Source organism: uncultured Lacinutrix sp., assembly GCF_947500605.1.
Classification (GTDB): Bacteria; Bacteroidota; Bacteroidia; order Flavobacteriales; family Flavobacteriaceae; genus Lacinutrix.
Genome location: NZ_CANMSJ010000003.1, coordinates 115,344 through 230,686, shown reverse-complemented (window position 1 = coordinate 230,686; position 115,343 = coordinate 115,344). Strand labels below are relative to the sequence as shown.

General features: G+C 31.9%; 112 protein-coding genes and 1 tRNA gene (2 of these 113 cut by a window edge). 74 read left to right on the top strand and 39 right to left on the bottom strand.

What is annotated here, in order from left to right; translation table 11 throughout:
- Window positions 1–576 carry the 5' portion of a methionine aminotransferase gene (locus Q0935_RS06260; protein WP_299383474.1) on the bottom strand. It extends 567 nt beyond the left edge of the window, so 576 of the gene's 1,143 nt are visible here — the first part of the coding sequence; its start codon is at window positions 574–576; its stop codon lies off the left edge, out of view.
- 91 nt (window positions 577–667) lie between these two features.
- Between Q0935_RS06260 and Q0935_RS06255 the strand changes: the two genes are divergently transcribed.
- The gene (locus Q0935_RS06255; RefSeq protein ID WP_299383472.1) at window positions 668–2,758 is read left to right on the top strand and encodes a S46 family peptidase; all 2,091 of its coding nucleotides are present in this window, start codon (window positions 668–670) and stop codon (window positions 2,756–2,758) included.
- A 155-nt stretch (window positions 2,759–2,913) separates the two neighbouring features.
- Here the strand turns inward: Q0935_RS06255 and Q0935_RS06250 are convergent, their stop codons facing one another.
- The 9 genes from Q0935_RS06250 to Q0935_RS06210 form a co-directional block, all read right to left on the bottom strand.
- Window positions 2,914–3,609 carry a LytTR family DNA-binding domain-containing protein gene (locus tag Q0935_RS06250; RefSeq protein WP_299383469.1) on the bottom strand — a complete coding sequence of 232 codons (696 nt, stop codon included), beginning with the start codon at window positions 3,607–3,609 and terminating at the stop codon, window positions 2,914–2,916.
- Between the two features lie 197 nt (window positions 3,610–3,806).
- Window positions 3,807–4,784 carry a sensor histidine kinase gene (locus Q0935_RS06245; protein ID WP_299383465.1) on the bottom strand — a complete coding sequence of 326 codons (978 nt, stop codon included), beginning with the start codon at window positions 4,782–4,784 and terminating at the stop codon, window positions 3,807–3,809.
- Between the two features lie 91 nt (window positions 4,785–4,875).
- Window positions 4,876–6,645, bottom strand: coding sequence for a DNA mismatch repair protein MutS (locus tag Q0935_RS06240; RefSeq protein WP_299383462.1), 1,770 nt, complete (start codon window positions 6,643–6,645; stop codon window positions 4,876–4,878).
- Between the two features lie 4 nt (window positions 6,646–6,649).
- Complete coding sequence (locus Q0935_RS06235; RefSeq protein WP_299383459.1) at window positions 6,650–7,585, bottom strand: M28 family peptidase; 936 nt, start codon at window positions 7,583–7,585, stop codon at window positions 6,650–6,652.
- Between the two features lie 108 nt (window positions 7,586–7,693).
- Window positions 7,694–8,440: a succinate dehydrogenase/fumarate reductase iron-sulfur subunit gene (locus Q0935_RS06230; protein ID WP_299250171.1), complete on the bottom strand. Its 747-nt coding sequence runs from the start codon at window positions 8,438–8,440 to the stop codon at window positions 7,694–7,696.
- Window positions 8,441–8,454: 14 nt separating this feature from the next.
- Entirely contained in the window at window positions 8,455–10,467 is a 2,013-nt protein-coding gene (locus Q0935_RS06225; RefSeq protein ID WP_299383457.1) for a fumarate reductase/succinate dehydrogenase flavoprotein subunit, read from the bottom strand.
- Window positions 10,468–10,481: 14 nt separating this feature from the next.
- On the bottom strand, window positions 10,482–11,168 hold the full coding sequence (locus Q0935_RS06220) for a succinate dehydrogenase cytochrome b subunit (protein ID WP_299383452.1): 687 nt from the start codon (window positions 11,166–11,168) through the stop codon (window positions 10,482–10,484).
- A gap of 85 nt (window positions 11,169–11,253) precedes the next feature.
- Window positions 11,254–12,957, bottom strand: coding sequence for an alpha/beta hydrolase-fold protein (locus tag Q0935_RS06215; protein ID WP_299383449.1), 1,704 nt, complete (start codon window positions 12,955–12,957; stop codon window positions 11,254–11,256).
- Window positions 12,958–13,014: 57 nt separating this feature from the next.
- Window positions 13,015–15,855 carry a sialidase family protein gene (locus tag Q0935_RS06210; RefSeq protein WP_299383444.1) on the bottom strand — a complete coding sequence of 947 codons (2,841 nt, stop codon included), beginning with the start codon at window positions 15,853–15,855 and terminating at the stop codon, window positions 13,015–13,017.
- 183 nt (window positions 15,856–16,038) lie between these two features.
- Here Q0935_RS06210 and Q0935_RS06205 point away from each other — a divergent pair, with 183 nt between their 5' ends.
- The 8 genes from Q0935_RS06205 (at window position 16,039) to uxuA (ending at window position 24,164) form a co-directional block, all read left to right on the top strand.
- Window positions 16,039–17,331 (top strand): aminopeptidase P family protein, encoded by a 1,293-nt coding sequence (locus tag Q0935_RS06205; RefSeq protein WP_299383442.1) that lies wholly within the window; start codon window positions 16,039–16,041, stop codon window positions 17,329–17,331.
- Between the two features lie 155 nt (window positions 17,332–17,486).
- A complete protein-coding gene (locus tag Q0935_RS06200; RefSeq protein WP_299383439.1) occupies window positions 17,487–17,933 on the top strand; it encodes a hypothetical protein in 447 nt (148 codons plus the stop codon).
- 144 nt (window positions 17,934–18,077) lie between these two features.
- Window positions 18,078–18,839 (top strand): hypothetical protein, encoded by a 762-nt coding sequence (locus tag Q0935_RS06195; RefSeq protein ID WP_299383437.1) that lies wholly within the window; start codon window positions 18,078–18,080, stop codon window positions 18,837–18,839.
- A gap of 61 nt (window positions 18,840–18,900) precedes the next feature.
- On the top strand, window positions 18,901–19,467 hold the full coding sequence (locus Q0935_RS06190) for a hypothetical protein (RefSeq protein ID WP_299383435.1): 567 nt from the start codon (window positions 18,901–18,903) through the stop codon (window positions 19,465–19,467).
- A 272-nt stretch (window positions 19,468–19,739) separates the two neighbouring features.
- Window positions 19,740–20,993, top strand: a complete 1,254-nt coding sequence (locus tag Q0935_RS06185) for an Nramp family divalent metal transporter (protein WP_299383433.1) — start codon at window positions 19,740–19,742, stop codon at window positions 20,991–20,993.
- Window positions 20,994–21,016: 23 nt separating this feature from the next.
- Window positions 21,017–22,111 carry a type I phosphomannose isomerase catalytic subunit gene (locus tag Q0935_RS06180; RefSeq protein ID WP_299383429.1) on the top strand — a complete coding sequence of 365 codons (1,095 nt, stop codon included), beginning with the start codon at window positions 21,017–21,019 and terminating at the stop codon, window positions 22,109–22,111.
- Between the two features lie 47 nt (window positions 22,112–22,158).
- Window positions 22,159–22,971, top strand: coding sequence for an SDR family NAD(P)-dependent oxidoreductase (locus tag Q0935_RS06175; RefSeq protein WP_299383427.1), 813 nt, complete (start codon window positions 22,159–22,161; stop codon window positions 22,969–22,971).
- A gap of 14 nt (window positions 22,972–22,985) precedes the next feature.
- Window positions 22,986–24,164, top strand: a complete 1,179-nt coding sequence (uxuA, locus tag Q0935_RS06170; protein ID WP_299383424.1) for a mannonate dehydratase — start codon at window positions 22,986–22,988, stop codon at window positions 24,162–24,164.
- A gap of 143 nt (window positions 24,165–24,307) precedes the next feature.
- Here the strand turns inward: uxuA and Q0935_RS06165 are convergent, their stop codons facing one another.
- Together Q0935_RS06165 and Q0935_RS06160 are read right to left on the bottom strand one after the other, a co-directional pair.
- Complete coding sequence (locus tag Q0935_RS06165) at window positions 24,308–25,615, bottom strand: AIPR family protein (RefSeq protein ID WP_299383420.1); 1,308 nt, start codon at window positions 25,613–25,615, stop codon at window positions 24,308–24,310.
- A 305-nt stretch (window positions 25,616–25,920) separates the two neighbouring features.
- Window positions 25,921–27,249, bottom strand: coding sequence for an aspartate kinase (locus Q0935_RS06160; protein ID WP_299383417.1), 1,329 nt, complete (start codon window positions 27,247–27,249; stop codon window positions 25,921–25,923).
- A gap of 103 nt (window positions 27,250–27,352) precedes the next feature.
- Between Q0935_RS06160 and Q0935_RS06155 the strand changes: the two genes are divergently transcribed.
- The 10 genes from Q0935_RS06155 (at window position 27,353) to Q0935_RS06110 (ending at window position 34,299) form a co-directional block, all read left to right on the top strand.
- Window positions 27,353–28,003: a hypothetical protein gene (locus Q0935_RS06155; RefSeq protein ID WP_299383414.1), complete on the top strand. Its 651-nt coding sequence runs from the start codon at window positions 27,353–27,355 to the stop codon at window positions 28,001–28,003.
- Window positions 28,004–28,125: 122 nt separating this feature from the next.
- Window positions 28,126–28,689, top strand: a complete 564-nt coding sequence (locus tag Q0935_RS06150; protein ID WP_299383411.1) for a TetR/AcrR family transcriptional regulator — start codon at window positions 28,126–28,128, stop codon at window positions 28,687–28,689.
- A 74-nt stretch (window positions 28,690–28,763) separates the two neighbouring features.
- Window positions 28,764–29,312 (top strand): carboxymuconolactone decarboxylase family protein, encoded by a 549-nt coding sequence (locus Q0935_RS06145; RefSeq protein ID WP_299383407.1) that lies wholly within the window; start codon window positions 28,764–28,766, stop codon window positions 29,310–29,312.
- Between the two features lie 88 nt (window positions 29,313–29,400).
- Window positions 29,401–29,715 carry an EthD family reductase gene (locus Q0935_RS06140; protein WP_299383404.1) on the top strand — a complete coding sequence of 105 codons (315 nt, stop codon included), beginning with the start codon at window positions 29,401–29,403 and terminating at the stop codon, window positions 29,713–29,715.
- Between the two features lie 24 nt (window positions 29,716–29,739).
- Window positions 29,740–30,411 (top strand): hypothetical protein, encoded by a 672-nt coding sequence (locus Q0935_RS06135; RefSeq protein ID WP_299383399.1) that lies wholly within the window; start codon window positions 29,740–29,742, stop codon window positions 30,409–30,411.
- A gap of 51 nt (window positions 30,412–30,462) precedes the next feature.
- Window positions 30,463–31,119: a DsbA family oxidoreductase gene (locus Q0935_RS06130; RefSeq protein WP_055436346.1), complete on the top strand. Its 657-nt coding sequence runs from the start codon at window positions 30,463–30,465 to the stop codon at window positions 31,117–31,119.
- Window positions 31,120–31,202: 83 nt separating this feature from the next.
- Window positions 31,203–32,279 carry an L-dopachrome tautomerase-related protein gene (locus Q0935_RS06125; protein ID WP_299383392.1) on the top strand — a complete coding sequence of 359 codons (1,077 nt, stop codon included), beginning with the start codon at window positions 31,203–31,205 and terminating at the stop codon, window positions 32,277–32,279.
- A gap of 126 nt (window positions 32,280–32,405) precedes the next feature.
- On the top strand, window positions 32,406–33,089 hold the full coding sequence (locus tag Q0935_RS06120; RefSeq protein WP_299383389.1) for a haloacid dehalogenase type II: 684 nt from the start codon (window positions 32,406–32,408) through the stop codon (window positions 33,087–33,089).
- A gap of 8 nt (window positions 33,090–33,097) precedes the next feature.
- Entirely contained in the window at window positions 33,098–33,742 is a 645-nt protein-coding gene (locus Q0935_RS06115) for a DsbA family oxidoreductase (RefSeq protein ID WP_299383387.1), read from the top strand.
- A 158-nt stretch (window positions 33,743–33,900) separates the two neighbouring features.
- Window positions 33,901–34,299, top strand: a complete 399-nt coding sequence (locus tag Q0935_RS06110; protein WP_299383384.1) for a hypothetical protein — start codon at window positions 33,901–33,903, stop codon at window positions 34,297–34,299.
- Between the two features lie 190 nt (window positions 34,300–34,489).
- Here Q0935_RS06110 and Q0935_RS06105 read toward each other — a convergent pair whose 3' ends face one another.
- The 5 genes from Q0935_RS06105 to Q0935_RS06085 form a co-directional block, all read right to left on the bottom strand.
- Window positions 34,490–34,870, bottom strand: coding sequence for a cupredoxin domain-containing protein (locus tag Q0935_RS06105; RefSeq protein WP_299250207.1), 381 nt, complete (start codon window positions 34,868–34,870; stop codon window positions 34,490–34,492).
- A 133-nt stretch (window positions 34,871–35,003) separates the two neighbouring features.
- Window positions 35,004–35,561: a carboxymuconolactone decarboxylase family protein gene (locus tag Q0935_RS06100; RefSeq protein ID WP_299383380.1), complete on the bottom strand. Its 558-nt coding sequence runs from the start codon at window positions 35,559–35,561 to the stop codon at window positions 35,004–35,006.
- Between the two features lie 269 nt (window positions 35,562–35,830).
- The gene (gene trxA / locus Q0935_RS06095) at window positions 35,831–36,160 is read right to left on the bottom strand and encodes a thioredoxin (protein WP_299383376.1); all 330 of its coding nucleotides are present in this window, start codon (window positions 36,158–36,160) and stop codon (window positions 35,831–35,833) included.
- Between the two features lie 369 nt (window positions 36,161–36,529).
- Window positions 36,530–37,369, bottom strand: a complete 840-nt coding sequence (locus Q0935_RS06090) for a helix-turn-helix domain-containing protein (RefSeq protein WP_299383372.1) — start codon at window positions 37,367–37,369, stop codon at window positions 36,530–36,532.
- Between the two features lie 4 nt (window positions 37,370–37,373).
- Window positions 37,374–38,663: a branched-chain amino acid transport system II carrier protein gene (locus tag Q0935_RS06085; protein ID WP_299383370.1), complete on the bottom strand. Its 1,290-nt coding sequence runs from the start codon at window positions 38,661–38,663 to the stop codon at window positions 37,374–37,376.
- A gap of 36 nt (window positions 38,664–38,699) precedes the next feature.
- On the opposite strand from Q0935_RS06085, the gene Q0935_RS06080 reads away from it, so the two are divergent.
- A complete protein-coding gene (locus Q0935_RS06080) occupies window positions 38,700–39,479 on the top strand; it encodes an alpha/beta hydrolase (protein WP_299383367.1) in 780 nt (259 codons plus the stop codon).
- An 82-nt stretch (window positions 39,480–39,561) separates the two neighbouring features.
- The gene (locus Q0935_RS06075) at window positions 39,562–39,798 is read left to right on the top strand and encodes a hypothetical protein (RefSeq protein ID WP_299250221.1); all 237 of its coding nucleotides are present in this window, start codon (window positions 39,562–39,564) and stop codon (window positions 39,796–39,798) included.
- Here the strand turns inward: Q0935_RS06075 and thiL are convergent.
- A complete protein-coding gene (gene thiL, locus Q0935_RS06070; RefSeq protein WP_299250223.1) occupies window positions 39,795–40,841 on the bottom strand; it encodes a thiamine-phosphate kinase in 1,047 nt (348 codons plus the stop codon). The genes Q0935_RS06075 and thiL overlap by 4 nt on opposite strands.
- Before the next feature lie 251 nt (window positions 40,842–41,092).
- On the opposite strand from thiL, the gene Q0935_RS06065 reads away from it, so the two are divergent.
- The 16 genes from Q0935_RS06065 (at window position 41,093) to Q0935_RS05990 (ending at window position 57,311) form a co-directional block, all read left to right on the top strand.
- Complete coding sequence (locus Q0935_RS06065; RefSeq protein ID WP_299383361.1) at window positions 41,093–42,772, top strand: choice-of-anchor B family protein; 1,680 nt, start codon at window positions 41,093–41,095, stop codon at window positions 42,770–42,772.
- A gap of 10 nt (window positions 42,773–42,782) precedes the next feature.
- Window positions 42,783–44,126 (top strand): hypothetical protein, encoded by a 1,344-nt coding sequence (locus tag Q0935_RS06060; RefSeq protein WP_299383358.1) that lies wholly within the window; start codon window positions 42,783–42,785, stop codon window positions 44,124–44,126.
- An 11-nt stretch (window positions 44,127–44,137) separates the two neighbouring features.
- Window positions 44,138–44,929 carry an MbnP family protein gene (locus tag Q0935_RS06055; protein ID WP_299383354.1) on the top strand — a complete coding sequence of 264 codons (792 nt, stop codon included), beginning with the start codon at window positions 44,138–44,140 and terminating at the stop codon, window positions 44,927–44,929.
- 1 nt (window position 44,930) lies between these two features.
- Window positions 44,931–45,989: a cytochrome c peroxidase gene (locus Q0935_RS06050; protein ID WP_299383351.1), complete on the top strand. Its 1,059-nt coding sequence runs from the start codon at window positions 44,931–44,933 to the stop codon at window positions 45,987–45,989.
- Window positions 45,990–46,119: 130 nt separating this feature from the next.
- Complete coding sequence (locus tag Q0935_RS06045) at window positions 46,120–46,449, top strand: iron-sulfur cluster assembly accessory protein (protein WP_299383349.1); 330 nt, start codon at window positions 46,120–46,122, stop codon at window positions 46,447–46,449.
- A 19-nt stretch (window positions 46,450–46,468) separates the two neighbouring features.
- Window positions 46,469–47,917 (top strand): Fe-S cluster assembly protein SufB, encoded by a 1,449-nt coding sequence (sufB, locus tag Q0935_RS06040; RefSeq protein ID WP_299383346.1) that lies wholly within the window; start codon window positions 46,469–46,471, stop codon window positions 47,915–47,917.
- Window positions 47,918–48,008: 91 nt separating this feature from the next.
- A complete protein-coding gene (locus Q0935_RS06035) occupies window positions 48,009–48,434 on the top strand; it encodes a hypothetical protein (protein WP_299383343.1) in 426 nt (141 codons plus the stop codon).
- A 4-nt stretch (window positions 48,435–48,438) separates the two neighbouring features.
- Window positions 48,439–49,191 carry a Fe-S cluster assembly ATPase SufC gene (gene sufC / locus Q0935_RS06030; protein WP_299383339.1) on the top strand — a complete coding sequence of 251 codons (753 nt, stop codon included), beginning with the start codon at window positions 48,439–48,441 and terminating at the stop codon, window positions 49,189–49,191.
- A gap of 172 nt (window positions 49,192–49,363) precedes the next feature.
- Window positions 49,364–50,677, top strand: a complete 1,314-nt coding sequence (sufD, locus tag Q0935_RS06025; RefSeq protein WP_299250240.1) for a Fe-S cluster assembly protein SufD — start codon at window positions 49,364–49,366, stop codon at window positions 50,675–50,677.
- A 248-nt stretch (window positions 50,678–50,925) separates the two neighbouring features.
- On the top strand, window positions 50,926–52,140 hold the full coding sequence (locus tag Q0935_RS06020) for an aminotransferase class V-fold PLP-dependent enzyme (protein WP_299383335.1): 1,215 nt from the start codon (window positions 50,926–50,928) through the stop codon (window positions 52,138–52,140).
- Between the two features lie 52 nt (window positions 52,141–52,192).
- Entirely contained in the window at window positions 52,193–53,002 is an 810-nt protein-coding gene (locus Q0935_RS06015) for an META domain-containing protein (RefSeq protein WP_299383332.1), read from the top strand.
- A gap of 40 nt (window positions 53,003–53,042) precedes the next feature.
- The gene (locus tag Q0935_RS06010) at window positions 53,043–53,468 is read left to right on the top strand and encodes a SufE family protein (RefSeq protein WP_055436365.1); all 426 of its coding nucleotides are present in this window, start codon (window positions 53,043–53,045) and stop codon (window positions 53,466–53,468) included.
- Window positions 53,469–53,541: 73 nt separating this feature from the next.
- On the top strand, window positions 53,542–53,868 hold the full coding sequence (locus tag Q0935_RS06005) for a DUF59 domain-containing protein (protein WP_055436366.1): 327 nt from the start codon (window positions 53,542–53,544) through the stop codon (window positions 53,866–53,868).
- 11 nt (window positions 53,869–53,879) lie between these two features.
- A complete protein-coding gene (locus Q0935_RS06000) occupies window positions 53,880–55,715 on the top strand; it encodes an ABC transporter ATP-binding protein (RefSeq protein WP_299383326.1) in 1,836 nt (611 codons plus the stop codon).
- Window positions 55,716–55,732: 17 nt separating this feature from the next.
- Window positions 55,733–56,236, top strand: coding sequence for a DUF2480 family protein (locus tag Q0935_RS05995; protein WP_299383323.1), 504 nt, complete (start codon window positions 55,733–55,735; stop codon window positions 56,234–56,236).
- 106 nt (window positions 56,237–56,342) lie between these two features.
- Window positions 56,343–57,311, top strand: coding sequence for a DUF3078 domain-containing protein (locus tag Q0935_RS05990; RefSeq protein WP_299383320.1), 969 nt, complete (start codon window positions 56,343–56,345; stop codon window positions 57,309–57,311).
- A gap of 93 nt (window positions 57,312–57,404) precedes the next feature.
- Here Q0935_RS05990 and Q0935_RS05985 read toward each other — a convergent pair whose 3' ends face one another.
- Together Q0935_RS05985 and hflX are read right to left on the bottom strand one after the other, a co-directional pair.
- Window positions 57,405–59,669: a transglycosylase domain-containing protein gene (locus tag Q0935_RS05985; protein ID WP_299383316.1), complete on the bottom strand. Its 2,265-nt coding sequence runs from the start codon at window positions 59,667–59,669 to the stop codon at window positions 57,405–57,407.
- A gap of 243 nt (window positions 59,670–59,912) precedes the next feature.
- Complete coding sequence (gene hflX / locus Q0935_RS05980; RefSeq protein WP_299250260.1) at window positions 59,913–61,142, bottom strand: GTPase HflX; 1,230 nt, start codon at window positions 61,140–61,142, stop codon at window positions 59,913–59,915.
- A gap of 210 nt (window positions 61,143–61,352) precedes the next feature.
- On the opposite strand from hflX, the gene Q0935_RS05975 reads away from it, so the two are divergent.
- A complete protein-coding gene (locus Q0935_RS05975) occupies window positions 61,353–62,318 on the top strand; it encodes an endonuclease/exonuclease/phosphatase family protein (RefSeq protein WP_299383313.1) in 966 nt (321 codons plus the stop codon).
- Window positions 62,319–62,398: 80 nt separating this feature from the next.
- Window positions 62,399–62,857: a hypothetical protein gene (locus Q0935_RS05970; RefSeq protein WP_299250263.1), complete on the top strand. Its 459-nt coding sequence runs from the start codon at window positions 62,399–62,401 to the stop codon at window positions 62,855–62,857.
- Here the strand turns inward: Q0935_RS05970 and Q0935_RS05965 are convergent.
- A complete protein-coding gene (locus Q0935_RS05965; protein WP_299383311.1) occupies window positions 62,850–64,019 on the bottom strand; it encodes a DUF3095 domain-containing protein in 1,170 nt (389 codons plus the stop codon). The genes Q0935_RS05970 and Q0935_RS05965 overlap by 8 nt on opposite strands.
- 173 nt (window positions 64,020–64,192) lie before the next feature.
- Here Q0935_RS05965 and Q0935_RS05960 point away from each other — a divergent pair, with 173 nt between their 5' ends.
- From Q0935_RS05960 to Q0935_RS05915, 10 genes are all read left to right on the top strand, one after another.
- Entirely contained in the window at window positions 64,193–64,555 is a 363-nt protein-coding gene (locus Q0935_RS05960; protein ID WP_299383308.1) for a hypothetical protein, read from the top strand.
- A gap of 60 nt (window positions 64,556–64,615) precedes the next feature.
- Window positions 64,616–65,179 carry an AraC family transcriptional regulator gene (locus tag Q0935_RS05955; RefSeq protein WP_299383305.1) on the top strand — a complete coding sequence of 188 codons (564 nt, stop codon included), beginning with the start codon at window positions 64,616–64,618 and terminating at the stop codon, window positions 65,177–65,179.
- Between the two features lie 5 nt (window positions 65,180–65,184).
- Window positions 65,185–65,631, top strand: coding sequence for a response regulator (locus Q0935_RS05950; protein WP_055436388.1), 447 nt, complete (start codon window positions 65,185–65,187; stop codon window positions 65,629–65,631).
- A 3-nt stretch (window positions 65,632–65,634) separates the two neighbouring features.
- Window positions 65,635–67,419 (top strand): CHASE3 domain-containing protein, encoded by a 1,785-nt coding sequence (locus Q0935_RS05945; RefSeq protein WP_299383300.1) that lies wholly within the window; start codon window positions 65,635–65,637, stop codon window positions 67,417–67,419.
- A gap of 258 nt (window positions 67,420–67,677) precedes the next feature.
- Window positions 67,678–68,253 (top strand): hypothetical protein, encoded by a 576-nt coding sequence (locus Q0935_RS05940; RefSeq protein ID WP_299250275.1) that lies wholly within the window; start codon window positions 67,678–67,680, stop codon window positions 68,251–68,253.
- A 37-nt stretch (window positions 68,254–68,290) separates the two neighbouring features.
- Window positions 68,291–68,443: a lmo0937 family membrane protein gene (locus tag Q0935_RS05935; protein WP_116823882.1), complete on the top strand. Its 153-nt coding sequence runs from the start codon at window positions 68,291–68,293 to the stop codon at window positions 68,441–68,443.
- 66 nt (window positions 68,444–68,509) lie between these two features.
- Complete coding sequence (locus Q0935_RS05930) at window positions 68,510–68,968, top strand: PA2169 family four-helix-bundle protein (RefSeq protein ID WP_299250279.1); 459 nt, start codon at window positions 68,510–68,512, stop codon at window positions 68,966–68,968.
- 22 nt (window positions 68,969–68,990) lie between these two features.
- Window positions 68,991–69,203 carry a hypothetical protein gene (locus Q0935_RS05925; RefSeq protein WP_299383295.1) on the top strand — a complete coding sequence of 71 codons (213 nt, stop codon included), beginning with the start codon at window positions 68,991–68,993 and terminating at the stop codon, window positions 69,201–69,203.
- Window positions 69,204–69,215: 12 nt separating this feature from the next.
- A complete protein-coding gene (locus Q0935_RS05920) occupies window positions 69,216–69,356 on the top strand; it encodes a hypothetical protein (RefSeq protein ID WP_299250283.1) in 141 nt (46 codons plus the stop codon).
- 62 nt (window positions 69,357–69,418) lie between these two features.
- Window positions 69,419–70,591, top strand: coding sequence for a DUF748 domain-containing protein (locus tag Q0935_RS05915; RefSeq protein WP_367275011.1), 1,173 nt, complete (start codon window positions 69,419–69,421; stop codon window positions 70,589–70,591).
- 53 nt (window positions 70,592–70,644) lie between these two features.
- Here the strand turns inward: Q0935_RS05915 and Q0935_RS05910 are convergent, their stop codons facing one another.
- Complete coding sequence (locus Q0935_RS05910) at window positions 70,645–70,980, bottom strand: single-stranded DNA-binding protein (RefSeq protein WP_299250287.1); 336 nt, start codon at window positions 70,978–70,980, stop codon at window positions 70,645–70,647.
- Window positions 70,981–71,145: 165 nt separating this feature from the next.
- Here Q0935_RS05910 and Q0935_RS05905 point away from each other — a divergent pair, with 165 nt between their 5' ends.
- From Q0935_RS05905 to Q0935_RS05890, 4 genes are all read left to right on the top strand, one after another.
- Window positions 71,146–71,640 (top strand): DUF6265 family protein, encoded by a 495-nt coding sequence (locus Q0935_RS05905; protein ID WP_299383288.1) that lies wholly within the window; start codon window positions 71,146–71,148, stop codon window positions 71,638–71,640.
- On the top strand, window positions 71,640–72,191 hold the full coding sequence (locus tag Q0935_RS05900; protein WP_299383284.1) for a GNAT family N-acetyltransferase: 552 nt from the start codon (window positions 71,640–71,642) through the stop codon (window positions 72,189–72,191). Before Q0935_RS05905 ends, Q0935_RS05900 begins: the two co-directional genes overlap by 1 nt.
- Window positions 72,172–72,519 (top strand): hypothetical protein, encoded by a 348-nt coding sequence (locus tag Q0935_RS05895; RefSeq protein WP_299383280.1) that lies wholly within the window; start codon window positions 72,172–72,174, stop codon window positions 72,517–72,519. Before Q0935_RS05900 ends, Q0935_RS05895 begins: the two co-directional genes overlap by 20 nt.
- 67 nt (window positions 72,520–72,586) lie before the next feature.
- Complete coding sequence (locus tag Q0935_RS05890; RefSeq protein WP_299383277.1) at window positions 72,587–73,276, top strand: hypothetical protein; 690 nt, start codon at window positions 72,587–72,589, stop codon at window positions 73,274–73,276.
- On the opposite strand, the gene Q0935_RS05885 is transcribed toward Q0935_RS05890, so the two are convergent.
- From Q0935_RS05885 to Q0935_RS05865, 5 genes are all read right to left on the bottom strand, one after another.
- Window positions 73,273–73,749: a CBS domain-containing protein gene (locus Q0935_RS05885; RefSeq protein ID WP_299383274.1), complete on the bottom strand. Its 477-nt coding sequence runs from the start codon at window positions 73,747–73,749 to the stop codon at window positions 73,273–73,275. The genes Q0935_RS05890 and Q0935_RS05885 overlap by 4 nt on opposite strands.
- A 218-nt stretch (window positions 73,750–73,967) precedes the next feature.
- The gene (locus tag Q0935_RS05880; RefSeq protein ID WP_299383271.1) at window positions 73,968–76,061 is read right to left on the bottom strand and encodes a M13 family metallopeptidase; all 2,094 of its coding nucleotides are present in this window, start codon (window positions 76,059–76,061) and stop codon (window positions 73,968–73,970) included.
- 128 nt (window positions 76,062–76,189) lie between these two features.
- Window positions 76,190–79,612, bottom strand: a complete 3,423-nt coding sequence (locus tag Q0935_RS05875) for a T9SS type A sorting domain-containing protein (RefSeq protein ID WP_299383268.1) — start codon at window positions 79,610–79,612, stop codon at window positions 76,190–76,192.
- A gap of 64 nt (window positions 79,613–79,676) precedes the next feature.
- Window positions 79,677–80,210, bottom strand: a complete 534-nt coding sequence (locus Q0935_RS05870) for a nuclear transport factor 2 family protein (protein WP_299383265.1) — start codon at window positions 80,208–80,210, stop codon at window positions 79,677–79,679.
- Window positions 80,207–80,728, bottom strand: coding sequence for a hypothetical protein (locus Q0935_RS05865; protein WP_299383262.1), 522 nt, complete (start codon window positions 80,726–80,728; stop codon window positions 80,207–80,209). Before Q0935_RS05865 ends, Q0935_RS05870 begins: the two co-directional genes overlap by 4 nt.
- A gap of 156 nt (window positions 80,729–80,884) precedes the next feature.
- Between Q0935_RS05865 and Q0935_RS05860 the strand changes: the two genes are divergently transcribed.
- Window positions 80,885–81,835, top strand: coding sequence for an NAD-dependent epimerase/dehydratase family protein (locus tag Q0935_RS05860; protein WP_299383258.1), 951 nt, complete (start codon window positions 80,885–80,887; stop codon window positions 81,833–81,835).
- Between the two features lie 19 nt (window positions 81,836–81,854).
- Here Q0935_RS05860 and trpS read toward each other — a convergent pair whose 3' ends face one another.
- Window positions 81,855–82,823, bottom strand: coding sequence for a tryptophan--tRNA ligase (gene trpS, locus Q0935_RS05855; RefSeq protein ID WP_299383257.1), 969 nt, complete (start codon window positions 82,821–82,823; stop codon window positions 81,855–81,857).
- A gap of 126 nt (window positions 82,824–82,949) precedes the next feature.
- Between trpS and Q0935_RS05850 the strand changes: the two genes are divergently transcribed.
- Entirely contained in the window at window positions 82,950–83,690 is a 741-nt protein-coding gene (locus tag Q0935_RS05850; protein WP_299383255.1) for a 1-acyl-sn-glycerol-3-phosphate acyltransferase, read from the top strand.
- Between the two features lie 95 nt (window positions 83,691–83,785).
- Here Q0935_RS05850 and Q0935_RS05845 read toward each other — a convergent pair whose 3' ends face one another.
- The 3 genes from Q0935_RS05845 to Q0935_RS05835 all read right to left on the bottom strand — a co-directional run bounded on the left by Q0935_RS05845 (window position 83,786) and on the right by Q0935_RS05835 (window position 87,354).
- The gene (locus Q0935_RS05845) at window positions 83,786–85,822 is read right to left on the bottom strand and encodes a hypothetical protein (RefSeq protein ID WP_299383254.1); all 2,037 of its coding nucleotides are present in this window, start codon (window positions 85,820–85,822) and stop codon (window positions 83,786–83,788) included.
- A gap of 12 nt (window positions 85,823–85,834) precedes the next feature.
- A complete protein-coding gene (locus tag Q0935_RS05840) occupies window positions 85,835–86,377 on the bottom strand; it encodes a sigma-70 family RNA polymerase sigma factor (protein ID WP_299383251.1) in 543 nt (180 codons plus the stop codon).
- Window positions 86,378–86,562: 185 nt separating this feature from the next.
- Window positions 86,563–87,354, bottom strand: a complete 792-nt coding sequence (locus tag Q0935_RS05835) for a TerB family tellurite resistance protein (protein ID WP_299383248.1) — start codon at window positions 87,352–87,354, stop codon at window positions 86,563–86,565.
- Window positions 87,355–87,614: 260 nt separating this feature from the next.
- On the opposite strand from Q0935_RS05835, the gene Q0935_RS05830 reads away from it, so the two are divergent.
- From Q0935_RS05830 to Q0935_RS05815, 4 genes are all read left to right on the top strand, one after another.
- Window positions 87,615–88,025, top strand: a complete 411-nt coding sequence (locus Q0935_RS05830; protein ID WP_299250319.1) for a BrxA/BrxB family bacilliredoxin — start codon at window positions 87,615–87,617, stop codon at window positions 88,023–88,025.
- 115 nt (window positions 88,026–88,140) lie between these two features.
- On the top strand, window positions 88,141–88,878 hold the full coding sequence (locus Q0935_RS05825) for a 1-acyl-sn-glycerol-3-phosphate acyltransferase (RefSeq protein ID WP_299250321.1): 738 nt from the start codon (window positions 88,141–88,143) through the stop codon (window positions 88,876–88,878).
- A gap of 4 nt (window positions 88,879–88,882) precedes the next feature.
- The gene (locus Q0935_RS05820; RefSeq protein ID WP_299250323.1) at window positions 88,883–89,869 is read left to right on the top strand and encodes an acyl-ACP desaturase; all 987 of its coding nucleotides are present in this window, start codon (window positions 88,883–88,885) and stop codon (window positions 89,867–89,869) included.
- A gap of 3 nt (window positions 89,870–89,872) precedes the next feature.
- Window positions 89,873–90,529, top strand: a complete 657-nt coding sequence (locus Q0935_RS05815; protein ID WP_299383245.1) for an HD domain-containing protein — start codon at window positions 89,873–89,875, stop codon at window positions 90,527–90,529.
- Here Q0935_RS05815 and Q0935_RS05810 read toward each other — a convergent pair whose 3' ends face one another.
- Window positions 90,530–90,700 (bottom strand): hypothetical protein, encoded by a 171-nt coding sequence (locus Q0935_RS05810; RefSeq protein WP_299250327.1) that lies wholly within the window; start codon window positions 90,698–90,700, stop codon window positions 90,530–90,532. It abuts the gene before it with no gap.
- 2 nt (window positions 90,701–90,702) lie between these two features.
- Window positions 90,703–91,575 carry an AraC family transcriptional regulator gene (locus Q0935_RS05805; RefSeq protein ID WP_299250574.1) on the bottom strand — a complete coding sequence of 291 codons (873 nt, stop codon included), beginning with the start codon at window positions 91,573–91,575 and terminating at the stop codon, window positions 90,703–90,705.
- A gap of 202 nt (window positions 91,576–91,777) precedes the next feature.
- Here Q0935_RS05805 and Q0935_RS05800 point away from each other — a divergent pair, with 202 nt between their 5' ends.
- Entirely contained in the window at window positions 91,778–92,374 is a 597-nt protein-coding gene (locus Q0935_RS05800) for a hypothetical protein (RefSeq protein WP_299250329.1), read from the top strand.
- Window positions 92,375–92,459: 85 nt separating this feature from the next.
- Here the strand turns inward: Q0935_RS05800 and Q0935_RS05795 are convergent, their stop codons facing one another.
- The 4 genes from Q0935_RS05795 to hemH form a co-directional block, all read right to left on the bottom strand.
- On the bottom strand, window positions 92,460–93,242 hold the full coding sequence (locus Q0935_RS05795) for an enoyl-CoA hydratase-related protein (protein ID WP_299250330.1): 783 nt from the start codon (window positions 93,240–93,242) through the stop codon (window positions 92,460–92,462).
- A 45-nt stretch (window positions 93,243–93,287) separates the two neighbouring features.
- A complete protein-coding gene (locus tag Q0935_RS05790) occupies window positions 93,288–94,736 on the bottom strand; it encodes an ATP-binding protein (RefSeq protein WP_299250332.1) in 1,449 nt (482 codons plus the stop codon).
- Between the two features lie 221 nt (window positions 94,737–94,957).
- Window positions 94,958–95,506 (bottom strand): CopD family protein, encoded by a 549-nt coding sequence (locus Q0935_RS05785; protein WP_299383242.1) that lies wholly within the window; start codon window positions 95,504–95,506, stop codon window positions 94,958–94,960.
- Window positions 95,507–95,508: 2 nt separating this feature from the next.
- Window positions 95,509–96,537, bottom strand: a complete 1,029-nt coding sequence (gene hemH, locus Q0935_RS05780) for a ferrochelatase (protein ID WP_299383239.1) — start codon at window positions 96,535–96,537, stop codon at window positions 95,509–95,511.
- 183 nt (window positions 96,538–96,720) lie between these two features.
- Here hemH and Q0935_RS05775 point away from each other — a divergent pair, with 183 nt between their 5' ends.
- Window positions 96,721–100,197 (top strand): TraB/GumN family protein, encoded by a 3,477-nt coding sequence (locus Q0935_RS05775; RefSeq protein ID WP_299383236.1) that lies wholly within the window; start codon window positions 96,721–96,723, stop codon window positions 100,195–100,197.
- Between the two features lie 69 nt (window positions 100,198–100,266).
- Here Q0935_RS05775 and Q0935_RS05770 read toward each other — a convergent pair whose 3' ends face one another.
- Window positions 100,267–101,169, bottom strand: coding sequence for an AraC family transcriptional regulator (locus Q0935_RS05770; RefSeq protein ID WP_299383234.1), 903 nt, complete (start codon window positions 101,167–101,169; stop codon window positions 100,267–100,269).
- Between the two features lie 178 nt (window positions 101,170–101,347).
- On the opposite strand from Q0935_RS05770, the gene hemA reads away from it, so the two are divergent.
- The 11 genes from hemA to Q0935_RS05715 all read left to right on the top strand — a co-directional run bounded on the left by hemA (window position 101,348) and on the right by Q0935_RS05715 (window position 110,122).
- A complete protein-coding gene (hemA, locus tag Q0935_RS05765; RefSeq protein ID WP_299250342.1) occupies window positions 101,348–102,607 on the top strand; it encodes a glutamyl-tRNA reductase in 1,260 nt (419 codons plus the stop codon).
- A complete protein-coding gene (hemC, locus tag Q0935_RS05760; RefSeq protein WP_299383232.1) occupies window positions 102,600–104,183 on the top strand; it encodes a hydroxymethylbilane synthase in 1,584 nt (527 codons plus the stop codon). Before hemA ends, hemC begins: the two co-directional genes overlap by 8 nt.
- 12 nt (window positions 104,184–104,195) lie before the next feature.
- Window positions 104,196–104,282: transfer RNA gene (locus Q0935_RS05755), tRNA-Ser, on the top strand.
- Between the two features lie 121 nt (window positions 104,283–104,403).
- Window positions 104,404–105,432 (top strand): uroporphyrinogen decarboxylase, encoded by a 1,029-nt coding sequence (gene hemE / locus Q0935_RS05750; RefSeq protein WP_299250346.1) that lies wholly within the window; start codon window positions 104,404–104,406, stop codon window positions 105,430–105,432.
- A 68-nt stretch (window positions 105,433–105,500) separates the two neighbouring features.
- The gene (locus Q0935_RS05745) at window positions 105,501–106,274 is read left to right on the top strand and encodes an EI24 domain-containing protein (protein ID WP_299383230.1); all 774 of its coding nucleotides are present in this window, start codon (window positions 105,501–105,503) and stop codon (window positions 106,272–106,274) included.
- A gap of 22 nt (window positions 106,275–106,296) precedes the next feature.
- Complete coding sequence (locus tag Q0935_RS05740; RefSeq protein WP_299383228.1) at window positions 106,297–106,830, top strand: GNAT family protein; 534 nt, start codon at window positions 106,297–106,299, stop codon at window positions 106,828–106,830.
- A 6-nt stretch (window positions 106,831–106,836) separates the two neighbouring features.
- On the top strand, window positions 106,837–107,184 hold the full coding sequence (locus Q0935_RS05735; RefSeq protein ID WP_299250352.1) for a 5-carboxymethyl-2-hydroxymuconate Delta-isomerase: 348 nt from the start codon (window positions 106,837–106,839) through the stop codon (window positions 107,182–107,184).
- Window positions 107,185–107,186: 2 nt separating this feature from the next.
- On the top strand, window positions 107,187–108,089 hold the full coding sequence (gene hemF, locus Q0935_RS05730) for an oxygen-dependent coproporphyrinogen oxidase (protein ID WP_299383225.1): 903 nt from the start codon (window positions 107,187–107,189) through the stop codon (window positions 108,087–108,089).
- A gap of 2 nt (window positions 108,090–108,091) precedes the next feature.
- On the top strand, window positions 108,092–108,862 hold the full coding sequence (locus tag Q0935_RS05725) for a hypothetical protein (RefSeq protein ID WP_299383223.1): 771 nt from the start codon (window positions 108,092–108,094) through the stop codon (window positions 108,860–108,862).
- A gap of 10 nt (window positions 108,863–108,872) precedes the next feature.
- On the top strand, window positions 108,873–109,265 hold the full coding sequence (locus Q0935_RS05720) for a YchJ family metal-binding protein (protein WP_299383221.1): 393 nt from the start codon (window positions 108,873–108,875) through the stop codon (window positions 109,263–109,265).
- An 86-nt stretch (window positions 109,266–109,351) separates the two neighbouring features.
- Window positions 109,352–110,122, top strand: a complete 771-nt coding sequence (locus Q0935_RS05715; protein ID WP_299383219.1) for a hypothetical protein — start codon at window positions 109,352–109,354, stop codon at window positions 110,120–110,122.
- 7 nt (window positions 110,123–110,129) lie between these two features.
- On the opposite strand, the gene Q0935_RS05710 is transcribed toward Q0935_RS05715, so the two are convergent.
- Window positions 110,130–112,766, bottom strand: coding sequence for a DEAD/DEAH box helicase family protein (locus tag Q0935_RS05710; RefSeq protein WP_299383217.1), 2,637 nt, complete (start codon window positions 112,764–112,766; stop codon window positions 110,130–110,132).
- Between the two features lie 120 nt (window positions 112,767–112,886).
- Between Q0935_RS05710 and hemB the strand changes: the two genes are divergently transcribed.
- Both hemB and Q0935_RS05700 read left to right on the top strand, forming a co-directional pair.
- On the top strand, window positions 112,887–113,876 hold the full coding sequence (hemB, locus tag Q0935_RS05705) for a porphobilinogen synthase (protein ID WP_299383215.1): 990 nt from the start codon (window positions 112,887–112,889) through the stop codon (window positions 113,874–113,876).
- 68 nt (window positions 113,877–113,944) lie between these two features.
- On the top strand, window positions 113,945–115,343 hold the 5' portion of the coding sequence (locus Q0935_RS05700; RefSeq protein ID WP_299383213.1) for a hypothetical protein. The gene runs 47 nt beyond the window's last position; only the first 1,399 of its 1,446 coding nucleotides appear in the window; its start codon is at window positions 113,945–113,947; its stop codon lies off the right edge, out of view.

Here is a 115,343-nt window from a genome sequence, read left to right as displayed (position 1 = left end):
GCAATTGGTGTTTTCTGTTAGTTTTTGAAGCGCTAACATATCGGCTTTAGAAAAAACACTTCCACTTGGGTTTTGTGGTGTGTTTATAATAATCATTTTAGTTTTTGAAGAAAAGTGAGTCGCTACTTCTTCCCAATTCACTTTATAATCTGGTGCATTTAATTGAATAGAAATGGTTTTCCCACCATTAACTTCTATTGCAGGTTCGTAACAATCGTAAGCTGGACGAAAAATAATAGCTTCATCTTTTGGTCTAATAAAGGCTGAAATAATAGTGTAAATAGCTTGTGTTGCTCCTGCTGTAACAGTTATTTCTGTCTCTGGATTGTAAGTGCTTTTATAAAGTAATTCCATTTTATTGGCAATTGCTTTTCGTAACTCTATATTTCCAGGCATTGGCGCATATTGGTTATAACCAGAATTCATGGCTTGCGAGACTAAATCTATTAGTTTTTGATCACTTTTAAAATTAGGAAATCCTTGAGACATATTAATGGCATTATGCTTGTTCGCTAAAGCACTCATTACCGAAAATATAGTAGTCCCAATATTAGGAAGCTTAGATAGATGTTTCATACCCTAAATATAACTAGAAATTCGATGAATTTTAACAAATTTTAGTTCTCGATTTTTTATATTTGATGCTATTCAAAAAAACAAATCGACTATGAAATTTTTAAAATTCATTTTACTATTAATTACAGTTAACGTTTCGGCACAGCAAGGCGGAATGTGGATTCCTTCGCTTTTAGAAGGTATGAACGAAGACGAAATGACAAATCTTGGTAGTAAACTAACAGCCAAAGATATTTACGATGTCAATAATTCTAGTTTAAAAGATGCTATTGGGCATTTTAATGGAGGTTGTACTAGTGAAATTATTAGTGATCAAGGATTAATTTTAACCAATCACCATTGTGGTTTTGGCCAAATACAATCGCACTCTTCTTTAGAAAACGATTATTTAAAAGATGGTTTTTGGGCAATGAATCTTGAAGACGAATTACCAAACGAAGGTTTATACATAGAATTTATAGTTAGAATTGAAGATGTAACGTCTAAAGTTCTATCTGGTGTAACTGAAGCTATGACCGAAAAAGAGAAGCAATCTCAAATTAGTAAAAATAGTAATGCTGCAGAAAGCGCAACGACAAAAGAAGATTGGCAAGACACTAAAGTAAAATCTTTTTACAATGGCAACCAGTACTTTCTATTTGTAACAGAACGCTTTGAAGATATTCGTTTAGTTGGTGCACCACCAACAAGCATTGGGAAATTTGGTAGTGATACAGACAATTGGGTTTTCCCAAGACATACTGGCGATTTTTCTATGTTTAGAATTTATGCAGATGAAAACAACAGACCAGCAAAATATAGTAAAGACAACAAACCATACAAGCCAAAACACTTTTTACCAATCTCTTTAGATGGTATTGAAGAAGGTGATTTTACTCTTGTTTTTGGCTTCCCTGGACGTACAAACGAGTATTTACCAGCTGTAGCTATCGAGCATATTACAAAGGATTTTAACCCAAGTAATATTGCTATTCGTGAAGCGGCTTTAAAAGTGATTGATAATGCAATGAAATCTAGTGACGATGTACGTATTAAATACGCATCTAAACAAGCAAGAATTGCTAATGCTTGGAAAAAGTGGATTGGTGAGAATTTAGGAATTGAAAAAAGTAATGCAGTAGCAGAACGTCGCAAATTTGAAGCTGAATTCACCACTGCTTTAACAACAAAAGATTTAGTTAACAAATACGGAAGTATTTTACCAGAATTTGAAAACCTTTATAAGGATTTTTCCGATGTAAATATTAAACGTAGAAACTTTATAGAAGTTTTTATTGTTACTAACGAATTAATGCAAATGACGTTTAGAGCATACCAAATGGAAGATGCTATAACTAATAATCCAGATATTTTTGAGCGTGCTAAAACAGGAACGGTTAATATTTTAAAAGGTATTCATAAAAATTACGATGTTACTGTAGATAAAGGTGTTTACAAAGCTGTTATGCCAATGTATACTTCTAATGTAGATGCTTCAATTTACGATAAAACTGCTTTTACAAGTTTAGAATCTACTTTAGCTTTATTTGAAGGTGATCAAAAAAGTATATTAAAAAAGCTAAATAAAGATGCTGCTTACAAATATGCTAAGCCAATTATTGAAGATTATTACAAAAATATTGATCCTCAATTTCAAGAAAAAAACGAAGTAATAACAGCATTACAAACTAAGTACATGACTGCCTTAATGGAAGCTTTACCAGATGCACGTTATTTTCCAGATGCTAACAGCACGCTACGTGTTACTTACGGTCAAGTACGTGGTTACGCTCCAAGAGATGCAGTTTACTACGAGCCTGTAAGTTACCTTGATGGTGTTATCGAGAAATTTGTACCTGGTGATTACGAATTTGATGTACCAAAAAAATTACGCGATTTACACGCAGCTAAAGATTACGGACAATATGCAGACAAAAACGGAAAAGTGCCAGTTTGCTTTTTAGGAACAAACCATACTACTGGTGGAAATTCTGGAAGTCCTGCAATAGATGCACATGGGAATCTTGTTGGTTTAAATTTTGATCGTGTTTGGGAAGGTACAATGAGTGACATGAACTACGATCCAGAAATTTGTAGAAACATAATGGTAGATGCACGTTACGTGCTATTTATTGTAGATAAATTTGCAGGTGCAACGCGTTTGATTGATGAGATGAAATTGGTTCATCCTAAAAAGAAATAAACACTTTTTAAATAAGTTAATAAAACTTCGTAAGTATAATTCTTACGGAGTTTTTTTGTGTTTTAAAGTATGGTTATAAACTATACAGAATGCTATTTAAATAAATTACACTTTTATTTAGAGAAAGACAGCTAGACTCTTTAATGAAGTTAGACTTAAGTAATCTTTAATTGTTTTAGTAATTCTTGCTTAAAGCTTCTTCCTATTGGTAATTTATTACTACCAATATAAATGGTATTACCAGCTATTTTATCCACACAGTTACTGTTTATAATAAACGATTTATGAATTTGAATAAAATTGGTTTCTGGTAGTTTTTCAACCCAACTTTTAAGTGAATCTATATAAGATAACTTTTGTGTTTTTGTAACTATTGTAATATAATTTCTATCGCTTTCTAAAAACAAAATATCATCTACAATAACTTTATGATGTGTTTTATCTACGTTTAAAAATAAGATCTCACTATTGGTTTCTTCGGAAGTGTTTTGTGATTTATCAATAAATTTTTCAGCTTTATTAATGGCTTTTAAAAACCGGTCAAACGAAAATGGTTTCACTAAGTAATCTACAATTGTTTCTAAAGAAAAACTCTCTGCTGCATAATCAGGATAAGCAGTCGTCATTATTATAGCAGGCGGATTTTTTATGGTTTTAATAAAATCTATTCCTGAAATATCTGGCAAATTAATATCTAAAAAAACAAAATCTACAGTTTTATTTTTTAAAAACGAACGTGCTTCGGTAGCCGACTGAAAAGCGCCTTTTAATTCCACGTTTGTAAGCTTCCCTAAAAAGTTTTTTAGGATGTTTTGAGCCGGAATTTCATCTTCTATTATTATACAGGTCATTGTTTAATATTTTAAATCCTCTTTTTGTCATTCCTGCGAAGGCAGGAATCTATTTGTTATTCTTGCTCCTTTTATAAATATTTACTTTTAATATTATTGAAATTCATTATTACTATTAGTAATAATTCTAGCATTCTTTAGCTAGTGGATTCCTGCCTTCGCAGGAATGACAAAAGACTTTAGCGTAACAACTTATTTCAATCTAAATTTAATTTTAAAGTCACAACAAATTGTTCAGCCTTTTTAATATTGAAACTATAGTTGTCTTTATATATTAATTGTAATCGTTTTTCTAAATTTTGTAAGCCTATTTTAAAATCTGTAGAACTTACTTTTTCTCTATTATAATCGTTACTACAAATACATTCTAAAACACCATGCTCTTCAATAATACTAATAGAAATATCGCTATTTAATGTACTATGTTTAAAGGCATTTTCTATTATAGTAATTAACAATAAAGGTGCAATTTTTACACTATTAAAATGAACTTCTGTTTTATAAAAAATCTGTTTTACACCTTCGGTTCTAATGCGTTGAAACTTGATATAATTATCTAAAAACTGAAGCTCTTTTTCAAGTGAAATAGTTTTAGCATTACTTTCATATAGTACATGTTTTAAATTATCTGAAAGCATTAAAATAAGCTCTGGTGTTTCTGATGGTTTTTCTATTGAATAAGAATAAATAGTATTCAAATTATTAAACAACACGTGTGGATTTATTTGCGATTTCAAAAACTTTAGTTCCATTTCTGCATGTTCTTTTTTTACCTGCTCCACTTCAGCCTGTTTTTCTATAAAACGATACAAAACCCATACAAACGAAAAGAAAATAAGTGGCACCAAGGTTTGCCATAGGTAATCGCTGAGGCATTTCATTATAGAACAACCACACTGCGCAAATACATTACAATACAATTGTGTTGCAAAAAAGGAAATAATAGCAAATACAAACACATAAGGGATGTACCATTTTTTCTTTACAAAAAAAGGTAATAACACGAAATTGTTGACATAAACAATAACTACAAGTATTGATAAATACTGTAAAAACGGATTTTCTTTCCAATAATATCTTGAGAAAATAGATAATGATACAAATACAAAAAGCATCCAAAATAGGATGTGTACCAATAGTTGCGAGCCGTGTTTTTTTAAAAAGGATTGTTTCACAATTGGAAAGTAGTGAGAAATGCTTTAACAATCAAAAACAAAGTACAAAAACCCATGTAAACATTGCAAACAGCATGTTTAAGAACGTTCTCTAAACAATCTCCATCTTCTTCAACAAGAAACTAGCATTCATATTTTGGCAAATTCCTTTTTTAAAGGTATAATCGAAATACAACTCATCGTCAATAATCTGTGCATCGAAATAATGGTTTTTAACCTCTTCTAATTCTTTTTCAATTTCACAAAGGCTTAAATCGTGAGTCGCTATAATTCCAGTGGCATTACTTGCTACTAGTTTCTCCACAAATTTTCTTGAACCAATGGCTTTGTCTGTACTGTTTGTACCTTTTAGAATTTCGTCTAAAATAATAAAGTAACTATCCGTTTTAATAGCATCTACAATGTATTTTAAACGTGTTAATTCCGAAAAGAAGTACGAACTATCATCTGTTAAAGAATCGCTTGTACGCATGCTTGTAATTAATTTTACAGGAACATACTCACTAGATTTTGCGCAAACAGGTAATCCAACGTTTGCCATAACAATATGCAAAGAAACAGTTCTTAAAAACGTACTCTTTCCAGCCATATTAGCTCCTGTAATAATAAAAAACTGCTCTGTTTCAATATTAAAATCATTGTCTACACGTTTCTCCGTTTTTAATAAAGGATGACCTAATTCTATTACAGTTGTTTTTTTACCAGCTTCTAAAATTTTAGGATATACATATTGTTTATGGTTAAAAGCATAGTTTCCTAAACTGTTATAAGCATCGAAAAAAGTAACGACTTCAAACCAATCTTCCACTTTATCATGATACGTTTCAATCCATTGCTCAATAGCAAAACTGTTTTTTATATCTGTTAGAAAATAACCATTTCCAAAAATAGCAGAAATAAGATTGTTTCTATTATCTAAAGCATCCATTGCCTTGGATAAATCTGTTAAAATAGCAGAGGCTTTTTTTCCTTCTAATTGAATTTCTTTTTGTTTCTCAATAAGTAATGTTGAAGAAAATGTTTCGGTTTCAATAGCATTTAAAAGTTGAGCGTATTGTCTAAATGTATCTCTAATTTTATCTGTGTTTGCAGCTAAATCGTTTATCTTTTTTAAATACTTACCTGTTACCGCTAACCCGATTAATAACCAATATCCAAAAAACTCTATAGAAATTACTTTTGTAATACCTAAAATAAGAAGCAATGCTGAAACACCAACAAACACTAAAGGCAATCGTTTTAAAGCTTTTGGTAAAAACGATTTGTGTTTGTGTAGCCACGAAACAATTTGATCTGGTTTTGTTTCAACTTTTATCAAGTTTGCAGTAGCCTGAAACTGTTGTCTCCATTCTGGCTTTGTAGACAATTCTTTTATTGCCTCTTGCCTTTGTTCTATATTTAAAATATTGTTAGCCTTAAGTGCATTCGATAATGCTAAAGCTCCAATTTTAGTTGCTGTTCTGTTTATAAATTGAAAGAAAGAACCACGACCAAATAAATCGATATCTAATGCATAGTTATGAAGCGGATCTTGGAATTCTAAGCCTTCATTTCTATCGAAAAAGTCTCCTGAACCAATTTTTAATTCTTCTTCATTTATAGCAAGTAATGCTTTTTTTAAAGCGTATTCCGATTTTAAAGCGGTGTGTTTTGATAACAAAAACAGAAACACAAACACACCAATTAAGCCACAACCTAATGCTATTTGCCAATTGCCAAATGTAAAATAAACCACTACAATTGTAGCCATAAAAGCTAATAGTCTTGCAGTACTTAAAACTGTAAGTTGCTTGTGTAATTTTGAAACCTCTGCTTTATAAATTTCGAGTTGTTGTTGGTAATATTGAGTTGAATCTTGCATTGTTTTATAATTCTAAAGCATCAAATTTTGTAAAAACTTGAATAATTGTTTCTACTGCGTCTTGGTAAAATTGGTTGTCAATTCTTTCAAAATCATCAGTTGGTTTGTGGTAATCTTCATGATCTGCTACTCCAAAATAGATAAAAGGAATATTAGCTTTATGAAATGCAGCGTGATCGCTAGAATTTGTCCAGTTATCGCCATCTCCCAATCCTTCGTGACCAATAAGTAAATCTACTTTACCTAAATCCTTAAAGTTTACTATTGTTGGTTTTAAATGTGGATAATATCTTGATCCCACTGCGAAGAGTTCGTTTCTATCGCTTCGGCTAATCATATCCATATTTAAGTTTAAAACAATATTTCTTTGCTGAATTGTATTGTCTTTCACAAAATGATAAGCACCTTTTAAACCTAATTCCTCGCCATCGAATGCAGCTAAAATAACATTATGCTTTGGTGGATTTTTATGGAAGTATTCCGCGAAAGCGAACAATGCCGAAATACCAGAAGCGTCATCATCTGCACCATTATATATCTTTCCTCCTTTTACTCCTTCGTGATCGTAATGTGCCGATAAAACTATGTATTTATTTGTGTTTTCTGCACCTTCAATTAATCCTAAAATGTTTTCAGCTTCATATTTACCGAAAGTAAATGGCTGACCATAATCTGCTCCCAAAGGTTTTACATCTTCTTTTTTGAAAGCTTTAATAATATAATCTTTAGCTTTTTTTGCGCCTTTAGTTCCCGTTCTCCTACCTTCAAAAGCATCAGAAGATAACGTTTTAATGTTTTTAAGTAAGGTTTTAGTTGAATATGAATAGTTAGTTATTGGAGTTGTATTCTCAACCTTTTTTGGCGCCTCTGCTGTTTGTGTTTTACAACTTACAAGCGATATACCTAATGCTAATATATATAGTGGATATGTTCTTTTCATATTAAAAATAATTATAGGTAAAGCTAACAAAAAAACCCAAGCGATTGGCTTGGGTTTTTAATTATTTAAGACTCTTCGCTAATGCTCTGAGTGACATTTCTGTGCTTATTATCCTTTTAAGCTAGCTGCTAAATACTCACGGTTCATACGTGCAATATTTTCTAAAGAAATTCCTTTAGGGCATTCCACCTCACAAGCTCCAGTGTTGGTACAGTTACCAAAACCTTCGTCGTCCATTTGCTTAACCATGTTTAATACACGATCTGTAGCTTCCACTTTACCTTGAGGTAATAATGCAAACTGAGATACTTTAGCTCCAACAAATAACATTGCTGATGAGTTTTTACAAGACGCTACACAAGCACCACAACCAATACAAGTTGCTGCTTCGAATGCTGTATCTGCATCTGCTTTGTTAATTGGAGTTGCATTAGCATCGATAGTATTTCCTGATGTATTTACAGAAATAAATCCTCCTGCATGTTGAATACGATCGAAAGAACTTCTATCTACAATTAAATCTTTTACTACAGGAAATGCAGTTGCTCTAAAAGGCTCGATAGTAATAGTATCGCCATCTTTAAACATACGCATATGTAACTGACATGTTGTTACACCACGATCTGGACCGTGTGCTTCTCCATTAATATATAAAGAACACATACCGCAAATTCCTTCACGACAATCGTGATCGAAAGCTACTGGCTCTTCATCATTATTAATTAATTGTTCGTTTAAAACATCTAACATTTCAAGGAAAGACATATCTGGAGAAATATCGCTGACTTTATAATCAACCATACTCCCTTTATCACTAGCGTTTTTTTGACGCCAAATTTTTAACGTTAAATTCATATCCATAGCTTTCCTTATTTGTATGATCTTTGTTTTAATTCTATATCCTTAAACTCTAATTCTTCTTTGTGTAAAACAGCATCACTTGGTTCTCCTTTATATTCCCAAGCAGATACATAAGCAAAGTCTTTATCATTACGTAAAGCTTCTCCTTTTTGTTCTCCATCTAATTCTACAGAGTCTTCTCTAAAGTGTCCACCACAAGATTCTTCTCTATTAAGAGCATCTTTAGCAAACAATTCTCCTAGCTCTAAGAAATCTGCAACACGACCAGCTTTTGCTAATTCTTCGTTGTATTCTTCATTAGTTCCAGGCACTTTAACTTCTTTCCAGAATTCTTCTCTTAACGCTTTAATTTCAGCAATAGCTTCAGTTAAACCTTTTACGTTTCTAGACATCCCTACTTTGTTCCACATGATTTTTCCTAATTTCTTATGGAAATAATCTACAGAATGAGATCCTTTATTAGTAACGAAGAACTCTAATTGTTTTCTAACCTCTTTTTCAGCTTCTTCAAATTCTTTAGAATCTGTAGAAATTGGTCCTGTTCTAATATCGTTAGATAAATAATCACCAATTGTATAAGGTAATACAAAATAACCATCTGCTAAACCTTGCATTAATGCCGAAGCACCAAGTCTGTTTGCACCATGATCAGAGAAGTTTGCTTCTCCAATACAGTATAAACCAGGAACAGTTGTCATTAAGTTATAATCAACCCAAACACCACCCATTGTGTAGTGTACTGCTGGATAAATCATCATTGGTGTGTTGTATGGATCTTGATCTACGATCTTCTCATACATTTGGAATAAGTTTCCGTATTTATTTTTGATTACTTCTTGTCCTAATTTTTTAACAAGAGCAGCATCGTTTTCGTCTAATCCTTTAACGTGAGCAGTTTCTTTACCGTAACGTTGAATTGCCGAAGCAAAATCTAAGAATACAGCTTCTCCTGTTGCATTAACTCCAAAACCAGCATCACAACGTTCTTTTGCTGCACGAGAGGCAACATCACGAGGCACTAAGTTTCCGAATGCAGGATAACGACGCTCTAAGTAATAATCTCTATCGTCTTCGGCTAATTCTCTAGGCTTTAATGCACCAGATTTAATAGCCTCAACATCTTTTTTATGTTTTGGCACCCAAATACGTCCATCATTTCTTAAAGACTCAGACATCAATGTTAATTTAGACTGATGATCTCCAGAAACAGGAATACATGTTGGGTGGATTTGTGTGTAACAAGGGTTTGCAAAATAAGCACCTTTTTTATGCGCTTTCCAACCTGCTGTTACATTAGATCCCATCGCGTTAGTCGATAAGAAGAATACGTTACCATAACCACCAGTTCCAAGAACTACAGCGTGAGCCGAGTGACGTTCTACTTCTCCAGTAATTAAGTTACGTGTTATAATTCCACGAGCTTTTCCATCAACCTTAACAACGTCTAACATTTCGTGACGGTTGTACATTTTAATTTTACCACGACCAATTTGACGGTTCATAGCAGAATACGCTCCTAATAACAATTGTTGTCCTGTTTGTCCAGCTGCATAAAAAGTACGTGATACTAATACACCACCAAATGAACGGTTATCTAATAATCCACCATACTCACGTGCAAAAGGAACACCTTGAGCAACACACTGGTCAATTATATTTGCAGATACCTCAGCTAAACGGTATACGTTAGCTTCACGAGAACGGTAATCTCCACCTTTTACAGTATCGTAAAATAATCTGTAAGTAGAATCACCATCTCCTTGATAATTTTTTGCTGCGTTTATTCCTCCTTGCGCTGCAATAGAGTGTGCACGTCTTGGAGAATCTTGAAAGCAAAATACTTTTACGTTATATCCAAGCTCTGCTAAAGTAGCAGCAGCCGATCCACCAGCTAATCCTGTACCAACAACAATAACATCTATGTTACGTTTGTTTGCAGGGTTTACTAAGTCGATATGATTTTTATAATCTGTCCATTTATCTTTAATTGGACCTTGAGGTACTTTTGAATCTAAACTCATAGTAACTATATTTTTTAGTGGTTTAAAAAGTGAAAAACAGCAATAAAGATGAATCCTAAAGGAATCCCAATTGCATAAATTTTACTAAATCTTTTTAACCCTTTTGTGTATTTGTTATTTGCTCCAACAGACTGAAAAGCTGAATCGAAACCGTGTAGTAAGTGTAATGCTAAGAATACAAATGCAACTACATAAAGTACAACTCTCCATAAATCTACAAATTTGTGTTGTAGCTCTTCGAAGTATCTGTAACCACTTGCTGCATTGTTTGGATCTACAAGACCAGACATATCACCAACAATAAACTTTGTGTTTATTTCTGGAAACCAGAAATCGTAAAAGTGAAGACAAACAAATGCTAAAATTGCAGCACCACTCCAAATCATGTTTCTACTCATCCAAGAAGAATTTGCTCCTCCATTGTTTTTTGCATAACTAATTCGTCTTGCTTTGTTGTTTTTAATTTCTAAAACAAATCCCATTACAAAATGAAAAACAACACCGAAAATTAAAACGGGCTGTAATACATATTGTACTAACGGAAAGGTTCCCATAAAATGAGAAACATCGTTAAAAGTCTCAGGACTAAATACCGAAAGTATGTTTATTGAAAAATGTTGAAGTAAAAAAAACATTAGAAAGAGTGCTGAAAGTGCCATCGCAAACTTTCTTCCTATTGAAGAATTTAAAATTCCGCTCATTATTTTTTATAGTTTGATTATAATATACACAAATATACTAAGCCACGCTTAGCCAAACAAGTTTTACTAGTTTTTAAAAATTTATTTAGAATGAGTTTACTTTAGGCAGGCGCCAATCTATTTCTATAGGTATAAAATTAATCCAAAGCTGATTTCTATCTTTAAATCGATTAAAATTACCTAGCATAAAAGACCTATTATAGCCTATTTTATTATTAAAATATAACTTCCCATTTACATATACTTTTATTGCTTTATTTAAATCTACCATTTCTGGTGAAATAGTAATGTTAACCGATTTAATCCTTGAGGTTTCTAACCTAAATTCGTTATTACTGTAACTTGCCTTTATTTTACCTGACTGCCTTGGAAAATCAAATGCTTTTTCATTAACCTCAACTTCTACTAAGCTATCATTTTTAGTTAGTTTAAACCATTTGTTAATATCAAAATTTAAGGTTTTTTGCCATTCTTTTTTAGTTTTAAGCGTATCTAATTTTGCATTTGCAATCCAATCTACAGTTCCATAATTATTATCATCAAACTCCCATTGAATATCTTTTGGAAAAGGATTCCTTTTTCTACTAACAAGATCTTTAAATAAGATATCGTACGCTGGTTCAGAAGCTTCGAAAGCCGGAAACCAATGCGGAAAACCATTATAGCGATAGTCTTTATAATCGGCATTTAAAGATGCCATTACCTTATTTAAACTGTCGTTTGCATTTGGCGGATAGTAATAATCTTGATCTGTAGAAAAATTAATATAAGAACGTGATAATACATTTTCTATAAAAGTGCCACCTGTATAAACTTTAGGATGCGTATTAAAACCATAAAATCCAGCAAACTGAGTTGGTTGCTTTACCAAGTAAGAAAAAGAACCCGTTGCTCCATTAGAATGTCCTGAAACATGAATTCTATTATCGTCTATATTTAATGCTGTTTTAAGTTGATTTACTATTTCTGGAATCATAAAAAAACCATCATCTCCTAACATCCAATTAAAGTTTTTATCGCCTTTCGGAAAAACTAAAATAACATTATTAGCTTCTGCTCTTTTAGCATACCTAGCATTATCGTACATTAAATTGAGTTTTGTTTCAAACTCTGAAAGCACATTACCTCTAACCGCTCCATGTAAATAAAATAACACAGCGTGTTTGTTTTCAGGATTATAATTCTTAGGCAAATGCACAAAATAAGAAGTACCCACCGTATCGTTTATTTTAAAGGAAATGGAATAATCTTGCTTTTTCTTAGGCAAGTAATTGTTTGATTTTTTAAGATATTGATACAATTCGGGAGCTTCAAAATCACTAATCTCTACACCATTTTTAACGCTAAAAAACTCAGCTTCATCCGTTTTTAATTTTTCAAAAAATAGCTTTTTATCAAGTATCGCTTTTTCTTTTAACGCTACCCACCTATCTTCTTGCATTAGGTTTTTATAATCACCTTCTGCATATTCACCTAAAATATAATCCCAGCCAGGATAGCCAAACATATCTTCTTCAAGTGCTGCTATTGGCTTTAGATATTTAAATGCTTTATCAAAGTCTTTTATATCACTAGCAACAACACTTGCTTCGTAAACAGAATAGTCGTCTATACTATCTGGATATTTAGCAAATGCTTTTTCGTAAAGTTCAAGCGCTTTTATATGCACTGTAGAATCTTTGTCTAGAGACAACTCTTGAGCCTTTTCAATAATAGAAGTGTAAGATTGTTGTTTAGCACAACCAAACAACACGAAACAAAAAGTAAAACCAATAAATAGCATCTTCATAATAACAATATTTATTATAAAGGATAAATATATTCCTCTATTGTTACAGTTTTAAAACTATTCGACTTCCAAACCTCTAGTCACATTATCTATAGAAATCACATAACTTCCTTTAGGCAAGTAATACTTGTTATTTTTAGCTTTATTAATATCTATTGTAGTATTCTCTTTTAATAATTTTTTTCTTCCTTTTTCTGAAATTGTTAAATCGTAATCCACATAATTAAAACCTTTATCGACATCGACTTCAATAGTTTGTAAAACTGAATTTTTATCACTTTTAATCTCAATGGTTTTTTTACCTCCATAGTTAGCATAAAACTTAATCTGCGTAGCAGGTTCGTAAGGCTGCATCCATTTACTCCAGCTATTTCCCCAACGCCCATTAGCTCTTATTTTTTCGGTTTCAAAAATTGTAATTGTATTATTTTTTAAACTCGCATTCATTTTTTGAAGCGGCTCGACATTGGTTTTATAAATACTTCTACCATGTGTTGCAACTAACAAATCGTTACTCCCTTCGTGTAATACAATATCGTGTACAGCTACTGTAGGCAATCCGTTAGCAAAAGCCTCCCAAGATTGTCCGCTATTAAAACTAACATAAGCACCATTATCTGTACCTAAGTACATTATTTCTTCATTTACAAAATCCTCTTTAATCACATTAACTGGTGAAGTAGGAATGTTTGATGTAATAGACTTCCATGTTTGTCCGTAGTTGTCTGACACATAAACATAGGTTGAAAAATCATCGAATCGGTAGCCATTTAAAGTAACATAAACACGTTCTTTTTTATGTTTTGAAGCAATAACTCTAGTCACCCACAAATCTTTAGGTAAGTCATTACTAATATTATCCCATGTGCCACCAGCGTTTTGGGTTACTTGCACTAATCCGTCATCACTTCCTGTATAGATTAAACCAAACTCGAAAGCCGATTCGCTAATTGTAGTTAATGTACCGTAAGCCACATTTCCTTTTTTTCCGCCTTGCGTTAAATCTGGAGAAATAGCTTTCCAAGATTCTCCTTTATCCATAGAACGCATTAATTTATTGCCTCCTAAATATAAAATATCCTGATTGTGTTTTGATAAATGAATAGGTGTTTGCCAATTAAAACGGTAAGGCGTCTCCCCTAATTCGTGCTTTGGCTGAATGTATTTTTGCTCACCTGTTTCTCTATTAATTCTGTAATAGTTACCAAATTGATAACCTGTATACACAATATCCGAATTACGGTTATCAATCTCAATTTGCATACCATCGCCTCCCATTAAAGACTCCCAAGGATACATACCTGTTTGCTGCCATCTCTTATCTTCTGGCGCATTATGAGCACCAACCCAAACACCATTATCCTGCAAACCACCATACACACGATAAGGTTCTTGGTTGTCTACATTTATAGCATAAAATTGCCCAACTGCTGGCGAGTTGTTTTTTATCCAGTTTTCGCCATCATCGTAACTTATATTTACACCACCATCGTTACCATTAACTAAATGTCCAGATTTTTTAGGATTTACCCAAAGTGCTTGATGATCGGAATGCACATTCTCTTTACTAATAGACGTAAAGGTTTTTCCGCCATCTTTAGATTTTAAAATTGGCACTCCCATTACATAAATACCATCAACATTTTGAGCATCTACTCTAATTTCGCCAAAGTAATAGCCATAACTATAATACAAATCGTCTAAATAATCGTCGTGTGTTTTCTGCCATGTTTTACCGCCATCTGTACTCTTATAAACCTCAGCTCCAATTACAGGCGTATCGAACAACATAGAATTAGCATCTTCTAAATAATGCGCTAAATCTATTGGCTTTACGTTGCCGCTACGTACCATTTGCTTTACGTTTTCGGCTCTATACTTTTCTTGAAAGCCGTTTGTTTTTAAAAAATCATTCAGCTTTTTATCCTCAAGACTTAAAAAATCTTGAGTATTCATAGTTTTAAAATCTTCTTTTTTAAGACCTCTTGTTTCTTCTTTTTTTCCTTCGGAAGGCCTCCTGAATTGGCTATCGTGAAGCGCATAAATAGTAGTATCATTATACATTGCCAGTCCTATTCTACCAACACCATTTCCTGTTGGAAAACCACTATTTTCTGTAGATACTTTTTCCCAAGTTTCTCCAGCATCTGTACTTTTATAAATAGCCGAATTATTTCCGCTACCATCAAAATTCCAAGCTTTTCTATTTTTGGTCCAAGACGAAGCAAACATAACATTGTAGTTATTTGGTGCATGCTGCACGTCTATAATACCACTAACATTATCTACAAATAAGTTTTTGCTCCACGTTTTTCCGCCATCTTTAGTTTTGTAAATTCCTCTATCTTCAGATTTAGAATACAAAGCACCAGTAACACCTATTACAACTTCGTTTCCATTATTTGGATTGATTAAAATACGACCAATATGCTGTGAGTTTGGCAAACCTACATGTTCCCAAGTTTCGCCATTATTAGTAGTCTTTAAAATACCAATTCCCGAATAAGACGATCGAGAAGCATTATTTTCTCCTGTACCAACCCAAATTGTTCGTGTGTTCCAATCTACAGCAATATCACCTACATTTTGCGTTTGCGCGCTGTCTAGAATTGGTGTAAAAGTGGTACCATTATTTACAGTATGCCACACACCTCCAGAAGCGTAACCCACATAAAACTCTGCAGGATTTTCTGGGTTTACTGCTAAATCCACAACACGACCACTCATTACTGTTGGTCCAATATTTTTAAAAGGTACATTCTTTACTAAAGACTCCTTTTGCAACACTGCTTTTTGCTGAAGCGCTTGTTGTACAGCTTCGGTATTTATTTGAGGTTGTTGTGCTTCGGTTTTAAGAATAACCAGAAAAGATAAAGCTAAGAAAATATTGAATTTCATAATAAGTATTTTTAAAAGCTTGAAGGTAATGATTATGTTAAATCTGAGCAAAACAGAAATGCTTTTAAGCAATAAAATGTTATTTTTACACTTGCTAAGTATTTCCGCTTGACGGAAAAGAAAATTCAAATAATATTAATACCATTCCCATTATTTTATGGGAATGAATAAATAAATTTCTTCATGAAATACAATAAAATAGATTCTACCCTTTTTATAAAAAACCGTAAAAACTTTGGCGCTCAAATGAAGCCTAAAAGTATTGCGTTTTTTAACTCTAACGATATTTATCCTATTAGTGCAGATAGCACGATGCCTTTTGAGCAGCATAGAGATATCTTTTATTTAAGTGGTGTAGATCAAGAAGAAAGTATTTTGGTGCTTTTTCCAGATTGTCCGAATCCTAAAAACAGAGAAGTTTTATTTTTAAAAGAAACTAACGAACATATTGCTGTTTGGGAAGGCGAAAAACTAACTAAAGATGCTGCTTTAGCAACTAGCGGAATTAAAACCGTTTACTGGTTACAAGATTTAGAAAAAGTAGTGTTTGAAATGATGACACAAGCTGAAACCGTTTACATAAATACAAACGAGCACTACAGAGCAAATGTAGAAACGGAAACTAGAGAAGACCGTTTTACTACATGGATAAGAAACAAATATCCTGCGCACAGTGTTGCAAAAAGTAACCCAATTTTACAGCGCTTACGTTCTGTAAAAGACCAAATAGAATTAGACTTAATCCAGACGGCTTGCGATATTACCAACAAAGGTTTTAGACGTGTTTTAAATTTTGTTAAGCCTGGTGTTATGGAATATAACATTGAAGCTGAATTTATGCATGAGTTTTTAAATAACCGTTCTGATGGTTTTGCATATACTCCAATTGTAGGTTCTGGAAACAATGCTAACGTTTTGCATTATATAGAGAATAATCAAGAGTGTAAAGCTGGCGATTTAATATTAATTGATGCTGGTGCTAAATACGCAAATTACGCAAGTGATATGACGCGTACTATTCCTGTTTCTGGAACGTTTAACGACAGACAAAAAGCAGTTTACAATGCTGTTTTAAGAGTAAAAAATGATGCTACAAAAATGTTAGTTCCTGGAACTATTTGGGCAGATTACCATGTTGAAGTTGGTAAATTAATGACTAGCGAACTTTTAGGTTTAGGTTTACTTGATAAAGCTGATGTAAAAAATGAAAACCCAGATTGGCCAGCATACAAAAAATACTTTATGCATGGAACGTCTCACCATATGGGATTAGACACGCATGATTACGGTATTTTAACCGAGCCTATGCAAGCAAACAATGTGTTTACTGTAGAGCCTGGAATTTATATTCCAGATGAAGGTTTTGGTATTAGATTGGAAGACGATGTGGTTATCCAAAAAACAGGAGAACCTTTTAACTTAATGCGCGATATCCCAATTGAAGTTGAAGAGATTGAGAGTTTGATGAATAAATAAACTCTTTTATTATATAGAAGAAAAGCGAGCTTTAGTCTCGCTTTTTTTTGTTTTGAAGCAGCTCCTTTTTTTTATAATAAATTCATTTTTTATTTTTATAAGAAAAACATAGATTGCATTTTTTTAAAAACCCTGTTCAATAAAAAATCTTAATTATGATAAAAAAAATATTTATTTTATTTGTTTTAGCGTTAATGACATCATGCTCTTCTGACGATGATAATCAACAAACTAACGAATCAAACATCTTAGATGGCGATTGGTTCTTTCTAAGACAAGATTCTACTAGTTGCACAAATGAAGATGGACTCCTTCAAGGTGGCGAAAACCCTACTCCCTTTTATTTTTTATCTGACAACACAGTAAGCTTTGAAAACACTGGAAGTTTAACCTTGTCTTCATATACTTTAAATGAAAACAACCTTAACGTAGAAATGCTATATGTAACACAAGTTCGTGCTTATCAATTTTCTGGAAACTACACTTACTCCGAAAGTATTCAATCTTTTTCAGGCGACTTTACTTATACTGCTTATGACGGCATGACAACAGACGATGAAATACTTTGGTCGTGTGAAGGTCCGACCCAAATTACAAAATAAAACGAACTGAAAAAAGCGAGCTTAATAAGCTCGCTTTTTTTATTTCTTGAAATTTTAGTTTTTAATATAAATAGTCGAACTTCGTTTGACTTATTATGTAAAACATTGAAATGCTTTTATAATAACGAAATATTGGCATTAATTATGAACGAAGCAGGAGTCAAAAAAAGAAAATTTAAAAAGAAGGTCAAAAAAACTCGTAATTGGCTTACCAAAAACAAGGTGTTCTTTGAAGTTTTCTCTTTCCTTTTCCTAGGAATAGCTTCTTTGGTTGTAGGATGGTTCAGCTATAAAACTTCTCAAGGACAACTAGAGTTATTAAAGCTCGAACAAAGCCCAATTATAAACATTCAACGTGACTATAACGAAGTTTATGAATTCATAAATATCAATAATGTAGGACATCATCTTTTTGAAGCAAATATAAATTACACAACGTATTTTATTATTCGAGACTATAGTGATTCACTATCAAGTAGACCAACTGATTTTTACTTTAAAATTGGAGATTACTTCGGCTTAAATTATGAAACTAATAATACCATCGGGAATATCTCCAGATTAAGTAGTTCCGAATACACACTAAAAGAACGTGAAAGAATTAGAACTAATTTAAGAGCACTATATGGCGATTCATACCGAATAAGTGAATTCGAACATTTTATCAAAATAAACTATAAAAACAATAAAGGAGATTTAATTTCAAAACACTATTTGATTGACCCATTTTCGGTTGTTGAGATTTCGAAAAGTACTCATGACAGTAAACAACGTCAATACGGGTATCACAGCACACCTGAAATGAAATATTTAAATACTTTAAATCATATTGAATTAGTTAAAGATATTAGAAAGATATACGATGAGTTAAACGAATTTGGTGAACACGAGGAACAACCACTCTAAAACAACTAACTTCGTTTACCGATTAATAAAAACATTGAACCGAATTCTACCGTAACACATTATGAAAAAAATTCTAATACTATTACTAATAGTTCTAACTTCAAATTTAGCTGAAGCTCAGTTTATAAAAGAAAAATCTATAAATGCTCAAATTGGATACGGCGTAAGCGTACCATTTAATAGTGCTGATGCAATTGCTGATAATGGTTTATTTGTACAAGGAGAATTAGTTTTAAAAGTAGCTTCTTGGTTTGAATTAAGACCTTACGCAGGTTTTATTTCGACAAGCTCAAACGGAAAAGATATAAATGACATGCCTACTAATGAAAGAGCAGAATCCAAAGCCTTTTTACTTGGAGGAAAAGCAAGAGTTCGCGCACCAATACCGTGGATTGCACCATACTTTGAAATTGGAATAGGAACTTCAATTGGCAAATTTGAAACATTTACAGTTATTGATAACATCGATAAAGGTGGAATTATTTATCACATTCCTTTATCATTAGGATTAGAATTAGGAAAAAATAACAATGTTGATTTAGCTTTTTCTTATTATTTTCAACCATCGGTTAAACAATTTGTTGGAGCATTTGCAGTTGGTATTACATTTCCACTTAATAATAAGTAGATAACCTCACAACTCTTCTCTTCTTTTCAATTCTAGTATTTTCATATATTGAAAACCTAGAAACAACAACATTCCACCCACAAATCAAACACATAACAAAACGCACCAACAAACCAATCCTCAAATTAACAACTAAGATTTTCTAAACTCAAATTAAGTCTCTATATTTGGTAAACCAGTTTGGTAAACCAATTTTACTTGTAGTTAATACTATTTCTAAAAAATAGCTACACAATTAGCCAAGCTTTATTTAACACTAAATCAATTTAAGTATGGCAACAGACACTGTTACTTTTTCAGAAAAATTTAAAAAGAAGCTTAAAGACTTTGGACCTGCTTTTTTTATTATAGGCTATGTAGTAGGAACCGGAAGCGTAACTTCTATGGTTGTTTCTGGCGCTAAATATGGTTTAAGTCTGTCTTGGGCACTTTTACTTTCTTGCTTTTTTACTTATTTTCTTCTTATTTCAATTAGTAAATTAACTATTGTTTCTGGAGAAACATTAATGTTCAATTTTAAAAAAATGTTTGGGAAACCACTTACCATTTTTATTGTAGTGGCATTGGGTGTTTCTATTATCTCATCGGTTATAGGTGTTATGGGCGTAGTTGCAGAAGTGTCTATGGAATGGATTTCTGTAAAAACCTCAATTTCCTTTTTAAATAAACCTGCTATTGCTATTTTCTTTATTGCCATTTTAATTGGTCTTTTCTGGACTGGTAAACATGAATATTTTATTAAAGCAATGAGTATTATGGTAGGCTTTATGGCACTCGCTTTTATTTTTACCAGTATTATGGTTTTAAAAGAATCTGGAAAAGCCATTATCGATTTTTTCCCTCAATTACCAACAGGAGACAACTCTGGACTTGTAATTGCCGGAATAGTAGGTACAACAATGGGTGGTGTTTGTTTAGCATCGCGTAGTATTTTAGTTCAAGAAGAAGGTTGGGGATTACAAGATTTAAAAAAGGAAAATAAAGATGCAATGTCTGCTATGGTATTGACTTTTTTAATAAGTCTAGCCATTATGATTAGTGCAACAGGAACACTATACTTTAGCGGCACACCAGTAGACGACGCAACAGATATGATGCATGCATTAGGACCATGGGCTGGAGATTTTGCACTTACATTATTTACCTTAGGTATTATTGGAGCAGGATTATCTTCAATCTTTCCAAACCTTTTATTATTTCCGTGGCTAATTGCAGATTATACTGGCACACCGCGTAACATGAAAAAACCGTTATACAAACTTATAGTGGTAATAGTCGCATTATGTGGATTAATCATTCCAGTTTTAGGCGGTAAACCTGTTTGGATTTTAATCGCTTCACAAGCATTAAGCCCATTTGTAATGCCATTAATTACGCTATTCTTATTAATTCTAATCAATAAATCTGAAGTCATGAAAGGCCATAAAACATCGCTTTGGATGAATATAGCCTTAGGAGCAACTTTAATTTTTAACTGCTATATGCTCTATGTGGCTTTAATTGGATTAATTAAATTTATACAGTAACACAAACGCACACACAAGAGAACATGAGTGATAATTTACAACAATACGCACATATACCTTTAAAGCAACTTTCTAACAGAGTTTGGAGAACCTACCAAGGTGGCGCTTTAATAGATAACTGGAAAAAAACAACTCCAGAGATCGATAATAGTATGCCCGAAGAATGGATAATGTCTACAATTACTGCACGTGGAAAGGACCGACCAGAACACGAAGGTTTATCGCTTGTAGAAACTAAAGAAGGCGTTTTACCTTTAAAACAATTAATAGATTCTAATCAAGAATTATATTTAGGTAAAGCACTTGCCGAAAAATACGGAACAACAGGCGTACTTATTAAAATGTTAGACTCTGTAGAGCGTTTAACAGTACAAGTACATCCTGATAAAGAATATGCAAAAACAGTATTTAATTCTGAATTTGGTAAAACCGAATCTTGGTACGTATTAAATACACGAGAAATAGATGGTGAAAAACCTGTGGTTTACATGGGCTTTAAAAAACATGTTACTAAAGAAGAATGGCGAACGCATTTTGAAAACCAAAACATTCAAGGCTTACTAGACTGCTTACATAAAATTGAAGTAAAACCTGGTGATGCTTTCATGATTTATGGAGGTGTACCACATGCTATAGGAAGCGGTTGCTTTTTAATGGAAGTTCAAGAGCCTACAGATTATACAATGCGAGTAGAGAAAACGACTCCAAATAATCTAAAAATTGGTCCAGAATTAATTCATCAAGGTGTTGGTGAAGAGAAAATGCTAGAATGTTTTCATTACGACACTTACACTTTAGACGAAGCTTTAAGCGAATGGAAAATAACACCAGAAGTTATTAATAGTACAAACGATTATACTTTAAAAACCTTATTTAATAAAAAGCACACTAACTGTTTTGGATTAAGCGAGCTTCTTTTAGATGGAAAACATACCATTAAAAGTAATTCTAGTTTTTATGTTGCTGTTATTTATTCTGGAGATGGCGTTATGCATTGTAATGGTATTGATTACGATTACACCCAAGGTGATGAAATTTTTATTTCGGCAGCCATTCCTAAAATTACTTTCAGCTCTAAAAACCCATCTAAAATATTACTTTGCTATCCTCCAAACTAAAGGAAAAAGAGTAATTACAGTCTAATAATTAAAATTAAAAAATACAAATGAATTTATTTAATCTAGAACATAAAGTAATTCTTATAACTGGTGGTTGTGGCACTCTTGGTGGTGGAATAGCAAAATATTTATTAGAAAATAAAGCCACAGTAATTTTACTACATTATAAAAAAGAACCACTTTTAAATACTATCGAAGATTTAAAAAAGGTTAGCAATACTGTAGATGGTTACATTTGTAATGTTGTAGAAGAAAAAAGTCTTCAAGACGTAGCAAAAAAAATAATGGACACCTATGGTAAAATAGATGTTTTAATAAATGCTGCAGGCGGAAATAAACCAGGAGCTACTGTAGGTCCAGATCAATCTGTGTTCGATGTGGATGTTGAACAATTTAAGCAGGTTATAGATTTAAATTTATTTGGAAGCATTATCCCATCTTTAGTCTTTGGTAAAGAAATGGCTTCTACTAAAAAAGGAGTTATTATTAATGTCTCTTCAATGGCTGCAGATAGAGCTATTACTAGAATAATGGGCTACTCTGCATCTAAAGCTGCTATAGATAATTTCACAAAATGGATGTCTGTTGAATTGGCTCAAAAATATGGAGATGGCATGCGTGTAAATGCAATAGCACCAGGCTTTTTTATAGGAAACCAAAACAGAGCATTACTAACTAACGAAGACGGAAGTTATACCGATAGAGGAAATACAATTATTAAAAACACACCAATGAATCGTTTTGGAGATGCCGATGAGCTAAACGGAGCCATTCATTATTTATGTACAGAAGCCTCAAAATTTGTAACAGGAATTGTTATTCCTATAGATGGTGGTTTTAGTGCATTTAGTGGTGTTTAATAAATAGAAAAACAATGGAACAAACATGGCGTTGGTACGGTCCAAAGGATTCTGTATCATTATCAGATATAAAACAAGCAGGAGCAACAGGAATTGTTTCGGCATTACATCATATTCCAAACGGACAAGTTTGGCCTTTAGAAGCTATTAAAGAGCGAAAAACAACCATAGAAAAGGCTGGTTTAACATGGAGTGTTGTGGAAAGTATTCCTGTACACGAAAACATTAAAACACGTTCTGGAGATTTTAAAAAATATATAGAAAATTATAAAACGAGCATTCAAAATTTAGCAACCTGTGGTATTACTACAGTCTGTTATAATTTTATGCCTGTTTTAGACTGGACAAGAACAGCGCTAGATTACGAGGTCGAAGACGGATCTAAAGCATTACGTTTCGATGTTACTGCATTTGCAGCATTCGAGCTTTTTATTTTAAAAAGACCAGGTGCTACATCGCTATACAATGAAACTGAAAAAAGTGAAGCCGAAACTTATTTTAATACACTTTCTAAAGCTGAAATTAAAAACCTAAGCAACAATATTATTGCAGGTTTACCAGGAGCCGAAGAAGGTTACACATTAGAGCAGTTTCAAACAATTTTAAATACTTATGATAAAATTGATGCAACCAAACTAAAAGAAAATTTGGTTTCATTTTTAAAAGAAATCATACCTATCGCTTCGCAAAATAAAGTATTAATGTGCATTCATCCAGACGATCCTCCAATGCCCATTTTAGGATTACCAAGAGTTGTAAGTACAGAAGAAGATTATGCTTATTTATTTGAACAAGTACCCGATAGAGCTAACGGAATAACATTTTGTACCGGCTCTTTAGGTGTTAGAGAAGATAATAATTTGGTGAACATATTTAAACGTTTTGCCAATCGCGTTCACTTTTTACATTTAAGAAGTACGCAAAGAGATGCTGCTGGTAATTTCTACGAAGCAAACCACCTAGAAGGTAATGTAGACATGTTTAGCATTGTTACAGCGGTTTTAAAAGAAGAAAAAAGACGCGCAGCTGCCGGAATGTTAGACGCTGTAATACCAATGAGACCAGACCACGGACACCAAATGTTAGACGACTTAAATAAAACTACAAATCCGGGATATTCTGGTATTGGCAGACTTAGAGGTTTAGCCGAAATTAGAGGTTTAGCTTATGGAATTTCTAGAAGCTTAAACTAAATAAGTACTGTTTTAAAAAGAAATATAACGCCACAATTTTTGTGGCGTTTTTTGTTTTTTGGGTGTTTTATTCTGATTTTCTGATAAAAAAAAAGGGCCGAGAAAAAATCACTGCCCTTTAATATATTTGTATATGCTTTAAATTAATTTAAAACTTTTTCAAAAACTGATTCTGCCTCTTTATAGAAAACATCACCTTTTCCTATTTTTTGTGGGTCAAAATTAACTAATTTAATAATATTAACATATTGCGTTAGCTCTAATCTTTTTAGATCCAAATTTTTAGGATTTGTTTTCCAATAAACCTCCTCATTTCTATCATCATAATCCATTAAACTCGTTATTCCTGAAATTAAAGGGTAGAAAAAACCATATGAATAATTGTAATCAGCCATTTTATCCGTAGTGAAATAAGGAACTCTTCCTTTTTTCTTATTATCTACAGCAGTTATTCTTCCAAATTTACCTGGTGTTGCGTTATGATATAAATTTGGAAACTCTATAAACATTCTATCAAAAAAGATCAAAATATCTTTAGTTAGATTTAAAGCTGATTTAATCGAATTACTATCTAAAACATGCTTTCCTTTATCCTCTGTAGAAATATCTTCATGTGACATCACACTATTGAAAAAGTCTACACATTTACTTTTTTGTGAATAAATACTTATTTTATTAAGACTTTTAATATCTTTTGGTAAGAGACCTCTATTTTTCATAAAAATCAATGATAGTGAAGCTAAACTAATAACATCTTCAGATTTAATTTTCCCTGCATCACCGGTTTTCCAAATAATATCAAATTCATCATCTAATATTTCTTTTAAATAATCATAATACCCAACTTGATTACCTTTTGCCGTTTCTTTCAATTGAACATTATTATTTCTAGCCGAACAGATTTCAGAAATAAAATCATAAAATTCCTCTACAGCACCATCTTCATCATTAGGAGTAATTATTTCTACAGGAATAGAAAAAGAAAACTCTTCTTTCCTTTCCTCAAACCTCTTGATAATTTCATCATAATTCTCATCCCAAAAATTTTTAGAATCCTCCCATTTTTTGATTTTTTTATCAAATAATTTTTCAATTAAATAAATAGCAATTGCAAAAGTATTATGTCCTCCATCCATTATTCCTTCATAATCCATATTAGACAAAGACACTCTAACTCTATTTCTATCTAATAATTCGCAAGTTTCTGTTGCTAATAGAATCCCTTTGGATTTATACCAAAATAATTCTGGACTTGTCTCTAAGGTTTCATGAATACTTCTTGTAATTTTATTCACAGTCGCAATCCTTGGATTAACCTTATTATCAGCTTCTTTTAGAAGCTTAATAAATGTTAAAGGAGAAATACTCGAAATAAATTTGTTGATTTTAAGTCCCTCATTTGAAGTTTGGAGACTGTTTGCGTGGTTTAATTTTAAGATCACGTCTTTCATAATATTGTAAATTTATGGAACATTAATAAAAATCTACTATAATATTATATCGAAAAAGAAAAGGAGCGTTCCGTTATTCCAAATGACTTTTCAACCATAATACCTCGTATCTATCCAGACACTATTGTGTTTTTCCCAAACACACTCCATTATCCAATGGATTTTGCAAAAATACAAAAAAAATATTAAATAAAAAATAATCACTCAAAAAAAGTGATTATTTTTTTTTAAATCCTATGTTTATTCGAAAACTATTTCGTCGTCATCAAGACAAAAATCATTATAAAAAAATTGCATTTTTCTTATTAAACTAAAACACCGCTATTCTCAAAAATGTAACGTTGTAGTTTCTTTAGTGTTTCAATTTTATCACTAGTATTTATTAATAGAGAAATATTATTATTACTTCCTCCGTAAGAGATCATTCTCACACTAACATCTTGTAAAATCTGGAATAAGTTAGGCGTATCTGTATGGAAAATTATTTCATTTCCAACCAAACATACAATACTCATAAAATTGTCTACCTCAACTACTGCAAACTTATTTAACTCCTCTACAATAGCTTCTAAATATGTAGTATCGTCTATTGTTAAAGACACTGCAATTTCCGATGTTGTAATCATGTCTATAGACGTTTCGTAACGCTCGAAAATCTCAAAAACTTTCTTTAAAAAACCATGAGCCAGTAACATTCTAGCAGACTTGATTTTAATAGCTGTAATACCATCTTTTGCCGCTATTGCCTTAATACCTTCACCATGTATTTGGTTTGTAATTAACGTGCCGTAAGACTCTGGAGACATCGTGTTTTTTAAGCGCACAGGAATATCTAGAGCTCTAACAGGCATAACCGTTTGTGGATGCAATATTTTAGCTCCAAAATAAGCCAACTCTGCAGACTCATCGAAAGAGAGGTTAGAAATGGCTTTTGTATTATCTACAAAACGAGGATCGTTATTATGGAAACCATCAATGTCTGTCCAAATTTGTACTTCTTCAGCTTTTAAAATAGCACCAATTATGGTTGCGGTATAATCGCTTCCGCCACGTTGTAAATTAGCAATACTACCTTCGGCATCACGACTAATAAAACCTTGGGTAATGTAGATATCTGCATTTGGTGCTTCGGCCATGATTCTGTTTAGATTCTGCTGAATGTAAAAGTTATCAGGTTCGTTAGTTTTATCAATTCGCATAAAATCTAAAGCAGGTAATAATGCTGCATTTATGCCTTCCTGTTGTAAATAATGACTAAAAATATATGTAGACAATAATTCGCCTTGAGCAACAATTTGGTTATACATTAAAGTATCAAATCGCTTATTTACCAATGCCTCTAACGTATTAAACACATCGTTTACATAAACAAAAACGGTTTTGTACAATTCTTGATTTGTAATAAAGCTTTTTATGGTGGTATTATAATTGTTTCTAAGTGCATCGATAACAATTAAAGCTTCGTCTACATTTCCATTTTTTATGTATTCCGAAATTTTAACCAATGCATTTGTAGTGCCTGACATTGCAGATAATACAACTACTTTTTTTTGACCATCGTTGATAATGTTTTTAACATTAATCATATTTTCTATTGTTCCAACAGATGTACCTCCAAATTTTAATACTAACATTTCTTTTCAATTTTATGGTGCTAAGCTAATTCGGAAGCTTCTAACAGCCATAAAAATAAAAAAATTATTCTATTTTTACACAAATTGTTAAATAGTTAACAAAATGAAAACAATAGCAACCTGCGTAGAAGAGATATTAGTTACACAGCCTTTTCTTGAAGAAGCTTTATCGCGAAGCATTATTAATTTCTCGGCTTTAGCCGAAGAACTACAAGCGCCTATTGGTGCTATGTTAAGAAAACCAGTTAAAACTGGAGCGATAATGATGGCTTTACGTCGTTACAATCCGCCAAAAGATTTAAGACATTCTAATCAGTTAAAATCCGTTTTAAAAAACTTAGGAGACATAACTGTGCGTTCTAATTTGGTTGATTTTACTTTTAAAAACTCTAAAACACTTATTAATAGTCATACTAAGCTTTTAGAAACCATAGATAGTAATGCTTTTTATGGCTTTTCTCGTGGTATTTATGAAAGTAATATGGTGATTTCAGCTTCCGAAAAAATAAAGACACAAACACATTTTAAAAACGAAGAAATGATTGGTTTACATGAAAACCTATCTGCTATAAGTATTAAATTGCCAGAAAACAATTCTAAAATATCGGGCTTGTATTACCAAATATTTAAGCGTTTTGCTTGGGAAGGCATTTCTTTATACGAAGTTATTTCTACTACAAATGAGTTTACTGTTTTAGTGGAAGACAACAATGTAGACAAGGCATTCTCGGCTATAAAAAAACTAAATAATTAAAATATACTCTTCTAAAATTCAGGATTTAAATATAAATAAATGTTAAAATATTTTTTATATCTAAACGATTGGTTAGTTTTGTCCTGTAATTAGAAATGAGTTCTGTTTTTACAGAAAGAAAGATGGCAAGAAAAAAAGAATATAACGAACATGAAGTAGTAGAAAAAGCAATGCACCTTTTTTGGCGCAATGGTTATGAAACTACATCTATGCAAATGCTTGAAAAAGAAATGGGCATTAACAAGTTCTCTATATATTCTAGTTTTGGTAACAAACACGGTTTATTTCTTGAAAGCTTAAAAAACTATAAAAAGAAAGTAAATCTTATTTTTGAAAAGTTTAAAAATGCCGATAATGGTGTTGAAGATATTAAACAATTCTTTTACGATTCTATAAGTTCAAATTTCAAAAAAGATGGCGAGAAAGGTTGTTTATTAACAAACACTTATAATGAGTTTTCAGACAATGAAGATGAATTAATAAGGGAACACATGAATACTTTTATGGATAATCTTAAACTATCATTTATAGAAAAATTACAAAAGGATGGCACTAGAGATGAAGCAACAGTAATAAAACAAGCTAATTATTTATTATTAGCAAAGCATGGCTTAGCTGCCGCAGCTAGAGTAAACACTCCTAAAGAAATTGAAGATTATATTGAAATGACTTTTGTAAACATTTAAACCTTTTTTTTACAAAATAACTAAACGAACGTTTAGATAAAATTAACATAAATATTAAATTAAAAAGAAAAATTATGACAACATTAAAAGTTCACAACATCGAAACAGCACCAGCAGAAAGTAAACCACTTTTAGAGAATTCTCAAAAAGCATTTGGAATGGTACCTGGTTTACACGGTGTATTAGCTGGAGCTCCAAAAACATTAGAAGCTTACCAAGTATTACATAAATTATTTACAGAGACTTCATTTAATGCTGAAGAGTTAACTGTAGTATGGCAAACAATAAATGTAGAACATGCCTGTCATTACTGCGTACCTGCACATACAGGAATTGCAAAAATGATGAAAGTTGATGATGCTATTACTGAAGCATTACGTAACGAAACACCTCTTGAAGATTCTAAATTAGAAGCTTTACGTACATTTACTTTAACTGTAGTTCGTAATCGTGGTCACGTTTCTCAAGAAGATTTAACTGCTTTTTATGGCGCTGGTTACGGTGAGCAACAAGTACTAGAAATTATTTTAGCTTTATCTCAAAAAGTAATTAGTAACTACACAAATCATATTGCAAATACACCTGTAGATGCACCTTTTCAAGCTTTTGCTTGGGAAAAATAAAATGTAGTCCCTTTAACTACAGATTAATAGCTGTAAACCTTCCTCCTATTCCGAGGAAGGTTTATTAATTATCAAATAAAAATAAATTATGATAAAAGTATCCGTAATGTATCCAAACAGTAAAGATGTACAGTTTGATGCAGACTATTATAAAACAAAACATTTACCAATGATTATTGATGCGCTTGGTAGTGCTTTAAAAGGTTTAGAATTAGATTTAGGATTGGCTAGCAGAGCTCCGGGAGAGTCTGCACCTTACGTAGCCATTGCACATTTAAAATTTGATAGCGTAGCCGCTTTTCAAGAGTCTTTTGGACCTCATGCCGAAACCTTTGCTGCAGATGTAGAAAACTACAGTACCGTACAAGGCGTACTTCAAATTAGTGAATTGATTACTTTTTAAAACAGAAACATAAACGGTGTTTTAATGAGAATTAAAGAGGAAACTATAACACATATAGCAGAAAAGAGCTTCCCAACAGTTTTTAGAACTACTACTGAGGCTCTTGGCTTTATGCATTTGGTTTTCAACAAAAAAGAAATAACACCATATCAATTTAGGTCTATTATGATAGATCTAAAAAAAGAATTATCAAAACTTAGTATTTCAAAATTCAACAAAAAACTAAGTTATCATTGGCTTGTACGTTTTGACCAACAAGTAAATACTCCTTTTCACGTAGACAATGCTACAGAGCAATCTATATTAATGCTGGGTTACGAACCTAGTGATATTAAAAGTGAATTGCACTTGGCAGATTATCATGCCTACGCTAATAAAGCATATAAGACACCTGAAGATTATTTTAATAAATTTACACCTGTTTATAATGGTGACGAGGACGTATTAAAACCTTTCATTTCAAAAATAAAATCTGTAGATAACAATCATTATTCTATTGTTATAATTAACAATAGTAGCCCAAAAACTAATGCAGATACGTTAGGTCTATTTCATAAAGCTTTAATTATGAAAGAGGATTTAAGCAAAAGTAGAATCGTTAATTCTATGGTTTTAAATCTTGTGTCCACAGATACAATTACAGAAGATCAACAAAAAGAAAACAACTTTCTAAACACTAATCTAATCAGTAAATAAGTGGATTAGCGTTATGGAAATCAATATAAAATTCAATTAAAAAATAAAGTTATGGCTAATAAATTAAAAATAGATATTGTTTCAGATGTTGTATGTCCTTGGTGTACTATTGGATACAAACGTTTAGAAAAAGCAATCCAAGAACTTGGTATTGAAGATCAAATTGATTTAGAATGGCAACCGTTTGAATTAAATCCAAATATGCCTGCTGAAGGTCAAAATGTAAACGAGCATATTACCGAAAAATACGGTTCTACTACAGAACAACAAAATGAATCGAAGCAAATGATGACGGAAGCTGGTGAGGAATTAGGTTTTAAATTCGATTATTTTGATGACATGCGCATGGTAAACACTTTTGATGCACACGTTTTATTAGAATATGCTAAAGATTTCGGAAAGCAAACCGAATTAAAAATGGCTTTGACTAAAGCATTTTTTAGCGATAGAAAGGATGTATCTAAAAAAGATATTTTAAAAGAAACTCTTTTAAGTGTTGGTTTAAATGCGGACGAAGCCTTAGCCAAATTAGATAGTGAAGATGCACGCTTAGAAGTAAGAACCAAACAAGACTATTGGAAAAATATGGGTGTAAACTCTGTTCCAACTATTGTTTTTAATCGTAAAAGCGCTGTAACAGGAGCGCAACCTGTAGATACTTTTAAGCAAGTTTTAAATGAATTAATTAAAGAACAACAATCGGTTTAATTACAGCACGTGCTGAACCTTTAGAAATATTATCTGCTTTACGTAAATTAAACTAATGTATTTTTATTAAGAAAAACATAGCAATGAAAAATTTTAGTTACATCATTATCCTTTCTATTTTATTTATTTCTTGTAAAGAAAAAACAGAAAATAAAGTGGTAACTACACCTGTTACGGTACAAACAGAAACTCCAAAAGTCACTCAAATAAATGCTTTTAAAGGACAACAAGTCACTGGAGTCTCGGTGAGTAATGAAGGTCGTATTTTTATAAATTTCCCAAGATGGAGAAAAGGCGTTAAGAATTCTGTAGCAGAAATAACAAATAATACAAACACTGCTTTTCCAAATGAAGATTGGAACTCTTGGGAAATAGGAAACAAAATAGAAGCCAATAAATTTGTTGGTGTACAGTCTGTTGTTGTTTACAACCAACTTATCTATGTTTTAGATACTAGAAGCGCACTTTTTCAAGAAGTTTTAGATGCACCTAGAATTTTTGTTTTTAATATAAATACAAAAGAACTAGAGCATACCTATATTTTAAATGAAGATGCTTATCACCCTAATTCTTATATCAACGATTTACGTCTTGATAAAAAGAACAACAAAATCTACTTTACAGATTCTGGTAATTCTGGATTAGTAATTTTAGATTTAAAAACTGAAAAGTTTACAAGAGTTTTAGACAACCATTCTTCTACAGCAGCAGAAGTCGATTTTTTAACTTTTGAGAATAAAACATGGACGAATTCTGTAAATTCGGATGGAATTGCCTTAGATACCAAGAATAACAAACTATACTACCATGCCCTTTCAGGCTATAGTTTATTTAGTATACCAACAAAAGCACTGACTTTAGAAGATGAAAAAGAGATTGAAAAAGCTGTAACTTTTGAAGCTAAAACGTCTGCACCCGACGGAATGATTTTTGACGAAAACGGAAACTTATATTTTGCAGATTTAGAACACAATAAAATTATGTGTCGCAAACCAGATGGTAACATACACACTTTAATTGAAGGTGATGGCATAAAATGGGCAGACACCTTTAGCATATACAACGGTTATTTATATTTTACTAACTCTAGAATTAATGAGGTAACAGCAGATATTTCTAACATGGAGTTCACCGTGAATAAAATTGCATTAGCAAATTAGTTTTTAATGCTTCATGAAGCAAATGAACTAAAATATTATAAATCAAATTTCGAAATTTCGAGAAAAAAAACAGATTGATTTTATCAGTCTGTTTTTTTAATTATAAACATTACATATCTTCATAAAATGAAAATCAAACCTAAAGTACTATTCTTCGATGTAAACGAAACGTTATTAGATTTAACTATAATGAAAAAGCAAGTTGGTGACGCTTTAGGCGGAAAAGACGATTTGTTATCCTTGTGGTTCACAACTATGTTGCAATACTCGTTAGTGGTTTCTGCAAGCGGACAGTACAAAACATTTGGCCATGTTGGTGCTGCTGCTTTACAAATGGTTGCTGCAAATAATGGAATTACAATTGCCGAGGATAAGGCGCGAGATATTATAGTTAATGCCATGCAAAATTTACCACCACATCCAGAAATTAAAGATGCTTTAACATTACTTAAAAAAGAAGGATATACTTTGGTAGCACTAACTAATTCTAATAAAGAAAGCTTAAAAAACAAATTTAAAAACGTTGGTTTAACAACTTATTTTGATGAGCTATTAAGTATTGAATCTGTTGGTAAATTTAAACCTTTTACCGATGTTTATAATTGGGCAGCCCATAAAATGAACGCAAAACCAGAAGAGTGTATGCTAATTGCAGCACACGGCTGGGATGTTGCTGGTGCGCTTTGGGCTGGCTGGAGAGCTGCTTTTGTAAGCAGACCTGGACAACAAATATTTCCATTAGCGCCAAAAACAGAAATTGAAGAATCAGACTTAAAAAAAGTAGCAGATATTCTTGTTACCTATAAATAAATTGTAAAATGAAAGAAAAATTAAAAATAGATATCGTTTCAGATGTTGTTTGCCCATGGTGTACCATTGGATATAAGCGTTTAGAAAAAGCAATACAAGAACTTGGTGTTCAAGATCAAGTAGAAATAGAATGGCAACCGTTTGAATTAAATCCAAACATGCCTGCCGAAGGACAGAATGTAGACGAGCATATTACAGAAAAATATGGATCTACTCCAGAGCAGCAAAAGGAATCTAAACAACACATGACCGAAGCTGGAGAAGAGCTTGGTTTTACCTTCGATTATTTTGATGAGATGCGTATGGTAAATACTTTTGAAGCTCATATTTTATTAGACTATGCTAAAGCATTCGATAAGCAAACCGAATTAAAAATGACTTTAACAAAAGCATTTTTTAGTGATCGTAAAGATGTTTCTAAAAGAGACATTTTAAAAGAAGCTTTAGAAACTGTTGGTTTAAATGCTGAAGAAGGTTTAACTAAGTTAGATAACGAAGAAGCACAAAAAGAAGTAAGAAGTAAACAAAACTATTGGAAAAGTTTAGGTGTAAACTCTGTACCAACTATTGTTTTTAATAGAAAAAGTGCAGTAACTGGTGCACAACCTGTAGATACTTTTAAGCAAGTACTTTCAGAATTAATTACTGAATAAAGTTATTGCTTTAGCAGTTTAATTATTAAAAAACTCGCCTTGACTTTGTCAAAAAAACCGCTAACTTCGTTTATCGTGTGATAAAAAACATTGGCAATAATTTGTAACAATATTTAATTTCAGACTACTAACTAGTCATTATCACTAAATCAAAAAAAATGAACACAAAAGTATTAATGACTTCAAGTGCCTTATTCTTGGCTATTATTGGAATCCTTCTTTCTTTTTTACCATATGAAATAGTGGATTATCTAAATGTTGAATCAAATATTATTACAATACTCTTTGTGAAAATATTGAGTGCATTATACTTGGGTTTTGGAATTTTAAATGGGATGGCAAAAGGAACGCTAATTGGAGGAATTTATAATAGACCCATTGTTATTGGAAATCTAATGCATTTTGGAGTTGGAGCAATTGCATTAGTTAAAGTTGTTTCTAATATCCAAACGCATTCAGAAATTATTATTTCACTCACAGTAATCTATGTGATTTTTACGATACTTTTTGCCTATGTCTTTAGAACAAATCCAACTAAAACAGAAAATAAGAAATAAAAAAATATTGCAACACTGTCTATAAAAAATGCTTCTTTTAGTGCTTAACCAAAAGGAAAGTACGTGTTTGCTTTCTTCCGATTTTCGTTCCGAAAATCCTCACTTTTCATACACGAAACCGATAAACAAAACAAACAAAAAGCGAGCCTTATATAAGGCTCGCTTTTTTACTTAAAAACTAAATAATTAACTACTCTACTACTAAAGTATACTGTGGTGTTTTGTTAAAAGGACAGAAATATGTGTATGTTCCTTTTGTAAGTGTTACTTCTTTTGAAGATTCTGTTTTACCATGCTTTACCATTTGAGATACATAAGCGTCTGCAATATGGTTTTTAGCATCTGCTCCATCTTTACCAGCTTCAATTAATACTAAACCTACCTCTGGTGCTGCATTTGTGTTTGTTACATTAAACACGTAAGTACCTTCAGATACTGTTAATGCTTTTTGTGTAAACTCTCCAGCTGTTTGCTCTAATGAGATTGTTTTTACTGCTTTACTCATTTTGTCTTGTGCTCCAGATACAAATGTGAAGGCTACTAAAAATACTGCTAATACTAAATTTTTCATAATGTGATTTGTTTTAATTTATTTGTTATTGTTTAATTCTATTTTGTTTGTTTGAGTTGAGATTTCGCAAAATATCAAGAGTTTCTCGATACGCTTTTTTCATGCTTCAAAAACCACTCGAAATGACACGTTATTATTGTGCTCCTGCAAACTTTCCTGCTTCTACAGATGGGAAATCCACTTCTGTTTCTGCAATATGGTTTACATAGTTTGTTAATGTGTTAGACACTACATTAAGTACAATTTCTAATATTTCACCATCGTTAAAACCGGCAGCTTTTACTTCGCTAATTGCTTCTGTAGATACTTGTCCGCGATTTAAGGTTACAGCCTGTGCAAATTGTAATCCTGCTTGTGCTTTGTCGTCGTTTGCAAAACCTTTACGGCTTTGTTCTGTTTGCTCTTCTGTTAAGCCATTCATTTTACCAATAGCTGTGTGCGCAGATAAACAGTAGTTACATGAGTTTGTTTCGGCAATTGCTAATGCTAATTGCTCACGGTATTTGTTTGTAAATTCTCCGCTTGCTGTTAATTCTCCTAAACTTAAATACGTTTGTAATGTTGCTGGAGAATTACCAAATACTTTAATAAGGTTTGGTATAAAACCTAACTTCTTTTGTACTGCGTTAAATAACTCTTTTGCTTTTCCTGTTGTTGTTTCTGGATCTAATGTTTTTATTCTTGTGCTCATTGTTTTTGTTTTTATGTTTTTCGCTTTCGCGGAAATACTATTTATGTTTGTTTGTTGTTTTTTCTATTACTTAGAACATTCGCATAATTGTTGTTCTGCGTTTTGCTCATCGTATGTTTGGTATCCCCAACAATTTGGACATTGTTTGTTTTCTGTTGTTTTCATAATTGGTTTGTTTATTAGGTTACTAATTAATTACACTGCAAAGATGCGACGAGAACTTGCCTTTAAAAATGGACAAAAGTTCCTTATGCATGGACAGCCCGTTTTTATTGGGCTACAGCCACTTCTAACTCGTCTATTTTTAATCTAAGCTCTCTTTCTGTTATTAAGCCTGTGTGTTTACCTACTACTTTTCCTTCTTGAAAAAACACAAGTGTTGGAATACTTCTTACATTAAAGTATGCTGCTAAATCTTTATTTTGATCTACGTTTACTTTTTTAATAATAACATCGTCGTTTAATTCTTCGGCTAATTTGTGAATGGTTGGCAATAATGTTTGACACGGTCCACACCAGTCTGCATAAAAATCTAATACTACTTTTTTATTATTTAGTACTGTGCTTTTAAAGTCTGCTTGATTTAGTTGAATCTCCATATGTTCTATAATTTTTGTGTTGTTGTTTTAATTATAGTGCAAAGATGCTCTGTAAGTACCTAGTAATAAATAGACAAAGGTTCCTTATGCTTGGACTTACCTGTTTTTATTGAGTTTTATTGGGTTTCGAACCGGTAATTATAGCGTGAAGGATGGAAGTGGCATCCTTTTTTTTTAAGAAATACCATTAATAGAAAGGTAATCGTATTGCATTGGAAAGCTGCTAAAATAGATTCAGCTTGAAAAAAAAGATATAACGTACAGCCTGACCAAAACTTGGCCTTTTGCGAGTTTTGGGCACGCCATTAAAATTTTACAAATCAGGATGAGATTACCACATCTTGCATAAAAGCAAGATTTGTAATGACGCTAATAGTCTTTTCTAAATTGTAATGGTGACTTTGTGGTTGCTTTGGTAAAAAAACGGCTGAAGTATGCCGAGTCATTAAAACCAAGGTCGTAAGCAATTTGTTTTACGGCTTCGTCTGTATAGATAAGTTGGCGCTTTGCTTCTAGTACAATTCGGTTTTTAATGAAATCGCTTGGTGTTTCTGCACCTACTTTTTGAAAGTTTTTGGTCAACGATTTTGGTGATACTGCTAACCTATTTGCATAGTCTGTTACAGAGTGCAGCGTTTTATAGTTTTGCTCTACTAGTGTGCTAAAGTCTTTAAAGAGCTTCGTTTCTATGTCGGTTTTTATGGGATGATGTTCTTTTTGTATGCGTACCGAATGGATAATAAATTGCTTTAAATAGGTTTGCAACATATCGTACTGGGCGGTTTCGGTGTTTTTGAATTCCTCGATAAGGCTTTCTAATATAAAACTAAGCTTTTTAGTATCGTTTTCGCATGGTTTTACAAAAGGTGTTTCGTAGACATTATTAAAGAGCACACCGTTACAGGCGACTTCTTTATCGTGTGTTTGTATGCAATAGAAGTCTTTAACAAAGGTGATTTTATAGGCTTCTTTTATTTTTTCGGAATCTACAGAGAATACTTGACCAGGTGATAGAAAGAACAATACATTCTCTTTAAAAGAGTAGCTTTTAAAATCTATGTTATAGGTACCTACTCCTTCTTTAATCCAATAAATGCTATAGGCATCTACTTGCTCTGGTTTATTAACTACGCAGGCTTTTTCGAATTGCACTACGCTTAACGAAAAAAGATCTTTATAGGTGTGTAATGATATGTCTTGTATTGCCATTGGTTTACGCGCTAATAGTTTTATTAGTCGTAAAATTTTTAATATTTAACACTATAAATATAATTATTGCCGGTATTAACCATCCTAAATTTTGATTTGCCAACGGAATAAAGGATTTAACACCTGTTAAATTGCCTTCTGGTAATAAAAATCCTAAGAAATCTGGAATACTAAATAAAACAGTTACCAATGCAACACCTTTAAAAACTGCAGACGATGCATATTTTTCTGGCATTACATTTAAAAGTATCAATACAATAGTAATTGGATAAATAAACATTAACGCTGGTACAGCTACAACTATAATATAACTCACATCAAACTGTCCAACAAACACACCTAGTAAACACGAAATAACTGCTGTTACAGTATACACTGTTTGTGAGTTTTTAAAAAGGCCTTTGAAAAAATCTGCTGTACCCACAATTACTGAAGTTGCTGTTGTAAAACAAGCTAAAGCGATTAATACACTTAAAAACACATTACCAATGTTTCCTAAGGTTTTAATACTTAAGCCTGTTAGTAATTCTGGTCTAGAAATTGAAGCATCAAACTCTGTATTATGTAATGCTCCAACAGCTATCATTCCTGTATATATTATAAATAACCCAATGGCTGCTACTAATCCTGATTTTGCAATGATTGCTTTTTTGTCTTCAAAGGAAACGCCTCCTTCTAAATTAAGAGATATTATTACTACTCCGCCTATTACTACACCTCCAAGTGCATCATAAGTTTGGTAACCTTCAAGCAATCCTGCTATTAAAGCTGGAGATTCTAAAACTGAAGGATTCATACTTTCTGGAGAAGAGAAAAGTCCGATTCCTATTATAGCCAAAAGAATTAAAACAATTAAAGGTGTAAGGAATTTTCCTAAAATACTAAGTATGCGATCTCTTTTCATAATAAAGATAAAAGCAATACCAAAATAAATAGAACTTGTTAATAAGGACGATGTATCGAAAAAAGGCTGAATTGCCATTTCATGTGTTACTGCTGCTGTTCTTGGTATTGGTAGCGTTATAGCAATAATGTATACACTTAAGCAATATATTAAACTAAACAATGGTGATACCTTTTTACCAAAGTCTAACATTGTACCTTGTAATCTTGCATGGCCAAACAAAGCTAAAAGTGGTATTACTATAGCTGAAGCAATAAAACCAAGTGTTACAAGCCACCAATCTGGCCCAGAATTGAAACCCAATTGTGGTGGTAATATTAAATTTCCTGCTCCAAAATAGCTTGCGAAAATAGCGAAGCCAATTATTAATATTGTTTTATTATTATTCATTGCATAAAATTATCTTTGACCAATATACTTTAAAAAATGATTTTAGATTATAAAGGTGTTCCCATTTTTTATTCAGATTCTGGTAAAGGACAAGTAATTGTATTGTTACATGGCTTTCTAGAAGACAATTCTATGTGGAATAATATAACACCAGAACTTATTAAAAAGAACAGAGTTATTGCTATAGACCTTTTAGGACATGGAAAAACAGGTTGTTTAGGCTACGTCCACACAATGGAAGATATGGCTGAAGCTGTTTCTGCTGTTTTAAAACATTTAAAACTTAGAAAATATATTTTTATTGGTCATTCTATGGGTGGCTATGTTGCTTTAGCCTTTGCTAAATTATTTCCAGAAAGCATTAAAGGTTTATGTTTATTGAATTCCACATACGAAGAAGATGATAAGGAACGTAAACAATTAAGAGCTCGTGCCAATAAAATGGTACAAACCAATTACGAAAACATGGTACGCATGAGTTTTGCAAATTTATTCAGTGCCGAAAGTAAGATTACCAATGCTGTAGCTTACAATTCTGCTTTAAAAACGGCTTTAAAAACACCAGTTCAAGGTTACATGGCAGCGAATGAAGGCATGCGATTACGTGAAGACGCTTCTAGTTTCTTTGCTAACGCTTCCTTTAAAAAAATTGTTTTATTAGGTGAAAAAGACACGATTTTAAATACTGAAAACATGCTTATATTCACTAATAAACACGCTATTGAAACGCATGTTTTTTCTGAAGGACACATGAGTCATATAGAAAATGAAAATGCTTTAATCAAAAAAATTATGCATTTCGTCGAAAAAAGATAACGTTTCAACGAGCGTCTGTAGTTTTTGTTTATATTTAACTTCTTAAAAATCAACATTAAGAGTATAAACTAACAACCAATCTATGTTTTGCAGACTATTAGGCCATAAATACGAAGTTTCTAGAAGTGTTACTTATTACGTAAAAGAATATAAATGTCGTAAATGCAATAAGCAGCTAACTACAAATAGCAAAGGACATTTAGTTGAACTTACTCCAAAATACAAAGAGATAAACTCTATTTTATCTAAAATACACAACAAAAAAAAAGCAAAACTTCGTAGAGAAGAATTGCTTATTGCTTATAAAATGACCTCTTAACTAGAGAAGTTTTTCCAGCCTTGAGCTGTAATAGGTATTTTAGTTTCTGCTCTTGTAACTAGATTTGCACCTGCATTTTCTTCGGTTATAAAACCAATAACTGTTAAATTAGGATTTGCTTTAATTTTAGGAAAATCTTCTTGAGAAACTGTCATCAACAGCTCATAATCTTCACCTCCATTTAATGCTACTGTTGTACTGTCTATGTTAAATTCTTCGCAAGTTGAAATTACTTGAGGATCTAAAGGAATTTTATCTTCATATAAATCGCATCCTACACCACTTGCTTTACAAATGTGTAAAATCTCTGAAGACAAACCATCGCTAACATCAATCATAGATGTTGGCTTTACGTCTAAATCTTTAAGTAACTTAACAATATCTTGCCTTGCTTCAGGCTTTAATTGGCGCTCCATTACATAAGTGTAAGCATCCAGATCTGGTTGATTCTGTGGGTTTACTTTAAACACTTCCTTTTCACGTTCTAAAATTTGAAGTCCCATATAAGCGCCTCCTAAATCACCAGTAACAACTAATAAATCATTTGGTTTTGCTCCTTTTCTATATACTACATCTTCGGCATTAACTTCGCCAATAGCAGTTACAGAAATTATTAATCCAGAAGTTGAAGATGTTGTATCTCCACCAACAACATCTACATTATATATTTTTGATGCTAAAGTAATCCCTTCATATATAGCCTCTAACGCTTCTAAAGGAAAACGGTTAGAAACAGCTATAGATATTGTTACCTGGGTTGCTTTGGCGTTCATGGCATAAACATCAGATAGGTTTACAATCACTGCCTTATAACCTAAGTGTTTTAAAGGCACATAACTTAAATCGAAATGAACACCTTCAACAAGCATATCTGTAGTTACTACAATTTGCTTGTTTTCAAAATTTAAAACAGCTGCATCATCTCCAATACTAGTTATAGTAGATTCGTGCTTTATCTCAAATTGCTTTGTAAGATGATCTATTAGTCCAAATTCACCTAATTCACTTAATGGTGTACGTGCTTGATTTTTATCTTCTATCATATTGCAAAAATAAGAAGATGAATTAATAATTAATACAAATTAACTTTTAATTGTTTATATAATAGTAAGCAGATTTTAACAATACACAGGTTATTAATCCGTTTATATAAAGCTAAATAAGGCAAAACCAACACAATGCCTTTTTAACGTTACAAATCAGCGTTTTATCGTTTTTTTTCTTAGTTTTGGTTTTGAAACTAATCACCTATTAGTGCTAAAAACAAATAAGCCCTAAAATAAAATTATTAAAAATGAAAATCATAAAAAAGAGTACTTCACTTCTACTATTTTGCTTAATAATGGCATTTACTTTTAATAATTGCTCTAATGAAACCACAAACAATACTCCTGCTGCAGACACAGATGGAGATGGTGTTCCTGATGCAACAGATAACTGTTTAGAAATAGCAAATGCAGATCAAGCAGACTTAGATGGTAATGGTGTTGGCGATGTTTGTGACCCAGATGGCGATCAAGATGGTATTATTGATGCTTTAGATAACTGTCCATTTTTCTCAAATCCTGACCAAACAGACACAGATGGAGATGGTATTGGTGATGCTTGTGAACAAGATGAAGATGAAGATGGTATTCCTGATGATGTTGATAACTGTTCATCTATTTCTAATTCAGATCAATTAGATACAGATCAAGATGGAATTGGTAACGCTTGTGATGCAGATAATGATAACGATGGTATTGATGATATCATAGATAACTGTCCTTTAACAGCAAATCCTGATCAAGCAGATACAGATGGAGACGGTATTGGCGATATCTGTGACTTCAACGCTCTTTTTCCATGCGAAAATGGAATGGCTGGAGACTACCCATGTAATGGAATAGATTTATTATCTGTAATTGATTTACAAACTTTAGGAGGTAGCGCAAATAGTGAAGGAAGTGATATTTGGGGATGGACAGACCCAACAAACAATAGCGAGTATGCTATTATTGCTCTATCAAACGCTACGGCTTTTGTGGACGTTACAGATGCTACAAATCCACTATTTTTAGGAAGATTAAATTCTAATGCAGGATCAAATGCTTGGAGAGATGTTAAAGTCTATAATAATCATGCTTTTATTGTTGCCGATAATGTAGGAGCGCATGGTATGCAAGTTTTCGATTTAACGAGATTAAGAAACGTAACAAATGCACCAGAAACTTTTACTGCTGATGCTATATATACAGGAGTTGGAAGCTGCCATAACATTGTAATAAATGAAAATGAAGGTGTAGCCTATTTGGTAGGTTGTAACTCTACAAATGGTGGAGGACCAGTATTTGTTGATATTACGAACCCAATTAACCCAACATTTTTAGGCGATTATACTGCTGGAGGATACTCTCATGATGCACAAGTAGTTACATACAATGGTCCAGATACAGATTATACTGGAAGACAAATTTACGTTGGAAGTAATGGTAATACAGATAAAGTTGTAATTCTAGATGTTACAGATAAAAATGATGTAGTACCAATTAGCGAATTTACATATCCACAAACAGCATACGCACATCAAGGTTGGTTTACAGAAGACCAAGCTTATTTTATTTTAGGTGATGAGGTAGACGAACAGAGCTTTGGTTTTAATACTAAAACTTTGGTTTTCGATTTTACAGATTTAGACAATCCTTCTTTATCTTCATCTTATTTTGGGCCAACTGCAGCAATCGATCACAATGGTTATGTAAAAGGAAATGAATACTACTTAGCTAATTATAGAGCTGGATTAAGAATATTAGATATTTCAAATATTTCTTCAGCAACTAATGCAATGACAGAAACTGCTTTTTTCGATACATTCCCGTCTAGTAACAGTGCTAATTTTAATGGTGTGTGGAGTGTTTACCCTTATTTTGCTAGTGGAAATATTATTATTAGCGATATTGAAGGTGGCTTATTTGTGGTTAGAAAAAGTAATTAACACTATTTAAATGAAAAGCAAAAGCGCTTTGTTACTCTATTTTTTTGTTTTTGCAATTGTAATAAGTTGTAAAATCGATGACGACAATATTGAAAGTAATACTATTTCACCTTCTGGACTGGTATCATCTGTAAAAACTTACGGTGGTTCTAAAAACGACAGCGCTCAAGAAATTGTAAGTACTAACGATGGTGGCTATGCCGTTATTGGTTTCACCCAAAGTATGGATGGAGACATCACAGACAAGCAAAACGAAAGTTTTAATTTCTGGGTTTTAAAGCTTAATGAAGAAAACGAAATACAATGGAATAAAACCTATGGCGGTACTGGAGATGATAAAGGACAAGACATTATACAAACCATAGATGGTGGATATGCTGTTTTAGGATCAACTTTTAGTAACGATGGTGATGTTTCTAATAATAGTGGACAAAACGATTATTGGCTAGCAAAACTAGATGCTTCTGGTAATATTACTTGGCAAAAATCTTTTGGATACCAAGGTGCAGATTATGGTATATCTGTAATTCAAACTAACGATACTGGCTATTTAGTAACTGGTGTTTTAGATGTTACAGGCTCTAATGGACAAGGCGACACCTCAAGATCTAGTAACAAACATGCCGGTGGAGATTATTGGGCAATAAAACTAGATGCTTCTGGAAATACAGAATGGAGTAAATATTATGGTGGGTTATTAACAGACACTCCAGCAGGTGTAGTGCAAACTGATGATAACGGCTACATATTGGTTGGAGGAACAGACAGTATGGATACCGATATTTCTAGCAACATTGGATCTTACGATTTCTGGGCGGTTAAAATCTCGGAAACGGGCGCAATTATTTGGGAAAAATCTTTTGGAGGAGACGAAATAGACGAAGCTTGGTCGATTGTAAAATCTGGAGACGGAAACTTTTTAATTGCGGGAGACACTAGAAGTAACGATGTCGATATTTCTAATAATATTGGAGCCGCAGATATTTGGCTAATTAAAATTTCTCCTTTAGGCGAATTGCTTTGGGAAAAAACCTTAGGAGGTACAAATTTTGATGCCGCAAGAGACATTACAGCAACTCAAGATGGTGGTTTTTTAATTGCTGGAAGCTCTAGAAGTAATGATGTTGATGTTTCAAAAAACAAAGGTCAAAACGATGCTTGGGCTATAAAAATAAATAGCACTGGTGCTATAGAATGGGAAACATCTATTGGTGGAACAAACATAGATTTTGCCTACGCAATCACAGAATTAAATAATAAAAAAATAGTCGTGGTAGGAGACACTTACAGCAACGATATAGATATTACAGAAAACAAAGGATTCTCAGATTTACTGATAATCAATATTGATTAAAATAAAAAACAATGAAAAGAATTTTTGCCTTATTAGTTTTTACTGCTATCACTTTAACATCATGTGGAGAAGATTTAGATGATAATTTAGTTGCAAAAACAGAAGTAGAAACAACATTTAACTTCACACATAATTGGGATGATACTGCAGTAACAAATTCAGATTTTAATACTGTTCAATACACCAATGCTAATGGAGAAATGCTTAGCATAGAAAAACTACGATATTTAATATCTGATATTACTTTTTCTCGCGAAGGTGAAGAAGATATTGTTTTAGATATTTATAATTTGGTTGATGTTACCAATAACAACAATTTATCTTTTACTCCAGAAACAAAAATACCTACAGGAACTTATACAAATGTTTCTTTTACTTTTGGTTTTGATGCAGAAGACAATGTTGATGGCGCTTATTTAGATTTAAATTCTGAATCTTGGGCTGTACCAAACACACCAATGTTAGGAAGTGTTGGCGGTTACCATTATATGCAATTAGAAGGTAAGTTTACAAATAGTACAACACCAGAAACTGGTTATGCATACCACACAATTAGAGCTGCCGATGGTAGCACAACTCCACCTACAATACAAGAAACAGCTATAAATGTAGACTTAGGTCCTGTTGTAATAATTAACGATACTAGTTTTGAAATAAAAATGAATATTGCCGAATGGTTTAAAAACACATACCAATGGGATTTAACACAATGGAATAATATGTTAATGCCTAATTTTCAAGCACAATTAAAAATGAATGAAAATGGACAAAATGTTTTTAGCTTAGGAACAATTACACAATAAAATGAAAAATTGGTTCATATACATACTACTTATAATTTCTATTTCGGCTTGTACAAAAGACGAAATAGAAGTTTATGAACCTACTCCAATGCCACTATCTATTCCACAAATATTTTCACAAAATATAATTCCACCAGTAATACCAAATAACAATCCACAAACTGTTCAAGGTGTTGCTTTAGGTAAAAAATTGTTTTTCGACAAAAAACTTTCTGGAAACGAAACAATGGCCTGCGCAAGTTGCCATTCTCCACAAAATGCTTTTACCGACATCACTCCTACCAGTGTTGGTATAGACGGCACTTTTGGTTCAAGAAACTCTATGCCATTATTTAATTTAGCATGGAACTATGGCGAACGTTTTGCTTGGGATGGCAAAGAATTAAGTATCGAGCGCCAAGCTTTAGAACCTGTACAAAACCCAATAGAAATGCATAGTGAATGGGATGATGTGGTTAACAAACTACAATCGGATCCCGAATATCCAGAACTATTTCGCCTAGCATTTAAAACAACTACAATTACAAAAGAATTAACTACAAAGGCTATTGCACAATTTGAACGTACATTAATCTCTGCAAACTCAAAATTCGACCGCTATTCTTTAGGTCAAGCAACACTTACGGCTCAAGAAGAAAATGGTTTAAATGTTTTTTTAGATGAAACCAAAGGCGACTGCTTCCATTGCCATGGCAACCCAAATAATCCATTGTGGACAGACAATATTTTTCATAATAACGGATTAGACTCTAATTTCACAGACCTTGGTTTAGGCGGTGTAACAGGAGACACAAACGATAACGGAAAGTTTAAAAGTCCATCATTAAGAAATTTAGCTTACACTGCTCCATACATGCACGACGGTAGATTTAATACCATCGATGAGGTAATAGAGTTTTACAGCACAGGCTTACAAACATCGTCTACAGTAGATCCTTTAATGAAAAAAGTTACCCAAGGCGGTGTTAATCTTTCAGCTCAAGACAAAGCAGATTTAAAAGCTTTTCTACTAACATTATCAGACCCTTCATTTCTCACAAATCCTGACTTTCAGGAGTAAGCCCTTCCGAAGAAAACATTACATAGTATTTTACTATTAAACCATATGCTAATATAATGTTAGGTCTTATGGAAAAAACAGACCAATATTGTATCTTTGCAACCTATTTAGATAAACTCTATATAAGAATATGATAAAAGTTTCTGATACAGCTAAAAAGAAAGTCGTTGAATTAATGACTGACGATGGATTTAATCCAACAGTAGATTACGTCCGCGTTGGTGTTAAGAGTGGTGGCTGCTCTGGTTTATCTTACGATTTAAAGTTTGATAAAGCCAAAGAAGATGACGATAAAGTTTTTGAAGATAATGATGTAAAAATTATAGTCGACAAAAAGAGTTTTTTATACCTTATTGGTACAACTTTAGAATATTCTGGTGGATTAAACGGAACTGGTTTCGTATTTAATAATCCAAACGCTAACCGAACTTGTGGTTGCGGAGAATCATTCTCACTATAAAAAATTGAACGAACGCATTATGTCGAAATATACTGAAGACGATTTAAGAGAAGAACTAAAAACCAAAGAATACGAATATGGTTTTTTTACAGATATAGAATCTGAAACATTTCCTATTGGTTTAAACGAAGATATTGTTCGTGCTATTTCTAAGAAAAAGGAAGAGCCAGAATGGATGACGGAGTGGAGACTAGAAGCTTTTAAAGTTTGGAAAGCTATGGAAGAGCCAGATTGGGCTAATGTAAATTATACTAAGCCAGATTTTCAAGCCATTGCTTATTACTCTGCACCTGTTGCAGTAGATCCTAATAAAACATTAGACGATGTAGATCCAGATTTATTAGCAATGTATAAAAAGCTAGGAATTTCTGTAGACGAGCAAAAGAAAATGAATAACGTAGCAATGGATATTGTTGTCGATTCTGTTTCTGTAGCTACTACATTCAAGAAAACATTAGCAGAAAAAGGTATTATTTTTATGCCAATTTCTGAAGCAATACAAGAACATCCAGAACTCGTTAGAAAATACATTGGTACTATTGTACCAACTACAGATAACTTTTATGCCGCTTTAAATTCTGCGGTATTTAGTGATGGTTCTTTTTGTTACATCCCAAAAGGCGTAAAATGCCCAATGGAATTATCTACATATTTTAGAATTAACCAAGGTGGAACAGGACAATTTGAACGCACATTATTGGTTGCAGACGAAGGCAGTTATGTTTCTTACCTAGAAGGTTGTACAGCTCCAAGTAGAGATGAAAACCAATTGCATGCAGCAGTTGTAGAGCTTATTGCTCTTGACGATGCAGAAATAAAATATTCTACAGTACAAAACTGGTATCCAGGAAATGCTGAAGGATTAGGTGGTGTTTATAACTTTGTTACTAAACGTGGTTTATGCGAGAAAAACGCTAAAATCTCTTGGACACAAGTAGAAACAGGATCTGCAGTAACTTGGAAATATCCTTCTTGTATTTTAAAAGGAGACAACTCAGTAGGAGAATTTTATTCTATTGCAGTAACAAATAATCACCAACAAGCAGATACTGGAACTAAAATGATTCATTTGGGAAAAAACACCAAATCGACTATTATTTCTAAAGGTATTTCGGCAGGAAAATCGCAAAACTCATACAGAGGTTTAGTACATGTTAGTGCTCGTGCAGAAAACGCGCGTAACTTCTCGCAATGTGATAGTTTATTAATGGGTAACGAATGTGGAGCACACACTTTCCCATACATAGAAGCCAAAAACAAATCTGCAATGATTGAGCACGAAGCTACAACGAGTAAAATTGGTGAAGACCAAATTTTCTATTGTAATCAACGTGGTATAGATACAGAAAAAGCAATTGCATTAATTGTTAATGGTTTTAGTAAAGATGTACTAAATAAGTTACCAATGGAATTTGCTGTAGAAGCACAAAAATTATTAGAAATTAGCCTTGAAGGATCTGTAGGATAAACTTAATTTCCATGACAATGGAAGTTATAAAACTGAAAGCAATATAAATTGAAGTTTAATTAAAACATTTCTGCTTAAACAGAAAATGATCATGAAAAAAGCAATCTTACTATTAGTACTTATTATTAGCTTCTCTTCTTGTGAAGACTTTAAAAAAGGAGTTAAAGATGGTTATAACGATGCAACTGTTGATGCCGATGGCGTAGACAGAACTCAAGCAAAAGATGGATTAACAACCTTAAGTGGTGAATTCTCATACTATGCAGATGCAGCCGTTTTACAAGTAGGAAACAGTGCTATTTATGGTGTTGTATTAAACGAAAAAATGCACGAATTACATACTATGGGAAAACCATATAGAACAGAAGACACCGATGGTGTTCTTGTTCAAGTTCGTGGAAAAATTATACCTAAAGCAGAAGGCGAAGAAGGTTGGCCTTTTAATATTGACATTAAAGAAATTATTAGCGTAAAAGAACCTTCTGTAAAAAATGAGGTGATTAAAATTGGAAAATAAAACTATGTTACAAATAAAAGATTTACACGCAAGTGTTGAAGACAAATCGATTTTAAGAGGTATTAATCTTGAGGTAAAAGCCGGAGAAGTACATGCAATCATGGGACCAAATGGTTCTGGAAAAAGTACTTTAGCATCTGTTATCGCTGGAAAAGAAGAATATGAAGTAGAAAAAGGAGAAATTCTTTTAAATGGAGAAGATTTAGAAGACTTAGCTGCAGAAGACCGCGCACACAAAGGTATTTTCTTATCATTTCAATATCCTGTAGAAATTCCTGGTGTTTCTGTAACAAATTTTATAAAAACAGCAATTAATTCTACACGAAAAGCAAAAGGCTTAGCAGACATGCCTGCAAAAGATATGCTTAAAATGATTCGTGAGAAGTCTGAAATGCTAGAAATAGACCGTAAATTCTTATCACGTTCTTTAAACGTAGGTTTTTCAGGAGGAGAAAAGAAGCGTAACGAGATTTTTCAAATGGCAATGTTGGAACCAAAATTAGCGATCTTAGATGAGACTGATTCTGGTTTAGATATCGATGCCTTACGTATTGTTGCTAATGGTGTAAACAAATTAAAATCTAAGGACAATGCTGTAGTTTTAATTACACATTATCAACGTCTACTAGATTATATAAAGCCTGATTTTGTTCACGTTTTATATAATGGTCGTATTGTAAAATCTGGAGGTCCTGAATTAGCGCACGAATTAGAAGAAAAAGGTTACGACTGGATCAAGGAAGAAGTAGACGCTTAAAAAATGGTTGTAGTATTCAGTCATCGTTTGCAGTTGCAAACTACACTCTGATTACTCGATTTTTTAAGCTTTCAAAATGAACGATTTTGTCATTCCTGCGCAAGTAGGAATCCACAATATAAAGTTCTAGATAAATTAAAAAGATTCCTGCCTTCGTAGGAATGACAGAATTATGGATTTAAAAGAAAAATTAGTATCATCATTTTTAGCATTCGAAAACAATATCGATGTAGATTCGCCTGTTCACGACATTCGAAGTGAAGCTATAAAAGCTTTTGAAAATTCGGGTTTCCCTTCAAAAAAGGAAGAAGCTTGGAAATACACCTCTTTAAACAGTGTTTTAAAGCATGATTATAGTGTGTTCCCAAAACAAGAGAATGCGTTAGATTATAAAGATATCAAGAAGTATTTTTTACATGATATAGACACTTACAAAATTGTTTTTATCGATGGGAAATATTCATCTCATTTATCGCAAACAACTCATGATGGTATTGATGTATGTTTAATGTCTTCGGCTTTAGTTAAACCTAAATACAAAGCTGTTATTGATAACTATTTCAATAAAATAGCGCCTAAAGATAGCTTAACATCTCTAAACACTGCATTTTCTAACGAAGGTGCTTACATACATATTCCAAAAAATAAATTGGTAGAAAAGCCAATTCAAATTATACATTTTGCTACAGGAAACGAAGCTGCTTTAATGCTTCAACCAAGAAACTTAATTGTTGTAGACGAGAATTCTCATGTTCAAATTATAGAACGTCACCAGAGTTTAACAGACAATCCTGTTTTAACTAATAGTGTTACTGAGATTTATGCAGATAAGCGTTCTATTGTAGATTACTATAAAATTCAAAACGATAACAAAAATGCATCTTTAATAGATAGTACTTTTGTAGATCAAAAAGATCAAACTAACTGTTTTGTACATACATTCTCTTTTGGTGGTAAGTTAATTCGTAACAATCTTAACTTTTACCAAAATGGTGAACATATGGATTCTACAATGAAAGGAATCACTATTATTGGTGAGAAACAACACGTAGACCATAATACTTTAGTACACCACATAGAACCAAATTGCGAGAGTCACCAAGATTATAAAGGTATTTTCTCAGACAGTTCTACAGGTGTTTTTAACGGTAAAGTAGTTGTTGACAAATTAGCGCAGAAAACAAATGCATTTCAATCTAACAACAACATTTTATTAAGCGACAAAGCATCTATAAACACCAAACCTCAGCTTGAAATTTTTGCAGACGATGTAAAATGTTCTCACGGTTGTACTATTGGTCAACTAGACGAAAGTGCTTTGTTTTATATGAAACAACGTGGTATTCCAGAAAAAGAAGCAAGAGCTTTATTAATGTTTGCTTTTAGTAATAATGTTTTAAGCTCTGTAAAAATTCCAGAATTAAAACAACGTATTACTAAACTAATTGCTACTAAATTAGGCGTTAATATTGGTTTTGATTTATAAGCTTCTGTAAAACAGAAACTATATAATTCTAAAAATAAATAAAAACTGTTTCTAATATTTAGGAGCAGTTTTTTTATGCCTTTCACTTTAAACGATTATCCTTTTTAACCGAAATGTAAATTTTAAGACTCTACTCACGGTAATTGAGAAATGGAGTTTATAGATGAAAAACGTTTCGTATTTTTGTTTTCAACCTTTAGCCTTAGCTATTTGGGTGCCAAACAAGTAAAAACTCTACAGACAAACAGATGTTAGACGTAAATAAAATAAGAAAAGACTTCCCAATACTTAATCGTAAAGTAAACGGTAAACCTTTGGTGTATTTTGATAATGCTGCAACTTCGCAAACACCACAGCAAGTAATAGATGTAATAGTAGATTATTATAGTAACTACAATGCAAATATTCATAGAGGTGTTCACGCATTAAGTCAAGAAGCTACAGATAAATATGAAGCTGCTAGACATACTGTCCAAAATCATTTTAATGCAAAACATCCATACGAGATTATACTAACAGCTGGTACAACAGAAAGTATTAATCTAGTAGCACATGGTTTTGCTTCAATATTAAAAAAAGGTGACGAAGTTATTGTTTCAGCTTTAGAGCACCATAGTAATATTGTGCCTTGGCAAATGCTTTGCGAGAAAACTGGTGCTATATTAAAAGTAATACCAATGAACCAAGAGGGAGAATTGGTTATGGATAGTTATACTGAATTGCTCTCGGATAAAACAAAATTAGTTTTTGTAAATCATATTTCAAATGCATTAGGAACAGTAAATCCTATAGAAAAAATTATAGAGCAAGCTCACAAAGTTGGAGCAGCCGTTTTAATAGATGGCGCACAGGCTTGTCCGCATATTAAACCAGACGTTCAGGCATTAGATGTCGATTTCTATGTGGCTTCTGCACATAAAATTTGCGGCCCAACAGGTGTTGGCATGTTATACGGTAAAGAAGAATGGCTTACCAAGTTACCTCCATATCAAGGTGGTGGCGAGATGATAGATCAAGTAAGTTTCGAAAAAACAACCTACGCAGGTTTACCACATAAATTTGAAGCTGGAACACCAAACATTTGTGGAGGTATCGCTTTTGGTGCAGCCTTAGATTATATGAATGCTATAGGTTTTGATGCTATTGAAGCTTACGAAAAAGAACTTTTAGACTACGGAACAGAGAAACTTTTAGAGATTGAAAGTTTAAAAATATATGGTACATCTAAAAATAAAACCTCTGTAATTAGTTTTAATTTAGAAGGCATACATCCTTACGATATTGGTACACTATTAGACAAAATGGGAATTGCAGTAAGAACAGGTCATCATTGTGCACAACCTATAATGGCTTTTTTCAATATTCCTGGAACCGTTAGAGCCTCTTTTGCTTTTTACAACACAAAAGAAGAGATAGACACATTAGTAGCAGGCGTTAAAAAAGCAAAAATGATGCTTTCGTAAAGTTTGGCTTCTTTTTTGTAATATTATAACTGTAACAAACAACAACTTAAAAATGAAAACAACTGCTATATTACTTTTTGCTATTATTTTAAATGCATGTGGCACCTCTAGCCAAGCAACATCTAATTTATCTAACGACAATATGAAAAGCGTTCAAGAAACTCTAAATGGAACATTTACTGTTTCAGAAATGGAAGTAGAAAACTTAATTAAAGATCTAACAATTACTTTTGATGAAGCTAATAGTAAAGTCTCTGGATTTTCTGGATGCAACAACTTTTTTGGAAATTACACTACTGAAGGAAACACCATAAAATTTAGCGCTTTAGCTTCTACTAAAAAAATGTGTGCCGACAAAAACAGTAATTTAGTTGAAAGTAAAATGATGGCTGCTTTAGGAGAAGTCACAAGTTTTGAAATTAAAGAAGACCAATTAATATTACTTAATTCTAAAACCAAATTACTTACTGCAACAAAAACAGTAAGTGTAGCACAAAGCAACTTAAAAATTGAATACAAAGCACATTCTAGAGGTGCGTTCAGTCAAATTATTTTAGACAATAAAACAGTAAGTGTTAAAAATAGTCGCACTACAGAGCCTAATGTAAAAACGTGTTCTACTGAAGACTGGAATGCTATATTAGAGCAAGTGTCAGAATTAAATTTAAAAGCATTACCTACGCTCGAAGCGCCTAGTAAAGCTCACCAATACGATGGTGCAGCTTTAGCAAACTTTTCAGTTACTAAAGATGGTGAAACTTACAGCGTTCCAACTTTTGATGCTGGAAATCCAAACGAAGAAATTAAATCTTTGTATAATTTAGTAATGAAGATTAGCAATCCTACTAAAGAAAAGAACTAAAGAATTCCGTAATTTTGCACTAGCAAAAAGAAAATTACAAATGCAAAGCATTCAAGAAATACAAGACGAAATTATAGACGAATTTTCAATGTTTGAAGATTGGGAAGAACGCTATCAATACATGATAGATTTAGGTAAAGATTTACCTTTAATCGACGACCAATTTAAAACTGAAGATAATATTATTAAAGGTTGTCAAAGTAAAGTTTGGGTTCATGCAGAAATGGATGATAACAAAATTAGTTTTACTGCAGATAGCGATGCCATTATTACAAAAGGTATTATAGCTATATTAATTAGAGCTTTTTCAAACCAGCACCCAAAAGACATCTTAGATGCAAATACAGATTTTATTGATGCTATAGGTTTAAAAGAACATTTGTCTCCAACACGAGCAAATGGTTTGGTAAGTATGATAAAGCAAATTAAAATGTATGCGATTGCATACCAAACACAAGTAAAATAGTTAAGTCTTTTACTGTAGAGTTGTAAATAAACTTACGACCAAACAACTAAGGATTTAATGTAAAAACAAAAAAATGAGCGACACAACAATAGATACAACAGAGTTAGGAGAAAAAATAGTAGCAGTAATAAAAACTATTTACGATCCAGAAATACCTGTAGATATATACGAATTAGGATTAATTTACGATGTTTTTGTAAATGAAGATTACGATGTTAAAATATTAATGACTTTAACAACGCCTAACTGTCCTGTAGCAGAAACACTTCCTTTAGAAGTTGAGGAAAAAGTGAAATCTCTTAAAGATGTTAATAATGCCGAGGTTGAAATTACTTTCGATCCGCCATGGACTCAAGAATTAATGAGTGAAGAAGCGAAACTAGAGCTTGGTATGCTTTAAATAGAAAAGCAATGCCAAGACAAGCTCCTAAATCTCTTAAAGACGGAAAAAAAACTAGCTTACGAAAATCTTTTAGTGCGCTAGTTTTTATTCCAAGATTTTTTAAAGAAATCTGGAGAACAAACAAAAAACTCTTTTTACTTTCTGCTTTTTGCAGACTTATTGGAGCCGTTTTACCTGTAATTATTCTTTGGATAGGTAAAATTATTATAGACGAAATTATTCTACAAACTAAAGTAGAAGTTTCAGATTTAACATTACTCTGGACCTATGTTGCAATAGAGTTTGGTTTAATCATAATTTCAGACCTTGTAAGCAGAGCCATTTCTTTAACAGACGGCTTACTTGGCGATTCGTACTCGATAGACTCTTCAGTAAGAATCATTAAAAAAACAAATCAAATAAACATAAGTCTTCTAGAAGACTCAGAGTTTTACGACAAATTAGAACGTGCAAGAACACAAACTAATGGTCGTGTAGGATTAATGTCTAATGCCTTAGGCGAAGTACAAAGCTTAATATCTATAATTACATTAGTTGCCGGTTTAATTTATTTCGAACCTTACTTAATTATCCTTTTAGTACTAAGTATTATTCCATCGTTTATAAACGAAATTTGGTTTAGCCAACAACAATATTCTCTAGCAAGAGGATGGACTGCAGAACGTAGAGAATTAGACTATTTACGTTTTATTGGTGCAAACGATAAAACTGCAAAAGAAATAAAGCTTTTTGGCTTAACAGATTTTGTAGTAGACCGTTTTAAAAACCTATCGCATGAATACTACAACCTTAATAAAAAGCTAGCCGTAAAACGTTCGGCATTAGGTTTCCTATTTAATGTTTTAGGTACTTTAAGTTACTATGGCGCTTATGTTTTTATAATATACAGAGTTATTTCTGGAGTAATTACACTAGGTGAATTAACCTTTTTATCTGGAGCATTCAATAGACTTACAAGAAACCTACAAGACTTCTTTTCTAAATTCACGCGCATAACAGAAAGTGCATTGTATTTAAAAGATTATTTCGATTTTCTAGACATATCTATAAAGCCTGCACATAAAGAAGATATGCCACTTCCTGAAAACATAAAGGAAGGTTTCGAATTTAAAAATGTCCGTTTTGCTTATCCAGGTTCTGAAAACGAAATACTAAAAGGCATCAGTTTTAATATGAAAGCTGGCGAAAAACTAGCATTTGTAGGACAAAACGGAGCAGGAAAAACGACATTAACAAAACTACTGTTACGCTTTTACGAGCCTACTTCTGGTGAAATTCTACTAGATGGTATAAATATTAATAGATTCGATAAAGCCAAATATCAAGAATACTTTGGCGTTATTTTTCAAGACTTCTTTAAATACGAATTTACCGTAAGAGAAAACATAGCTATTGGTGATATTAATGAAATAAACAACCAATCTAAAATTGAAGACGCAGCAAAATTAAGTTTAGCAGACGAAGTGGTGCAAGATTTAAAGTTTGGCTACGACCAACAATTAGGTAAACGTTTTGCAAAAGGACAAGAACTTTCTGGTGGACAATGGCAAAAAGTAGCGCTAGCAAGAGCCTACATGAAAGACGCTAAAGTGATGATTTTAGACGAACCTACTTCGGCTTTAGATGCTAAGGCAGAAAGCGAAGTTTTCGATCGTTTTATTGGTTTAACACAATTTAAAACAAGTGTTATTATTTCGCATAGATTTAGCACAGTAAGACAAGCTGATAGAATACTAGTATTAGAAGAAGGACGTGTTTTAGAATTTGGTACACATGAAGAACTCATGGAAAACAAATCGTTATACGCCGAATTATTTACACTACAAGCAGAAGGTTACCAATAAAGACTTAAATTTGTATTATGGCTGAAGAAATTATAAATCGCGTAGCAACCAGTAAACTTGTTGTTTTTGATCTTGAGGATTATTATCCTAAAGGTGAGCGCATACTTTTTGATATAAAAGATTGGCTTTACGAAGGTTTCGTGCTAAGAGAAAAAGAGTTTAGAGCTTTAGTTAAAGAACATGATTGGTCGCAATACCAAGACGCTCTTGTTGCACTAACATGTACAACAGATGCTATAGTTCCAGATTGGGCTTACATGCTATTAAGTATTAAATTACAACCTTATTCTAAAAAAATAGTGCTAGGAGACCTAGAAGCTTTAGAAGTATCACTTTACCAAGATATTATTACTAATTTGGAGACTACTCCTTTTTTAGACAAACCAGTAATTATTAAAGGTTGCTCTAAAAAACCAGTACCCTCAAGTGCTTATATAATGATTACAAACAAGCTAAAACCTGTCGCAAAATCTATAATGTTTGGTGAGGCTTGTTCTTCTGTGCCTTTATTTAAACGTTAATTACCGAAAAAAGCAAACACTTAATCGTATATCTTAATTAATTATATTACTGAAATCTTCTAATTATATTCATTTAATATACTTTTGTCTTACAAAATTTAAAAAAATGAAAAAAGTATTATTACTATTAGCTTTTAGTATTGGTGTTGTATCGGTACAAGCACAAACAAAAGAAGAGTTACATACTCAAAAAACTGAAAAACAAGCTATTGCTGATGCTGCTCAAGCTGAAGCTGATGCTTTACAAGCTCAAATAGACGCACTTCCAGGATGGAGAAAAGGTCTTTTTGGTACTATTGGTGGAACACTTTCTAATTTTAGCAACTGGTACTCTCAAGGAACACCTGATAATGCCTCTGGTAATATTGGAGTTTCTATTAATGCTTATGCTAATTTAATTGAAGATAAATTTTTCTGGAGAAACTCTTTAACGTCCAACCTTAACTGGGTAAAATTAGATGATAAGTCTAATGATGTATTAGAAGGAACTGCTTTAGAAGTAGATGACAAAGATTTTAACCCAACTACAGATGTTTTCAACATTTCTTCTTTATACGGAAGAAACATTGCTAAAAACTTTGCAGTTTCTGCTTTAGCAGAATACAGAACAACTTTATTAGACAACTTTAACGATCCTGGATATTTAGATGTTGGTGTTGGTGGAACTTGGACTCCTATGGAAAACTTAATAGTTGTTGTACACCCATTAAACTACAATTTTGTATTTGCTGATGGTGATTCAGTTTTCGAATCTTCTTTAGGTGCTAAAATTGTTGCAGATTACACAAGACAAATTGGAGCAATTAGTTTCAAGTCTAACTTATCTACTTTCCAAAGTTATAAGTCTGGAGATTTATCTAACGTAACTTGGACTAACTCATTTAGCTATACTTTATGGAAAATGATTGGTGTTGGTTTTGACTTTGGTTTAAGAAGCAACAAACAAGAAGCACTTAACTATGCTTTAGGTCAATTTGATCCTCTTGCACTTCCTGTTCAAGCAGTTCCAAATTTTGATAACGTAGACAACAAATTACAGTCTTACTGGTTATTAGGTTTAAGCTACAACCTATAAGCTACAAACAATACAGTATTAAAAAACGCGTTTCTAATAGAAACGCGTTTTTTTGTGCTTAGTTTTTATAAAACTATAGAAATAATAAAAAATTTAATCCTTTTTATTAAACTTACGTTCATTCTTCTTCTTGTTATTAAAGAGTCTTTTTAAGAAACCATCTCGTTTATCTTCTTCACAATTTAATGCCTCAAGCACTTCGCTTGAAGGCGTTTCGAAACTACTTTTTGTAATAGAACTGTAATTTGAATCTGCATTTAATTTCTGATAAAATTTAGCAAAAATTGGTAATGCAGAATTTGCACCTTGTCCTAAACCTGTGGTTTTAAAACCAATATTATAATTATCGTTACCAACCCAATTTACGGTAACCAAGTTAGGAGTAATCCCTACAAACCAGCCGTCTTTATTGTCTTGGGTGGTTCCTGTTTTACCGGCTATATTATTTTTAAGATTATAAGTCGATCGCAATCTGGCAGCTGTTCCGGAATTAACTGTAGACTTCATAATTTGTAACATTACTTGTCTTGTATAATCACTATAAGCTTTAGCTTCTTTTACTTCTGGTTTAAAAGACACTATTTCATTCCCATTTTTATCTTCAATTTTAGTAATAAAATAAGGTTTAACAGGTTTACTACTATTTACATAACTAGCATAAGCACCTGCGAGTTCTTGTATATTAATTTCGGCAACGCCTAAAGCTAAAGAAGGTTCTTTAGGAAGCTTTTTTGTAATTCCTAATTTCTTAGCTTGCTTTAAAACCTTATCTATACCTACTTCATTTAAAACCTTTACAGCAATAGTATTCATAGATTGGCTTAATGCTTTTTCTAAATTGTAATTAATGTGTGGGTCTTCTTCTTTACTTCCTGAATTTGTTGGCGTCCAGTTTTTATAATCTGTGTAAGTAACTGCATCTGGAGAAAAATAAGTACATGGTTTCATACCGTTATCTATGGCAGCGGTATAAACAAAAGGTTTAAATGTAGAACCTACTTGACGCTCGCTTTGTGATACGTGATCGTATTTAAAAAAACGATAATCTATACCACCAATATAAGTTCTTACTGCTCCTGTTTTAGGCTCTAAAGCAATCATGCCTGTATTTAAAAACTTTAAGTAATGCTTTAAACTATCTATTGTAGAAATATTTTCGGTTTTAGTTTCTTTCCAGTTAAACACCTCAACTTCGTGCTTGATAGCAAGTGAATCCATAATTTGAGTATCCTCTAAACCAAGTGCTTTATATTTTTTATATGCGGGAAGTGTTTTTATCGTTTTTTCAATTAGCTTTTTATTGGTTTGCCATGGTGCATTTTTACCATAAGAAGCTTCGTAAGCTTCTTGTAATTTTGTGAGATGTAATTGCATTGCTTCTTCTGCATACTTCTGCATTTGGTAGTCTAATGTTGTGTGTACTACTAATCCATCTTTATACAAATTGTAAGCTTCTCCATTTGGCTTTTTATAATCTTCTAATACAATTGCTAATTCCTTTTTTAACTGCGCTCTAAAGTATGGTGCTAATCCTAAATCGTGATTAAAAGACTGGTAATCTAAATCTATAACTTCGGTTTTAGATGTTGTTAATTGGTTTTCTGTAATGTAGTTATACTTTAGCATTTGTTGTAATACTACATCTCGTCTTTTCTTACTGTTTTCTATATTACGTCTCGGGTTATAAAAACTATTTGCTTTTAAAGTTCCTACAAGAGTTGCTGCCTGAGATAAGGTTAAACTTGATGTGGGAACACTAAAAAACTTACGCGACGCACTTTCTATTCCATAAGTATTGTCTGGAAATGGAACCGTATTAAGGTACATTGTTAGTATTTCTTTTTTAGAGTATATTTTTTCTATTCGTTTGGCAACTATAGATTCTTTTACCTTGTTTATTATAGTACTAAAAGCAAAGTGATTGTCTCTTCCAAATAGGTTTTTAGCCAATTGTAGTGTTATTGTACTACCTCCTCCCGAAGATTTATCTTGAAACAAAATTGTTTTAAAAAGGACACGAAGCAAACTAATATTATCGACACCATCATGCTCGTAAAACCGAACATCTTCTGTTGCTATTAATGCATTTAATAGGTGCTCTGGAAATTGCTCGTAGGTTAATGGTTGCCTATCGTAAATATAGTATTTACCTATAAGTGTTTTGTCTTTATCTAAAATCTGGGTTGCTTCGGCTTGTTTTAAGTTACTTAATTCTTTTGAGTTTGGTAGTTTACCAAAGGCGCCAAAATAGATGCTAACAAAAAAAATGAAAGTTAAAATTACAACTCCAACACCAGCCAAAAGGCATTTTTTTATCCATTTGTTTTTAAAGAATGTATTTAATTTTTGTTTTATCATGTGTAGTTATAACGTGAAAAGAATCTGTTTATTTAGTTTTAAACATCTTATTAAATCTGTTTACTTTAATTACGATATTATCTATGATCTTGGTTGTAATTATAATAAAAAAAGCACTTCGTAAAAGAAGTGCTTTTTGTTTTTTTTGCGTTAAGGATAGTAGTGGCATCCTTTTTTTGCTGCCATATATGGCAAAAAAAGATATAACGGATAGCCTGACCTTTAGGTAACGCCCTAATTATTTTATTCTTCTTCTCCCATGTTTTCGTAATCGTAATCTGGATACAGAAAATGATTGTATGGAAAACGTGTAACGTGGATGTCTCTAACCTCGTCGTAAACACGTTTTTTAAAGTCTTCTAAATTCTTTTTATTTAATGCAGATATAAATAGTGCGTTGTTTTCTCCTACTCTACTCATCCACGTTTTTTTCCATTCGGCAAGACTGTAGTGTTCTTCGGTACGCTCGGCAATTAAATCGGTTTCATCAAACGGTTTTGCTTCGTAGGCATCAATTTTATTAAAGACCATAATTACTGGCTTATCACCACTATTTATTTCGCCTAAAACTTTATCTACAGAGGCAATATGATCTTCGAAATTAGGGTGAGAAATATCTACTACGTGTAGTAATAAATCTGCCTCACGAACCTCGTCTAGTGTACTTTTAAAACTGTCTACTAACTGCGTTGGCAGTTTACGTATAAACCCAACGGTATCACTTAACAAAAATGGTAGATTTTGGATTACTACTTTTCTAACCGTTGTGTCTAAGGTTGCAAACAATTTATTCTCTGCAAATACCTGACTTTTACTAACGGTGTTCATTAAAGTAGATTTCCCAACGTTTGTATAACCTACTAAGGCTACACGCACCATTTTACCGCGATTACCACGTTGTACAGACATTTGCTTGTCTATAACCTTAATTTTATCTTTTAATAACGAGATACGATCTCTTACAATACGTCTATCTGTTTCAATTTCTGTTTCTCCAGGTCCGCGCATTCCAATTCCACCTTTTTGGCGTTCAAGGTGAGTCCACATTCCTTTTAATCTTGGAAGTAAGTATTCGCATTGTGCCAATTCTACTTGAGTTCTTGCATAACTTGTTTGCGCTCGTTGTGCAAAAATGTCGAGAATAAGATTGGTTCTATCCAATACTTTACATTCTAGGATTTTACTAATGTTACGTTCTTGAGAAGCCGAAAGCTCATCGTCAAAAATAGCAGTACCAATTTTATTATCGTGAATGTATTGGCGTACCTCTTCCATTTTACCCGTACCTATATAGGTTTTTGGGTTAGGCATTTCCATTTTTTGAGTGAATCGTTTTTTAACCTCTCCACCTGCTGTGAAGGTTAAAAACTCTAATTCGTCTAAATATTCTTTAGACTTAACCTCGTCCTGAGTTTTAGTTACTACACCAATTAGCACAGCACTTTCTAAGTCTACATCTTTTTTTTCTAGCATAAGTACAAAGTTATAGCATTTCTACTTTTAAAACATCATAAAATAAAATGATGATTTCTTTCTTTTTACAAAATAGAAAAATAAAGGGTAGCAATGGTTATGGTTTCTTTTTATGTTGAAGTAAAAATAAAAAAAAGGTACTTTATTATGGTTATTAAAAATTGAAAGCAGATAAAATTTGCTATTTTTAGCGCAATTAAAACATAAGATTTGAAACTAAACTTCTTTAAATCCAAAGAAACAAGACACACTATCGCTTTTTATAATATTGAAAATCTTTTTGATGTTTACGATGATGAAATAACACGCGACAACGATATGCAACCTACAGCCGAAAAACGCTGGAGCATTAAACGCTATAAAAACAAATTGCGTAAAATAGGTTATGCTATTTCTTGTATTGGTGAAGAAGATGTAAAAAGGCATCCTGCGATTGTTGGCTTGGCAGAAGTTGAAAATGAAGCTGTTTTAAAAGATTTAGTGTATTCTAAACATTTAGACGATTTAGATTATAAGTTTTTACATTATAATTCTCCAGACGAAAGAGGAATTGATGTTGCATTACTTTACGACGAAAAGGTTTTTAAAATTGCTTACTCTAAAACTTTTACGGTAGATTTACTAGACGATGATGGAGAGGTAGACCATACAAGAGATATATTATTAGTAAGCGGACTTTTTGAAGGCTTAGAATTACACGTTATAGTTAACCACTGGCCTTCTAGACGAACTGGAGATGTAGCAACGGAGCACAAACGTATGAAAGCATCTGAAAAAGTTACCGAGGTTATTAGTATGCTAAAAGAAAAAAATTCTGAAGCAAAAATTGTGGTCATGGGAGATTTTAATGACGACCCAGAAAGTAACAGCCTAAAAGCCTTAGAAGCTAGCCATGGTTTATTTAACCCAATGCGCACATTATTATCTAACGATCGCGGTACAACTAGTTTTAACCACAGTTGGAATTTGTTTGATCAGTTTTTAATTACTCATAATTTTTTTGAACGTAAAAAAAATGCGCTTCGTTTTGTTGAAGCTAATATTTTTGATGCCGATTTTTTAAAAGAAGCCGAAGGAAAGTACAAAGGAACACCATACAGAACCTATGTTGGAAAACATTACAAAGGTGGTTATAGCGATCATTTTCCTGTCTATATGGTTATTAGCAAGAAGTAAATTGTGTAACAACAAATAAAAATGTTGTAAAATTATTATTACACTGTTAGCATAACTTTGTTAAAAACTAATGGTGTACTATGAGAAATGTTATAAAATACGAGGTTGGTAGTAATGCTATAGAGCATTTAATTGAAGTTATTAATGATGTAGAATTATCTTATAACTACTTAAAGTCTAAAACGAAAAACAAGGCTGTTAAATCTTGGATTGAAGACAAATTAAATTACACTACAGCTTTTAAAACAAGTGCTTTAAATATTTTAAATTCGTTAAAAATAAAGCACAAAAAACAGTCTAACTTATTACTAAATCTTAGGTTTTATTGGTTTAATATAAAACGTTTTTTCTATAAGGATGAGGAGCAAGCAATTATTGACGAATGTTTAAAGCTTGATACTTATTTTTTAAATGAAGTTAATAAGGAAATTAAATCTGGAATATTATCTAAACCGTGCTACAAACTAATTAATAGCCTTAAAACAAACCTTTTAAACACAAAACAAGCGTTCTACTTTTCGAACTTAAGCATTAGCTAAACTTTAAGTTCTTAGCTTTTTCTTTTAGCATAATAGCAGCACTAGTATAACCTCCCTCTGTGCCATCTACAAAATGGATGTGCTTTTCTTCTCTATCTTCAATATAACAAGACATTATAGAAGCATGAGTAGTATGCATACCGTATACTATTTTTTTGTTGTACTCTAAATCGTCTAAAAGAATTTGTAGCCTTTTTATTTGTTTATCGTCTCCTGTAATAACAGTATTTATAGATCCATCTAACATAATGGTATCAGACAGTTGACTTACCTTAAAAATATAACGTTTTCCAGCTTTAAACAGCTTAAAGTAATACTTCCCAAAAATGGTAATTAACCAATTATTTAATAATTGCTTCTTTTGGTTTTTTCCAGTTTTCACATACATCTCTTTCCTTATTTTTTCTAAAGATGTATTTAACTTAAGCTTTAAAGATGTAATAGGATTTCGTTTATTTAAATCTCCAAAAACATAGTTAATTTCATTCATTATAATACCATAAATCTCGGCTTGCTTGTTTTCGTCTTCACAATTAACCAAAAGGCATATTACTTTCTTACTCGATTCGTTTGGATAGATTTCATCCCAACGACACTCCATTCCTTCTAAATTTAATTTTATTTTCTTATTACTCTTTACAGCAGAAGCTACAAAATTAGCCTTGATAATATTCTCGGCATATTTAATACCGTTTCCTAAAACTACTGGTGTTGTTAAGTACTTATTATGCCTAAGCTTGGTAATTCTTAAAGAAATATTATTATCATAAACCTTTTCAACCTCTAGATGTCCTACTCTTAAATTTAATTTTAGTGTCTTTTTTATGTGGTTACTATAATCGTTTAATGCTAAAAGTACTTTTGTTAAATAAGTATTGGGAATTATAAATGTAGAACCATCACCTCCAAAAAAGTAAGGTATTTTAATGGTTTTATCTATTTGTTTTAAAGTATTGAGCGCAGTAATTATGCTTCCGGTTGCACATAAATTAACGTCATTATGTAAGCCATTTGCAACAGCTTCTGTAGAGTTTTCAATATCTGTAACTACAATGGACCAATTTTTAGGCACACTGGAAAACAAACTTTCATCCTTTAAAAGCTCTGTTAAAGGCAGATTGTTTTTAGAGATATTCTTGTAAAAATTTAAGTCCTCTTTCATAAAAATTTAACGCGCTTATTTTAAAATACAGCATAAATAAAGATACTACTAAATGGCTTTTAAAAATGCTTTTAAAATTAAATTATATAACAACATTTAAAAATTCTGTAATAGTAAAAATAATACGCAACATAACTTTGCTACCATACTCTTTAACTAACAAAACCAGACTTATGAAACTATATAAAGTAATTTTATTAATAACATTTATTTGTATTACTCCATTGTTAATTATGTCTACTAACAGTATTATTAACACGCATAATAATGCAAAGATGACACAAAATACTACAGCTATAACAACATCTAATAGTAGCTCTTCTAGAGAGCATGCTCTTGATTTAAAAATTGGAGATATTTATTTTGATGTAAAAGTGAAAGTACCACATTATAAGATTAGCAAAAACATGAACAATAACGTAGTTTTAATAAGCAAAAAAGCAGTGATTACATTAGATGAGATTGTACATAAAAACACCAATAAGTATACTGTTTCAAACACAGCAAAAATTACCAATATTGTAATTGAAAACTAATTTGACTATATTTAATTTTCTACCATGCATTATCTTTAATTTTGTAACTAAATATATTATATGACATTGTTTTTTAAATTCGATTTTAATGCCATTTGCCAAATAGTTTTAGAGCAGACACTTAATGATAACGATATTAAATTTAAAACTGTTGGTTTTGGAGAAATAGAGCTGCTAAACAAAATAAGTAAAGATCAGCAAGATAAGCTTGAAACTGCTTTAAGCAAATATCATATTGAAGTTGTTGAAAACCAAAAAAGCATCTTAGTTCAAAAAATCAAGGACACAATTAACGACATGGTTTTTAATGAAGACACTACGGTTAACGTTAAAAGTTCGGTTTATCTATCCGATACTTTAGGACACAGTTATGGTTACTTATCTAATTTATTTTCTGAAGTAACCTACACCTCTATAGAGAACTTTATTATTCTTCAAAAAATAGAATTTGCAAAACAATTAATTATAAAACAAGATTTAAGTTTAACCGAAATTGCATTTAGGCTAAATTACTCTAGCGTAGCGCATTTAAGTACTCAATTTAAAAATACAACAGGCATTACGCCTTCTGCTTTTCAACGAATTATTTCTAAAAGAAGAGCATTTAATCAAGAAAACAACTAGAGTTCATGCAAGAAGATTACATAAATATAATTTTAGCAGATGATGATGAGGATGATAGATTATTCTTTACAGATGCATTCGAAGAAATAAAAATTACCACTAGAGTAAAAACATTTAACGATGGTGTTTACTTAATGGACTATTTAAATACAGATGGTATACAATTACCAAATGTTTTGTTTTTAGATTTAAACATGCCTAGAAAATCGGGTTTAGAATGTTTAAGAGAAATTAAACAAAACGAAAAATTTAATGATATCGCTATTGCTATTTACTCAACATCAGCATCAGAAGAAGATATTGAGAAAACATTTATAAAAGGTGCAAACATTTACATAAAAAAGCCAAGCGACTTTAAAACTTTAAAGAAAGTACTATCAGAAGTTGTTACCATTAATTGGCAATACCACACCAATAGTATGAATAAAGAAAACTTTTTGCTACGCTTTTAATTTATGATAAAAACACTCTCAAATAACATCTCTTTTTTAAGGACAATGCTCTACCTAAGTGCATTTGTTATCCTTGTTGTTGGCGCTTTAACCTATAGAAGTATTACAGAGGTTACTAAATCTTCAGAAATGGTAACACATACTTACAAAGTTAATGTTGAGCTTGAGCAAATACTATCCAACCTTAAAGACGCAGAAACTGGGCAACGTGGTTTTATAATAACTAGAGATTCTCTTTTTTTAGATTCGTACATTTCAGGAAGAAGTAAAATAAATAATAGTTTTGCAGAATTAAAGGTTTTAACCAGAAACGACACACTTTTAAACACAAATTTAATTGCATTAAATAGTTTAATAAACAAACGTTTAATTGCATTTCAAACCTCTTATAGTTCTTTACCTAAAGACGATATAGACGATCCTACTTTTATTTCCAATTTTAGAACTGGAAAATCCTTAATGGATAGCATTAGTACTAAAATTAAAAGCATTGTCACTCTACAAAACAACATTTTACAAACACGTAAAAACGAATATGAAAGCGATTTAATGGCCACACCATTGCTTCTTTTTTCATTATTACTTTGCTCTTTAATTTTAATGTATGTTGCCTACAATAACATCTATAAAAACATAAAGAAGCTTAAAGCAACAAACGAAGCATTAGAAATTTTTAAGGAATCTACTAATCAGTCAGAAATTGTTAGTAAGCATGGAAGTTGGACCTGGAACGTAAAAAATAACGTTTTTACTTTCTCAGATAACTTATACAGACTAATTGGAGAGCAACCACAATCTTTTAAACCTACAATAGAGAACTTTCTAAACTATGTTCACCCAGAAGATGCAGAGCAACTTAGCGAACAGGTAGAGCAAATGAAGGAAGACGTAGAGTTACCTTATATCTATTATAGAGTGGTCCACAAAAACGGAAACATTAAACATCTTAAAGCTTATGGAAAATCTTTAATTAATGAAGATAACGATACGGTGCTATTAGGTACTACTGCAGATATTACAGATGAAATAATGAGTTTTAGAGCACTAGAAGAGCGTAACATGGAGCTTGAACGAAACAACAAAGAGTTATCTTCTTTTAACTATGTTGCCAGTCATGATTTACAAGAACCGCTTAGAAAAATCCAAACGTTTTTATCAAGACTAGAAGACGAAGAGGCCGAAAATCTTTCTAGTAAAGGCACCAAATACATAGATAGAATTCAAAACGCAGCAACTAGAATGCGTTTGTTAATAGACGATTTACTTCAGTTTTCAAGATCTAATAAAGCAGACAAAGTAATTGAAGAGTCTAACATCAACCTTTTACTGGAAGCTGCAAAGCAAGATTTAGCCGAAGTTATCTCTGCCGAAAATGCTGAAATAACATCGGATACCTTCCCAACTATTAAGGTTATACCTTTTCAAATTCAGCAATTGTTTATTAACCTATTAGGTAATGCTATAAAATATAAAGCTGAAGGCAGAACACCTAAAATAGTAATAACACACAAAGTTGTTGATGCAGAAGATGAAGAAAACATTGTTAAACCTAAAAAGCCGTTCTACCATAAAATAACATTTACAGACAACGGTATTGGTTTTGAAGAACAATATGCCGAACAAATTTTCATCCTCTTTAGTAGACTTCACAATAAAGATGAATATTCTGGAACAGGAATAGGACTATCTATTTGCAAAAAAATAGTAGAAAACCATAGTGGATACATAACTGCATCTGGCCAACCTGGAAAAGGCGCCGTATTTACGGTCTATCTTCCTATAGACTAACGCTACAGCATACTTAACAATATAAAACCTTACTAACAGTAAGGTTTTTTTATGCTCTATTCTCTGCTAATATTGGAATTTTATAAGCTTAACTTAAAATCATGTAACATAAAAAGTGTTGTTGTGTAAGACCTTTGTTGTGTAATTAATACAGAAAAAATAACCAAAATGATAATTCTGTAAACAATACAAAAAATCATGTAACATAAAAAGTTGAATACAGTTGCATCTTTGCAATATCAAAATAACAAAAGAAAAATGAAATTTTTTAAAAACAGACGATTAACCGTTTTATTCTTCTTTATAGTATTAATGATTGGATTAAGTTTCAATTCATGTCAAGAATTAATAAAAAACAAAGGTTTAGAAAACAAGAAAACAGAAGCAACAAAGGAAGAAATTAAAACCAATCAAAATGAAGCTAAATTATTAGTAATGCTATCTAAAGACAATCAAGATGTCATTCAATTAAGTAAATCATTACAAAAAATAGCAGAAAAAGACAGTGTTTTAAAACTTGCTAAAAAAATAGAAAAAACACATATAGAAATTGCGAAAGAATTTAATAAGGTAGCAACAAACAAGTTAATAACGATACCTAATCATTCTGAATTAATAATAGAAGAAACAACAGATGTTGACCAAGAAGCAAAATTAAACGCTTTAAACGAGTTAAAATCTAAAATAAAAAACCAGCTATACTTATTAAATAAGCTAGACGAAACAACAAAAAGCAAAGAGTTTAAACTACTAATTGTAAAGGCCGATACTAAAATTAATGAAAGCCTTAATAAGACAAAGCATATAATTAGCAATTTAAAATCTAATAGCTAAACATTAAAATAATTACTAACAACTAAAAACAAACATCATGAGAGGACTACTTTATATTATAGCAGTAATACTTGTAATAGGTTGGGCATTAGGATTTTTTGTCTACAGTGCAAGTGGATTAATACATATACTATTAGTAATTGCAGTAATTGCAATTCTATTAAGATTAATAGGTGGTAAAGGCGTTTAACCTTAACCGTTAAATAAATTTTACACTTACAATTAGATCACATATTAACATTTAAAATCAAGCAACATGAAAACGACAGAAAATAATCAAAACTTAGTAAACTCATTACAAGATTTACTTCAAAAAAATTATGATGCAGAAGCTGGATATAAACAAGTGATGCAAAAAGCACAAAGCGAACCACTAAAAAATTGGCTACAACAAAAAGCCCTACAACGTAACACTTTTGCTACAGAATTAGATTTTCAAATTAGAAAACATAATGCAGAACCTAAAGCGTCTGGAACTTTAAAAGGTGACTTACATAGAGGATGGATTAACGTAAAATCTACACTAACTTCTAATACAGATGAAGCTTTAATGGAAGAGTGTATTAGAGGAGAAAAAGAAAGCGTTAAAGAATACGAAGAGCAGTTAGGAAACTTTAATACAGATACAGAGATTAAAACAATTATTCAGTCTCAATTAACAACAGTAAAATCTGCTTTAAATACAGTTAAAAAACTAGAAGACATAATAGATTAATAATAAAGCAAAAAAATTAGCTATGAAAAAGATAATATTTACAGTACTTACGCTTACCGTATTAACAACCTCTTTTATGTCTTGTAGAGAACAAACAGAAAAAGAAGAAGTAATGCAGGAGATGAAAGACGAAGGTGCAGAAGTAAAAATTAAAGACGACAAAATCAAAATGGAAACCGAAGACAAAAAGGTGAAAATTACTGATGACGAAATAAAAACCAAAGAAAAATCTTAAAACCATAATACCATGAAAAAATTAGCATATACATTTTTAGTTATGTTTTGTTTTGCAATTACGCTTACAGGATGTAGAGAAGAATCAACAGGAGATAAAGTAGAGGATGCAGTAGAAGATGTTGCAGACGACATTGAAGATGCAGTAGATTAAATACTACGCAACTTTTATAAAAAGGCTCACATTTGTGAGCCTTTTTTAATACCATGAACATTATGAAATCACAAAACAAACTTAAAAGAGGACTTAAAAAGAAAAGGTACATTATACCAGTAACCTTAATACTTATTTTAATAGCGCTAAGGCTATATTTACCTATTATAGTAAAAGACAATGTAAATAAAGTTTTGTCTGAAATTCCTGGTTATTACGGCCAAGTAGAAGACATAGACATTTCTTTAATACGAGGAGCTTATGTAATAAATGGTATGTATTTAAATAAAGTAAATGCAAAAACGCAAATTCCTTTTTTAAAATTCCCGAAAACAGATATTTCTATAGAATGGAAATCACTTTTTAGCGGACATATTGTAAGTGAAATAATAATGTCTAATCCAGAAATAATTTACGTTCAAGAAGATCAATCTATAGCAGCTACAGAACCAGATGTAGACGACTGGACTAAAGCTTTAACAGATTTGGTTCCAATAGACATTAACCACCTTACCATAAACAACGGTAAACTTGCTTATGTGGAGTTAAATACAGATCCTAATATAGATTTACAGTTTAACACACTTTATCTTAAAGCAGATAACCTAAGAAATGTAAAAGAGAACGAACGCGTGCTACCTTCTCCCATTACAGCAACAGCAATTTCTATAGGTGGAGGTGAAGTGAAATTAAATGGAAACGTAAATATTGTTAAAGAAATACCAGATATGGATGTTTCATTTTCATTAGAAAATGCAGATGTAAAAGCATTAAATCCGTTTACTAGGCATTATAGTGGTATTGATTTTGAAGAAGGACAATTTGGCTTGTATAGCGAAATCGCCATAGCAGATGGTTATTTTAAAGGCTATATGAAACCGCTATTAAAAAACTCTAAATTAATAGGTAAAGACGATGGTGTGTTAGGTGTTATTTGGGAAGGGTTTGTTGGTTTTTTTAAATTCGTTTTAAAAAACCAAAGCACAGATACCATTGCAACTAAAATTCCTATGGAAGGTGATTTAAATAATATTAAATCTGGAATATTACCAACCATTGGTGGTATTTTTAAAAATGCTTGGATTAGTGCCTTTAAAGGAGAAATTGATGATGAAATAGAATATAAAGATGCATTTATAGATTCCGATTTATCACGTAAAGAAAAAAGAAGACTTAGAAAGCAGGAGAAAGAAAAGGAGAAACAAGCAGAGGAAAATAAAGACACTGCAAATTAAAAAAGGAGGGCATAGCGCCTCCTTTTTCTTTTACTTATAAGTTAGAGATTAAACTACTTCCCTCCTAACATTAATAGCTCATTACATACAACCTCTGTTGTATAACGTTTTAATCCATCTTTATCTTCCCAAGAACGTGTTGTTAATTTTCCATCTATAGCAATTTCCTTTCCTTTTACAACATACTTCTCGATAACATCTGCTGTTTTTCCCCAAGCAACAACCTGGTGCCATTGTGTATCTGTAATTTTTTCGCCTTGTGCGTTTTTATAACTCTCGTTTGTAGCCAGTGTAAACCTTGCTAATTTTTTTCCTGATTCTAAATTAATAATTTCTGGATCTTGACCTAAGTTTCCAATTAACTGTACTTTGTTTCTTAACGTATTCATAAGATAAGTTTTTTATTATGCCGAATTTCATTAGTTCAATTCAACACTGCAAAGATGCGACAGCTTCCAAACGTTAAACGGTATTTACGCATTTAATGTCGATTGTAAACGTTTGTTGTCGTTTGTAAATGAATAAATTGTATCTTCATAAAAATAATTTTCAAAATGAAAAACTTAGCCTTAATAATAGCTCTCGTACTATTTAGTAGTTGCTATGCACAAAAAAACACTTTAAAATTTCCTAAAAATGGAACATCTCCAAAAGCAACTTTAAATGAAGTTTCATGGATAGAAGGTCGTTGGTTAGGTGAAGCATTTGGTGGAATTACCGAAGAAATATGGAGTCCGCCACTTGGAGATTCTATGATGTTTTCGTTTAAATTAGTTAGTGATGGTAAAGTTGTCTTTTACGAACTTGGAGGTATTAGACAGGTTGATGACTCTTTAATTTTTCAGTTAAAACATTTTGGAAACGACTTTAAAGGTTGGGAAGAAAAGGACGAAACAGTAGATGCTAAATTGGTTAAGATTGAAGATAGTAAAGTCTATTTTGATAAGTTTACTTTCGAAAAAATAAGTGATTCTGAAATTAACATCTACGTTGTTATTGAAGAAAACGGTGAAACTGAAGAAGTAAAATTTAACTACAAAAAACAATAATGACTTTTAATATAGAAACCGAACGACTTTTACTTCGAGAAATAAGACTTGAAGATCTAGATGGTATGTTTGCCTTAGATTCTAACCCAAATGTACACGAATACCTTGGTAAAAAACCCATTAAAACAAAAGCTGAAGCAAAACAAAACATCGAAAAGATATTGCACCAATACAAAACACTTGGTATTGGTAGATTTGCTATTATCGAAAAAGCATCAAAGCAATTTATTGGTTGGTCTGGGTTAAAGTTTAATACCGGAGACAAAGAATCTTTGGGTAATAAAAGAGATTTTTATGATGTTGGCTACAGACTTATTGAACGTTTTTGGAATAAAGGTTATGCAGGAGAATCTGCAATTGCATCTTTAGATTATGGTTTTAAAACATTAAACCTAGACGTAATTGTTGGTGCTGCAGAAACCGGAAATACAGCCTCTAATAAGATTCTTAAAAAGATAGGTTTACACTATAAAGAGCAATTTCCTTTTGAGAGTGAAATGATTAATTGGTACGAATTAAAAAAAGAAGAGTATGCAAAAAGAATGTCCTGAATGTGGTGATAAAATTGTTGGTAGAATTGATAAAAAATTCTGTAGTGATGGTTGTAGAAATGCACACAACAATAAAGTAAATAAGGATGGTAAAAACTTAATACGAAATATTAATAACCGATTACGTAAAAATTGGCGCATTTTAGAAAGCTTAAATCCAGATCAAAAAACAAAGACTTCTAAAATAAAGTTAGAAGCCAAAGGTTTCGATTTTAATTACTTTACAAGCATTTATACTACCAAAGCAGGCACAATCTATTACTTTGTCTACGATCAAGGTTATTTACCTTTAGAAGGCGATTTTTATGCTCTAGTAAAACGACAGTAATAAAAATGTAACATTTTATATAAATACGTTACTTATAATTGTAAACAATTAACCTTTCATTATAAAAATGCCTACACCACTTATTATTATACTTGTAGTTTGCGCAATCGCTTTAATAGCGTTTTTAATTTATTATTTTCTTCCAAAAACAATTATTCTTAGACGTTTAAAGAAATTGCCTTATAGTAAAATAGGGAGTTTACAAAACCATAAATATTGTAAAATTGAAGGCAAAGCACTAAATGTAGAAACACCACTAATTGCACCTTTAAGCAAGAGAAAGTGTGTTTATTACAAAATAATGATTCAAAAAAAAGTAAGTTCAGGTAAAAGTTCTCACTGGAGTACCGTTGTGGAAGAAGATTTAATTCAAGACTTTTTTGTAGAGCAAGCAGGTGAAAGGTTACTAATCTTTCCTAAAAATAAACCAAAAAATTATTACGATTATCTGGTTACAGATAAAACTACCAATTCTGGTTCTTTTAATGATCCTACACCAGAATTTAAAGCGCTTTTAAAGAAATATAATATCGATAGTGAAGGTTTCTTTGGCTTTAACAAACAACTACGCTATTACGAATCTATTATCGAAGTAGGCGAACGTATTACTGTTGCTGGCTTTGTAAAATGGGTAGCATTAGAAAACCCAATTGCAGATTACAATTACTCTAGAGTAGCATCTTTAGTTGCAAAAAACAAAACTAAAATACTAATTACAGATAGTCCAAAGGCTTTAAAACCAAAAAGACAGCATTAAGGTTTCCAGTTTTGCTGCTTTAATTGCATTGCTGCTTTTAAAATATCTTTCTGACTTATTTGCCCAACCAATTTCCCTTCTTCAACAATAGGAAAACGACGTCTTTTAGAATCTAAAAACTGTTTAGCAGCATCAAAAATATTAAGGTTACCATCTATGGTTTCAACATTTTTAGCCATGTGTTTTTCTATGGAATTATTTTCCATTGGCATATTATAATATTGGCTATCACTAATTTGTTTGATGCAATCACCTTCTGAAATAATACCAATTAATTCATTTTTATCGTTAACAACTGGTCCTCCAGAAATTTTCTGTTTTATCAATATATTTACAACATCTTCAACCGATTGTTCGGCTTTAAATGTTATTAAATCTTTAGTCATGAAATCGCTAACTTTAAAATCGACTTGGTTTATACTGTTCTTTTGTTGCGTCTCTTTTCTTGCGCCTTGAAAACTTTTTATACCCATCTTTTTATTTTTTTATTATTAATCAACTGACTTAAAGTTACTCATTTTAAGGCACTTATCCTAAAGCATTAACATACACACTAAATTAATGCTTTAATATCAGTTAATTAGGCACTCTAAAAATGTTAAAAAGGAATCACATATTAAAATAATCTATAACGCAAAAAAAGCCTCGTTATACACGAGGCTTTTTAATTTTATTAAATAAATAAATACTACTACCAGATTCTCACACGATCTTCTGGAGCAATGTACATTTTATCACCTTCTTTAATACCGAATGCTTCGTAAAACGAATCGACATTTAAAAGTGGTTGTACAGCTCTATTCATTCCTGGAGAATGTGGATCTGTTTTAATTTTAGTTTTTAAAGCATCATCACGCATTTTAGTTCTCCAAACAGTTGCCCAACTCATAAAGAAACGTTGTTCAGCTGTAAAACCATCGATATCTTCTGGTTTTTTTCCTTCACCATAACTTAATTGTAAAGCATCGTAAGCTGCTAATACACCACCTAAATCTCCAATGTTTTCACCTAAAGTAAATTTACCATTAATGTTAACTTCTGGTAATACTTCGATAGCACTGTATTGCGCGGCAAGATCTGCACCTAAACCTTCAAACTTTGTTAAATCTTCTTTTGTCCACCAATCGTTTAAGTTTCCATCTTTATCGTAACGTGATCCAGAATCGTCAAAACTATGAGAAATTTCATGACCAATAACGGCTCCTATTCCACCATAATTAACAGCGTCGTCTGCTGTATAATTATAAAAAGGAGGTTGTAAAATAGCTGCTGGAAAAACAATTTCGTTATACGAAGGATTAAAGTAAGCATTTACAACTTGTGGTGCCATGTACCATTCGCTTTTATCTACAGGCTTACCTAATTTAGCGATATCCTTTTTAAAGTTCCATGCTTGTGCATTTAAAGAGTTTTGCAGGTAAGAACCTCCATTTTCTGTACTTGCAATATCTAAAGAAGAATAGTCTTTCCACTTATCTGGGTAAGCTATTTTAATTTGTGTTGCTTTAAGTTTCTCGATGGCCTTTACTTTTGTTTCTGGGCTCATCCACTCCAAATTATTGATTCTGTTTTCGAATGCTAAAATTACATTCTTAATCATTTTTTCTGCCTTAGCTTTTGCTTCAGGCGGAAACTTTCTATCTACATATAATTTACCTAAAGCTTCACCTAATGTTCCGTTTAAACGTCCTAAAGCACGCTCATCTAAAGCACGTTGTTTTTTAGCTCCATTTAAGGTCTTACCATAAAATTCCCAGTTTGCTTTATCTAATTCTGTAGATAGGCTACCTGCAGCTCCATTAAAAGTAGACCATCTTAAATATGTTTTCCAATCTTCTACATTCCCTTCAGCTAAAATTTCTTGTAAGCGATTAAAATAACCTAAATCTCCAACAATTACGGTATCTAATTCTGTTGCTCCAATACCATCAAAATAGTTTTTCCAATTTACGGCTGGCACCATTTTTTGTAAATCTGCTATAGATCTTGGATTGTAACGTTTACGTGCATCACGTCTCTCTACCTTATCCATTTTCGCTTCAGCAATACGTGTTTCGAAAGCTAAAATTCTTTCTGCTTGTGCTTTTGCATCAGCTTCAGTATCACCTAAATATTGTAACATTCTAGCAACGTGCTCTACATATTTAGCTCTTTTTTCTTTAGAATCTGCATCATCTTTTACATAATAATCTCTATCTGGTAAACCTGTACTTCCTCCTCCAACATAAGCAACATTTCTGTTACTATCTTTAGGATCACTACCTACTCCAAAACCATATAAACCTCCGCCACCTTTAGGCTCCATCTCAATCATGTAAGCTTGTAAATCTTCACTAGTTTTAATAGCTTCAATTTTAGCTAAGTATGGCTGTAAAGGTTTTATACCTTGTTCGTTTCTACCTAAAGTATCCATTATAGTTTGAAAATAATGAACCGCTTTTTCTTGATCCGAACCAGGAAGCACTTCTATAGTTTCGAAGTCCTTATCTGTGTTCATAGCTGCTTTTAAGATAGCTAAAGCATCTTCATCTGTATTTTTTCTAAGCTCTGAAAAACTTCCCCAAGTAGATCTATCGTCTGGAATCTCGTTAGTTTCTAACCATTTTCCGTTTACGTATTTAAAGAAATCTTCGCTAGGCTTTACATTTGTATCCATTAAATCCAAATTAATACCTGGTATTTCTACTACCTGAACCACATCTTCTTTAGGCTCCTCTTTACATGCTACAATACTTGATAAAGCAAGTACACCAAGCAATGACACTGTTTTAAAGTTAGTTTTCATTTTATTAAAATTCTTAAGTTGATTATAAGCATCTAATTTACACAGATATTTTTATGTAGCCTTTTCATTTAACATAAAAAAAGCGCATCCTAATTATGGATGCGCTTTTAAAATAGATTTTTTTAATTCTATTTAAGCATTAGTTTTTTAACAATTTTACTCTGTTGATTGTAAATTTCTAACAAGTAAATTCCAGAAGCATAATTACTAATATCTATTTGATGTTGACTATTATTTGCTTTTACATTTTTTTGTTGAAGTATTAATTTTCCTGTTATATCGAATATATCATAATTAAAAGCTTGAGGTGTTTTTGTTTTAATATTAAAAATTCCATGTGATGGATTTGGGTATACTGAAAAACCATTAACATTAAACTCATCTACGCTTAATGCATTTTGAGTAACTACTAAATTATCTATAATCGCTCCTTCTTCTGTAACAGATTGATCTGAATGAAAAACAAATCTAAACATCATTGTTGTTTCTGCAGTAAATGCAGATAAATCATAACTATAATTAGACAAACTCGTACTACTACCTGTCCATTGTGCTCCCGGACAGTTAATACAATTATTACCTGGTAAAGTACTACTGTTATACCAATTAGGATCTGAAGCAGTTCCTAAAACAGACCAATTTAATCCTTGGTCTGTTGAGTATTCCATATATAAAATATCCCAATCTAATTCTAACTGAAAAGCCATATCAAACTCTAATACAGGACTAGTAAGTGAAGATAAATTGTAACATTCGCTTATTAAATAACTTTTAGTATTGTCTTGATATTGCCCTCCTAAATTAGTAGCATAAACCTGATTAGTTGGATTTGAAGAGTCATTTAGCACAGCTCCATTAGGTATTCCTCTTTCCCAATACTGAGTTATAGACCCTTCATCTGAAACTAATAACTCTTCACTTACTGTTTCGAAAGTATTTACAACTTGAACAACTGCCGGTGCATTGGCAAGGATTAGTTTTTCTTCCGAACTATTATTTATACTATAAGCATCGTTAGATGTGTTAACCGAAGCCGAAAACGTGTGTGTTCCTTTAGATAGGTTTATTTGTGGTAATACAACCGTTGTTGTTGCTTCTGATACTAAACTTCCTGTCCAATTATAAATAGTATCTGTTCCATCTACTGTATACGTTATATCTGCTGCAGTTATAGTACTTAATCCACTATTACTTATTTCTACTTGAGGTGTAATACTAGCATTACATTCTATTGCCGAACCTATTCCAGATAAACTTAAAAGTTTAACATCTGTTGGCGCTAACTTTGTTGGAATTGTAGACTGCCAAACTCCTCTTCCATAAGTTGATGCTGTAATTTTATTATCGAAAACATTAATTTCAATATCTGTTACATCAACATTAGGTAAGCCTATATTAAAAAGTTCCCATGCTAAAGTAGCATCATCATAACGGTAAACACCTAAACTGGTTGCTAAAAACAAAGGATTATCAGAATGTAAGCTCTGATGTTTAACATTGTTTTTAGTCACATTTGGCAAACCTGTAGAGATATTAGTAAAATTTAAACCGCCGTCTATAGATTTATAAACTTGCCCATTTGTTCCCGAAGTTGTTATATATAAAATATTGCTATCGGCTGTATTTACTTCTATAGATGTTATATTACTTGAGAAATTTTGAACTAAAGAGAACACTACACCACGATCTATACTTTTTCTAAGAGTACTATTAACTCCAACATACATGTTGTCTGGATTAATATCGTCTATTTCTAGAACATCTACTCTCGATCCAAAATTTTGAGATATTTGAACCCAAGCACCATTTTCTAATTTATAAACTGAATTATATCCAGCAAATAATTCGCTATCACTATTCATTTTTAATGGTGTAATCCAGTTTCCGTCTTCTGGGCTACCAACGCTACCACTAATTGCTCCTCCTGAAGTATTTGATATATATAAACTGCTTCCGTTTTGAATAAAACCATAATAGATATTAGAATTTGCAGGATCTATAGCTGTATCCATTCCATCTGCTCCATAATAGTTTTGCCATGTGTTATTATTATAGGCATGACCTCCATTATCTTGTAAACCACCAACCATTTTATTTGATGATTGCTTAGAAACCGCAATACGATAAAATTGACCTATTTGCATTCCTCCAGTTAAGTCTGTAAAACTTACACCTGCATTCTCAGATTTATAAAAACCTCCATCTGAACCTACTAAAAGTTCACCACCATAACATCTTATAAAATGAATATCTGCATGTGTGTATGTTGAGCTAAAAGGTGAATTCCAGTTGTTAATTTTTGTAAATGTTGCTTGACCATTTGCTCCTACATTTCCTTTCCAAACATTTAAAACACCTGTATAAATTTCATTTTCATTTGTTGCCGAAACTCCAAAAGCCATATCGAACCAACTTTGTGTAGATTCAAAAATATCACCAACTGTTGCTGGTGTTGCTATTGTAGAGAATGTATCTCCAGAGTCTGTTGATCTATAAACACCTTCAAATCCACTACTACTATCTGATGCTAAAACATAAACCAAATTAGGATTTGCTGGTGTAACATCAATTGCTAATCTAGAAAGATTAGTTAATGGTAAACCATAACTTGAAGAATTATAAGCAGTAAAACTATCGCCACCATTTGTTGACTTAAAAAATCGGCTTGAAGACACTGCATAAATTACAGAATCGTCTTGAGGATTAATTTTAATGTCTCTAATATTTTGTCCTTGAGTATTATTTGTGTTATTCCAAGTTGTTCCTGCATCTGTAGACTTGTACACACCATTATTGGTTGCAACCCAGACAATATTAGCATTTGTAGAACTTACGTAAATGTCATTCATGCTTCCAGGAGTATTTCCTGCATTTAAGCCTGTAGTATTCCAACTTAAACCACCATCTGTAGATTTCATTACTCCAACAGTTGCAGAATCTCCAGCATCATCATCTCCTGTTGCAATATAAATAGTACCAGGATTGTTATAATCTATAGCAATACCAGATACTCCTATTTGTGGTAAATCATCTGTGTATGTATCCCAAGAAACGCCATTGTCTGTAGACTTCCAAAATCCTCCTGCTGGTGCTCCTGCATAATAAGTTCCCGCAACAGATTCATCTTTAACAATAACATTTACACGACCTTGACCCGAAGACCATGATCCTGTATTTGTATGCGTAAATGGACCTACTGGCAACCAATTACTTTCATCTACCATAAAGTTTTTAGATACGGCATTGCTTTTTGTGCTTAAATAAGTATCCCAAAGTTCTTGAGAGCTAGGCAAAGTGCCATCTTCTTTTACAAAGTTCTTCCAGTGGTTTTCCCAACGCTTAAAAGGTTTGTAACCGCTACCTTTTACATTAGGATTTCTTGTTTCCCAATAGGTATTAAAAGCATTTACAACTTCTTTAAATTTTACTGGATTGTTAGTTTTTGCTCTGTTTTCTACATTAATATTTTCCATCCAAGGCGCATTTTGGTTGTATTGCGCTTGAGAAAAAGAAAACGATAAAAAACAAAATAGGATAAATAAATCTTTCATTTTACATTTTTTTAAAAAGTAAAAGTAAGAGTTTAAAATGTATTTAATCGTAAAAAACTAACCTTTAATCTTTGGTTTTCAGCTTTTCGGAATATAAGCTGTCAAAACTTGACTTCAATTTTACAACTTCTGAAACATTATCGTTTGGAATAGTTATAGACAAAACATAATGAGCAATTTTCCATTTATTGTCTTCTAATTTTAGTATTCCAGAGCCTCTACATAATTTCATTTGGGTGTCTAACAACTCATCGAACCATGCTAATTTTTGATTCTCGTAGACATAAATATTTCGTTCTACTGCAGTAAAACTCCAAGCTTTTCCATTATCGAAATAAGGTTTCGAAAACGTTCTAAAAGCTTCATTTTGCCAATTTTCTGATGCATCTGTACCAATAAACACACCGTCCTTTGTCATTAAATTAAAGTAGTTATCAAAATTTGCTTCAGCTGCAGCTTTATGCCAAAGATCTAAAGAAGTATTGATGTTTTTTTCAATTTCTTCTGTTGAAACAACTTGATCTTTTTTAGTCTCTAAAAGTTCAGTTTTACAGGACACAAAAAATAAGCTTATTATAAGTAATATAATTATTCTCATAAAGAATCTAGTTTTATAATGTTTTGAGCTTCTTTTTCAAACTTCTTATTTATTTGAAGTGTAACATAAGAAAAGGATTGAAACAATTCTCTTATAGCAATTAACTTTTCGGTTTTACTAGCTGTATTTAAATTAACCGACTCTCTAAGTTTTAATAATTTTGTTCTTAAAATTAAAATTCTTGCTTTTATTGGCTCGCTATCTATTGCCTCTGGCGTTGTAGTTTCTATGTCTGTTAATGTGGTATTAAAAATAGCATCATCAGTTTTAAAAAAAGTAAAATCTGCCTGTTTAATTTGATCAATAGCACTTGAAATAGTATTATAAGCTTGCCAAGAATCTAAAGTTACTTTAGCCTTGTTATCTATACCATATTCTATATAGTTAATTTTAGAAATGTCTTCTTTAGTAATTTTTGTAGAATCACTAATAACTAAAGTAGTTTCTGTTGCTGTAGTCACTTCTTTTTTGCACGACGAAAGCGTAACTAGAAGCGCTATTATTAATATCTTTTTCATTGAGTATAGTATCTTGATTACTACAAATATATTGTATTCAATCTTTTAAGTTCTTAGTAATTTCATAAAAATAAATTCGCACTATTAAATTTTAGTTTTTAACTAAATGCTGAATAAAATCTTATTATTTTTGACACACTTTTTATACAACAAATTATGTCATCAAAAATTTTAATTATTGGCGCTTGCGGTCAAATAGGCTCTGAGCTTACTTACAAACTTAGGGAAATACACGGCGTAGATAACGTTATTGCTAGCGATATTAACACCCGAAAACTAGATCTTGTAAACGCAGGTCCTTTTGCTATTCTTGATGCTAAGAACTTTAATGCTATTAAAGATTGTTGTTTTAATAATAATGTAAAGACTGTATATTTAATGGCTGCGCTATTAAGTGCTACTGGAGAAAAATATCCAATGGAAGCTTGGGATTTAAATATGAATTCTCTTTTTCATGTTTTAAACCTTGCTAAAGGAAAAGTTATTGATCATGTATTTTGGCCTTCTAGTATTGCTGTTTTTGGACCAACAACACCTAAAGAAAACACACCACAGTACACAACAATGGAACCTACAACCGTTTACGGTATTACCAAACAAGTTGGTGAGCGCTGGTGCGAATATTACCATAATAAATATGGTGTAGATGTTAGAAGTATTCGTTATCCTGGCATAATTAGCTGGAAAACATTACCAGGTGGTGGCACTACAGATTACGCTGTTGAAATTTACCATGAAGCATTGAAAGCTAGTAAATATGAGTGTTTCTTATCTGAAAACACAGCATTACCAATGTTATTTATGGACGATGCCATTAAAGCAACGGTAGATATTATGGCTGCTAAACCGGAAACTATAAAAATAAGATCGGCTTATAATTTATCTGGAATTAGCTTTACACCAAAAGAAATTGCGGCTTCAATACAAAAAGTTATTCCTGAATTTAAAATGACTTACAAGCCAGATTTTAGACAAGACATCGCAGATTCTTGGCCACAAAGTATTGATGATACCGAAGCTCGCGACCAATGGAACTGGAAACACAGTTTCGATCTTGAAGCTATTACTAAAGAAATGTTGACACAACTAAAAGCTACTAAAAAATAGCTTTTAGTTGCGTGAAAATTTAATATCCAACTTTAGCTCTAACACGTTTTAAAACAGTATTTGCTACAACTTTAGCTTTTTCTGCTCCTATAGCAAGTGCTTCCTCTATTTTGTCAACATTATCCATATAGAAATAATAACGCTCACGTTGCGTTTCGAATGTTTTTAAAATTAATTCGTATAAGGCTTGTTTTGCATGACCATAACCATAATTACCATTTTCGTAATTGGCTTTCATAGCAGCAATCTCATCTTCCGAAGCCAATAAACTATAAATAGTAAAACAGTTACAAGTAGCCCAATCTTTTGGCTCTTCCAAAGGAGTACTATCAGTTTCAATACTCATTATTTGTTTACGTAGTTTCTTTTCTGGTAAAAATATATTGATAATATTTCCCTTACTTTTACTCATTTTAGCACCATCTGTTCCAGGAATAAGCATATTACTTTCTTGCACTTTCCCTTCTGGCATTACAAATGTTTCACCCATTTTAGCCTGAAAACGAGAAGCAACATCACGTGTCATTTCTATGTGTTGTAATTGGTCTTTTCCTACAGGAATAATTTCGGCATCATACAATAAAATATCTGCTGCCATAAGCATTGGATAGGTAAATAAACCAGCGTTTACATCTTCTAATCTATCTGCTTTATCCTTAAAACTATGCGCTAATGTTAGACGTTGGTATGGAAAAAAACAACTTAAATACCAAGACAACTCTGTAGTTTGCGGTATATCACTTTGTCTGTAAAATACTGTTTTTTCTATATCTAAACCTAAAGCCAACCAAGTTGCAGCTGTAGAATACGTATTGTTTCTTAGTGTTTCACCGTCTTTAATTTGAGTAAGCGAATGCATATCTGCAATAAACAAAAATGATTCGTTTGTTTCATCGTTAGCTAAAGCCATTGCTGGCATTAATGCGCCTAATATGTTTCCTAAATGTGGTGTTCCTGTGCTTTGTATTCCTGTAAGTACTCTTGCCATAATAATGTCTGTGACTTGACTCTGCTATCTATAAATTAAGCAGTAATCGCTTTTAGATTAATTAAAAAACAAAGGTATTTTTTTTCAATTAAAATAGCTCAAAACAATTATGTATTTTTGGCGCCTATGGTTGTATTTAAATACATTTTCTGGTTTTTATACCGTATTTGGTTTTACATAATGGTTGCATTACCTATTATTATTATGTTTCCTTTTTTAATAGTCTCTATTTTAAAAGAATCTTGGTATCCTTATTTCTTTAAGTTAGCGCGTATTTGGGCGCGTTGTATTTTAATAGGCATGGGTTTCAATACTAAGATAACAAGAGAACAAATGCCTGAAAAAAGCAAGAGTTATATGTTTATTGCCAACCATACGTCTATGCTAGACATTATGCTAATGTTGGTTACTGTTAAAAACCCGTTTGTTTTTGTTGGTAAAGCTGAACTTGCAAAGATTCCGCTATTCGGTTTTTTCTATAAGCGCACAGCTATTTTAGTAGATAGAAACAACCCAAAAAGTAGACAGGCTGTGTTTTTAAGAGCACAAAGACGTTTAAAGCAAGGTTTAAGTATTTGTATTTTCCCAGAAGGCTTAGTTCCAGAAGAACACATTATTTTAACCGATTTTAAAGATGGTGCTTTCCGTTTAGCTATTAATCATCAAATACCAATTGTACCTATTACTTTTGGTGATAATAAAAAACGTTTTTCTTATACTTTTTTTAGTGGTGGCCCAGGAAAAATGAGAGCGAAAATTCATAAATTTATTGAGACTGAAGGCTTAACTAAAGAAGATGCTAAAGCTATTAATGCACAGTCTAAGTCTATTATTTATAATCAATTATTGGTTTTTGGTTCTAAGTAAATAGAATAGAAATGTCATTCAGAGCGAAAGCGAAAAATCTTACAATAAAGATTCTTCAGTCGTACCTCCTTCTGAATGACAGATAGTTGATTTAATTAAAATGAATCACTTAAATTCTCTAGCTCCTTTTTCAACTCTTGTATTGATACTTCTTTAAATTCTAAATTTAGTTTTGGTTTCGCTTTTATAGTTGTCTCTTCTTTAGCTAAAAACAATTTATCTTTAGTCTTTTTTATTGCGATTACAACAACTTCTTCATCAATAGGAATGTTTCCAAAATCGAACTCATCAGCATTTTTTTTACTAGGTAAAATAGAGCTTATGTTTTTAAAAACTAATTTTACAATAGTACCTTTAGTGTCTTTTATTTTTAGTTTGAACTTTACTTTGCTTTTTTTAGAGTTAACGAACCTGTCACAGTTTATCCAACCTAAATTTGAAGATGAAAAACTATAGCGTTGAATATCATTATTACTTATTGTAGCAAGAATACCATTTGTTGCTTTAATTGAGTCTACTCTTTTTTCAAAAGATTCAGTAAAACGTCTATCATTTTTAACAGTTACAGAGTTATTAGAGCTTACCGTTTCACCTTCTAGTGTTATTGTAAAAACTAAATTATAACTTGTTTTTACCGGCTTATTGTTTTGTTTTCCAGGAACTAATTGAGGAATTAATTCTAAAATTCTAATCGTTTCGTCTCCCAATTGTTTTGCAGGAGCTCTTACACTTATTTTTCCAATGTTACCTTTTTCATCAATTTCAAAACTACTGTAAATACGTTGCTTACCATTAAGACTTAAGTTTTCAGCAATACTCGTATTGAATTTTCTTTTTACTAATTTATCTACAGCATCAGACATACATTTTCGTCTGTCATTATTATTTTCAGTTTCGCAACCTGGATAAATTGGAACATATTCTATAGACTGAAAGTGCACTGTAACATCTTCTTCCATTAATTTTACAACAGGAACATCTTTAATACTTAAAAAATTATCTTCCGCCTTATTCTCTAGCTTCCAATTAACACCTTCATCATTCTCTTCTCCTGAGAACAATTGCATGCTTGTCTTGCCTTTATTATTAAAAATCATCTGTATTTTTCTACCATGTTTCAACTTAAGCCTGGCACCTCTTTTGTTGGCTTCGAGATACAGCATTCCTCCTGTTTCTAATTGTCTATCATCAGATTTTGTAGTTAAATTTCCCAATAACATATCAGACAACTTATAATATTCTGTAACTTCAAGATTAATTTTCCCTCTTGCTAATTTTCCTGTTTTTACATCCACAAAAGACTTCGCAGGAATAGTTAAAATAGTTCCTTCTTTGCAAGTAACTTTAAAATCTTTTTCGGTATTAACTTCTATAATTTGAGGCGTCTTTTTAACCGTTTTAAAAAACGTAATTAACTCATTATCCGTTGCTTTTAATTCTTTATCCTCATTTCTACTATTGAGATTGTTTTTTATAGCAACTTCTTCAGAACCATATTTTGCTTTATTAATTCTACTCTCAATAAAAACAGTATCTCTTTTAGACTTTAAGTGCTTTAACTCAGGAAAAGACTCATTAAACTCTTGTCTTGTAAAACGACCTAAGTCCTCCAAAGTTTCTACTTCTCTCATGTATTTTACACCTCCATAAGCTTTAGTCAACTCCTTGTCTTCAATTGTTTCTACAATCCTTTTAACAACTGTAAATCTCTTCTTAACAGAGTCCACCAATTTTTCTGGCAATGCAATTTCCTTAGCTTTATTTTCTGATATTTTTTCTACAATAATAGAATCTGAAACAGTTTTAATTATACTATTTCTTGACTCTGTAATTTGAGAGGTTTCGCTCTTAAAAATGAAGCTATAAATTAAAGTCGAAACTAAAACTACTCCAACCACAAACCCTACATATTTCATCCATTTAGCACGAGTGTAACCTTGTTTTGCTGCATTAATTTCCTTTTTTAAACCCACACGATTAACACCTTCTAAAATAGTTAATTGCTCACTATAAAGTTGCTTAAATTCTGTATCTGTTTTTAGCCTGTTTTCAAAACTTAGTCTTTCAGTTTTAGAAAGCGTTTTATCTAAATAAGCGTTTATTAAGTCTATATTTTCTATATAATTTTTCATGCTGAATTCGAATTAAGGTTGAACGGTTTTAGCTGTTGTTCTGTAGATGTCTTTTGCTTTTTGTAAGCATTTATACTTCTGGTTTTTGGCAATTTTTTCGCTTTTAAATTGCATAACCTCAGCAATGGCTTTAAAAGACATTTTTTTGAAGTAAAACCGTTGTAGTAATTCTTGACATCGTTCTCCTAATTCGCGAAAAGCGCTCTCGGCAAAGCGATATTTTTTTTCTTCTAATACATGATGAAATATTGAGACTTCGTTATCTTTTAAATCGTGAAGTTCTTGTGTAGAAAATTTGTTTTGCATGTCTTTCCAGACAAACCTGGAAACAGAATACAAATAGGTAGAAAATGAAGCAGTTAATTTAAAATCTGATTTTTGCAGATTCCGATTTAAAATAATTAATGCTTCTTGAAACACATCTTGTGCATCCGATTTTTTCCCACCTTTAGATAGAATAAGTTTTTCTATTCTTGGGTAAAGTCTATATAACTCTTTAAAAGCCTTGCTTCGCTTACCATTTTTAAAAAGTTCCAATATTTTTTGATCGCTCATAAATAGTTGTTTACTTATTAATGGTTGTTTTGCTAAAAGGTCTCCTAAATAATTTAAAATTAATTAGTCATTGCGAGGAGGTTAAAAGTGATAATTAATTGAATTATATATACATTTCATAAGATTGTCACGTCGCAAAAAAAGTTCCTCGTAATGACAGATACTAATGTCTATAATCTGTCCACTTAAAAACCACGCTCCTGTTGCAGCTGCTCGTAAGCCTTTTGTACTTGTTTAAATTTATCCTCGGCTCCTTTTTTGTGCTCTTCTCCTAAGTGCTCAACTTTGTCTGGGTGGTATTTTTTAGCCATATTTCTATAGGCTTTTTTAATTTCGCTTGTAGTAGCAGATTTTGTGATTTCTAAAATTTCGTAAGCATTATCGCTACTATTATAAAACATTGCTTTTATACTATTATAATCGCGAGAACTAACACCTAAATAACCTGCTATTGTGAAAATTTGACGTTCCTCGTCATCGGTTACCATACCATCGGCTTTTGCGATACCAAATAAAAAGTGCATAAGTTGCAAACGAGACGAGTGATCCATCATTTGCTGTATTTGCATACATACTTGACGTAATGGCACCGTTTGCTGGCTTACTTTTTTAAATAACTCGAATGCTTTATTTGCTCTGTCTTTACCATACATACCAACAAATTGCTTACGCACGAAATCTAGTTCGCGTTGGTCTTGTACGCCATCGGCCTTTATAACTACTGTTGCTAGAATTAATAAACTAACCTCAAAATCTCCAGAGGTTGTTTGTGCTCTTCTTTGTTGTTGTGTTCTATAGTTTGGTCTTCTGCCTTGTTGCGAACGCTCATCATTAGATGTGCCATCGCCTATTGTAAAACCTCCTTTACCTGATGCTAAAGCATCTCCTAATCCACCAAGTGCTAATCCTATTATTGCTCCTATTGGTCCACCAAAAGACCAACCTATTGTGGCACCAATCCATTTTAATCCACTCATTATCCTGCTATTATTTTTAAGATTGTAAATATAATACTTTGTTAGTTGTCAATTCCTTTGTTTTGTTACGACTATTAGTAGGTAAGTGCGTTAAGGATGGAACGGCATGTTTGAGCTCTTTTTTGTTTTTCTCAAAAAAAGCGAGTAGTGATAGCCTGACCTTATGGCACGATAGTGATATAAGGTAACGCCATAATAATAATTGCATGGTTTTTGATTAACTTTGCATAAGCAGAATATTAATATAAAATTTAGAAGATATGTATCCAGCAGAAATGGTAAAACCTATGAGCGAAGATTTAACAAACGCAGGTTTTGAAGCATTACATACAGCAGCGTCTGTTGACGAAGCTATAAAAAGAGAAGGAACTACGTTAGTAGTTGTAAATTCGGTTTGTGGTTGTGCAGCAGCAAATGCGCGTCCAGGTGCAAAAATGAGTTTAAATAATGATAAAAAACCTAGCAATATCGTAACTGTATTTGCAGGTGTAGATAAAGAAGCGGTAAACCAGGCAAGAGGTCACATGGTACCTTTTCCTCCAAGCTCGCCATGTATGGCTTTGTTTAAAAATGGAGAATTAGTACACATGTTAGAGCGTCATCATATTGAGGGTCGTCCTGCAGAATTAATTGCAGAGAACCTTGTTGATGCTTATAACGAGCATTGCTAGAAAGCATTAGACTTTAATAGTGAGCATGTAGCAACTATTAAACTAAGTATTATAGAAAAACCACGCTTTTTAAGTGTGGTTTTTCTATTTTTGATATATAGATTTTATAGTACAAATGAGAAAAATTTTAGCATATCCATTAACTTGTCTTTATTTCCTATTTTTTGGGTTAACTCTACTTGTTTTCCATCCAATACAATGGCTTTGTTTTAATGTGTTTGGATACAAAGCACATAAAAAGAGTGTCGATTATTTACAGTTTTGCTTAATGCGCTGTATTAATCTTTTAGGGTCTACGCATAAGTTTATTAATCCTTATAAACTAGACAACTCTCAACCTGTAATAATTGTTTCTAATCACCAAAGTATGGCAGATATTCCGCCAATGATGTGGTATTTTAGAAAACACCATGTAAAGTTTGTGAGTAAAAAAGAATTAGGCAAAGGTTTACCTAGTGTGTCTTACAACTTAAGACACGGAGGATCTGCTTTAATAGATAGAAAGAATCCAAGACAAGCTATTGTAGCTATTAGAAAATTTGCAGATTATATAGAATCCACAAATAGAGCGGCAGTTATTTTTCCAGAAGGTACTAGAAGTCGTGATGGTAAGCCTAAAAAGTTTCAGACTAAAGGTCTTGAAACTTTAGTAAAATATATACCTAGCGCTGTAATTATTCCAGTAACTATTAATAATTCTTGGAAAAATTTACGTTATGGAAAATTCCCTATGGGCATTGGAAATAACTTAACTTTTGAAGCTCATAAACCTGTTAAATCTAGTGATTTTGAAACACAGGAATTATTATTAGCACATATTGAAAACACTATAAAAAACAGTATAAAACTTTAAGATTATGTCATTAAAAAATATAAGATTAGAAGTGATGTCGTTTTTAGAAAAAGACATAGAAACACTAATAGAAAAATATTTAATTCCGCCAGAAACGATTTGGCAACCAACAGATTTTTTACCGAATTCTGAAGGTCCAAACTTTCTTGAAGAAGTAAAAGAAATTAGAGAATTATCTAAAGAATTGCCTTACGATTTCTGGGTAGTTTTAGTTGGAGACATGATTACTGAAGAAGCGTTACCAACCTACGAATCTTGGTTAATGGATGTTGAAGGTGTAGATCAAGGAGGCAGAAATGGCTGGGCTAAATGGGTAAGGCATTGGACAGCTGAAGAAAACCGCCATGGAGATGTGCTTAATAAGTATTTATACCTTTCTGGACGTGTTAATATGAGAGAAATCGAGCAAACCACACAGCATCTTATTGCAGATGGTTTTGATATTGGTACTGCTCAAGATCCTTACAAAAACTTTGTTTATACTAGTTTTCAAGAGCTAGCAACTTACGTTTCTCACAATCGTGTTGCTAAGTTAGCAAAGCAAAAAGGAAATAAACAATTGGCTAAAATGTGTAAGATTATTGCTGGTGACGAAATGAGACACCACCATGCTTACAGCGAATTTGTAGAGCGTATTTTTGCTGTAGATCCAAGCCAAATGATGTTAGCGTTTCAATACATGATGAAACAAAAAATTACAATGCCTGCTCACTTTTTAAGAGAATCTGGTGGTAAAATAGGCTCTGTTTTCGAAGAGTTTTCTAATACAGCACAGCGTATTGGTGTTTATACTTCTATGGATTATATTGAAATTTTAGAAAAACTAACGAAGCGTTGGGAAATAGATAAAGTTACAGGTCTTACAGATGAAGCTGAAAAAGCTCGTGATTACTTAATGAAATTGCCTTCGAGAATGATACGTTTGGCAGATAGAATAAAGGTTCCGGAAAACTCTTACCAATTTAAATGGGTAGAGCCAGCAAAATTATAAATTATGCTAGATCATGATTTAATAGAAGCTACAAAAAACTTTGTAAAAAAAGAATTAGCAGGTGCCGAAGGTGGACATGATTGGTTTCATATAGAACGTGTTTATAAAAACGCGCTACTTATAGCTAAAAACGAAAAAGTAGACCAACTAACCGTCGCTCTTGGTGCCTTGTTACATGATATTGCCGATAGTAAATTTCATAATGGAGATAGTACTGTTGGACCTAGAGTAGCTGCAGCATTTTTAATTAAACAAAATGTAGATTCTAATATTATAAATCATGTGGTTAAAATTATAGAAAACATCTCTTACAGCTCTAATATTGGCAATAGAGATGTTTTTAAATCTATAGAGTTAGATGTAGTTCAAGACGCAGATAGATTAGATGCTTTAGGAGCAATTGGTATTGCTAGAACTATAAATTATGGAGGCTTTAAAAATAGAACTATTTACAATCCAGATATTAAGCCCAATCTTAATATGACAAAAGCAGAATACAAAGCTTCTTCCGCACCTACAATAAATCATTTTTATGAAAAGTTACTGCTTTTAAAAGACAAAATGAATACCAAAACAGGAAAAAAAATTGCTAGCCAAAGGCATGATTTCATGTTATTGTATTTAAAACAGTTTTTTGCAGAATGGAATGGAGAGAAATAATTAACTTTCTTTAGCGACTTCTAAAGCTGTAATTTTATATTCTAAAATTGCGATTTCTTCTCCGTATTCAATAATTTGATCTGCTGTTAAATTTGAATTAGAATTAACAGCATCAATTATTTCCTTACTTTTTTGATTATAATACTGTAATGCTGATTCAATTTTATCCATAATTACTGCACCATTGCTTTTAGCTCTCCTCTATACTTAGAAGCACTTTTACCTATTACTTCACTAAACACTTTGTTAAAGTGTGAAAAGTTATTAAAACCACACTCAAAACAAATATCTGTAATACTACTTTGGCTTTCTGTTAATAGTTTGGTAGCATGAAACACTCTAAATTCGTTTACAAACTGTGTAAATGTTTTTCCTGTTACTTTTTTAAAGTAACGACAAAAGGCAGGAACTGTCATGCTTACATAGTTTGCTATTTCATCTAAAGTAATGTGGTTTTGATAGTTTTTACTAACGTATTTAAAAATTTTATCTATTTTATCACTATCCTGTGGCTGTGTTTCAAATACATATCCATTTTCATTTAACACCACATAATCGTCTGTTAATGCTAATAGCTCTAATATTTCAAGAAGCTTTGTTATTCTTTTAATACCAGTGTATTTTGTTAACTTCTCAATTTTAGGTCCAACAATTTTTTTAATCTCAGGTTTAAATAGAATACCTTTTTTAGCACGTTCTAGTAATTGAAATATGTTTTTTAACTCTGGAAGAGTTTTTAAAGTTTCTCCTAAAAAGTCTGGATGAAACTGTACCATTGTCTCTTTACCTTTAGATGTTAAACGATCTGTAAAGCCGTTATGCGGCAAGTTAGATCCAATTAAGATTAACTGACTATTATTAAAGTAAGATAAATGGTTACCAATATGTCTTCTACCTTTTCCTTTATTAACATACACCATTTCAATTTCTGGATGAAAATGCCAAAACGCTTCGCTACGTTTACGCTTTTTAGTTTTCTCAATAGTTGTAATAGAACTACCAAAATTTGGGGTGATTTTTTTAAATGTAGGTTTAGTATTCAAAATAAGTAAAAGCTTTAAACAAAATTACAAAATAAAGTGTTCTCCACCTATGCTAATTTAGCATTAATATATGCTAAATTAACATATATCGTTTTCGTAAATAACATCGAGGTTAATTTAGCATACATAGTAGCCAAATCACTTGTTTTTAGAACTACTCTTTGCCTGTACCTTTGTCCACATAATCACTTAAAAAAATAAGATTATGAAAACATTAATGAAAAACACTTTAGTATTAGCAATGGTATTTGCTACACTAATCAGTAACGCAGCAGAATTAACTTCATTATATAATGAAGAAGACGGAAAAACTACTTTAGTTTTAGAGAATGTAAGCCAAGGAGACATGCTACTTGTAAAAGATGCTTATGGCATTATTCTTTACAGAGAAGCTATTTTAGAAAATGGGAAATACAATAAGTCTTTTGACCTTACAACATTACCTAATGGTAGTTACATATTTGAATTAGATAAAAAATCTGACATTAGAGTTTATCCTTTTACAGTAGATTCTAAAACAGTAACATTTGATAAGGAAAGCTTAATGGTTATTTATAAGCCAAGAGTAAAAACTGAAGATCAAATGATAGCAGTTAACACTTACAACCCTACAAAATCTACCTACTCAATAAACATTTATTACGGTACAGAACATGACTCTTACGAGAAAATATATTCTGAAACTATAAATGATTCTAGTATTATCGCTAAGAAATACACTTTATTAAAAGATAGAACCGGGGATTATAAAATTGAAATCACTGTAAACGACAGAACATTTACAAGTTACTCTAGTCTTTAATAAAAAAGAAAATCAAACAATAAAAAAGGAGCCAAATGGCTCCTTTTTTATTGTTTACTATTTAGCAAAATAACATCTCCCAATCTTATTTTCCTGGGAAATCTGCTTTACGTTTTTCTAAAAAGGCAGTTGTTCCCTCTTTAAAATCTTCGGTACCAAAGCAATTTCCAAATTCCTCTATTTCAGTTTCAAAACCGTTAACACCATCTTTAAAATTAGCATTCACAGCATTAATTGCTTTGCTTATTGCAACAGAAGAGTTACGCATAATTTTGCTCGCTATTTTTAATGCTAAAGGCATTAATTCTTCCTGTGTTACTACATGGTTTACTAAACCGTAATCTTTTGCTGTATTAGCATCTATCATCCCAGCAGTCATTACCATTTCCATAGCACGACCTTTACCAACTAATTGCGGTAAACGTTGCGTACCTCCATAACCAGGTATTACACCTAAAGAAACTTCTGGCAATCCCATTTTTGCATTATCGCTCGCCAACCTAAAGTGTGCTGCCATAGCCAATTCTAATCCACCACCAAGAGCAAAACCATTTACGGCCGCAATTACCGGTGTACTTAAATTCTCAACAAAATCGAATAACAACTCCTGACCTTTAGCTGCTAATTTCCCTCCATTTTCTACGCTAAAGTTTGCAAATTCACTAATATCTGCACCTGCAACAAAAGCTTTTTCACCACTTCCTGTAATGATTATTACTTTTATTGCTTCGTCATTATTTGCTGCTTTAAAAGCCTCATGAAGCTCTCCTATGGTCGCTTTGTTTAATGCATTTAATTTTGAAGGTCTGTTTACCGTAATGGTTGTAATTCCATTTTCATTTTCTGATAGTATGTTTTCGTATTGCATTGAAAAGTATATTTATAACCTCTTTGTTAGTAGACGTTTTGTTATTTATTTTTTTGGGAAGGCAACAGTAAAAGTTGTCCCTTCATCTTTCTTAGATACAAAGGTAATAGTTCCACGATAAGTTTCCACAATATTTCTAACCATCGCAAGACCTAATCCCATTCCGCTTGATTTTGTAGTAAATTTAGGCTCGAAAATTTTAACTTTATTTTCTTCGGAAATACCAATTCCATTATCTGAAACCGTAATTTTTACACCTTCATTTTCTTCAATTACATTAACAATAATCTGTGGTAATCGTCCTTCTGGAATGGCTTGAATTCCATTTTTTATTAAGTTGGTAACCACTCGAATAAGCTGTGTTCTATCGAAACTTGCTATAATTTCTTTTCTATCCGATTGAAAAGTGATGTAATTCTCATTAAAAATATCGAGAGTTAAATCTACAACCTCAACAACATTAAGCGTTTCCGTTTTTTGTGCTGGCATTTTTGCAAAATTTGAAAAAGCTCCTGCAATAGAACTCATAGTGTCTATTTGTTGTATTAAGGTTTTAGAGTATTCATCTAGTTTCTGGTGAATATTCTCGTCCTGAGGATCAAACTTTCTCTGAAAACTTTGCACCGTTAATCGCATTGGAGTTAATGGATTTTTTATTTCATGAGCAACCTGTTTTGCCATTTCTCTCCAAGCCTGTTCTCGCTCACTTGTAGCTAGTTGCACTGCACTTTCTTCAAGCTCATCAATCATTCTATTGTAAGAATCTACAAGCGTTGAAATTTCCTCACTTGTATCTTGAATGTTAATTTTTTCGTTACGTTTTTCCAAACGCGTCGCGTTCATTTTCTCACTAATGGCTTTAATTGGTTTTGTAATGTAGCGCGATAAGAAAAAAGCCAACGCAACTGCCATTAACAAGACAACTAAAGAAGTATATGATAAACGTTCTAAAAATTCATTTAATTCTTTAGCAAGAAAATCATCGTTTTCTAGATAAGGTAAATTAATAATTGCTAAATCTTTGTATTTTGAATCTGTAATAAAACGATAAGAAGACCTAAAAGTTTCTGTACCTTCCTCTCGCCTATCTTCATAACGGTGTTCGGCAGTATTAGAAAGTGTGTTTAAAACTTTAGGTTCTAAGCATTTTTCGGTTGATGGTTGCAATCCCGATTTAGATGAAATTAACAACGAACCTTCCAAGTCGTATAAGTTTATTTGAATATTGTGAACCTCTGCAACTTCATAAATTTTCATTTTAAAAATAAGAGGAACATTTTCTGTAGTGACCGGAAATGAGGTTTCACGGATAACAAAATCTAAGCTTCTTATTATTGCTGTTTCTTTTCTATCTAAACGTTGTTTGTGGTAATCTTGAGTTTCTTCGTTGTATTGATATATGGCAACTGCTGCAATTAATACTGAAGATAGCACGACTAACAAAATCATGGCTATAAATATCCTGGTACGTAAAGACAGTTTTTTTAGTTTCATGCGTTTTTTCTATTACTTTTATCTGTCGCATGCTATTAGTCAATTTCTTTAGAAGATTAACTTTTACGTGCTCGTTTTAGTCTATTTTTTTTCTTACAATAAAGATAACAATAATCGAACCATTATTTAGCGTTAGTGATCGCAACGGCATCCTTTTTTGTGAGCGCTTATGCCAAAAAAGATATAGTGGAGCGCACGACCTTTAGGTAACGCCCAAAAAATTATGCTCTTGGATTATTCTTTCGAATATTCTTGTACAGTTTAAAACCTAACATTAAAAGTAGTGCTAAAACAAAAATACCTATGACACCAAAAATCCAATTAAAGGCACTCTTTAATAATACTAAAAAGATAACCGCAAATAAGATAAAAGTAGCGCCTTCGTTCCATAATCGCATAAAACTAGAACTCTTTTTTACAATATCGTTTTGTAATTGCTTAAAATACACATGAGTTTGCAAATGATAAGCAATAAGTAAAACAACGAAACCTAGTTTTACTTGCATCCAATCGTTTTGAATAAGGTATGGGTTTAAATAGAATAAAGTCAAACCAAAAAACACAGCTAAAATTCCAGAAGGCCAGGTAATTATTGTCCACAATCGTTTCGCCATTAACTTTAATTGCTCTCCTAAAATTTCTTTATCCGGAGATGGTTTATGGGATGCTTCAATTTGGTAAACAAATAGCCTTGGAATATAAAACAAACCAGCAAACCAAGTGATTACAAAAATAAGATGCAATGCTTTTATATAATTATAGTACTCCATAATTAAGCTTCGATTGGCTTTTTAGACCATTCGTTAATCCATTTTGCTAATAATGATACCCAGTCTTTATTGGTGTTTAAACAAGGGATTGTTGAAAATTCTTTTCCACCCATTTCGTGAAAAATCTCTTCGCCTTCCATTGCTATTTCTTCTAAGGTCTCTAAACAATCACTAACAAAAGCAGGAGTTGCTATTGCCATAGTTTTTATTCCTTTTTTACCTAAACGCTCGATAGTTCTATCTGTATAAGGTTGTAACCATGGATCGAAACCTAAACGCGATTGAAACGATGTAGAATACGTATCGGGTTCTAGTTTTAAATACTCACCAACCAAACGTGTTACTTCTTTACATTGGTGACGGTAACAAAACTCGTGCGCTTTACTTGCTGTTTCACAACAACTACCATCTATTTTACAATGCGATTTTGTAATATCGCTTTTACGAATGTGGCGCTCTGGAACACCATGATATGAAAATAATAAGTGTTCGTATTCTTTACCTTTTAAGTCGTCTTTTATACTATTAGCCAAAACAGTAATATATTCTGGATTGTTATAAAAAGCAGGAAGTGAGTCTATTTTTAAATTTGGAAAAAATTCCTGTCTTATTTCTTCGGCTAGAACTAAAATAGTCTCTGTTGTTGCCATAGCAAATTGCGGATATAACGGTATTAAAAATACCTCGTCGCAACCTTTATCTACTAATTCTTGTAGTCCCTTTTTAATGGTCATACTACCATAACGCATTGCTAAAGCTACAGGAAAATCGACCTGTTCTTGCACTTTTTCTTGTAATTGCTCGGACAATACAATTAAAGGAGAACCATCTTCCCACCATATTTTTTTATAAGCTGCGGCAGATGCTTTTGGTCGTGTGTTTAAAATAATTCCTTTTACAAGCAAAGTTCTTGCCCAAAGAGGAACATCTATTACACGCTCATCCATTAAAAATTCTCCTAAATACTTTTTTACATCTTTAGGCTCTGGGCTTTCTGGTGACCCTAAATTTACAAGTAATGCTCCTTTCATTCTTTCTTTTTTTATTTCCGCGAAGACGGGAATCTGCTTTTTCTTTTTTTACAAAAATACAATACTATAAGATACTAAACGAAATATTAAAAAACTGCTTATGTTATAAACACGTTAAAATTCTATATTTTACATATAGTTTAAGTTAAATAAATATATTTATAGTTCATTTTATTCTCGTCTATGCACAAGTGCCTTATTATATATGCTACTTTTTTTTGTTTTTTAGGTTTTTCTCAACAGCAAGAACAAAGTTTACTCTGGGAGATTTCTGGTAATGGCTTACAAAAATCGTCTTACATCTATGGTACCATGCACGTTAGTAAAAAAGTAGCTTTTAGATTAGACGACGTATTTTTTGATGCACTTTCTAAAAGTGAAGCTATTGCACTTGAAAGTGATCCTTCTACATGGTTAAACCATAGTTATGAAAATGCAATTTTATCTCCTCAAAATTCAAGCGGCAATTATAGAAGTGGATTTTACTCCTCAAAATTTAGCTTGAAACATCCAAACGAATTATTAATTAGAAGTGCCATACGACAAGACAACCGTATGTTGAACGGTTATTTGTATAGAAAAAGTTCGCGTTCAGATAATTTTGAAGAAGAAACCTACCTCGATATGTTTATTTATCAAGCAGGGAAAAAGAAAAATAAACCTATTATTAGCCTTGAGGACTTAGACGAAGCCGAGTATTTAACTAGCAAAGCAAGCACTAATGCTTACAAGAAAAAAATAGATCCTTGGTTAACCGAAATTTACGAAAAGGAAAGTCCACATTTACTTCAAGAAAGCACTTATCGCGAACGTAATCTAGCGCTTTTAGACTCTATTGGAGAAGCTTCTAATACTCCATATTTTAGAGAGAACATGCTTTACATTAGAAACGATAACATGGTAAAAGTTTTAGATAGCGTTATGCAAAAACAATCGGTCTTTGCTGGTGTAGGCGCTGCACATTTACCTGGAGATCGCGGCATGCTTAAAACACTTAGAGATAAAGGTTACACCGTAAAAGCATTACTAAGTGAACAAACACAAAACGGACAAACAAAAAAACAGTCTATAGAAAACTTTATTGCTCCTCCTGTTTTAAAAGAAACTGCTACTGCTGATGGATTTTTAACTATGAAAAGCTTTAGTGATTTAAAAGAATATTTCTACAACGGACAAAAATTCTCTATCTCACCAGACATGACTAATGGTGCTTTTTTAACTGTTAGCCGTTTTAATTTATTCGATTATTTACCTAATGAAGAAGAAATTACTTTAGACCGTTTTGAGAATTTTTTGTTCGAAGATATTCCCGGAGACATTATTTCTAAAGAAAAAATAATAACTCCTTTTCCAGGATTAAGTGTTTTAAACAAAACAAAAAAAGGTGATTACCAAAAGTACCACATATATAAAACACCATTAGAACTTGTTGTTATAAAATTTGGAGGCCCTAAAAACTATGTTTTAGATTACGAAAAGGAAATCTTTAACTCTATTCATTTTAAAACACCATCTAGAACCATAGAAACATTTAAGTCTCCTTTTGGTAAATACCAAGTGCTTTTACCTGAGTTTAATACGCAGGACAATCTTAAAAATGCAGGTAACAAAATAATTCAAGCTAATATTGGCGATGATTATTATTTTTTAAAAGAGTCTGTAAATCAAGACACTTACTATATTGAAGAAGATGAATTTGAAGCGAAATACATAACTAAAAGCTTTTTTAAAGACTTAAAAATTGAAGATAGTATCTTTGGTAAATTTAACAACGGAACTTACAAGAGTTACGAAGCTGTTGCTAAATTCGATTCGGTTTCAAATAGAAAAATCTATTTAAAAACCATTGTAAAAGATGGCAGTTATTACCTATTGGGTTATTCTGGTTTCGAAAAAGACAAAGCTTCTGCCTACTTTAATTCTTTTAAGTTTAATAAAACCAAGTATGATGGTTTCGAAACTAAAATAGATACGTCTCTTCATTTTTCTGTAGTAACAAATACTAAACCTGTTATTATAAGCTACAATCGTAATAACAGACAAAAAACAAAAGATTACGAAGCAATTACAAAGCAAACAAACTATTACTCTAAAGCTAACGAACAAATTTCTGTTATTAGAACTAAGTTTCATGATTTTCAAATGTATACCAATATTGATAGTTTGTGGAAAGAATTAGACGACTCTAGACTACCAAAATATAAAGGTGACGATATCAAAGTTTTTAAAATTAACAACAAGAAAAAAACATCTAAAGACAATACCTATACTTACAGCTACACACTAACAGACTCTCTAAGCGCTAAAGCGATAAGAGTTAAGCATATTGTAAAAAAGGGAGTGTTATTTACTATTAAATCTTTAAACGATTCTATAAACGAGCCTTCTCCTTTTATTAAAAATTTCTACAAGACATTTAAACCCATAGACACTATTATGGGAGAAACTGTTTTTAAAGATAAAACTCAACGCTTTTTTGAAGCGCTTAAAAAAGACGACAGCATTGTAATGAACACCTACAATCTATTAAAATTTAATAAATCGCACACCAATACCATTATGGATTTGATTGAAAATTTCGAGTTCCCTAAAAATAAAGAAAACATAAAAACAAACTTAATTAACGAACTTATAGAACTAGAAGACAACAAGGTCATTCCTTTTTTAAAGAATTTATATGTAGACTCTTATTCTAATCCTAGAATTCAAACCACTATTTTAAAAGCCCTTTTAAACAAAAAAGACAAAAAATCTCATCAAGACGTTTTGGCTTTAATGCAAAAAGATTTACCGCTAGAGCAGTACGATGTTCAATCACTTTTCTACACCTACAAAGATTCATTAGAACTAAAAAAAGACCTGTTTCCTGAGCTTTTAGAATACACAAATATTCAAGAATACAAAGAACCTATTTACAATTTATTAGCAAGATTAAAAGACAGTAGTATTATAAAACCAAAGGATTACAAAAAATATAAAAAGGCTATTATTAATGATGGTAAAATTGAAATTAAACGAGGCTTAAGCAAAAATTCTGGATACCACTCCAGAAACAGCTCGCTATACAGCTATGTGAAGTTAATTTTTCCTTTTAGAAAAGAATCTATAGCCGAAAGTTTTTTCGAGAAATTAATAGATAGTGAAAATGCCGAAGCACTTACCACTTATTATGCCTTATTAGAAAAGGAAAAAGAAAGCATCCCTGAAAAACTAAAAAACAAAACCTTGGACGACTACAAAAACCAAGCACTATTAGTCAACAAACTCTATGCTTTAAACCTGAAAAAACCTTATTTAGCAGAAAAAGTTACACAACTTAAATATGCTAAATCATATTTATTCAGCACTGAGAATATTGAAATAGGCATAGATTCTATTTCTTTTTTAGCCGAAAAGACTTTTAAAACAGATGATGGCAAAAAAGGAGTCGTGTACTTTTTTAAATTAGATACTAAAAACGAATATGGAGATTCTAAAAAGCTTTACTACGCAGCATTTTTAAATCATGAAAAACAAAAAGAATTAGTTACCAATGTATACTTCCAATCTGGATATAGTGGTAAGTATATGGAAGAGAACGAAAAAGAAGACCAAGTTATAGAGGAAATTATAGACTTAGTAAAATACAAAACACGAAAGCGTATTAGCGGAAGGCTCTAATTTTAAAGCCATCAAAACATACTCAAAAAGAAATAAACACTTAATAATCGTGCTTTTATCGCAAGAATTTTAACCCACAGACTGCACATATTTTTTAGGCGTCGTTCCATACTTTTTCTTAAAAGCAGCAATAAAATGACTAGAAGTACTATAGCCTACTTTTAAACCAACCTCATTAACATTATGCGCTCCAGATTCTAATAGTTTTCTAGCGAATTCCATTTTATAATCTAACAAAAAGCTAAAAACAGAATCACCATATATTTGCTTAAAACCTTCTTTAAGCTTTTTAAGTGTCAATCCTATTTCGTCTGCTAATTCTTGTAAACCTGGTGGCTCTGCCATTCGAGAAATGACAATATCTTTAGCTTTTCTAATTTTCAACACATTAGATTCATCTACTAAAAAAGGACATTGATCAATATCCGCATCCTCACTTCTATTAAAATACAAACTTAAAACCTCGTAAGCCTTTGCTTTAAAATAAATATTTTTAACACTGTGGTTTAAGTTATAATTTACGAGTTGGTTTAATGCAATCGCCATAGATGGTGAAATTTTACCATCTTTATAATATTTTTTATCGCGATTATCTTCACTTAAAAAAGTAATATAATCTGCTTCTTGAGAAAACAAACCGTGAAATTGCTTAATAGAAATTAACACAGAAACTAACCAAGAATTTGGCTTAACTTCTAAATGAATAGGCAAATCGCGTTCTGGATTGTATAATAACAAAGAAGTCTCTTCGGCTACATTTAAAGTATAACTCCCTTTATTAAACAAAAATTGACTCTCCCCTTTTATACAAAAGTGAAACTGAATAAAGCTACTATCTATTTCACGCTCAATAACCTTAACCTCCTGTGTATCATTTTGATGGGTTAAAATAAAAACACCATCGTCTGCACGCGTTTCTAAAAAAAAACCTTTAGCGATACTTTTGTCTATTTTATTTTCAGGATTTAGCATAACTCTATTTAGATTTGTTCTAAACTACAAAGCGGATAACGCTTGTAACTTTAGCAAATATAGTGCTTTTGCCATTTTAAAGTAAAAAACAACGCAAAAAAACCACAAGCGACACTATTAGTTCTTTTAGCGTTGTTTTATCGCATAATGAGATATTATTTTTGCTAACGTTAAGATTATGAAACAATATCACATTTCAAAAGGAACAACGTTTTACGCGATTGGCTTAAGCTATAAAAAAGCTGATGCTGAAATTCGTGGTCACTTTAGTTTAAGTGAAGACGCTAAATTAAATTTATTAAACCAAGCTAAGACCAATGGTATCGAGAGCTTGATAGTAACTTCTACCTGTAACAGAACCGAAATTTTTGGTTTTGCAGAACATCCTTTTCAACTTATTCAATTACTTTGTGAGAACACAAAAGGAACTGTTGAAGAGTTTCAAGAAGTGGCATATGTTTACAAAAACAAAGATGCTATTTCGCATATGTTTCGTGTTGGCTCTGGTTTAGATAGCCAGATTCTTGGTGATTTCGAAATAATAAGTCAGTTAAAAACTGCTGCAAGAATTTCTAAAAAACATGATTTACTTAATCATTTTATAGAAAGATTAGTCAATGCTGTTATTCAAGCAAGTAAACGTATAAAAACAGAAACCGATATTTCTTCTGGAGCAACATCTGTTTCTTTTGCCTCTGTGCAATACATAATGAAACATGTTGAAAACGTTACAGATAAAAATATTTTACTTTTCGGAACAGGAAAAATAGGAAGAAATACTTGCGAAAACTTGGTAAAACATACCAAAAATGAGCAAATAACCTTAATAAATAGAACTAAAGACAAAGCAGAAGCTATTGCAGGTAAATTTAATTTAATTGTAAAAGACTACGCTAACCTTCAAGAAGAGATTAATACTTCGGATATTTTAATTGTTGCAACAGGAGCACAAAATCCTACAATCGACAAACATATTATTCAATCTAAAAAAGAATTATTAATCTTAGACTTATCAATTCCAAAGAACGTAAACGAGAACGTACAAGAACTAAGCAACGTTAAACTTATACATTTAGATGATTTATCGCAAATTACCGATGAAACATTAGAGAATAGAAAACAACATATTCCTTTAGCCGAAACTATAATTCAAGAAGTAAATACTGAATTTAATAGCTGGTTAGAAACTAGAAAGTTTGCTCCTACAATAAAGGCTCTAAAAATAAAATTACAAGATTTTAAAAAGGCCGAGTTAGATACGCAACGCAAAAAAATTGCTAATTTTAATGAGGAACAAGCCGAATTAATAAGCAATAAACTTATTCAGAAAATAACTAATCACTTCGCTCATCATTTAAAAGACGAAGCAATTTCTACAAACGATAGCCTGGAACTTATTCAAAAAGTGTTTCAGTTAGAACCAATAAAAAATGTCTAGAATAATAAGAATTGGAACTCGCGATAGTGAGTTAGCGCTTTATCAAGCCAGAGCTGTAAGACAACAATTAGAACAATTAGGTCACAAAACAGTACTTGTTCCTTTAAAGTCTACAGGCGATATTGTTTTAGATAAGCCACTTTACGAACTTGGCATTACTGGAATCTTTACAAGAACTTTAGACATTGCAATGTTAAATGGAGACATAGATATTGCTGTACATTCTTTAAAAGATGTACCTACGGTTTTACCAAAAGGCATTGTACAAGCTGCCGTTATGAAACGTGGTAACGTACGCGATACTATAGTTTTTAAAGGTACCGAAGAGTTTTTAGGTGGACGCGAAGCAGTAATTGCAACAAGTAGTTTACGTAGAAAAGCACAATGGCTTAATCGTTACCCAACACATACTATTGAAGATATTCGTGGTAATGTAGCAACACGCTTAGAAAAACTAGACAATACAGAACACTGGGATGCTGCTATTTTTGCCGCAGCTGGACTTGGACGTTTAGATGTGCGACCAGAAACGGCAGATAATTTAGAATGGATGGTTCCTGCTCCTGGACAAGGTGCAATTATGACAACCGCTCTAGAAGAAGACGAGGAACTTTTAGCAATTTTAGCTGAAATTAATGACGAAGAGACTGAAATCTGTACGCAAATAGAGCGTGAATTTTTAAACAGATTAGAAGGTGGATGTACTGCGCCTATTGGTGCTTTATGTTATATAAAAGACGAAGAAATTTTCTTTGAAGGTATATTATTAAGCCCAAATGGAACTAAAAAAATTACTGTAGAACGCGTTAAAGCGCTTGGAGAACATAGAGACATTGCAGAGTGGTGTGCAAACTACGTAATAGGCAAAGGTGGTAAGAGTTTAATGGATGCTATGAAGGAAACTAGCAGACCAACTAACATTTACTCTACCAAATCTTTTACAGAAGATCAACGTTTATTGTTTCACGAGAAAGTGACTCCTAAAAGTAGTGATTTTGTAAAAATAAACTTAAATAGAATTGCACCAAGATTCTTAAAAAACGAAATTGAAAACGTAGTTATTACAAGTAAAAATGCTGTAGAAGCTTTACTTACTAATTTTTCGGCAATAGAATTACAATTTAAAAACATTTACTGTGTTGGCCGTAGAACAAAGCGCATGGTAGAAAAAAGGATTGGAAAAGTAAGACATAGCGAAAACAATGCTAAAAAATTAGCAGAGTACTTAGTTGAGTTTATGGAAGGTAATGAAGTTACATATTTCTGTAGTGATTTAAGATTAGACGATTTACCAACGATCCTTAAAGAAAACAATATCGACGTTAAAGAAGTTGAAGCTTACCAAACAAAATTAGACAGCATTAAGGTTGATGATTCAGTAGAAGGTATTATGTTTTACAGTCCGTCTACAGTTAAAAGTTATAAACAAGAAAACAACGTTGGAGAGAAAACCATTGCATTTTGCATTGGAGAATCTACAGCAAAGGAAGCTAGCAAGCATTTTAAAGATGTAAGAATTGCAAAAATTCCAACCGTAGAAAGCGTAATTGAGCTGGTTAACGGACACTATGTATAACATAAGTTAAATAGAGAGTTGACAGAGTGGCCGATCGTGCTACCTTGGAAAGGTAGTGTGCCTGCAAAGGCACCAAGGGTTCGAATCCCTTACTCTCTGCAAGAAATAACATAAATCGCAACTATTAACCTAGTTATGATTTAATAACAAAAGACACAGCTAAAACTTGTAAAATAGATTAATCTCTAAAAGTTAATAGCTGAAAAGTTAAAAATTAGCAATGATAAAAAACGATTTATTTTTAAGAGCATTAAAAGGAGAAACTGTAGATCGTCCACCAGTTTGGATGATGCGTCAAGCAGGAAGGTATTTACCAGAGTTTATGGAAATAAAGGCTAAATACGATTTCTTTACACGTTGCCAGACACCGGAATTAGCAAGTGAAATTACAGTGCAACCAATTCGTAGATATGGAATGGATGCAGCTATTTTATTCTGCGATATTTTAGTGATTCCTCAGGCAATGAATATCGAGGTACAAATGAAGCCAAACTTTGGTCCATATTTACCAAATCCTGTCCGTACTCAAAAAGATGTCGATAAAGTTATTGTGCCAGATGTAAAAGAAAGCTTAAGCTACGTTTACGAGGCTATTAAAATGACTAAAGAAAAACTAAACGATGATATTCCATTAATAGGTTTTGCTGGTTCTCCATGGACTATTTTATGTTATTGTGTGCAAGGTCAAGGTTCTAAAAACTTTGATAAAGCAAAAGAATTTTGTTTTACAAATCCTGTTGCTGCACACCAACTATTACAAAAAATTACAGATACAACAATTGCTTACTTAAAAGAAAAAGTAAAAGCAGGTGTTAACGCTGTTCAAGTATTCGATTCTTGGGGAGGTATGTTATCTCCTGTAGATTATCAAGAGTTTTCTTGGAAATATATCCAGCAAATAATTGATGCTTTAAAAGACATTACACCAGTAATTGCTTTTGGAAAAGGTTGTTGGTTTGCTTTAGATGAAATGTCTAAATCTGGAGCTGCGGCTTTAGGTGTTGACTGGACATGCTCAGCAAAAAACGCACGTTACTTAACAGGCGGAAACATTACTTTACAAGGTAATTTTGATCCTACACGTTTATTTTCTCCTCCTGCAGAAATTAAAAAAATGGTACACCAAATGATTAACGAGTTTGGTAAAGATAAATATATTGTAAATTTAGGTCATGGTATTTTACCTAACATTCCGTTAGAAAATGCTAAAGCGTTTATTGATGCTGTAAAAGAGTACAAAGCTAATTAGTTAATACAACTTGTAACTTAATCTTGGTTTTTGCGTCTTCTAAGTATGTTTAATTAAACACCTCTTTAATGATTAAAAACATTCTAAAAGGTATAAAAGCCTATACAGGAACATTCGCATTAATTTCGAAGTTAAAACTTTGGAAATACTTTTTAGTACCAATCATTATTAGCATTATAACTGCTACAATTGTTGGTTTTACTGCTTATGCTTTATCAGATAATATTGGTAGATTTATAGCTAAAATATGGCCTTGGGAAACAGGAGTGGAAACATTTACTTCTATTTCAAGCTATTTAGGTGGTGCAATTATTATTATTTTAGGCTTTATACTTTACAAACACATTGTAATGGCTTTGTCGGCTCCTTTTATGAGCCCAGTGTCAGAAAAAATTGAATTACATCTTACTGGAGCTACAAAACACGACCATAGAGCGACCTCTTTTAAAGAGCAACTTTGGAGAGGTATTAGAATTAATGTTCGCAACCTTTTTAAAGAAATACTTTTTACCATTCCCTTGATTATAATCAGTTTTATTCCTGTTATTGGTCTTTTGGGTACTATTCTTATATTTTTAGTTCAAGCTTTTTATGCTGGATTTGGTAATATGGACTATACGTTAGAACGTCATTTTAAATATGGAGAAAGCATTAATTTTGTTAGAAAAAACAGAGGTTTAGCAATAGGAAATGGTATTGTATTTATGTTGTTTTTATTAATTCCTATTATCGGAATTATTATAGTATTACCACTTTCGGTAACAGCAGCCACTACTAAAACAGTAGAAGCTATTAAGGCCGAAAACAAATTACTAACTGCACAAAAAATGCCAACAGTATAAATACTTAGCGTAAAATTAAATAATGATTCTACAATTTAACGACTTCGAAATAAGCCCGATTAAAGAAACAGATGCATGGAAGCTTTGTGACTTTATGGTAACAAATTCCGATCGTTTTAAACGCTATTTTCCTGGAACTTTAAGCGAAAACTTAAACCCAACATTATCGCAGTTATTTGCTGAAACTAAAGTGAAACAATTCAATAAAAAAGAAGAATTTCTATTTACTTTAAAACAAACCCAAACACGCAAACTCGCAGCAATCATTTACATCAAAGCATTAGATTGGCCTAAAAAACAAGGTGAATTTGCATATTGCATAGATTATAATTTTAAAGGCCAAAGCCTCGTGTCTAAAGCTGTAAAAGCATTATCTAATTATAGTTTTAATGCATTAAATTTAGAGACACTTCAAATAATTGCACATAAAGACAATTTACCAAGTGTAAACGTGGCTTTAAATAATGGTTTTGTTTGGCAAAAAACTCTAGAAAAAGAATTTACTCCAACTGGCGAACAACCATTAGATATGGAGTTATACGAATTATATAAATAAATAATTATGCCACATTTTGTAATAGATTGCTCTGAAGATATATTAAATAATGTTGAAGCAAAATCTATTTTAACCAAAGTACACAACACAGCAAATAACAGTTCATTATTTGATGAGGCAGATATTAAAGTACGCTTAAATCCTTTTAAAGACAACTATTTAGTTGGCGGAAAAAAGGAATCTTTTATTCATGTTTTTGCGAACATTATGGAAGGCAGAACAACCCAACAAAAAGCGAAGCTTTCTAAGAGTATAGTAACCGAATTAAAATTAATGTTTCCTGAGATTCCTTTTATTGCAATTAATATAAGAGATTTTGAAAAGGCAACATATTGTAACAAATCAATGGTATAAAGATGAAAGACAAATTTTTCAAATACATACATCAATTACAAGACACTATTACAGCAGGTCTAGAAAAAGTTGACGGAAAAGCAACTTTTCAAGAAGATATCTGGAAACGACCAGAAGGTGGTGGCGGACGAACAAGAGTTATAGAAAACGGAAACGTTTTTGAAAAAGGAGGTGTTAATATTTCTGGTGTTCATGGAAAGTTACCAGACTCTATGCAAAAGTATTTTGGTGTGGAAGATGCCGATTTTTTCGCCTGCGGATTAAGCCTTGTCTTACATCCTAAAAACCCAATGGTTCCAACGGTACATGCAAATTGGCGCTATTTCGAAATGTATGATAAAGAAGGAAATATTGTAGACCAATGGTTTGGTGGCGGTCAAGACCTAACGCCTTATTATTTGTTTGATGAAGATGCAACACATTTTCACCAAACTTGTAAAACAGCTTGCGATAAACACAATCCAGAGTTTTACCCTAAATACAAAGCGCGTTGCGACGAGTATTTTTACAATGCACACCGTAACGAAGGACGTGGTATTGGAGGTTTGTTTTTCGATTATTGCAAAGCTTCAGAAGATATGAGCATGCAAAATTGGTACGACTTTGTTACCGAAGTTGGAGATAGTTTCCTTGAAGCTTATGTTCCTATTGCTGAAAAAAGAAAAGATTTAGAATACACAAAAACACAACGCGATTGGCAAGAAATACGTCGTGGTCGTTATGTAGAATTTAATTTAGTACACGATAAAGGCACGCTTTTCGGCTTAAAAACAAATGGAAGAATAGAAAGTATTTTAATGAGTTTGCCTCCTCATGTGCAATGGGTTTACGATCACAATCCAGAAGTTGGAAGTGAAGAAGAACGCTTGATTGAAGTATTACAAAATCCGAAAAACTGGGTATAATTATGAAGTTATTTAAACGCATCTTTTTAATTATAAACTGGAAAACATTTGTAATAACAGGTTTAGCAATCGCCTCGACTGCATTTTGTATTCATTTTGAAATTAAAGCAGACTTTCCCTTAACCTTAATTGGAACAGCAATTGTGTTTCCTATTGTTTTTTCCATTGGAGGCGCATATAAACGGCGTGAAGTTGCTTTAGACGAGTATGGTTCTATAAAAGCGCATGGTCGTGCTTTATACTTTGCAGTATCGCATTGGTTAGAAAATCCGCCAGAAAATCTTAAAACAGAAATTAAAACCAACCTTGAAAACTTACTAAATTCTTTAACAGATGTTTTTACAAACCCTATTAGCGAATTAGAAAATACAGAGAAAAAAGTATACGAGAATTTCAATAACATTTCGCTGTTTATAAAAACCTTGAGGTCTCATGGTTTACCTTCTGGAGAAGCCTCTAGATCTAATCAGTTTTTAAGTAAAATGATGATTTCTTTCGAGCGCATCAAACACATTTATCAATACAGAACACCAAGAACATTACGTACTTATAGTGATATTTTTATTATTGCTTTACCTATAATTTACGGTCCTCATTTTGCCCATAGCGTAACAAGTTATAGCTACGGTTTACAATATGCAGTGCCAATTATGTTTAGTGTTATTTTGGTGGCTTTAGATAATATTCAATCGCATTTAGAAAACCCGTTCGATCAACAAGGAGAAGACGATGTGCATATAAACGTTGAGAAATTTATAAGGAATTTAGATTAGTTTTTTAAATATGAACTGCTACTGCGGAAACAATAAAACCTACAAAACTTGCTGCGAAGTGTTTCATTTAAATAATGGAAAAACAGAAACAGCACAGCAATTAATGCGTTCAAGATACAGCGCTTTTGTATTAGCAAATGGTGATTATTTAATGCAAACGCACCATAGTTCTACTAGACCAATATCTCAAAAAAAGGAGATTGTAAAATGGGCAAAATCTGTAGAATGGATAAAACTAGAAGTACTTGAAACTACTAACGGTTTAGCTAAAGATGAAGAAGGTACTGTAACCTTTAATGCTTCATTTTATGGAAATGGAAGTGTTGATGTTATCCATGAAAAGTCTGCATTTATACGAGAGAATAATTTTTGGAAATATCTTGGAATTTACACAAATAAGTGAGTTACCTCATTCAAGTAATTCGTTCACTCATTTTTAGTTTCATCATTCACTTTTGAATAATACTTTTGGTTACTAACTAAAAAAATATGAAAAGAATCACTCTGAATTTAACATTTCTATTAGCTTCAATATTAATGTTTGGACAAAGTTATAATTTAAAAGATTTTGAAATTGACTCACTACCAACAATTAAAAATCAATGGAAGTCGCATAATTCAAAGCAGCATTGGTCTATATCTAAAACTAATGATTCTATTAAAATTTCAAACTACGATTTCAATTATTTTAAAGGAGACAAACTCCCTTTCAATAACAGAGAAATTGCAAAAAAATTCAACTTTCAAAGCACTATTAGATCAATTAAAAAAGTTGAAAATGGGTTTATTATTGGATTGAATGGTGGTGAGTTTGGCGGCGGTTTGTGGTTTCTATCAAAAGATGGCGAATCAGCTTATGAAATAGCTCCTTACAAAAGAATACGCCAAATATTTGAATTTAACAATAAAACATATGTGCTTGAAGGTCTTGCTCATATGGGAGGAAATTATGGAAGCTTATTAGAAATAAAAAAAGAACAAAAATGGAAAATTCACAAAACTTTCAATTTACCAGATGCTCCAAATTTTGCAATCTTTAAAAATGATATTGTTTTAATTATCACATCTGAGCACATTATGACTTTTAATGAATTTGATAGATTAATAAAAACAGTAAAAGCTCCTTTTTATTGGGGAAGCTTTTATCCTTCTTCCGCAATTACAGATAAAAATGATATTTTCATAGCCATGAGAAAAGGTATTTTAAAAATTTCTTCTTTTGAATATAATACTGAATACACTTGGTTTGTAAAAAAATAACTTATCATCACTTCCAAACCACAACCTCTTTAGTCTTCTCGGTAAAAGCATTATAAATATGAAACAGTCTTGCTTTCAAAAGCAGCTTTCTGCCTTCAAACTGTCTAGTGTACACTAACTTGTTTTTTCCTAAATATTTCTTCCAATGTTTTTGAAACAAAATAGCGTTTGCTTTTTTGTCTCCAAAAATATCTGGAACTGGATAAAAACTTTCTACGTCTAATTTTTTTCTAAAAGTATTTGTTTTAACAATTAAATAGCGAGGCGAATCTATAGGTTCAAGTAGCTGCGTAAGTGCTTTTGTAAATATTGAATTTTCCAGTGCATTTGCTCCTACTAAATTACAAACAACATCTCCTTTATTTAAAACATAAGATTCTACAGATATATTGCTTTTATTAGTGGTAAGCAATTTTAAATCGTCCAGAGTCTCTAGAATTGCCATTCCCATTTTTTTAATTTTCTTATATAAAAAACCATAACGTAGATATAACTTAATAGCCTTATAAAACTTATATCCAAAAGCTCCTAAAAGAGCGATTAATAGAGAATATAAAAAATACAGGATGCCTTGCTGCAAAACAATAGCTGCACTTTTAATTATGAATTCTACGTAGAAGATCATAAAACCTAAAAACAATTCAGCTATAAAAAAACGTAAAACATCAAAATAGTAAATCTGTTTTTGCTTTTTAAAAGGAACATCTTTGAGATGAAGCACCTTTACTTGCTTTGTTAATTTGGTACCACTACCAATACTATTCTTCCATTTTAAAATAACATTACTTCTTTGCTTTGCTTGATCTAATGTATGCGTATTTAAAGCATCAATAGTATCTGGATTAATATTTTTAGGAAAGTACAAACGCTCGAACCCATTAGATATAAACGGAATTTTATTATTGGTTACACCTACAAAAGCTTCGAAACGTCGTTTTAAAATAGCAACCTCTCTACCTCCATCGTCCTGCGTTGGATCTATACTTGCTAAATGCCAAATACTACCTGTTTTATTTGGAGAATCTGCATCTGTTCTAATAGCTCTACCTCGCATTTGGTTTGAAGACACAAACGAGCCAACAAAAGAAGCTAAAATTAAACTGTTAATGGATGGCGCATCCCAACCTTCGCCTAATAAAGACTTTGTACCAACCAGCGTTTTAATATCACCGTTTTCAAATAGTTTTGTAATACTACCAACTATCGTTTTTTTAGCCGTTGTATTTGGAAATATCTGCACAAAAGAAGCATCTACATCTAAAGGTTTAAATGAGAAGTTCTCCTTCTCCTCGATAGCAAACAAAGCATTTAATATTGAATTATGAACAATCACAATACTACCAGAAAGCACGGCAAGATCTTCCTTATTTCCGCAATAATAGCGTACATATTGAAAGATAGAAACAACACCAATACTATCTATCTTACTAATGTCTTTATCTTTAGTAGTTAAAAACGCTTTCCTTATATAATCTGTAAGAATAACACAACGTAGGTTTTCTTTTAAATGCGCTTTTTCACTAGCAATAATACTTACTATACTTTTAAGTTTACTTGGGCTATTGGAAAGCGATTTATAAATTAAATGGTTTCCTATAAAATCTACTTTCTTACGTTCGAAAGCTTTTAATAATCGTAATCGTTTTTCTAAGGTTTTTAAATATGTTTCATCATCAAGAAGTTCTTCTCTATCTTCAACTAATATATTTTGAAATAAAACTTGAAGCCATTCTAACTCAAACTTAGGAAGCTTAATAGCTTCATCTTTTTCAAAACCAAGAATTTCTAATTTTTCAATATCTATAGCAAAACCGCATGCATGCAAAGCAATTAATATTGCCGAAAAGTATTTTGTATTTGCATACAATGCATCTAAATTCCAGTTCGGGTTTTTATAAAACCTATGATTTATTAAAAAATTAATAAAAGCCTCATCATTTAAAAGGCTCTCCTTAAAATCGGCTATTTTACGTCTATATTCAACTATAAAATTAATCTCTAAATCGTCTGGCTTAGAGAAATACACATAATCTTGGTGCGCGCACAAATCACCTTCTTTTACTAAATCTGGTACAGCAATTTCATCGTCAATCTCACCACATAATGTAAAATATTTAGACACCTCTGCTCTACTACTATCGTAAGGTGGTGTTGCTGTTAGTGAAACCATGTAAAACGAACTGTTGTTTTTTAGGTCTATTAAACACGTCCACCAAGCATTTTTTAAATGGTGTGCTTCATCTAAAACAAGAGTTTCAATATTGTGACTTTTAAAGAATTTATAGTAATCGTTTTTATCCTCGAAGGTTTTATAAAAAGCATGAAGCGACTGGTAGGTAGAAAAAGTAACATCGCTAGGCGATTTTATATCAAAAGAAAAGGCATTAAATTTATTCGTTTCAGAAAAGAACGTCTGCAATCTATCTTTCCATTGGTTTCTTATAGTAAGCGTTGGCGCAAGCACTAAAGTCTTTTTTCCTAATCGTCTTACAATCTCGATTCCTAAAATGGTTTTTCCAGAACCTGGAGGTGCAATAACGTGAAAATGATTATCTGCCATGTGGCTATCAAAATGCTTTAATAACTCTGCTTGATAACTTCTCCAAGGAAAAATAAATTCTAATGTATCTAAAGATTCAATCAATTATAAAATGGTTTAATTCCAATAAATAAAACAAGCCTATTAATTTAAATAATGTAAGCTTCATTTCGCTTGTTAATTGGTATAATCATTAACTTTGTATTCGTTAAAAGTAATAAAACTATGTATCCAATAAAAAGAAATAGAAGATTAAGAACTAACGAAGCCATTAGAAGTTTAGTTAGAGAAACTATAATATCTCCAAACGATTTTTTAGTACCACTTTTTGTGGTTGAAGGAAAAGGTATAAAAGAAGAAATTGCTTCTATGCCAAATTACTATCGTTACAGTTTAGATTTATTACAAGCCGAAGTTAAAGAGCTTTGGAAACTAGGTTTAAAATCTGTTTTACTATTTGTAAAAGTACCAGACAATTTAAAAGACAATAAAGGTACCGAAGCAATAAATCCTGATGGATTAATGCAACGCGCTATTAAAACGGTAAAAAATGCTTGTCCAGATATGCTAGTGATGACGGATGTTGCACTAGATCCATACTCGGTTTACGGGCACGATGGTATTATAGAAGATGGTAAAGTAATTAACGATGATAGTGTTGATGTATTAACAGAAATGAGTCTTTCTCATGCCGAAGCTGGAGCCGATTTTCTAGCACCTAGCGACATGATGGATGGTCGTATTTTATCTATTCGTGAAGCTTTAGAAGACGAAGGTTATACAGATACAGGAATCATGAGTTATTCGGCAAAATATGCCTCTGCATTTTATGGTCCTTTTCGTGATGCTTTAGACTCTGCTCCTGTAGATGCTTTAGATATTCCGAAAGATAAAAAAACATACCAAATGGATTACGCAAACCGTTTTGAAGCGCTACGTGAAACCGAAATGGATATTGACGAAGGTGCAGATATTGTTATGGTAAAACCAGGTTTATGCTATTTAGATATTGTACGCGAAATTAAAAATGAAGTCGATGTACCTGTTGCTGTATATCAAGTTTCTGGAGAGTATTCTATGCTTAAAGCTGCTGCCGAAAAAGGTTGGCTAGACCACGATGCAGTAATGATGGAACAAATTACTGCCATTAAACGTGCTGGCGCAGATATAATTGCGAGTTATTTTGCAAAAGATGTAGTAAAATTAATATCGTAATATCTCTTTCTAATTTAATTACCAATCTTAATATTGATTTTGGTTATATTTGATTTCAAACAAACCAAATGGATTCTAACGAACTTGATATTCTATTTAAATCTGATAAAACAAATTGGTATACCACAAATATTAATGGCTCAAAAATATGGAATAAAGAAAAACTAAACCTCTTTTGGGCCATGATTAAAATCCATAAAATTTTAAAAAACGATTTAGAATTTAATGGATTTATTTTTCCTTCTTTTTATAAAAACCCATTATTTCTCAATACAGACGCTATCTACTTCTTTGAAGTTTTTGGTGCCGCTGGAATTGATATTCAAAAAAAAATACGCTTTATAAACTGTACTTTTTTAGGAGATTTTTTATTTAATAATTTTAAACACACAACACCAACAACTTTAAATCGTAATATCAATTTAAACAATGACCTATCGTTTATAAACTGTAACTTTTTAGATAAATTTAGATTAGTATCTGTAAATATTAGTGAGAGACTAGCTATTCACGAATGCACATTCGAAAACGAATTCCTTCTAATGGAATCCAAAATTTTAAATCAGCTTTCTATATATAAGTGTGATTTTAATAAAAAAACGACATTCTGGAGAAATCAAATAAAGAGGACTAATTTCAGTGGAAATAATTTTAATGCACTATCACAATTATCTAATTCAACTTATACAGATAGTTTTAGTCTTGACTCATGTACTTTCAATAACAAAACTGAATTTAATAATAACAACTATAACAAAGCTTTTTCTATACATTCTACAAAATTTAACCGAACAGTTATATTCCAAGCTGAAAAATTTCAAAACGGTAGTTTTAAAGATATAAATTTTTCAAAAGAACATTCTTACATAAAAGATATTTCACTTACAGCTAACAGTTTTCTAAGTCTTAGAAATAATTATTTTCCAAGTAATTTCTCTTTTATTAAATCTAATTGTACTAATATTCTTTTCATGGAATCAACTGTCGAACATGTGAAGTTTGATTCTTGTACTTGGAACATAACGAATAGACTTCTTATAAAAGATGAAACAGATTTAGAAAATCTCAGCATTTCAAACTACTTAAAACTTGAACAGATTTATCGTCAATTAAAGAAAAATTTTGATGGACAAAAGGATTGGGAATTGTCTGGTTATGCATACATCAGTGAAATGGAAATGAGAAAGAAACGTTTATTTCTTGAGAAAAAATGGTTTTCATTTTTCATCTATTGGTTTTATGGTTTTTTTGGAGGATATACTCAAGATTTTCTAAGACCAATTAAAAGCTTGTTTTTATTAATATTTATTAGCACAATAGCATACTTTTTTATTGATTACAACCTTATAAATGCGTTAGAAAGAGGTGCAAATGGATCTATTCCTTATATAGAAATTAGAGAGGATGAACCGTATCCAGGATATTGGTTATTATTAAAAAACATTCAATTAATATTAGGAGGTATTT

Coding starts and splice junctions, on each gene's coding strand:
- Q0935_RS06165 (WP_299383420.1), bottom strand. CDS start 25,615: ATGAAAGACGTGATCTTAAAATTAAACCACGCAAACAGTCTCCAAACT.
- Q0935_RS06145 (WP_299383407.1), top strand. CDS start 28,764: ATGACAACATTAAAAGTTCACAACATCGAAACAGCACCAGCAGAAAGT.
- Q0935_RS05960 (WP_299383308.1), top strand. CDS start 64,193: ATGAAACTATATAAAGTAATTTTATTAATAACATTTATTTGTATTACT.
- Q0935_RS06250 (WP_299383469.1), bottom strand. CDS start 3,609: ATGACCTGTATAATAATAGAAGATGAAATTCCGGCTCAAAACATCCTA.
- Q0935_RS05820 (WP_299250323.1), top strand. CDS start 88,883: ATGTCATTAAAAAATATAAGATTAGAAGTGATGTCGTTTTTAGAAAAA.
- Q0935_RS05775 (WP_299383236.1), top strand. CDS start 96,721: ATGCACAAGTGCCTTATTATATATGCTACTTTTTTTTGTTTTTTAGGT.
- Q0935_RS05870 (WP_299383265.1), bottom strand. CDS start 80,210: ATGAGAATAATTATATTACTTATAATAAGCTTATTTTTTGTGTCCTGT.
- Q0935_RS06065 (WP_299383361.1), top strand. CDS start 41,093: ATGAAAATCATAAAAAAGAGTACTTCACTTCTACTATTTTGCTTAATA.
- Q0935_RS05935 (WP_116823882.1), top strand. CDS start 68,291: ATGAGAGGACTACTTTATATTATAGCAGTAATACTTGTAATAGGTTGG.
- Q0935_RS06180 (WP_299383429.1), top strand. CDS start 21,017: ATGAGTGATAATTTACAACAATACGCACATATACCTTTAAAGCAACTT.
- Q0935_RS06015 (WP_299383332.1), top strand. CDS start 52,193: ATGAAAACAACTGCTATATTACTTTTTGCTATTATTTTAAATGCATGT.
- Q0935_RS05985 (WP_299383316.1), bottom strand. CDS start 59,669: ATGATAAAACAAAAATTAAATACATTCTTTAAAAACAAATGGATAAAA.
- Q0935_RS06055 (WP_299383354.1), top strand. CDS start 44,138: ATGAAAAGAATTTTTGCCTTATTAGTTTTTACTGCTATCACTTTAACA.
- Q0935_RS06135 (WP_299383399.1), top strand. CDS start 29,740: ATGAGAATTAAAGAGGAAACTATAACACATATAGCAGAAAAGAGCTTC.
- Q0935_RS06020 (WP_299383335.1), top strand. CDS start 50,926: ATGTTAGACGTAAATAAAATAAGAAAAGACTTCCCAATACTTAATCGT.
- Q0935_RS06115 (WP_299383387.1), top strand. CDS start 33,098: ATGAAAGAAAAATTAAAAATAGATATCGTTTCAGATGTTGTTTGCCCA.
- hemB (WP_299383215.1), top strand. CDS start 112,887: ATGTATCCAATAAAAAGAAATAGAAGATTAAGAACTAACGAAGCCATT.
- Q0935_RS06190 (WP_299383435.1), top strand. CDS start 18,901: ATGAAAAAAATTCTAATACTATTACTAATAGTTCTAACTTCAAATTTA.
- Q0935_RS05725 (WP_299383223.1), top strand. CDS start 108,092: ATGAAGTTATTTAAACGCATCTTTTTAATTATAAACTGGAAAACATTT.
- Q0935_RS05970 (WP_299250263.1), top strand. CDS start 62,399: ATGAGAAATGTTATAAAATACGAGGTTGGTAGTAATGCTATAGAGCAT.
- Q0935_RS06100 (WP_299383380.1), bottom strand. CDS start 35,561: ATGAGCACAAGAATAAAAACATTAGATCCAGAAACAACAACAGGAAAA.
- hemH (WP_299383239.1), bottom strand. CDS start 96,537: ATGAAAGGAGCATTACTTGTAAATTTAGGGTCACCAGAAAGCCCAGAG.
- Q0935_RS06090 (WP_299383372.1), bottom strand. CDS start 37,369: ATGGCAATACAAGACATATCATTACACACCTATAAAGATCTTTTTTCG.
- trpS (WP_299383257.1), bottom strand. CDS start 82,823: ATGGCAAGAGTACTTACAGGAATACAAAGCACAGGAACACCACATTTA.
- Q0935_RS06240 (WP_299383462.1), bottom strand. CDS start 6,645: ATGCAAGATTCAACTCAATATTACCAACAACAACTCGAAATTTATAAA.
- Q0935_RS05830 (WP_299250319.1), top strand. CDS start 87,615: ATGTATCCAGCAGAAATGGTAAAACCTATGAGCGAAGATTTAACAAAC.
- Q0935_RS05940 (WP_299250275.1), top strand. CDS start 67,678: ATGAAATTTTTTAAAAACAGACGATTAACCGTTTTATTCTTCTTTATA.
- sufB (WP_299383346.1), top strand. CDS start 46,469: ATGTCGAAATATACTGAAGACGATTTAAGAGAAGAACTAAAAACCAAA.
- Q0935_RS05790 (WP_299250332.1), bottom strand. CDS start 94,736: ATGAAACTAAAAAAACTGTCTTTACGTACCAGGATATTTATAGCCATG.
- Q0935_RS06080 (WP_299383367.1), top strand. CDS start 38,700: ATGATTTTAGATTATAAAGGTGTTCCCATTTTTTATTCAGATTCTGGT.
- Q0935_RS06105 (WP_299250207.1), bottom strand. CDS start 34,870: ATGAAAAATTTAGTATTAGCAGTATTTTTAGTAGCCTTCACATTTGTA.
- Q0935_RS06110 (WP_299383384.1), top strand. CDS start 33,901: ATGAACACAAAAGTATTAATGACTTCAAGTGCCTTATTCTTGGCTATT.
- Q0935_RS06010 (WP_055436365.1), top strand. CDS start 53,043: ATGCAAAGCATTCAAGAAATACAAGACGAAATTATAGACGAATTTTCA.
- Q0935_RS05735 (WP_299250352.1), top strand. CDS start 106,837: ATGCCACATTTTGTAATAGATTGCTCTGAAGATATATTAAATAATGTT.
- Q0935_RS06205 (WP_299383442.1), top strand. CDS start 16,039: ATGAAATACAATAAAATAGATTCTACCCTTTTTATAAAAAACCGTAAA.
- trxA (WP_299383376.1), bottom strand. CDS start 36,160: ATGGAGATTCAACTAAATCAAGCAGACTTTAAAAGCACAGTACTAAAT.
- Q0935_RS06005 (WP_055436366.1), top strand. CDS start 53,542: ATGAGCGACACAACAATAGATACAACAGAGTTAGGAGAAAAAATAGTA.
- hflX (WP_299250260.1), bottom strand. CDS start 61,142: ATGCTAGAAAAAAAAGATGTAGACTTAGAAAGTGCTGTGCTAATTGGT.
- Q0935_RS06035 (WP_299383343.1), top strand. CDS start 48,009: ATGAAAAAAGCAATCTTACTATTAGTACTTATTATTAGCTTCTCTTCT.
- Q0935_RS06160 (WP_299383417.1), bottom strand. CDS start 27,249: ATGTTAGTATTAAAATTTGGAGGTACATCTGTTGGAACAATAGAAAAT.
- Q0935_RS05825 (WP_299250321.1), top strand. CDS start 88,141: ATGAGAAAAATTTTAGCATATCCATTAACTTGTCTTTATTTCCTATTT.
- hemF (WP_299383225.1), top strand. CDS start 107,187: ATGAAAGACAAATTTTTCAAATACATACATCAATTACAAGACACTATT.
- Q0935_RS05955 (WP_299383305.1), top strand. CDS start 64,616: ATGACATTGTTTTTTAAATTCGATTTTAATGCCATTTGCCAAATAGTT.
- Q0935_RS06130 (WP_055436346.1), top strand. CDS start 30,463: ATGGCTAATAAATTAAAAATAGATATTGTTTCAGATGTTGTATGTCCT.
- Q0935_RS05835 (WP_299383248.1), bottom strand. CDS start 87,354: ATGAGTGGATTAAAATGGATTGGTGCCACAATAGGTTGGTCTTTTGGT.
- Q0935_RS06235 (WP_299383459.1), bottom strand. CDS start 7,585: ATGAAAAGAACATATCCACTATATATATTAGCATTAGGTATATCGCTT.
- hemC (WP_299383232.1), top strand. CDS start 102,600: ATGTCTAGAATAATAAGAATTGGAACTCGCGATAGTGAGTTAGCGCTT.
- Q0935_RS06045 (WP_299383349.1), top strand. CDS start 46,120: ATGATAAAAGTTTCTGATACAGCTAAAAAGAAAGTCGTTGAATTAATG.
- Q0935_RS05715 (WP_299383219.1), top strand. CDS start 109,352: ATGAAAAGAATCACTCTGAATTTAACATTTCTATTAGCTTCAATATTA.
- Q0935_RS05845 (WP_299383254.1), bottom strand. CDS start 85,822: ATGAAAAATTATATAGAAAATATAGACTTAATAAACGCTTATTTAGAT.
- Q0935_RS05995 (WP_299383323.1), top strand. CDS start 55,733: ATGGCTGAAGAAATTATAAATCGCGTAGCAACCAGTAAACTTGTTGTT.
- Q0935_RS06155 (WP_299383414.1), top strand. CDS start 27,353: ATGAAAACAATAGCAACCTGCGTAGAAGAGATATTAGTTACACAGCCT.
- thiL (WP_299250223.1), bottom strand. CDS start 40,841: ATGATAGAAGATAAAAATCAAGCACGTACACCATTAAGTGAATTAGGT.
- Q0935_RS05895 (WP_299383280.1), top strand. CDS start 72,172: ATGCAAAAAGAATGTCCTGAATGTGGTGATAAAATTGTTGGTAGAATT.
- Q0935_RS05785 (WP_299383242.1), bottom strand. CDS start 95,506: ATGGAGTACTATAATTATATAAAAGCATTGCATCTTATTTTTGTAATC.
- Q0935_RS06075 (WP_299250221.1), top strand. CDS start 39,562: ATGTTTTGCAGACTATTAGGCCATAAATACGAAGTTTCTAGAAGTGTT.
- Q0935_RS05840 (WP_299383251.1), bottom strand. CDS start 86,377: ATGAGCGATCAAAAAATATTGGAACTTTTTAAAAATGGTAAGCGAAGC.
- Q0935_RS05795 (WP_299250330.1), bottom strand. CDS start 93,242: ATGCAATACGAAAACATACTATCAGAAAATGAAAATGGAATTACAACC.
- Q0935_RS06195 (WP_299383437.1), top strand. CDS start 18,078: ATGAACGAAGCAGGAGTCAAAAAAAGAAAATTTAAAAAGAAGGTCAAA.
- Q0935_RS06050 (WP_299383351.1), top strand. CDS start 44,931: ATGAAAAATTGGTTCATATACATACTACTTATAATTTCTATTTCGGCT.
- Q0935_RS06000 (WP_299383326.1), top strand. CDS start 53,880: ATGCCAAGACAAGCTCCTAAATCTCTTAAAGACGGAAAAAAAACTAGC.
- Q0935_RS05740 (WP_299383228.1), top strand. CDS start 106,297: ATGATTCTACAATTTAACGACTTCGAAATAAGCCCGATTAAAGAAACA.
- Q0935_RS05930 (WP_299250279.1), top strand. CDS start 68,510: ATGAAAACGACAGAAAATAATCAAAACTTAGTAAACTCATTACAAGAT.
- Q0935_RS06255 (WP_299383472.1), top strand. CDS start 668: ATGAAATTTTTAAAATTCATTTTACTATTAATTACAGTTAACGTTTCG.
- Q0935_RS05905 (WP_299383288.1), top strand. CDS start 71,146: ATGAAAAACTTAGCCTTAATAATAGCTCTCGTACTATTTAGTAGTTGC.
- Q0935_RS05865 (WP_299383262.1), bottom strand. CDS start 80,728: ATGAAAAAGATATTAATAATAGCGCTTCTAGTTACGCTTTCGTCGTGC.
- Q0935_RS06200 (WP_299383439.1), top strand. CDS start 17,487: ATGATAAAAAAAATATTTATTTTATTTGTTTTAGCGTTAATGACATCA.
- Q0935_RS05800 (WP_299250329.1), top strand. CDS start 91,778: ATGAAAACATTAATGAAAAACACTTTAGTATTAGCAATGGTATTTGCT.
- Q0935_RS05910 (WP_299250287.1), bottom strand. CDS start 70,980: ATGAATACGTTAAGAAACAAAGTACAGTTAATTGGAAACTTAGGTCAA.
- Q0935_RS06150 (WP_299383411.1), top strand. CDS start 28,126: ATGGCAAGAAAAAAAGAATATAACGAACATGAAGTAGTAGAAAAAGCA.
- Q0935_RS06120 (WP_299383389.1), top strand. CDS start 32,406: ATGAAAATCAAACCTAAAGTACTATTCTTCGATGTAAACGAAACGTTA.
- hemA (WP_299250342.1), top strand. CDS start 101,348: ATGAAACAATATCACATTTCAAAAGGAACAACGTTTTACGCGATTGGC.
- Q0935_RS05920 (WP_299250283.1), top strand. CDS start 69,216: ATGAAAAAATTAGCATATACATTTTTAGTTATGTTTTGTTTTGCAATT.
- Q0935_RS05900 (WP_299383284.1), top strand. CDS start 71,640: ATGACTTTTAATATAGAAACCGAACGACTTTTACTTCGAGAAATAAGA.
- Q0935_RS06230 (WP_299250171.1), bottom strand. CDS start 8,440: ATGAATTTAACGTTAAAAATTTGGCGTCAAAAAAACGCTAGTGATAAA.
- Q0935_RS06220 (WP_299383452.1), bottom strand. CDS start 11,168: ATGAGCGGAATTTTAAATTCTTCAATAGGAAGAAAGTTTGCGATGGCA.
- Q0935_RS05965 (WP_299383311.1), bottom strand. CDS start 64,019: ATGAAAGAGGACTTAAATTTTTACAAGAATATCTCTAAAAACAATCTG.
- Q0935_RS05815 (WP_299383245.1), top strand. CDS start 89,873: ATGCTAGATCATGATTTAATAGAAGCTACAAAAAACTTTGTAAAAAAA.
- Q0935_RS05720 (WP_299383221.1), top strand. CDS start 108,873: ATGAACTGCTACTGCGGAAACAATAAAACCTACAAAACTTGCTGCGAA.
- Q0935_RS05860 (WP_299383258.1), top strand. CDS start 80,885: ATGTCATCAAAAATTTTAATTATTGGCGCTTGCGGTCAAATAGGCTCT.
- Q0935_RS06215 (WP_299383449.1), bottom strand. CDS start 12,957: ATGAAGATGCTATTTATTGGTTTTACTTTTTGTTTCGTGTTGTTTGGT.
- hemE (WP_299250346.1), top strand. CDS start 104,404: ATGATAAAAAACGATTTATTTTTAAGAGCATTAAAAGGAGAAACTGTA.
- Q0935_RS06225 (WP_299383457.1), bottom strand. CDS start 10,467: ATGAGTTTAGATTCAAAAGTACCTCAAGGTCCAATTAAAGATAAATGG.
- Q0935_RS06085 (WP_299383370.1), bottom strand. CDS start 38,663: ATGAATAATAATAAAACAATATTAATAATTGGCTTCGCTATTTTCGCA.
- Q0935_RS06125 (WP_299383392.1), top strand. CDS start 31,203: ATGAAAAATTTTAGTTACATCATTATCCTTTCTATTTTATTTATTTCT.
- Q0935_RS05850 (WP_299383255.1), top strand. CDS start 82,950: ATGGTTGTATTTAAATACATTTTCTGGTTTTTATACCGTATTTGGTTT.
- Q0935_RS05770 (WP_299383234.1), bottom strand. CDS start 101,169: ATGCTAAATCCTGAAAATAAAATAGACAAAAGTATCGCTAAAGGTTTT.
- Q0935_RS05925 (WP_299383295.1), top strand. CDS start 68,991: ATGAAAAAGATAATATTTACAGTACTTACGCTTACCGTATTAACAACC.
- Q0935_RS06060 (WP_299383358.1), top strand. CDS start 42,783: ATGAAAAGCAAAAGCGCTTTGTTACTCTATTTTTTTGTTTTTGCAATT.
- Q0935_RS06210 (WP_299383444.1), bottom strand. CDS start 15,855: ATGAAATTCAATATTTTCTTAGCTTTATCTTTTCTGGTTATTCTTAAA.
- Q0935_RS05945 (WP_299383300.1), top strand. CDS start 65,635: ATGATAAAAACACTCTCAAATAACATCTCTTTTTTAAGGACAATGCTC.
- Q0935_RS05745 (WP_299383230.1), top strand. CDS start 105,501: ATGATTAAAAACATTCTAAAAGGTATAAAAGCCTATACAGGAACATTC.
- Q0935_RS05915 (WP_367275011.1), top strand. CDS start 69,419: ATGAAATCACAAAACAAACTTAAAAGAGGACTTAAAAAGAAAAGGTAC.
- Q0935_RS05875 (WP_299383268.1), bottom strand. CDS start 79,612: ATGAAAGATTTATTTATCCTATTTTGTTTTTTATCGTTTTCTTTTTCT.
- uxuA (WP_299383424.1), top strand. CDS start 22,986: ATGGAACAAACATGGCGTTGGTACGGTCCAAAGGATTCTGTATCATTA.
- Q0935_RS05810 (WP_299250327.1), bottom strand. CDS start 90,700: ATGGATAAAATTGAATCAGCATTACAGTATTATAATCAAAAAAGTAAG.
- sufD (WP_299250240.1), top strand. CDS start 49,364: ATGGATTTAAAAGAAAAATTAGTATCATCATTTTTAGCATTCGAAAAC.
- Q0935_RS05990 (WP_299383320.1), top strand. CDS start 56,343: ATGAAAAAAGTATTATTACTATTAGCTTTTAGTATTGGTGTTGTATCG.
- Q0935_RS06185 (WP_299383433.1), top strand. CDS start 19,740: ATGGCAACAGACACTGTTACTTTTTCAGAAAAATTTAAAAAGAAGCTT.
- Q0935_RS05890 (WP_299383277.1), top strand. CDS start 72,587: ATGCCTACACCACTTATTATTATACTTGTAGTTTGCGCAATCGCTTTA.
- sufC (WP_299383339.1), top strand. CDS start 48,439: ATGTTACAAATAAAAGATTTACACGCAAGTGTTGAAGACAAATCGATT.
- Q0935_RS06175 (WP_299383427.1), top strand. CDS start 22,159: ATGAATTTATTTAATCTAGAACATAAAGTAATTCTTATAACTGGTGGT.
- Q0935_RS05880 (WP_299383271.1), bottom strand. CDS start 76,061: ATGAAAACTAACTTTAAAACAGTGTCATTGCTTGGTGTACTTGCTTTA.
- Q0935_RS05885 (WP_299383274.1), bottom strand. CDS start 73,749: ATGGGTATAAAAAGTTTTCAAGGCGCAAGAAAAGAGACGCAACAAAAG.
- Q0935_RS05950 (WP_055436388.1), top strand. CDS start 65,185: ATGCAAGAAGATTACATAAATATAATTTTAGCAGATGATGATGAGGAT.
- Q0935_RS06140 (WP_299383404.1), top strand. CDS start 29,401: ATGATAAAAGTATCCGTAATGTATCCAAACAGTAAAGATGTACAGTTT.